Genomic DNA, 115,343 nt, shown 5'->3' on the forward strand with positions numbered 1-115,343 from the left:
CGCGCCTTTTTCCTTCCAGTCCGGGATCAGTTCGTTGATCGCGCGCGGATCCATCACCGCGCCCGACAGGATATGAGCCCCGATCTCCGAGCCTTTTTCCAGTACGCACACGCCAAGCTCGACGCCTTTCTCAGCCGCCAGCTGCTTCAGGCGGATCGCCGCGGACAGGCCAGCCGGGCCGCCGCCGACGATCACGACGTCGTATTCCATCGACTCGCGCGGGCCGTATTGTTCGATGAGGCGAGCTTCAGTCACGATGTCCCCTCGCATTAGAACTGGTCTTCCGTCAGCGCCAGCACGCCCACGTTCTCCTGCGCGCCGACAATGGCCGCTTCGAACGCGAGTGCCTGCGGCAGGATCTGCGTGGCGAAACAGTGGATGGTCGCGATCTTCGCGCCGTAGAACGTCGGATCGTCACTGCATTTCTCAGTGGCCACCAGTAGCGCCCGTGCGAACTGCCAGCCTGCGAGCACGATGCCGGCCAACTTCAGGTACGACACACTGCCGGCGAACACGGCATTCGGGTCGTGCTGGGCTCGGGCAAGCACGAAATCGATAACGTTCGCCAGCGCGGTGCGGCCCGCCGCGAGATGACGGTAAAGCACCTGAAACTCTGGACTCGACTCATACGACGCATGCTCCCACAACGCTGCGAGGGCTTCGTCAATCTGCTCAATCAGCACTCTGGCGACTGCACCAGCGTCGCGCAGCGTCTTGCGGCCGACAAGGTCGTTCGCCTGGATCGCGGTCGTGCCTTCGTAGATCGTCAGGATGCGCGCGTCGCGGTAATACTGCGCGGCGCCAGTCTCTTCAATGAAGCCCATCCCGCCATGCACCTGTACGCCGAGGCTCGCGACGTCGATCGCCAACTCCGTACTCCACCCCTTCACGACCGGCACCAGATATTCGTAGATCGCCCGATGGTCGGCTCGCACTGCCTCATCGGCGTGACGGTGTGCGATGTCGCTGTAGGCAGCCGCGACGTAGGCGAGCGCACGGGCTCCTTCGGTCAACGCGCGCATCGTGGCGAGCATGCGGCGCACGTCCGGATGCTGGATAATCGCCACCGACTGTTTAGCCGAGCCGTCGACGGGCCGGCTCTGCACGCGCTCCTTCGCATAGGCAACGGCTTTCTGGTAAGCGCGATCGGCAACAGCGATGCCCTGTACGCCGACGCCGAAGCGCGCTGCGTTCATCATGATGAACATATACTCGAGGCCGCGGTTGGCCTCGCCGATCAGATAACCGACTGCCCCTCCCTGATCGCCAAATTGCAGCACTGCGGTGGGACTCGCCTTGATGCCCAGCTTGTGTTCGATGGACACACAATGCACGTCGTTGCGCGCGCCAGGGGTGCCGTCGTCGTTGATCATGAACTTCGGCACGATGAAGAGCGAAATGCCTTTCACGCCCTCCGGCGCATCTGGCAGGCGTGCGAGCACAAGGTGCACGATGTTCGCGGCCATGTCATGCTCGCCCCAGGTGATGAATATCTTCGTGCCGAAGATGCGATATGTGCCGTCGCCTTGCGGTTCGGCACGCGAGCGCACAAGCGCGAGATCGGAGCCGGCCTGCGGTTCAGTGAGGTTCATCGTACCGGTCCACTCGCCAGAGATCAGCTTAGGCAAGTAGCGTTGCTTCTGTTCCTCGCTGCCCGCGATCAACAGCGCCTCGATCGCGCCGTCGGTCAACAAGGGGCAAAGTGCAAGCGACAGGTTCGCAGCATTCAGCATTTCCATACACGGCGTGGCAAGCAGTTTCGGCAAGCCCTGACCGCCATATTCGATGGGATGAACCACACCCTGCCAGCCGCCGTCCGCGAACTGCTGAAATGCCGCCTTGAAGCCGGGCGTCGTGGTGACCGCGCCATCCTTCCAGCTGCTCGGGTTCCTGTCGCCTTCGAAGTTCAGCGGCGCCAGCACGTCCGCGTTGAAACGGGCGGCTTCTTCGAGCACCGCCTGCGCAGTGTCGACTGTCGCGTCCTCGAAGCCGGGCAGCACGGTTATGTGATCGAGACCAGCGAGTTCATTGATAACGAACAGCATGTCCTTGATAGGCGCGGAATAGCTCATCCTGTGTCTTCCCAGTGGTGGAAATTGAAAGGGATGCCATGACACTGGAACGCCAGGTCCCGCACGGCAACGATTGACGGGAATCGTAGCTTCGAACATGGCGAATCCGGCTGACCAAACCGGACCATCTATTGACAAAGTCGGCCACGGGATACGAGCAAGCCGGTTGCGTCGCCTTGGCGCGGCGCGCTCATGACGGCCGGCGCGCGACAACACCGGCCCTATCGTGCAGCCTCGCTGGTATCCATGAAATCAGGCGCCGCGCCTATATGCGCCGGGTGTGCTGCCCGTCCAGTGCCGAAAGGCCCGATGGAAGGCGGTCGGATCATCGAAACCGATGTCGCCGGCGATCGCCGCGATCGCGTCCTCGGTTCCCGTGAGACGCTGAATCGCGATATCTCGTCGCAGCTCGTTCTTCAACGTCTGATACGCCGCGCCCTCTGCGGCGAGATGGCGGCACAACGTCCGCACCGAGCAATGCAGACCCCGCGCGGTTTCCTCGATCGACGGCAAGTCGGGCAGCCGGGAGGCCAGGTGTTCTCTGACACGGTGGCTCGTGAGCTGTTCGTCGAACGCCACGAAGATCCAGTCTTCGGGTGCTCGCGCGAGAAACTTGCGCAAATTCGCCTTGCGCTGGCGAATCGGCATGTCGAAGAAGGATGCGCTGAACCGCATCAGCGTCTGTTCGCAGTCGAACTGGACAGGTCCAGGAAACAGGTAGAGATATTCATCCGCATGCGGCGGACACGGAAACGCAAAGCGGACTTGCAACAACGGAATCTTCTGGCCAACGAGCCAGGACGCCACGCCATGCGCGAGTTTCAGCATCAATTCCTGACCAAGGACGCTGACCGCCGCTGCTGCCGGGCCGAGCGCGACATCGGCCGCCAGAGCGCTGCGGCGCGACTCGAATCTGAAGTCATCGACCACGATATGCATGAACTGGCCGAACCGATGCATCGCGGTTTCCAGGTTCGGCGCGTCCAGCAGGCTCAGGCACAGGAATTTCAGCGTGCCATTGCGCAACGGCCGGGCGAATATGCCTGGCATTTCATCGTCGAACTCGATCGCCAGTGCGCGGTATAGCGCCGCGAACTGCGCCTCCGTCACGCGCGCGCCAGGTTCGCTCAACAGCGCGCGTGAGATGCTCGCTCCTTCCAGATACCGATCGACGACGTCTGGTTGGGCACCCACGCCATCGAGAAAACCTCGGACGAGGGAAATCGGTACGGTAGCGCCAGGTTGATGCATGGCCATGGTCGGATAGGGGCACGCTGGAAAAAGCAGTGAAGGCAACACATCGCTGCCCACAGCCTGTCACTATATAAGCGAACCCGGATCGACGTCGAGAATCACAAGTACGAGACACCCGCCACGGTCAGTCCCGCGTCGGCGCCGTCAGATAGGCGCGCTGCAGAGCCTGCACGGACCCGTACACGCTCTTTTACTCTTCGCTGCCAGTTCGACCATTGAGTACGACCTGCATACCCGAATCACTCGCAATTTTTTCGATGTCCATCGCACCTTCTTCTCAATGCCGGCGAATGTGCCGCCCTTCCTCATTCGGCCTTCAGAAAAACTCGCATCGTGGGCCGCTTCGGCGCGAGGGAAACACGCACCACGGCATGTTGTCAGTGTTGGCTCATATAGAGATTTTCTCGCCAACAGGGACAATGCCAGACTGGATTCGAATCGCCAGCGAATCTCTGCAGAACTCCGCGGTGAAAGGCGCGGCATCTTACGCGCGCCCGAAGTCGCCCATCAGCACGCCCGAACCTTATCCGGAGACCTCTATATCCGCGATTGGACGCAGCAGAACAAAACATGGTTCGTGGCAGAGCGCCTTCAGAAGCGCATGCTGTTCCTGATCCTGAAGCTGATCGTTTCAGTCGCGGCCTTTAATCTCGTGTCGTCGCTCGTCACGACCGTCACAAAGAAACAGGCAGACACCGCGATCCCGCGCACGCTACACGCTCAACCGGGATCAATCATGAAAATATTTGTGGTCCAGGGCATGACGATCGGACTCGTCGGAACGATGAGCGGCATGCTGGTGAGCTGCGCAATTGCGTTGAGTATTCCATGGGCATTGCCGGCCGTCGAATACTTGCTCGGCATTCAGTTTTTGACTCCACCCGTCTATTTTCTCAGCGAACTCCCCTCGAAGCTGATCGCAACCGACGTGATCGACATCGGCGTAACGGCGTTTCCAATGTTCGTCACTCGCGACGCTCTAACCGAGCTGGCGCAGTTCAAGGGTTCGCCCGGCGGAAGCACTGCGCTATGAGTGATCGACGGGGATGCGCAGTGGATCAGCCTCTACACAACCGTTGCAAACCGGGAGAGGAAACTCTGCCCAATGCATGGTGCCACGCGTGCCGGCAGAAGCGTCGATCCCGGATACCGCTGTAACGGGGGCACTTGCCAGGCTATGGCGTTGCTTGGCGCCTCGTGGCTTATGCGCGTGAAGCTAAACAGCGGCCCACCCAGAGGCTAGCGACTTTTGTGTGAAAATTGCCACCGCGCCCGAACACCTGTCGGGTTAATGCACGTTACAACTTCAGGTTCATCTCGGGCGCTCGCCAGCGGTGACATAACGCGCGGTCTCCGCATCTGTTCGTCTGACCAAAGAATATTGCGTTTAATGGCGAGAACGCTGTATTTTCCCGTCATGTGGTTTTTATTTGACCGCCAAGGCACCCGGATTCAAATGAGGAAATATACATCCCTCTCGTCCGCGCGGGACCAAAGGCGATTTATCGTCAGATGAGAAATCGGCTCGAAGGAACTTCCTTCCGGAAAGGAAGGCTCATCTACGATTCCGCTAAACGGGAGTATCGGCCGGTTTTTAAACTATTCATCGTCGTTTTCGTCTGGAATGTTACCCAGACGATTAAACAGCCGGGGCGCGATCCGTTGCGGCATCGCGCCACCGGTAAAACACTCACATCACCCGATGCGCGCGTTGGTGACCGTCACCGTCGGGCCGCCCTTGTCCCAGTCTTCCAGGCTCATCGCGCGTTTCCAGACCGGATTGGCGCTGGTAATCGATCCATTCACGACGTAGCCATTCAAGTGAAGGCCCTGGACGTTGAATGAGCCGCCGGGACTTCCCGTATCCGTATGACCGGTAATGCTGATGCTGACCGTCTTGCTGACCGGACCCGGCAAGAATCCGAAATAAATGAGAATCCCGCCGCCGGCGCAGTTATTCGTCGTCGGGCTGACGATGCGGATGTTTTCAAACACGGCGGTATTATCATTCGGTTCGATATCGAGACCGCATCCGGGTTGCGTTCCGCCAATATTTTCCCAAAGCGGAGTATTGAACGTAATCCCGCTGCCACTGATAATCGATACGCCCTGACGACGACATCCGCTCGCGTGGTGAGAATTGACAGTAATGTTCTTGCTGTAGGTGCTACTCTGTCTATCGCTATTATTGATATAAATGCCGTCGCCCCAGCAATTGATCGTGGTCGGAGACGTAATGGTGCAATTCGTTGCGCCATTAATCGAAATCCCCATTCCCCATTCACCCGACTTCGCCGAATTCAATTCCTTGCTGCCGTCGAGATACGGGCTTTCGAGCGTGACGTTGTTCACATCCGCCAAACGCAGGATTTCATAAGTGTCGGTATTGTGCGGCAGCAGCTTGATCGAAGCGCCGCTCGCAAACCGCACGTGGCTATTGGTGCGCAGGTCGAGGCCGGCCGAATCGATCCGGCTCTTTCCGGTAATCAGCAAAATCTGCCCGATGGAGCCGTCGATCGCGCGCTGGAGCGCGACGCGGTCGTTGGTGGTTCCATCGCCCTTGACGCCGAACGACGTGTCGAGAAGAACGCCTTCGGTGCTTGCCGGCGTGCTCGCTGCGCCAGGCGCGCTCGCCGTAGCCGGTGCGCTTGCCGTGGCCGGTGCGCTCGCGCCGCTCGAGGAACTGGCGCCGCGCGGGTTCGAGGCGCCGCCGCCGCGTCGGCCTCTGTTCGCCACCTCATCGACATTGGCGGGATCGCTGCCGCCGCCGCATGCGGCAAGCACAAGCGCGCCGCTGCTGGCCAATAAAGCTGTCAGGAATTTACGACGGACCGCGAGTTGAGTGTCAGAAACTGAGGGTGTTGCAAGTGATGTATTCTTAATCATCCAAGTCTTTCCAACTATGCCGGCGCGATCGAAAAGCCAAACCCAAGCAGACGACCTCGACCGCACAGGCGTTTAAAGGGAAATTAAGCGAGATAACGGGCGCAAAAAGCCCGAACGCTTACATACGCATTGCCCCGCATATTCGGCGATTCGAATACGCGAAGGTGCGAGCGAATTCCCGAAAAGATCTCTGCTTAAAGCAAAGAGAGCTTCGGGATTGGTAAAGCAGGGTCTTCCGGAAGGTGTCGCCAGACTTGCATTTCGATGGCGCAGAAGCGCCGATGAGAGCAGAGCAATAGCTAGACGGTAAATTATTACCGTCTTTTAACAATCGTATCAGATTACCAATGTCAGTTCTACGTCACACTTGTTACAACATGTACGTCATATCATCATACTTTTTTACAAACACGGAACAAATTTCCTGAGCATCCCCACTTGCATGGATTTCAATACCGATGATTTTGTATGTGGATTTTAAACGTATGAAGAATAACAGCGCATGTTGATATCATCAGATTAAATCAGATTTTAACTGTATGAGTAATTTGTTTGAAAGAAATTGATTGGAGAGATTGCGGCTGGAACACTCCTGGGTTCCACCCGCATGGCGGGCGCGGCGCGTCGCACCAGGCTCGCGACGCTCGTCAGACGCCGGCACCGAGGTCGCTATGCAACTGATGCTCTTTCCGATGGTTTCGCGGCGGCCGTTGGCATAGCGAGCGTTCACCGCCGGCGACTCGTCGGGCGCGATCTTGCGACCGAGAAAGCCTTGCGCGCAATTCAGCTCGACGTTGGGAAGAAGCGCGCAGTCTCCAATTCGTCGGCGACGCAGGCTGGCTCCGCCCTGCCCGTCCACTCCATGCCTTCGGTCAATTATGTTTTGAACGAAGGTTCGCGCGCGTACATGGGCACGCTTCCCCCGAAGATGTTCTCGCGAGTCATCCGCGCACCCTGTTGGAACAACGTGTCATAGCGTATTTATCTGTCGTCCGGCAGGCACCGGCGAACAGTCGCGTTCCGACAATGCCTCGCACTTGGCCATGAGCACCGTTTCCTCGCAAACACATTACTGCGTCTGGCAACAATGCTATGTGCGAACTCCCACAGTCCACTTGGCCTCACGATAAAGTTCGCCGGTTACGGGTAAGACCTTATCGACTCTTTTAAAGGCGATATGCGCAGTCCTTTAGCGCGTCCCTCGAGCGCTCGTTAAAAAGGCAAACGTGTCCAACCACCGTAGGGCTTTAGCGCCGCTCGGTGGCAACTGTTTGCGGCGCGATCTCATCAAGCCTGGTGTCCAGGTCAACTTCGCTCTGTGCTTCGTACTGTGTTGTTTAGCGCACCGAACTCATTTCTAAAGAGCGATCCAATCGACCAGAACGCTCAAAACAAAAAGAGGCTTGACACTCATGCGCTACGAGACAAGACCATTGCGCGGTGCAGTTGCAAAGGAAGTTGCAACATCCGCTCTTTGCCACCCGGCCCTAGCAGGCGACGATAACCAAGCCGGTCGAGGTAACCCATGAGGCCGATCGCATTCGGTGGACGATTTGGATGGCTTCATCCTGGGCACGGCACACATGGCGTGGTGATCTGCAGTCCTTTCGGTCATGAAGAGCCGTGGTGCCACAAGGGCATCCGCTACCTGGCCGAAGAGCTGTCGGCGTACGGCATTCCCGCGCTGCGCTTCGACTATCTGGCAACGGGAGACTCCGCAGGCGTCGACGGCAATGCCCAATATGTCGATGCCTTCGTGTCCGATGTCGTCGCGGCCGTCAAGCGGCTCAAGGAACAAACCGGTGTGACGAGCGTGACGCTCTGCGGCTTGCGTCTCGGCGCGACTTTGGCAGCACTGGCATCGTGTCAATGCGCGGCCGACTCGCTCGTGCTGCTCGCGCCTGTCACGCGCGGGCGCGCCTACCTGCGCGAACTGGCAGCGCTGCGCAAGGTGTGGCTCGACAATCTCGTCCCGCCCTTGCGTGCCACGCAGCGCGACAAGCCGTTCAACGTGCTGGGACAGATTTACAGCGACAGGCTTTGCAGTGAGCTGCACGCGCTCGATCTCTCGAAGGCAATGGACGAATACCCTTCGATTCCCGCACGCGTCCTCGTGCTCGATGCACGTCCCCGTGCAAGCGCCGCGCTGTGTTCGACGTTGCGCGGACGCGGCGTCGAAGTCGAAACGGGTGCGCTGGAAGGCTATTTCGAGTATGTGGATGAGACGAAGTCGTCGGTTGTACCGGCTCGCGCATTTGAACGGGCCGCGCACTGGATCGCGGACGGCGCCCCGGGTACGCGCGTTCAAAGGTCGGTGAACAAAGGCGCACGGCCGAGCGTATCCCTCGACGACGAAGCGATCATCGAGACGCCCGAAGCCCGCGAGCACCCGGTCATCTTCGGCGCCAACGGCCTGTTCGGCATCCTGTGCGAACCGCGCGGCAGGCTGGCGTTCGGGCCCGTCATGCTGATCACCAATACCGCCGGCAGCGTGCATCACGGCGATAGCCGGTTGTCGGTCCGTATTGCGCGGGAAATGGCTCGGCGCGGCATCGCATCGATGCGGATCGACGCGCGCGGCATCGGCGACAGTCCGCCGCGCACCGCACAAGGGCCGCTCGATCTGGTCCCATCGATCCATGCATCCACAACCATCGAGGATGTCGCGACGGCAGCCGCCTGGCTCAAGCGCAAGGGCTATCACACGGTCATCTCGTTCGGGATCTGCTCGGGCGCGTACAGCGCCTTGCGCGCATCGCTCGTGGAACCGTCTCTCATGGCCGTCATCGCGGTCAATATCGCGCGCTTTCACATACCCGAAGGCATGTCGATGGCGGACCTCGAGGAACTGCAGCGCAACTCGATGAAGCGTGTCGGGCCTGCGATATTCAAGCCGTCCAAGTGGTGGCTCGTCCTGAGCGGAAAGCGCAGGTTCCGGCCGATCGCGCAGGCCGTCGCTTCGAACCTGATCGCACGCCTGCGTTCGCATCGGCTGGGCGTGACCGGCAACCGTGCCGGCGCGGCCGAAGCCCATACGGACCCGCATGGCGTCGTTCACGCGCTCGAACGCAAGGGCGTGCAGACTCTCTTGATCTACGGTTCAGGCGACGAAGGGATGGAACAGCTCAACGCGCATTTCGGCAAGCGCGGAAAGAAGCTGTCGCGCTTGTCGAACGTCAAGGCAGTCGTTTTCGATGAGATCGATCACGCGCTTTTCGATCCGCGAGCGTCGGCGAAAGTCATTGCGCTAAGCGAGGCGTTCATCAAGGATCTGCATGAGAAGGCGGTGGCGCCCAAGGTCGTTGATCCGGTGTTGGCCGTGTCGCAGCAGCGTGAGCAAGAAGCCGGGGCCAGGGCATCCGACGACCGGTCAAGACAGGCTCCGTCTGTCTTGACCCGCGCTCCACTGCGGAGAAGGTGGTGAAAACGATTTATCGGGGTGCTGCCGGAGACCTGCGATGCAGACGCAATCGCAGCGGACTGCCCGAAACGATCGGCGGCGGCACATACACAGGGCTCGACTAGCAGCGGTGCGTCTTCACGGCGTTCGCGCAAATTCGCCGGCGGCGCAGGCTTAAACTTCATCCACGAGAGAAAGCCAGCGGACATACATTGACTTCAGTTCGGCGCGCGGGGTGGAACATGGTGCGCATCCAGCAGAACACCGACATTTCGCGGCAGATTTCGCTGTGGAACCAGGCGGGCAGATACGGCGTTTTAATTCTATTCGTCGAAATTTTATAACGAATATATCTCGCCGGAAGTATCCTCTGCACTCCCACCGATCATGACAGATTCCGCTGTACATGTCGGGCGGAGCCTATTTTACGCGGCCGTTCAAGGCGGCGCTTCCCGACCATTGTTACTTCGCCCGGCATCCGTTTTGAAGACGTGATTTATCCCCGGACGCTCATACGGTAATCCGTCCGCCCGTGACCGCCTTCCGGAAAATGAAGAAGCTGATTGCCGGCGAGGCGCTGGATCCGCTCGACCCGCGCACACGCCAGGCCATTGCGATTACGCCGCTGTTCGCGCTGATCGGACTCGGCGCCGACGGATTGTCCTCAGCCTGCTATGGTCCCGAAGAGGCGTTTCTCGCACTCGGACAGCACATGCCGCTCGCTCTGTTTCTCGCATCGGCGACGGCGGCCACCGTCTTCATCGTTTCGTTCGGTTACAGCCAGATCATCGAATTGTTCCCTGCTGGTGGCGGTGGTTATCGCGTCGCGACCGAACTGCTCGGCCCGCGCTGCGGCGTCGTGTCGGGTGCGGCGCTGCTGGTCGACTATGTGCTGACCGTCGCGACGTCCATCGCGAGCGGTGTCGAAGCCTTGTTCAGTCTGTTGCCGGCGACCGCACAGGCGTTCAAGCTCGTCACGGAGCTAAGCCTGATCGTATTGATGAGCTGCCTTAACTTCCGCGGCATGAAGCAGTCGATCCTTGTGCTGCTGCCGGTTTTCCTCGGCTTCGTCGTGCTTCACGCGGCACTGATCGTATATGGCGTGGCAGTCCACAGCGCTCAACTGGCGGCGATTGTGCCCGCCGCCGTGGGCGAGGCGCGCGGCATGTCGCATGCATTCGGCCCGCTCGTGGTCGCGGCGTTGCTGATGCGAGCGTTCTCGCTCGGAGGCGGCACCTATACCGGCCTTGAAGCCGTGTCGAACAACGTCAACATGATCGTCGAGCCGCGCGTGCGCAATGGCAAGTGGACCATGTTCTGCATGGCGGCGTCGCTCGCGTTCACGGCGGGAGGCATCATCATGCTCTACATGCTTTGGCACGCAAAGCCGGTCGAGGGCAAAACGCTCAACGCTGTGGTATTTGGCGGCGTGATCGATCATCTCGGGATGGCGTCGTCGCTTGCACGCCACGCCCTGCTGGCTGCAGTGCTTGCGTTGGAGGCAGGGCTGCTGCTCGTCGGTGCGCAAGCGGGATTTCTCGACGGACCCACGGTCCTGTCCAACATGGCAGCGGACTCATGGATGCCGCGTTATTTCCGCCACCTGTCGACGCGGCTGGTACGACGGAACGGCGTTGTCGTGATCGGCGTTGCGAATCTCGCGATCCTGGTATGGACGCACGGCGATGTGACCACACTCGTGGTGCTGTACAGCATCAACGTATTCCTGACGTTCAGCCTGTCGTTCCTCGGCCTGTGCATCCACCGGTGGAGCCGCCGCGACCGCAGAGGCTGGTTGCGGCCCTTTGCGCTGGCGGTGCTCGGTTTATCGACGACGGTCACAGTGCTAGCCGTGACGCTTGTCGAAAAGTTCACGGCAGGCGGCTGGCTGACCGTGCTGGTGACAGGCGTAGTGATCGCGTTGTGTTTTCTCGTCAGGCGTCACTACAGGGAAATCTCCACACAGCTGACGAAGGAAGACGCACTGTTTGCCGGCGCGGCGCCCGAGGTCGATGGCGACACGGCGCTCAGGCCGGACCCGTCCCGGTCAACCGCGATCGTGCTTGTCGACCGGCATCGCGGTACAAGCATGCATGCGTTGCTTTGCGTTGCGCGCATGTTTCCGGGAAGGTTCGACAACATGATCGTTCTGACAGTCGGCGAAGTGGACGCGCAAAGCTGGGAAGACGCGAAGCATATCGAGCATTTGCGGCAAGAGATGTCGTCGTCGCTTGCGTACTATATGGCCCAGAGCCGCTATCAGGGGTTTGCAGCAGATTTCCGGATCGAGTTCGTCACGCGTCCGATGGACGGGCTGGTGCGACTTACCGAGGCCACCATGAAAGAGTTCCCGAACAGTGTGTGTTTCGCCAGCGAGTTCGCCTTCAGGCGGCTCAACCTGTTGTCGGCATGGCTGCACAATCGAACTCCGGCCGGGATCCAGAAGCGCCTACAGTCGCAAGGCAGGCGGATGGTGCTCCTGCCAATGAAGATCGGTTGACGGGGCCTTGACGTGACGACCTGTCGCGATCAGCCAGGCAAACGCATCCCTGCACAACCGTCGAGCCAGTCGAGCACGATACGAAACACGTCGTCGCTGTTGGTGTCCATCATCATCATGTGCGTGTTGCCGCGCATGCCGAGCGCCGGCAGATCAATGCGTTGGCCTCGTCCGCCCGCCGCATTCCACGCAGCCATCGAGGCGTTCGCGCGAGCAGAATGCGCACGCCACGCTTCGTCTTCTTCGACGAAGTCGCCGAACACGACGAGCGCCGGCGTGCCCTGCAAACCGGCATCGAACGAAGCGGGCACGCCGTGCGGCTCCAGCGCGATGCATGCGCGCACCAGGTCGCGCGCCGCGTCGGCCGCGTCGAATACGAGTCCGCCACCCTGGCTAAAACCGAGCAGCACGCACGGACCAATACGTGTCACCACATCGATCAGCGCCTGCCGTTGCAGCGCCATGGTGCCAGGCCAACGCGGCACCGTTTGCGCGGACAGACTGCGCAGCGCACCGAGCGGGAAACGGTGGCCAGCGTAGCCGAAGCGGTAGATCTTCGCGGACTCCTCATCGCTGCGCGACAATGGCTGGTCGGGCCAGATATCGTCGAGTGCGCAGAATCCCGCGCGTCCGCGTTCGACGTTATCCACCACGTACACCGACACGCCCTCTTCCAGCAGCCGCTGGAGCCAGCCAGGCCTGCCGTCGGGCGTGTCTTCCCACATCGCGCCCGTCAGACCGCCGCCATGCATCAGCACGAGCGGCACCGGATAGCGCGGCGTGGCCTGCAGGAAATACTGCACGTAGGCCGCCTCGATCCAGTAAGTGCCGTTCGGATCGTAGTCGCGCGTCGATGTCGAAGACAGCGTGACCCGATACGGCGTGCGCCCGCTCACGCTCACACGCCGTCCGCCGACGAAGAAGCTGCCCGTCTTGCGCAGCGTGATCATCGGCCGCACCGGTTCATGTCACGGCTCGCCTGCCTGCCGCGCCTTCTGTTCATACGCGCACCGCGCTGAGCGTTTCAGCGGGAAACAATTCTTCCGGCTTCAGCAGCCGATGGCACACGCCCTGCTCATAGCCGAACTTGAGGAATGCCTCCAGCGTCGTGCGGTTAGGCTCGAGTCCGTATGGCCAGATATCCGGGCCAAACAGCGCTTGCGCTTCGGCGACACGCGACGGCATCCACGGCAGCGGAAAATGCGAGCAGGTGATATCGCTCAGCCGGTACAGGCTGTTGCGTTTCGCTTCTTCAAAGGCCTTCAGCAGATTGCCGGCAATCCAGCGGTGCTTTTCGAAAGTCTCGCGGCGCAGCACGATCAGATGCATGATCGGAAAGATCCGGGTCGCCTCGTAGTACGCGCGCTCCGCATCGACGAATTCGGGGTAAAGCCGCACGATCTCGTCCGCGCGAGCGCTGTCCGGCTCGGGCGGACGCGCGCTCATGACCGCATCGATCTTGTCGTCGAGCAGCAGCGACGTCAACGAATGCCGGGGCTCCGATCGATACGACACGCCCTCCGGCACCCGCACGTCGACCTTTTCCTTACGCCCCGCCTGGTTCACGCCGCCCTGCACCCATTCGATCTCGGACAGCGGAATGCCCAGCGAATGCGCGATCCAGCCGCGCGAATAGATCGCTGCGGTTTGCGCCCATTCGGGAATGCCGATGCGTTTGCCGCGCAAATCCTCCGGACGTCGCACCGCGCCGCCGCGGCGCACGTAGAGCGACGACTGCCGGAACGAACGCGACGGAAACACCGGCAAGCCGACGAGGCGATCGTCGCCTTGCGAACGCAACGACGAGTATTTGCCGAACGACATCTCCGAGACGTCCCACTCCTGGAAATGCGTCGTGCGATAAAAAATTTCCTCGACGTTCAGGATCGAAGGCAGCAGCTCGATGCCTTCGGGCTGCACGCGCCCGGTGACCAGATCGCGCACGTGGTCGTAATCGCTGACGGCGAGGCTCAAGGACAGTTTTGACATAGGGATTCTCGTAGAAGCGGAAATTTCAATGGGCGTTGGTCACGACCGCATGCGGTTGCGACGGACCGACGGTCAGCACCAGGGTCGCCGTCATCAGCACGGCCGCGCCGATCGCGACGAACATGATGCCGGGACCGCCCGACCACTGCTGCAGGAGGCCGGCCACGGCCGGGCCGAACATCGCGCCGACGCGTGATAGTCCGAGGAATATGCCGACGCCCGTGCCGCGCATTTCGGTCGGATAAGCCGACGCGACGAGGTTGTTCAGCACCATCTGCGAGCCGACCACGAATGCGCCCGCCCCGGCCACGGCAAGCAGCGTGGTCGTGCGGTCGGTCGCCCAGGCCAGCAGCGCGACCATCGCCGCGCCGAGCAGATACGACAGCGCGAGAACCTTGCGGCGGTCGCCGACGCGGTCGGCGGCGAAACCGGCAATCAGTCCGCCCGCCACCGCCATGCCGGCGAACAGCGAGCCGTAGGCGAAGCTCGAAGACAGATTCTCGCCGCGCTTGAGCATGATGGTCGGCAGCCAGCCCGACAGACCGTAAGCGGCGAACAGGCTCAACGCGCCGGCGGCCCAGAAACTCAAGGTACGCAGCCTGTAATCGTGCGCCAGCAACTGACCGAGCGGACTCTTGTGCAAAAGCGTGCCGCCCGCGGCGAACTCACCCACGTCGTACGCAGCGGCGCGTTCCGGACGCAACTTGTAGAGCAGCGGCTTCAACTCCTCCCACCGGCCGCGATTGGCGAGAAAGCGCGGCGACTCCGGCAGCCATAGCTGGATCGCCATCGCGAACACCAACGCAATGCCGCCGACGTAGTAAAGGCTCTGCCATCCGTAATGCGGCGTGAGCCAGGCCGCGATCAGCCCCGCCGACGACGATCCGCTCACCCACCCGAGCGAGAAGAACACGATCGTGAAGACGTTGGACGAGCGCGTCGGCGCGATCTCGTTGATGTAGGTGACGGCGAGCGGCATCAGCAGGCCGAGTGCAAGCCCCATTGTCAAACGCAGTGCGATGTACGACGCGAGATCGTGCGCGAACAGCGCGATCGCGAGACTCATCACACCGGAGCCCCAGCAGCCGAGCAGCAGGATCTTGCGGCGTCCGAAGCGGTCGCCGAGCAGACCGCTGACGGCCGACCCGGCGGCGAACCCGGCAAGCCCGCTCGACAGCATCACGCCGATACGCACCGGCGACAGGCCCCACGGTCCCGCCACGTAGTGAACGATATACGCCGAGTTGTACAGATCGTAGCCGTCGAACAACAGAATCAGCGAGATCAGGACACCCAGACGAATGTGGAAGCCGCCGAGGCGCGCCTCCGCCAGTTCCTGCCGAACATCGATGCGGCCGGCCGGCATCGACACTTTAAGTTGAGCCATGATCTTCTCCACTCTCAGAAACTGTGTTTGATGCCGACCATTGCGCCGGTCTGGTTGCTGCCCGTCGTCACGTCGCCGAGCGCGCGCACGCCGACGTTCAGGCCGTTGGAATTGCTGACATACGAGACCTCCGCGTAGAGGTCGGTGCGCTTGGACAGAAAATAGTCGGCGAGCAGCACGCCGCTCGTGGCCTTCTGCCCGCTGCCGCGAATGCGCTCCTGATAGCCGCCGAGCGACAGCGTCAGCGGCGTGCTCGCTTGCCACGTGGCGCCCAGCCAGTACAGTAGCGAGCTTTGCAGCGTCGTGCTGTTGCGGATGTTGAGCCAGCGCGTGCCGACATAGGCCTTCACCGGCCCGAACGCGTACGATCCGCCACCCACCACACGCATCTGCGTGACGTCTTGCGTGGCGATCGAAGTGCCCTGCATCTGGTCGTACGCGACCCCGACATTGGCGGGGCCGCCCGCGTATTGCAGCGCGAAGCTATATTCGCGACCGACCTTCGAGTCGCCGGGCACCTGCGCGCCGTTCGCAATCGTCGAATCGAAGCCCGTGCTGTACAACGCGGCGAACGTCACACCCGAAAACCTCGCCAGATATCGCACCGAATTGTCCGCGCGGCCTACCAGCGTCGGATCGTAACCCTGCGCCGAATAGCTCGGATTGAAGTTGAGCGGGTCGTACACGTACATCAACTCGTAGAGAAGATTGTACTGACGGCCGAGCGTCACATCGCCGTACGGTGTGCTCAAGCCGACGTACGCCTTGCGTCCGAACATCCGGCCACCCTGTCCGAGCGCGCCGTTGTTGATCGAGAAACCGTTCTCCAGGTCGAACACGGCCTTCAGTCCGCCGCCCAGATCTTCCTGGCCGCGCAAGCCCCAACGCGAACCGGCTAGGCTGCCGGACTCCATGCGCACGGCGGTGCCGGAGGTGCCGTTGGGTCCGGGCACATGATTGACGACTTCGATACCGACGTCGGCGATGCCATAGAGCGTCACCGAACTTTGCGCATGCGCGGCCGGGACGGCGGCGCATGACACGGTGAACGCCGCGAGGGCGTGGCGCTTCTTCACGTTTGTGTCTCCAGGGTTATTGTATTGATGTTTGTTCGTTCGGATTCCGAATCTGATTACCGGGACGTAGCAAACCGACTGCCGGCAAGACCGCGCTACACGACACGCGCTATCCTGCCGGGATCAACGCGTCGTCAATCCAGCCGCGGCGGCTCGCGACGCGGCTGCGGCAGCGGCGCGCCGAGCCCCGCCTGACTTGCGAGCGCGTACAGACGCAGACCGAGCGCAAGGTCCGACACGCCCATGCCCATCGCCTTGAACACCGTGATATCGTCGGACGCCGCGCGCGCGAGACGTTGCGCGACTACGTCGCAAAGCGGGGTCACCGCGCTCCAGCCATCGCGCGCGCCGTATGCGCGCGCGAACTCCGTCGACAGCCGCTTTGCCGCGCCGAGGTCGTCGACCACGGCACGCGTGCAGCGGGCGAACACATCGTCGGCGAGTTCGATCCGCTCTTCCGTGATCGCCCCCACCGCATTCACGTGTGTGCCGTATGCCAGCGCCGTTGCCGGCAGAAACGCTTCGGTGGCGCGTGTCACGGTCGTCACGATCGGCGCATCGCGGACCGCGGCTTCCACTGACGCCGCTTCGACGATTTCGATGTCGAACCTGGCGCGCGCCTGCTCGACGAACGCGCGGCGTTTGGCGGGCGTCGGACTGTACACGCGCACCAGCTTCAGCGGTCGCACCGCGGCCACCGCCGCGAGTTGCGCGAGCGCCTGCTTGCCGGTCCCGATCAGCGCGAACACGTCCGCATCGGGCCGCGCGAGCCATTTCGTCGCGACGCCCGAAATGCCGCCGGTGCGCATCTGGCCTAGCGCGAACGCCTCCAGAATGGCCCTCAATCGGCCGTTCCCGCTATCGAACAGAATCAGCAGCGGACACGCGCCGCCCTCCGTATGCGCCCACGTCTTGGTACCGACGATCCCGGCCTGCTGGTACGCCGCGCCGATCGCGTGCAGATTGTTGTGCCCCCACGCGACGTGCGTCTTGCCCATGTTGCGCGCCGCCCCGCTCGCCTGCTGCGCGAGCCCGTCTTCGAGCGCTTCGATGGCGCCGGAGAGGTTCATCAGCGAAACGATCTGTTGCTCGGAAATCCACACCGGCGTGCTCGCAGCGTTCATTGCTCGCCCTCGAAGATGGAAGGCACCGGCGGCTTCAGCCCCAGCGTATTGACGGCAAGCGCATGCGTGACGTAGCGGCCGATCAGCATCACGAAGGCCATCGCTTCAGCGGGGCTCAGCAAACTCGCGAGCTTGTCGAACTCCGCTTGCGCTTCGAGCCCGCGCGTGCGCAGCGCCTTGAGCGCGTAGGTTTGCGCGGCCTTTTCGAGGTCGCTCAGCTCCGTTGCCACGGCGGGATCGAGCCGGTTGACCTGCGCGATCCACTCGCGCGAAAAACCGAGCTTCTCGCTCAGCCGTTCGTGCTGGTGGCGCTCATAGCGGTTCTCCATGTAGCTCGCCACGGTCAGCGCGCCGAGTTCGGTCAGACGGTCGGGCAATGCGTGTTTGAGCGCATCGGTGAAATGCATGAATTGCAGCGTCACCTCGGGCGCATGCCCCACGCACTTGAACAGCTCGCCGAGATAGCGCAACCGCTCGACGCGCGGCGTCAGATAGGCGGCCAGATCGGGCCGCATGCCGGCCATCTCCAACCGTGGGATCCTGTCGCTCATCTTTGTCTCCGGATCGTTGTGGTTCGGGTTATCGCGACACGCTCAGAGCAGCCCGGCGCGATCGAGCACGCCGTCGAGCCGCGCTTCGAGTTCGCGCGTGGCGGGCATCATCGGCAGGCGGTGCTCGTTGGCGGGAATCAGGCCCATCCGCTTCATCATGTACTTGATCGGGATCGGGTTCGTGTCGTAGAAGACCGACTGGTTCAGCTCGAACAGCGCGAAGTGCAGTTTGCGGGCAGCCGCGTAGTCGTCACGCTCGACGGCTTCGACCAGATCGGCGACCTTGCGCGGCGCGAGGTTGCCGACCGCGTTCATCAGACCGCACGCGCCGACCGCGAGCATCGGATAGCTCAACTCTTCGAGACCGACGAACACGCGCCAGTCGGGCCCAAACGCGGCGAGCATGTGCGTGACGAAACCCATGTCGTTGACCGCGTGCTTCATACCGGCCATGTTCGGCACGCGTTCCCGGATCGCCTTGACAGTCGCCAGATCCAGGCTGACCGCGGCGCGGCCCGGGATGTGATAGATCAGCAACGGCCGCTCCGTGCGCGCGCCGATGTCCGCGTAGTACTCAACGAGGCCGCGTTGCGGCGGACGGATGTAGTACGGCGTGACCACCAGCATCGCGTCGGCACCGGCCTTATCAGCGTGCTGCGTGAGCTCGACGGTTTCGGCATGCGACTGCGAACCGGTCGCGGCCAGCACCGGCACCCGGCCCGCGGCGGCCTCGACGGCCACGTCGACCAGACGGTTGCGCTCGGCGACCGTCAGCAGGCTCGGCTCGGCCGTCGTACCGTTGACGAGCACGCCGTGCCCGCCGTTGACGATCTGCCAGTCGACGAGCCGCGCATAGGTTTCGTAATCAACCGCCTGGTTGCGGAACGGCGTGACGATCGGCGTGATCGAGCCTTTCAGCCATGAGATATCGCGCATGATTCGGATTCCTTGTCGATGGCGCCGCTTACGCGGCCTTGGCGGAGTTCGCGCGATTGGTCGAAAAACCCGTCTGCGTACCGAGCAGCGCGGGCGGCTCCTTCAAGCTCTCCTGCCACAGCAGCGATTGCATGTAGATGTTCAGCGGCTGGTCCTGGATGGTCAGCTCGTACACGTAATCGTCGTACGACGCGTGGTTGTGCACGGCCCAGCCCGGTGCCGACAGCATCAGGTCGCCGGCTTTCCACTCGTAGCGGTTGCCCGCCACCATGCTGTAGCCGGAGCCGGAGAAGTAATAGTTGATCGCCGACGACACATGACGATGCGGACGGTCGACGATCTTCGGCGGGCGGATCGTCATCGTCGCGAAGAAGTTCGGCGTGATGCCGTTGGTGCGGCCCGTGACCGGGTTGTACATCATGTACAGCCGCCGGCCGACGTACTCGCTGCCGAGCGCCTCGAGCTTGTCGAGTTCGTTCTTCACCTGTTGCCACGGAAAGTGCAGCGGACGCGAGTCGACCACTTGCGGATTGATCAGCGTTTCGTACGGCATCAGCAGACCGCCGTCGTCGCCGATTGCAAACGTGCCGAACGGATTGCGGCGCTTCGGATCGTCGCTCGCATGCGCGGTGACCGTTTCAGTCGGCACTTCAAGTTCGACGCCGAACTCGGGCACGTACACCTCCATGTGCTGCAGCAACGGGATGTTCGAATAGACGAGCCGCACCTGGATGTCACTGGTGTCGTTCGTATGCGAGTACGCGACGAAGGCCGGATGATTCCAGACGTCGTATTGACGGAACGCGATGGTGCGGCCCGCGACGCGCGTCGAACCGCCGCCGCGTATGCAGAAATTCACCTCGGTTGCGTTGTGGCGCATCGACTCGGTGGTTTCGCCGGGCAGCAGCACCTGCAACGACACCTGAATGCCGGGCGCGAGTCCCGGCGAACCGTCGCGCGCGGATGGATGAACGATCAGGGAATGACGGCGGCCGTCGTGCGGCTTCGGCAATGCGGCCAGCCGCGCGACCTCCGCATCGATCTGCTCGCGGCTCACGATAACGGGTGCCCAGTAGTGATTGTCGCGGGGGCGCTGGCCCGTCTGGTCGACGAAGCTTACTTGCGCCGGCCCGAATTCGCGTTTCAGGTCATGCATCGGAAGGTCTCCTCAAGGCAACCGTCCGAAGCTCGGCCGGACAGTCGCGGGAATGGAATCGAGGCTTGAAAATTACTCGCCAGCGATTTATCAATCAAGATTGATATTTCAAATCAACATAAAATTGTTTCGGATCTCCATTGGCGTTGCGATGCGGCTGACTAGCCCGTTTATCCGCATTAATATGGACTTTCAATCAGACGTCGCGTACCCTTTGGCGATGAATTTATATTGATTGTATTGATTCCATGACAACCAAAGATCTGATGACACGCGAGGAAGTGCTAGCACGGCTCAACATCAAGCCAGCCACGCTTTACTCGTACGTAAGTCGTGGAATGATCGGCACCGCGCGGCACGACGACGGCCGCCGCAGCCTGTACGTGCGCGCCGACGTCGAACGCGTGGGCAGTCGCAAGCGCGGACGCATGCCGAAGGCCGCGTCCGCGGAATCGACGATGCGCTGGGGCGAACCGGTGCTCGCGTCGGCGATCACGCACATCACGCCGCAAGGCCCGCTGTATCGCAACCGCTCGGCCGTCGAGATGGCGAAGGCGGGCTCGTCGTTCGAATCCGTCTCGCAGTTGCTGATGACCGGCGTCTGGCAAGACGGCGTCACCGCATGGGGCACGCTCGACACGCCGCAAGCGGTGCTGCCGCTGTTCGGCGCCTATGCGGGCAAGCTGGAAGGCAGCGACATCGCCAATCTGCTCGGCATGGTGCCGCTCGCGCTCGGCATGCAAGGGCGCGGCGCGGCGGAAATCTCCGACGGCAGCGCTGTGCAGGCCGCGCGCCTCATCATGCAGACAATGGCGGGCTGCCTCGGCTTTCTGAGCAACCAGCGTGCATTCGTGATGCGCGAGCGCGGCGAGAGCCTCGCGGCCTATCTGCTGCGCGCGGCGGGCGGCGCCTGTACGCCCGATGCCGTCTTCGCGATCAATGGCGCGCTCACCGTACTCGCCGACAACGAGCTCGCCCCGGCAACCTTCGCCGCGCGCGTCGCGGCGTCGACCAATGCCGATCTCTACAACTGCATTGCGGCGGCGATCGGCTCGCACGTCGGCTTCTCGACCGGCACCGCAACCGAGAAAGTGGAAACGCTGTTGTTGCGCGACGTGTCCCACTCCGACCCAGTCGCCCGCCTGCAACTCGTGCGCGAAGTCGGCGCGAGCCTGTTCGGCTTCAACCATCCGCTGTATCCGGAGGGCGACGTGCGCGCCAATCTGGTTCTCGAACAGGTGCGCGCGCTGGCGAACTCGACGCCGGACACCGCCCCGACGCTCGAATTCCTCGCGCTCGCCGAGGAACGGCTGTCGATGCATCCGGGCGTGGCGATCGCGCTCGTCGTGCTGGCGCGTGCGCTCGGGCTACCGGACGGCACCGCTACCGCGCTCTGGATCATCAGCCGCACGGCCGGCTGGGTCGCGCATGTGCTGGAGCAGCGCGCGCAAGCCTTCCTGTTGCGGCCGCGCGCGAAGTACATCGCGGGATTGCGCATGTAGCCGCGCGATCGGCGGCGAAGTATTCAGCCGGACGAATCCGCGGCGTTGTCGCTCCTCGCGATTCGGGGCTTCAGCTGAGAGCCGGGACGGCAGCCGGGTGATTTCATCCCAGCTATATTCAAAGTGGCGCTGCGCCTCAGGACCGGCAATTGCGGGGGAATGTGAACCTCGCATCCAGCAGCGCCGCCCGCTTCGGCGACGCGTCTACTCGCGTGTCCATGGCGTGGGACCGTACACCCATATTCCAGTAAGAAGTGAGAAGGAGATTTCAATGAAAACCATAACGTGCAAAGAGCTCGGCGGCCAATGTGATCAGAAGTTATCGGCTGAATCATGGGACGAAATGGTACAAGTCATGACGAAACACGTCATGGACAAGCACCCGGATGTCGCCAGGGAAATGGAAACAATGCACAAACAAGATCCGCAGAAGTGGGGTAAAGAAATGAAACCGAAATGGGACGCAGCGCCTGAATGCTGAGCGTTCGCCCCGTCTTGCGCGCCGGATCGGCACGGAATGACGGTGCGACGCGCTGCAACAAGTTGCAATGCCGGTTTTGGGATTCCGTTGAGGAAGCGCAGACGCTCGTTGGCGCCGTCACCCACACCCTATTCGTTCGCAAGGTCGGGCATGACCCGTCCCATCTCCATCGCCTGACTGGCTGGCACTTCCTGAATGCCGATGACAATCTGGTCATCGGGCGCTCCCGTCGCGGTCTGAAACAGTTTCCAAAGACGCTGTATCAGTTCCCGCTTATATTCAGGTGCCCGCCCGGCGCGCATCAAAAGCGTCAGCGCGGCGGTTGCCGCTGGTTCTCCGGCGGTGAACCCGCTGCCCGGCGCATAGACCTGAAACACGACATGCACCCAATTTTTCGGTACACCCGCATACTCGGAATGCAGGGTCGTCAGTTCCATCGCCAGTTTGGCCCTGGCGTCACTACTGAGTGCGCCGTCCTGAGTAATCAAGGTGTAGAGCGGCATGGGAGCGATTCCTCTATCGATGTTTCGCGGACATTCTCATGGACGGTGGCCCACATAAGCGGCCCCTTGCCAACTCACGGGGTCGTCCAGAAGATCATCCAACGTAGTTCTTCAGAATGCGCAAGTCGGTCACGGAGTACGCCATACCAAGCCGATAACCCCGGCCGACGCGCAGCGGAGCAATCAGGTGCATGTCCTCGCCATCGACTTCGGGAAGCTTCAGTTCCGCCGATCCGGTCCAGACATCCACGATCGCGAGATTGTCCGTGAGCGACATGGTCAGTTCGTCGACGGGTGGCTTGTCCTGACGGCCGGCCGCGAGTTGGGGAAAGTAGCGGCGCATCGTCGTCGGCCGGTTAAACACGGTCGTCGGATCAGCAACGGCCTCCTCGAGTTGGATACGGGCGGTCGCCAGCCTCTCCCCGTGCGCGGAAACGCTGGCACCGAAGCGACTTCCTTTGGCAAGCGGCGCAGCCGCCGCGCTGGGAGCGGAGAAACTGCGAGTCTGATAGACACTGGCGAGTTTCTTCGGAAATCCCTGCGCCCATCCGCGGGCGATGGCGGCATCGTTGTCGACGAAGATGTACGGGCAGTAGTTGATCGGCAGACCCTCGAAGACTGCCTCGACCAGAACGAAGGCCTCGCGGTATTGATACCGGGCAGGGTCCGTCAATTCGTCATTGGAACCGGTGAACTGCCAGTCCAGAAACCAGAAGAAGGCGCGCCCTCCTGATGTCTCGTCCACCGTGACGCCTGGCGGCAGGAGCGCAGCGATCGCCTTCTGATCGGCCCAGTATTCGATGGCGAGACAGTCGCTGGAATAGTGCCACGGCGGCAGCGTCGCCAGTGCGGATTTTCCTTGCGCAGTGATGGGAACTGAAAAAGCTTTAGGCATCTCGTTTCGTCCTGAATTGGCGCGACCCTAAGTCGCTGTACGTGGAATCGTGGCGTTGCCTGGAAACGACGCGTATCACCTGACGCGCACGGTTCGAGGGCAAAACTCGTGGCACGATGCAATCCGCGGCAGCGCTCCAGCCAGCATGCCGCGAGTGAGGCAATAGTGCCGTGCCTCATCTGCCAACGCTGTCCAAATCGCACCACCGACTGGCGTATTAGCACGGTATGTACGCCTCAAACCGCAAGCCAGTAACACCAGCGCTTACCTGACCCGGGCGCCGCAAGGAACTTCGCCCCGACGAGCGAAGGTCGGGACCGTCACTCTATGTGACTGTCCGCTTTGCTCTACCCTGCCCTGAGCATAGTCAGCGTGCTGGAGAACGGCTATTACATAAACCTGTAGTCACCCACGCCCTGCCTCCCTCGCGAACCAGGCCGCGGGGTGTGCGCGAATGCCCGGCGCAAACTACTACGCCGACTCCGGTGCTTATCGCGTTTCTTCATTCGCAATTAGCAAGATTTTCTTTACAGCCTTTTTACTTGTCGCTGGGTTTGCAGCACGCCTAGAATCTCCAGAACATCAAATAAAGGAGTGGCGCCCTGCGTAATCGATGTCGTCGATTTTCTGGCAGTTTCGCTGTCTGACCTGCACGACGTCGCGCGCCTTTCTCTCAGCCGCCGTCTTGCCAGCCGGCAGACGGCGTGTGTCGCAGCTCATTTTTCCATGCCCATTTGAAAGCAACCATACGAATGCCGCTTGCGCGCGCGCTCTCGTGGCGCCACGTCGCAACCGTCAAGTTTCTCTGCGCTTTTTCCTCATGCATGAGAAGCCGCTATGTGAGCAGGAACAGTCGGGGACTGCTAGCCGCGGTAACCAGACCGTACGATAAACGGCCCAGTACGAATATGACCAACAGCAAAATCGTTCAACTACTTCGTGTACAGGACGACAACCGTGTTTTCGTGGATATGGCTGACGACGAAAGCAACCCGTGCCTGTCGTGTGGAGCGTGTTGCCAGCACTTCCGCGTGTCGATGTATATGGGTGAGATGGCGAGTTCGCCAGGTGGCACGGTACCGGATGAGCTCGTATCCGCCGTCAATCCAGTCATTGTTTGCATGAAGGGAACGGAGGCCGGCTATGGACGCTGCGTTGCTCTGCGCGGAGTAGTCGGCAAGCCTGGCATCCGGTGCGAAATATACCCTCTGCGGCCCTCGCCATGTCGCGAATATCGAGTATGGCTCGAGGATGGAACACCCAATTCCGATTGTCAGCGATTGCGAAAAAATATCGGACTACTGCCGCTGAAGCCCCGGCCTGCTGTGCCAGGCGTCGCGCAGTGGTAACTGGCGAACATGGCATGCTGTTTCTCTACGAGAGTCAACGGGCCATTTTTACCTGCCCGCGGCGAAGCACGACGTGTCGTGTTCACATTGCCGCGAGCGGTAGTACGATATTCAAGTCGTTTCTCCTCACGCCATGCGTGATGCGTCGTTCCGCGCTGGCGTGACCTTTGCAGAAATAGGAGAAGCTATGCGTGTATTGATAGTCGGCGCAACCGGACTGCTCGGCAAAGAGGTCGTTCGCCTGCTTTCGCCCGAACACCAGATCATTGGCGCGAGCCGTACAGGCTCAGACCTGTCCGTCGACCTCGCAGACAAAGCATCCATCGTGTCCATGTATCAACAACTCGGAACCGTGGATGCCGTGATCTGCACCGCAGGCGCGGCGAAATTCGCGCCACTTGAATCGCTGACGGATGAAGATTTTTCGCTCAGTCTGGCCAGCAAGCTGATGGGTCAGGTCAACCTCGTCCGATGCTCCGTCGGCCATATTACGCAAGGTGGGTCCGTGACACTGACCAGCGGCATCCTGGCCCAATATCCGATGAAAGGCAGCCCCGCGGTGAGTATCGTGAATGCAGGGGTCGAGGCGTTCGGCAGGTCGGCGGCACTCGAGTTGCAGGGCAAGACACGGGTCAATGTCGTCAGTCCGGGCTGGGTGTCCGAAACACTTGCCGCGATGGGCCAGGCCCGCTCCGCCGGCGTTCCCGCCGAGGCCGTGGCCCACGCGTATAAACGGAGTCTGGTGGAGGACATCACGGGCCGGGTCATTCAGGTCGTAAAGTGGTAAGCGAGGGCGGAGAATTCAACATTGCTCGCAGCAAACTGGCGATTAGCATGGGTGAATTTCATCCAATGTCTAAAATATTTCCTTCGCCATCCGAAGTAAGCGTCAGGACGCCTCACAACCTCTGCTTAACCGCTCACGTACCGCGAAGGAAGCACGGGCGCATCGGCAGGAATCCGCACGACCGCAGTGTTCAGCCACGGCTGCGAGGTGCCTTGCGAAAGCGCATAGGCCCCGACGTAAGGCATCATGCAGGTCGTCTGATAGAGCTGTGGCGTCCATCCTGAAGGCGCCAGAAAAATCGTCGTCGCACGCTTCTCGCTGTACGGACACGCGCCGAATGTCGAAATATTCCACAGGGTCTGCCTGTACGTGTCGTAGTCGATGTTATGGCGTTGCGAACCGGCTTGCCATCCTTCGAGTTGGATAAACGTGTTGTAGCTGCCTGCGCTGGCGTACGGATCGTTGACCGTGCGTCCCGCGAGAAACGCCAGGATCAATGCGCAGTTTTCCGGCGCGAAGTTGCCGCTGACATCCAGATAGTACGTGCCGGTGATATTGGTCACGCTCGCATAGTGCGAGTTGCCCATATCGTGCCGGGTCGGCAGGCCAGCCGAAGTGAAGAACTGATCGAAGGCGGTCATAGTCACGCCCGCCGGCAGATCGTCGTTCGCACTGACAGCGACGAAGTGCGCCCCCGCCGCCAGCAAATTGGTGAACGCGGTCACGCTCGCGCTATTCCAGTTCGTGCCATCGCTGAATGGAAACGCACGATAGCCGCTGATAGCGAACACGGACGGATTGGTGCCCGCCCGCCAGGTGATTTGCGGCACCCACATGGTCAGCGGTCCGTTGCTCGCCGCGCCGTTCATGTAGCGCGCGAGCAATCCGATCAGCGCCGCGTCCTGCGGCGGACAAGCCGGATTGCTGCCGCCCTCGAGCCACTGTCGCGCCCATTGCGCGGCGAAGCCCGTCATCTGGCCGCCGGTGAAATCCGCCGGCTCGATATAACCGTTCGGCGCACCGTTGCCGTATGCCGTAGTGACGACGGCCGCATCGCGTGTACCTTCGCCAAACATGCTGTTGACGAAGTCCTGGCTGTTATTGCGCGCAGGTGTATCGAGCAGACCCAGCGGCACGACCCACGCGCGATTGTTGGCGTTGACGGCCCGGTACAGATTCAGATAAGCCACCGAGTCGTGCCCCGGAAACGTCGTTGCATTGGCGCCCGAGATATAACCGGTCGACGCATCCACGCTCACCGTCGTCGAACCCGCTCCAGACGGATGGTTGTACGACACGCCGAAATTCACAGCGCTGGCAGTCAGGCTGAAGCGGCCGGTGCAGCCGCCCGAGCGGTTGAGCGCGCTGGCCACCATCTTTTGTCCATAGCCGATCGCGCCTGGCTGTGCTTGCGGCACAGGCCCGTCGCTGGCGGCCGGGCTGCCGAACTCGAGCGTCAGCCCGGCAGCCCAGTTCGTAAGATTGATCGTCATCGATCGTTCCGACATGGCATCTCCTTGAGGGACCGTGAGATTCATCACGCGGCGCAGTCACTGCGCCGCGTCCCACCACCGCATTCGATCATCGCGATCGACGTCACGCACTCTGGTTCTTCGACGACGCGCCGTAGACGCCCCACACCGTATAACCGGTGACGAGGAAATAGCCGCCCGCGATATACGCGGCGATCGCCGCCTGCGAGGTCGCCTGTTGCTTGAGCGTGTCGACCGCGCCGTTGATCACGCTCGAGACCCGTACGATCGCCTTGTCCGACGCGCTGACGGCGGTAGATGCCGGCCCGGCATTGGCGGCTTTCACGCCGCTGAACGCACCCGAGAGCGCTCCCGTGCCGAAGCCCTGCGCCGAGCTGAGCAGCAACTGTCCGACCGTCACCTTCTGGCCGGTGACGGCGTCGGTGAGCAGGGTCGAGACGTCCTTGCCAATCATGCCGGCCGTCGCCTTCGTCAATGCACGGAACGCGACGCTTGCCGTGGCGCTCATTCCCTGCGACAAACCCAGCGTGGCCGGCATCGTGGCAAGCCCGCCGATGCCGCCGCTCGCAAAGCCGGTCAGCGCGCCTGTGCCCATGGCCTCGAAAAAGCCCTTGGCCGTGAAGTCCCGGCCGTGCTGAACGTCGTACTGCAGGCCGCTCGTGCCGGCGCCGCTGATCGCGCTGGTGGTCGCACTCCACAACACCGATGTGGCGTTCTGCGCGACGACCTGCGCGGTCGTGAGCGGCGCGGCCGCCTCGACGCTGGCACTCGCGCCGGCCGCGACCTCGGTCGCTCCCGCCGCCGCCCCTTCGACCGCGACCTCGCCCGCTGCGGCGCCCGCGGCCGCACCGGCCGCTTCCCCGCCCACGGCCACCGCGCCGGCTGCGGCCTCACCGCCGAGTGCCGCCCCCGCCAGCGCGCCGTCGGCCGCCGCGGCCGCCGGCGCGGCGGCGCCGAACGTCACGAAGCTCAGTGCGATGCCGGCCGCGATCACCGCAACCATCGCCGCGCCGATGCCGATCTGCGCCCAAAGAGAAATGTTGCCGCTCGGGTCGACCATGTTCAGCGGGTTATTGCTCGCGAACACATAAGGGCTCGCAAATTGCAGCGCCGGATCGGGCGTGACGAAGCGCAGCAGCGCCGGGTCGTAGAGCCGCGCGCCGAAGTCGTACAGACCGAGCGCCGCGTCCCACGGTTTGCCCGCGTACTGGAACAGCCAGCTCGGCGCGCCGCTGCCCGCCTGGCTCAGCAACCCGCCGAACGGCAGATAGTCGAAACTCGCAACCAGTGCGCCGGCGGTGTCGGTCACGGCCCATACCGTGTTCTGATGATCCGTGACCGGATACTTCAGGGCGCCATCGTGCACGGCGACGAGCCCATTGGCCCCCCAGATGCAGACTTGCGGCGTGCCGTCGTTCCAGATCACGAGCGGCGTATTGCCTGCGCCCTGGAAACTGATCTGCAACGCACTGCCCTGCTGACGCAGCACACGCTGATTGTTCAGGCCGCGCGCGTAGCGGACCACGTTCGAGCCGTTCGTCACGGCGGCGACCGTGCCGAGCGCCGGGTCGTATTCCATGCTCAGGCCGCGCCACTGATCGGGTTTGCCGTCGTTGCGATAGTGGAACGTGACGCTGTCGCCGTTTGCGAGCGTGGCGGTGTCGAGCCGGTCGGTGCCCGCGCTAAAACTCGCCGACAAGGCCGCGCCGTCCTGCGTGGCCTGCCAGATGTTGCCGTTCGCGTCGTACTCGGTCACCGCCTGATTGCCGCGGCCGCCGTTGGCGACGACCGCAGTGTTGAAGCGTTGCTGGCCGTCGTACGTGTACGCGACCAAACGTGTGTCGCTCAGCGCGCCGAAATCGAAGGCGGTGTCACGGCTGGCGATCTGCGAGTCGGGCGTATACGTGTAGTTCTGGCTGAACACCGTCTTCGTGCCGACGCTCGCCTGGTGCGTAAGGATGCTGCCCGGCGAGTCGTAGCCCCACGCATCGGCGAGTGCGCCGCGTATTGCAGTTTGCAACTGGCCGTCGGCGGTCCATGTATAGCTTGCGATCGCGGCCGGCGTGCCGGGCACACCAATCGCGGTGATTTGCCCCTGATCGTCGTACGCGTAGACGATGCTCGGCAACGGACTGCCCGCCGGCAGATCGATCTGCGTGATCTCGTTCAGCGCGTTGTAGTGGTAAGTCGCGCTGGCCGACAGTTGCGCGGCGCCGGATACATCGAGACGCGTCGTTACGACACGGCCCAAGGCGTCATAGATCCATTGTTCGTCGACGGTGCAGTCGCCGAGACCGCGCGCGGATGCCGGCGCCGGGTTGTAGGTGACCGCGCGCGTGAGCTTGCCGAGCGCGTTCGGATCCGTGCCATCGCCGTCGTAGCTGTAGACACGCGCCGCGGTTGCGCCATCGCTCGCACTCGGCCATGCGAGGTTGTCCACTTCCGCGGTCAGTTTTGCGCTGTCCCATGCGCCGGCTACAACGCCCTCCTCGACGATGCGGCCGAGCGCGTCGTAGCGGGTATAGAGGAAGTACTGCTCATTGCCGTCGAGCGGCACCTGAACGAAGCGCGACTGGCCCTTGCCGTCGAACAGATACGACGTGTTGCCGGTATCCGGATCGCTATAGACGCTTGGCTGGCCTAACGGATTCTGCAACGTGGTCCGCACGAATGCGGCCGGATTGGACTGCGGCCCGTTCGTGAACGCATTCGGCAATTTCATCGTGCCGAGGATCCCGGCCGTGCCGGCCGCCGCGTCATAGCTCGGGCTCACCGTGGTTTGCCCGACGTTGCTGCCGTCGGTGGCGAGCTGCACGGTGGCCACCGCGCGCTTGGCCGTATCGACGAACTGCCGCCCCTGGTAACCGCCGGGCGTGGTGGTGAGCGTCGCGAAATACTGGCCGGCCTGCACCGGATCGTTCGCGGCACTTGCCGTATAGACGGTGCGCGTCGTTTCGCGCTCAGCGGGACTCGTGGTGTTGACGTCGTGAATCGACAGTTGCAGCCCGGGCTTGCCGCTTTCCACGATGCGGCCAAGCGCCGAGCCGCCGTAGCGCAGTCCGTTGTACGGATAGTTCTGGTCGTTCGAACGCTTGACCGGCCCGTCGGATTGGCCCGCGTAGTACGCCGCGACATCGCCTTCCATCTCGCAGGTGTTTTGCAGCGCGGCGAGAAAAGCCGGCACGTCGACGAAGCTCGATCGGTATTGCAGCGGCGCGAACGCCGCGCCGCTGCCGAATGTGCCGGGCGCAATGCGTGTGAGGGCGAGCTGCCGGTCGAGCGCGTCGTAGACGACTTCCATCACGCGGCTGTCCGCCCCGTGCAACTGATGCACCTGGCGTTGGCGCGCGGCGCCGTCGGTATAAGACTGGCCGATCCGCGGACTGGCGCCCGCCATCAGATTGACGATCTGCAACGAGTTCGGCCCGGTGGAGAACGTCAGGCCTTGCGACGGCGTCGCAGCGCTCGCATGACTGAACAACAACTGGCCGTTGCCGAAGAACAGCACGGCGCCCGGCACCATGGCGAGCAGCCATTGGGTCGCCAGATGCGGCGGGGTCGCCAGCGGAGCCTGCACGGGCGCGCCGCCCGCCCCGCTCCATTGCCAGCCGGATCCCGGGGTCCAGCCGATCTGCTCGCCGGCGCCGAACTGGAAAGCTATCGTGCCGTTGCCCAGCGTCGCCGGCGGCACCGTCTCGATGAAAAACGCAACGGCCGGTGTGGCGTTCGCGGCGCCTTGCCAGACCAGCGAGTCGGCGGCATTGCCGGTCTTGCTCAGCACTCCGTCCGCAGTACTCCACAGACCAGGATTGCCGGGCTGCCAGCGGGTGCGCCACTGCACGCCGTCGAGGAAGGTTTCCGCGTGGCCGCCGTCGCTCATGTGCAACGTCAGTTCGGCGTTCGGACTGGCGTTGTTGAACGCATCGTCCGACGCGCCCTGGCGCGACAGAAAGCGCGCGTCCAGTTCCTGCAACTGGCCGTCGCCGCCGACCGCCCCAAGCGGCCGGTTGTACGCGTCATAGAGCGTGAAGCTGACGTTGCCGCCGGCGTTCATCGTCGCGCGCAGCAGGCGCGTGTCCGCGTGCCAGCTTTGAACCGTGACATCGGTGCCGAACGGCGCGAACAGCACACTGTCCACCAGCACATTGCCGCTGCCGACATTGGCAAGGCGCAGCGCTGTGCTGCTGGTGCCCGCAGCCAGCGCGACCGGCGCGCTCAGATACTGCCATTGCCCTTGCGTGTCGACGAACGCGACGTGACTCTTCTGTGATCCACAGTCGATGTCGATGCCCGAGCCGTCGGCGTCGTAGCCTGCGGGCGTCTGATAACGCACGGCCAGCAGATAGGCCGTGCGCCCTGCCGCCGGCGCGACCGTCACGCTTGCGCTCGCGCCTTTGGGCACGCTCAGGCTGCGGGTGCCGAGCCACGCGTTCGCCGTGTCGAACGTCGTGCCCGTGAGTGTCCAGCCGCTGGCGTCTTCGTAGGACTGGAAACCGTTCCAGGCGCATTCGGCGAGCGCCGCGGCCTTGAGCGTCGCGACCGGCAAGCCGAGTGAGGTGCCGAACAGCGTTGCGCATAACGTCCCGGCGCCATCCGCCTGCTGCAACACCGCACCGTTGGCCGCACGCACCTGGTTGCGCGTCGTGCATTGCCAGCCGGCGGGCGTTTCGCCCGGCGCATAGGTCGAAAATGGGAACGCGGCGGGTCCGCCGGTCCAGCTGAAGTCGGCTTCTTCGGCGGGCGTCAGCACGTCGTCGCCCCATAGCGTCGGCCAGTTGCTCAGCGCAGTGACAGCCGACGACGTCGTTACGCCGCCGTTGCTCGACGTTTGCGCCACCAGGCTGCTGACATCGCTCAGCACGCGGCTGGCCGCGTTGACTTCGCACGCGTACACGTTGGTCTGCACGTCGGTTTCGAGTTCGCCGGCACCGTTCATCGTCGTGCGGGTGACGCTCGCCGGCTGGCCCGTGTAAGTGTACGGCAGCCCTTGCGGCGCGTACGCGGTCGTCTGCCCCGCGGCGACGCCGTCAGTCATCGAGTTCTGCGCGGTCTGCAGGACGTACGCGCCATACAGCTGAACCGGCGCGGCATGCGTATCGGTCGGGTCGCCCGCGCGCATCACATACGCATTCCATTCGTTCTCGACGCTGGTCAGGGTCGTGCCCGATGCATCGCAGGTCACGACGCTGTGCAGCAAGCCGTCGAGCATGTTGTAGTAATCGTCGGGTGCGGCCAGCTGGTTGCCGTTCAGGTAGCAACTCGTCACCGAACCATTCACCGGATTCGCGCTGCTGCCGCCCGGGTACACGATGCTCTCGAAATATTTGACGACCTCGCCGCTCGCATCGCACGCGGCGCTCGCGGTGTTCTGCGCATAGCAGGTGGTCGAGCTTTCCGACAGGCCGTCGTCGATCGTGATGCTGGCGACGGGCCAATCCTCGATCGGCCCCTGGATCGCGTCGCCCGCATAGCGGTACAGATTGACGCTAGTGGCGCTGTCGAGATCGCTCGCGGTGTCCGGGTACGTGAAGAACGCCGAGGCTCCGCCCGGATACATGCCCTGTCCCGGCAAATCGTGTTCCTGCGCCGTCCACATCTGCTGGCCGCCGAGCAGTTGGGCGGAACCGGCCACCCCGCCATTGCGCAGCACCAGCGCCGACGAAGCCGTTGCATGCCCGCTCGGATTCTGCGTGTCATACGCCGCACAGGCGATAAACGCGGGACCTTCGTTGATCACCGACGCCGCGTTCAACTGATAGCGGTTGCTCGTTCCCGCGGCCTGGTTGATCAGCGTCTGGATGTCGCCGATGCTCTGCGTCACCGCGTGCGACCAGTTGGTCGCCACGCCACGGAAAAATAGCTGCGTGCCGACGCTCAGATAGTCCGGGTTGCCGCCGCTCGCCCAGTTCGCCGTGCTCTGGTTGCTCGGCGGGACGCTCAAACCGGTAATCGCGGTCGCCGTGTCGGTCCAGTTCGCGCTGGTGCTGTTCGCGTCGTAGCCGACCAGTTGTGCTTTCGGCGAACCGTTGCCGACGAGAATCAACGTGCCGTAGTCCGGTCCATACGCGTAACGCTGCTCGCCGACGATCACGCCGCTTTGCGGCTTCAGGTTGCTGTTCGCGAGCCACGCGTCGCCGTCGAAGCGGATCAGGTTGCCGCCCACCACGACCATCGCATTGCCGATGCTCGCGGGCGCCCAACTGGTCGGATACGCGTTGTCGAATTTGTCGATGAAGGAGAACTTCGCCGGCGCGGCAAAGCGGTAGGCGCTGTTCCATTGCAGCACGAACACGTCGTAGCCCTGCTGACCGCTCGACGCACCGCCCGAGGTCAGATGCGAGACCGCCAGCAGCGACACGTCCGAGCTCAGCGCAACCGTCGTCGTGTTGCTCAGCGAAAAGCCGAGCGTCGCGCTGCCGCCCTGCTGCCACGTGCCCGTCGGACTCAGATACGACAGCGTGACCTGTGACTTCATATCCAGCGCGGTGAAGTACTCGCGGCCGGCTGTGAACCACGTATAGGAGGCCGTCTGCCGGGTCGTATGCGACCAGCTTTGGGTCGGCCAGTTCCACGTGAACAGGTCATAGGCGCCCTGATTGGCCGACGTGCTCATCTGCGGCACGAGCACGAAGTTCTGTCCGGCCAGTGTCGAGACGTGTCCGTTGACAATCGGCCAGTGCCAGGTCGGGCTGTTGCAACCGCCGCTGCCGCCGCCGGCAATCACTGCTGCGTCCCACTGGGCCCGGCGCGCCGGATCCTTGCGGAACAGGTGCAGATTGGTGTTGCTACTCGTGTTGTACGTAATCGCGACGAAGTCTTCGGCGGCCAGCACGGCCACCGTCGACAGATCCGTGCCGCCGTTGCCGTCCACCAGCAGCGGGTTGGATGGGTCCGCTTGCCAACTGTCCCACTGCCCGTTCCAGGTGAGGATCTGCAACGACAACTGCTGCGTCGCGCTGTTGTTCCACACCGCGACCGCGTAGCCGGGACCGAACCACACGCGCGGCATCGACTGCTGCGGCATGGGCGCCGGCGCGGACAGCGTCAGCGCGCGCTCGCAGATCGGCAGTTCGACCTGGTCATACGCATAGCTGGCGCTGCCGCCGGTCGGATAGACGACGCGGCGCAACGCGCCGAGATTGGTGGGCTCGCTGATGTCGAGGTTGTAGTCATAGCGATAGCCCGGCAGATTTTCTTCGGCTGGATTGAACAGCGCGAAGCCGGTGAGCAACCGCTTGCAGGTGTCGCCCGATGTGCCGGCCACGTTGGCTACCGCCTGCGCGCCCGGGTTCGACGGGCTCGGATCGTAGATGAACGCTAGCGAAAACAACGTCGAACCGTCGGTATGCGTGACCGCGATCCCGCTCAGGAACTGCGTCTCGTAACGGTCCTGGAAGCCATTGGAGGTGATGTCCGGCACCGTCTTGTGCGGATCCGCATATTCGCGCGGACTCTCCGGTGTTGCATTGCTCCACAGTTTCGGCTGATAGGTGAAGCTCGCAGTACGGCCGAACACGTCGGTGATACTCGTCAGATAGCAGGCCTTGGTGTACGGCTTGCCGCCCACGCCGACCTGCTGTTCCGCACCATGCGTGAGCAGTCCGCTGCCGTCGCGATCGAAGCCGTTGTAGCCGTACGAGACGAATTCGCCGAAGCGGCTATAGGCGCGCTGCAAATGCCACGCGCTCGCATATTGCTGCTGCTTGCCGGTCACGGCGCTGTTGCCCTGCCACAGCGCGAGACCGTTGTCGTCGGTCCATTGCACGGCCCATTCGATGCTGTTGCCGGCGCTGACGTTGTAGCCCTGCGCGGTTTGCGCGACGCTGCCGCCGAACGACATCGCCTGCCCCGTTTCGTTGGTCACGGCCCAACGCTCGTAACGCGAGTAGTACAGCACCTTCCAGAACTTGTAATTGACCAGTTGGTACGACTCGCCGCCGTCGCCGGCATCGAGCGTTTGCTGATTCAGTTGCAGAACGAATTGCTGCTGGAGTGCGTCGTCGTCGATCCGCCACGGGCTTGCGCTGCCCGCGACCTTCGCGCTCGCCGAGAGCGGCAAGCCGCGCTGCACGAACTCGCTGCGTACGGCGGCCGGCACCGCCTGACCGTCGAGCAGCGATCCCGCCAGCGCGCCGTCCATTCCAAACAGCGACGGATTGGCGGGCTCGCGGATCAGTTGGCTCGACACGCCCGCCATGTTGATCGAATAGGTCGCAGCGCCTGGTGTCGGCGCGCCGCCGGTGTCGAGCGTGATCGCCGACACCGGCAACTGCCAGCCCATGCCCAGCACGCCCGTCGGACGGTCGCGGTTCCACGTCATCGCCTGCTGGTGGATGTTGCTCTCGTACTGGATCGACAGATCGATCTGCAGGCCGTCGTTGCCGGTACGCCCGGGCATCGAAAACAGTGCCTGCGTGAGGTTCACGTCGCCGCGAAACAGGTTGACGCTGCTCTTGAGCACGCCCACCGTGCTGGCATCCATCTGGAAAGTACGAATGCTGGGAATCGAGGAATCAGACATGATGGCCGGCTCCGGAAAGAACGGGCGCACGCGACCGCCCGCGGCCAATGCGGGCGGCGTGAACGCGCAGGTGTAAGGAGGCGCACGTGCGTGCGCCGTTGCATGTGGCGGCGGGGTGCTTGGTGGCCGGCTCAGGTGCCGACGATGAAACCGCTGACGTTACTCACGCCGTCGTCCTGCACATGGCCGGAGTTGTCGACCAGTTTCGCCGCGCCGGTCACCGTGACGTCACTGCCGCTTACGCTCTGCACCGACAGACTCACTGAAAACGTTTTCACGTGATGATCCGAGTTGTCGCGGTACTGCACCTTGTAGCTGCTGAGGAACGGCGTGTAGTGGGCAAACGGCTTGCCGAACGTGATTTTCTGCGTGTTGTTCTGCAACGTGTTGGTGCCGCGCACGAAGTTGCCGAGCGACGGGTCGCAGTTCGCCACGAGTCCCGAATCCACGGTGCCCGATACGTTCCCATGGCCCGTGTCGTCGTACATATAGACCGTGCCGTTGATCGACGCGGTGTTCCCGCTCAAGGTCGTGCCGACAGCCGCGCAAGCCGTCTCCATATGATGATCGGTGCCGCCATACGACAGGTAGTAACCGGCGAGCGCGGCCTGCAGCACGTTCGGATCGGTGCCGGGAATCGTGATCGGCGAACTCGTCCCGCCGTTGGCGATGCCGGCGACATTGCCGAGCTTCAGATTGGAATCGTCGACGCCGACCCACGCGAGCGCGACCACATTGACGTAGGATGCGTTGGGATCGAGGTTGTTGCCACTGGCGTCGACCATCGTCGCGTGCGCCGTAATGGAAAGCGACGACCCCGACTGGTTGACGCTCAGCGAGACCGATATCGTCTGTACGTGATGGTCCGTATTGCCATAGCTCAACGAAAAAGCCGAGATGCCGACCATGCGTTGCGTAATCTGGTCGGTGAAATTGAAGGTGCTGGTGGCACCGGGTTTGATCTGGGCACTCTGAATCTGCAGCGGCATGATATTGCTCCCGAGTTTGAATACGCGCGGACAAAGCCAGTCCCTGCCATGGCGATTTATGCGCCTTGGCTCAACCAGCCATTTTTAATAAAAAAAGAAACCCCTTTCAGTAAAATACTGAAATAAAACTCTGCGCACTTTTATTTAAAAATTTAACATTTCCGTTAAATCAGAATCCAAAATGCAGCACGTCTCCCAGACTCCGGAGAAGGGAATCGGATTACCTGATTTTGAAGAGCGAAGGCGCAGACCGCACCCTCGCGCACGAACGGAAATGCCAGTCCCGCGGGCCTGATGACCCCCGTATTTCGATGGCCTCCTACAGAACCTCGGCACTATGAGCGGCCGATAGCCAGGTTGTGTCTAAATTGCTGTTATGCGACTCAGTATGGTTGATGGCAACAGGAAATTCAATGTTCAGACCAATTCCGCAAGGCATTGCCATCAAAAAAAAGCGTTTTACTCAGGCGCTGGTTCGGCGGGTAAAGAAAATCACATTCCCAATTGAAAAGAGAGATAATTTCAGTCGATTCGGACAGGTTCGACGTTTGGCTATCGGGCTTCAATGCAAAGCGGATGAACCGGCGCGTCGTGCCCGGATTGTGCTCGGGTTGTGACGAGTGCGAGCCCGCAGTGAGTAAGCTGAAAGCCTTTCACCGGGGCGGATATGTAGGACAATATGTTCCGGTCAGCGGCGCACTCCGCACTCTGTCTTCCAACACGGCATACAGATTGGGCGGTGAGCGACGCCGATACACCCAGAAGACAGAACACCAACCAGACGGGTCAGAATGGACAGCTTGCTTATCGGGCCGGCGACACGCAAACAGGTCGTTTTTGCAGGTACATTTGCGTCGCTTGTTCTGCTCACGTTCGTGATCGCGGGTCCGCGCGCGCACCAGACGTTGCCGGCAATCGCTTCCTTCATGCCGATGTGCGCACTCACGGTGTTCACCATGTCGGGGATTGCCGCGTTCCTTCTCGGCGCCCGCTTTGCCGTGACGCAACAACCCATGATCGGCGCGCTCGGCGGCGCATACGCATTCACGGCGATCACCGTCGCTTTGCAACTGCTGATGTTCCCTGGCATTTTCACGCGCACTGGCCTGTTCGGTGCCGGCCCTCACAGTTCGGCGTGGATGTGGGTTTTCTGGCATGCAGGATTTCCGCTGCTCGTCATTGTGGCGGCGCTCATTCGTGACCGCTTCCTGGGTAAGTCGATCGATCTGCCTCGTATCGATTTCTGGACCTGGGCGTTGATCGGTGTTCCAACCGCGCTTGCCGCCGCGCTAGGCGTCTTCGCCATTTACGCGAATCTGTCGGCGCCTTTTCATATGCAGCCCGGAACGGGCGCGTTTTCAGGCGGCCGAACCGCAGTCGTCATCTGCTCGCTTGACGTTCTGGCGATCGTCGTCGTTCTGTTAAAAGGGCGACTGCGGACGGTGCTCGATCTGTGGATCACCGTCGCCCTGCTAGCGTCGTTCGTGGACGCCACCCTGAATTTATTGAGCATCGTTCAGTTCACGCTTGGCTGGTACGTCGCGCGGGTCTTCAGCATGCTTGCTCCCGGCGTCCTGGTATGCGTCCTGGTCTGGGAAGTCACCGTGCTCTATCGCAAACTGTCCGAGGCGCACACGTCTCTGTTGCATACATCCATACGCGACAGCCTGACCCGCGTTTATAACCGTAGCTATTTTGACGACCAGTTTCGCAGGGAATTCGAGCGTGCGACGCGCAACCGTCAGCCACTCTCGCTTGTCATGGTCGATGTCGACAATTTCAAAGACTACAACGACGCCTTTGGCCATCTTCGGGGTGATGCCTGCCTTAGCGCGATTGCGAGCGCGCTGGCAGGAACAGCGCGCCGACCAGGCGATTTCGTCGCCCGTTACGGCGGTGAAGAGTTCGCGCTCGTGTTACCCGACACCGGATTGAACGAGGCATCGACGATTGCCGAGCAGGCCAGGCTCGCAGTCACGGATCTTGGATTGACAGCGCCGATACCTGCCGGCCAGGTCACCATCAGCGCCGGGTGCGCGACGATCGACCCAAACACGCCGAGCACTCCCAACGCACTCGTTCACGCAGCGGACGACGCGCTCTACGATGCAAAACGTGCAGGACGTAATCGGGTCCAGTCCGTCACGGCGCTGCCGTGACGCGCGATTGATTCTGTATCTGCGCAGGGGCAGATAGACACGGCGCTTGACCACTCGTTAAACACCAACCGCTCAAGCGATACTATCCAGCAGGTCCAGCAACGCGTCGCCGTCGACAGGCTTTCTGAAGAAACCTAATGCGCCTCTTCTCAGATAGTAGTCTTCTGTATGCCCGCTCGGGTTCCCGGTGATAATGATGACGGGTGTAAGTGCGTTCGAGTGAACCGTTCTTTCGAGTACTTGAATGCCGTCAATGGGCCGCATGCCGAGGTCGGTGATAACGCATAGCAAACCCGAGTAGCCATCGGAAAAGAAATCCAGTGGAGATTCGTAGACCCGTGTTCCATACCCGGCAGAGGCAAGCAGGTTCGCAAGAGACCCCAAAACGCGCCGATCGTCATCAATGATGGCAACGGTCCGAACCGCAAGCGTGGGCATTTTTTTCTCCGCTCATCGCTTCTCACGAAGAATTAATTGACCTCAAACATCGGAGGTGGCCGTCGGCGATGCTTCGAGTTGCAGTTTGCTGGCCTGCCTGACGAGCGTAGCAAATGAATCCGCCTGCATTTTTCTCATGATGTGGCCGCGATGTACCTGCACGGTGTATTCGGTAATGCCAAGGATTGCTGCCGCCTGCTTGTTGAGCAGACCGCTTGCGAGCAACGGCAAAATCTCCTGCTCACGAGGCGTCAGCGATTGATAGAGAGCCCGGAGCGACGTCGCGTCTTCCGCCTCCTTGCGAAGAACGTATGCTCTCGCGAGAGCCGCATCGACCGCGCGCATCAACGCGTCTTCATTGACGGGCTTGGTGAGGAAATCAACTGCTCCGCCCTTCATGGCAAGGACCGCGGACGGCACATCTCCTCGGCCGGTAATGAAAATGACGGGAATTCGAGAGTCCGTGCGTACCAGCTTCTGGACTTCCAGGCCATTCATGTCTGGCATGCGCATATCCAGGATCAGACATGCAACGACATTTTTTTGACGCGGTGTGTCCAGAAACTCTTCACCGGAGCTGAATGCCTGGACGTTTCTTCCGTTCGCGCGCAGCAGTGCGGAGAGTGCTTCTCGCACCCGTTTTTCGTCGTCGACCACGTAGACCAATTCGCTTGCGGATTCCATGGAACCCCTCGGTTGTCAGGTGAAAGTCCCTCCTAACTTCGGCACAGCCGGGCCACGATAGTCCCGCTGAATGTCCCTCTCACGCGGTCGTGCCGACAAAAAACGATTGCCATCGGAAACGTCATATGAAACCACGGACCGCTGTGTTGCGCATCACATGAATATGTAATGGCAGCACCCAATATGAAGTTGTAGGCTTGGAACCCGTCGCGAAATGACCCATAAGGTCTGTCAATAGCGGCCTGCAAAAGTCCTTGCGTTGACGTGCGTCTGAACGAGCCCGCTGGCGATATCGTCAGTCCTCGTCAACGTGCCGCTGCGTTCGACCGCTCTATCGGAAGACTGAAGCTGAAGGTTACGCCGCGGGACACATTGCGCACGGCCCAGATCCGGCCGGCGTGTGCTTCGATGATGGACCGGCAGATTGCCAATCCCATGCCCATCCCTGTTTCCTTCGTGGTGAAGAACGGCTCGAAGATCTTCTTGAAGTCCACCTGTCCCGTACCATGATCCTCCACGTCGACCACCACATTGTCCGCGTCACGACGCGAGCGGATCACTAGCAGCCTCGGCCGTTCCTCCGTTGCCGCTAACGCTTCGATGGCGTTGCGCACGAGGTTCACGATCACCTGCTGAATCTGAACCGCGTCCGCGCTGATCTTCGACACGTCTTCGCCCAATATTGTCTCAAGCGAAACCGCGCTGCGCTGGATGTCGTCGGCCATCAGCGTGCATACCTGAAGAATCAGCTTGTTGATGTCGAGTTCGACCTTCTGGGGAGCCGTGTGCCTGAAGAGCGCCCGAATGCGGCTTACCACGTCCGCCGCGGAATTCGCATCGCGGAGCAGCTGCTCGGCCGAGTATTTGGCTTCGTCGATCCTGGGCGGCGTTGCGGCGAGCCATCGCACGCATGCACGTCCATGCGCCACGATGGCCTGGAGCGGCTGATTGAGTTCGTGAGCGATGGAGGCGGACAGTTCGGCAACGGCCGCGAGCCTCGACGCCTGCGCGAGTTGCTCCTGCGCATCGTGCAAGGCCTTCGACAGTTCCGCGCCGTCATCGATGTCGACATCGAGGCCGAAGAACTTCATCACTTGCGCGCCGGCCGCTTCAGTACCGCGTTGCTCTCGAGCGTGGCCGACTTCGAGCCTTGATAGCAGGTCCGGCTCATCCGATAACTGCTCGAGGAGCGCGACGAGATGGTGCCGTACGCTTTCGGATCGGCGCGCACCTTCCTCGATCGCGATGGCCAGTTCCGCCCACCGCGGCTGCCGATAATGTTCAGCCAGGTAGGCCCGGACAATGATCTGCGCAATGAAATCGAAATGATCGAGGAGATACAGCGAGACGTCGGCCAGAAGTTCTTTGGCAATACGCTCGTCCAACTCGCCCAGCGCGATGTAGGTGCTCCAGGTTTCTCGCAATCCCAGACGCAGCGCCTGAAGAAGGCTCTGCAACGGCACGCGCTGGTGCTCACGTCTTTGGCTAATTTCCCGGAAAGCGTCCATGTCCTGTGCCGATGGAGGTTCGCCCGACAACAGCGTCTCGAACCATACTTTGGCCGACAGCGCGACGGATTCGTGAACGTCCCGTTTCGCTGCCGGCGCGAGCAATTTGTATCCATCGAACTGGGTCAGTATCGCAAGCGTGCGTTCGACGACAAGCGTCAGATCGGCTGCGATGGACACGGTTTTTTCCCGCAATTGATTGCTGATCTTTGGAACGTTGGCTAACACGGCTATATATCTATCAGTAACAGGCGCGCGATTTCGACTGACAGGGAGCGCCGGCGCAGCGACGTCGACGGCTGCGCACCGACCGGTTCCCGCCTGGTACTCTGCAATGCGATTCGATGCGGCGTATCATGGAGCAAAAAACGAGTCGTTCCCGGCGAAGCGCTAGTGAGCCGCCCGAACGTGACCGACAAGCGCGCTGCCCTTCTCCAAGGGCGCGCTTCGATCCGAACCCGGTGCATGCATGATCTCCTGGCGTCGCGTGGCCCACCATCCCCCATACAGGGGAGATGCCCGCCATCCCCCGACACGGGGGATACGCTTCAATAGATGGGGGATGCCGGCAAGCAGCACGGCCACCTCAATAACAAAGTGACTGAAAAATGCGTGTGGTTGGAGAAACGTCCACGGTTGGGCCGCATCTTTTCCTTGCAACGAAGGTCGTTCCGCCGCGTCTGCCGGTGGGTTTGATCGTTCGTCCGCAGCTCGTCGGTCTGTCCGAGCGCGCCGCGAGCAAACGTCTCACCGTAATCAGGGCGCCCGCCGGATTCGGCAAGACTTCGCTGGCGCTCATCTGGCTCGACCGGCTGCGCGCGAACGGTGCACGGGTGGCGTGGCTGTCGCTCGACACAGAAGACGACGAACCCGCACGCTTCCTTAATTATCTGGCGCATGCGTTGTGGCACGCCTGCGGCAATGTCGGCGCGGCGGCGATCAGCCTGACTGCCGACGCCGCGTTCGTCCCTCTGCACGCCATCGTTTCCACACTGATCAACGAGCTTGTCGAAGTCGACGACGAGGTCGTCCTGTTTCTCGATGACTATCACCTGATTAGCCTTCCGGCAATACACGACGCGATGTCGTTCTTTGTTGAAAAGGCGCCGCAAAATGTGCATGTGGTTCTCTGCAGTCGCACCGATCCATCGTTGCCGCTTGCGAGGATGAGAGCAGGAGACGATCTGCTGGAAATCGATGCGTCGGCGTTACGTTTCGACTTCGACGAAACGAGGCGCTTCATCGAACACGCATTGCCCGGCGTGCTGAACGCTTCACGCATCGAGACGCTTTTTGCGAACACAGAGGGTTGGGCTGCGGCGTTGCGCATCTCGATGTCGCTGCTGTCGCGCAAGGAATGCCAGGGGGCTCAGGAGCGGACTGCACCGTCTGGCACGTCGCGGCCATTCGCCGCCTATATCGAACACATGTTCGAGCGGTTGCCAGCCGAAATAGTCGGGTTCATGCTGCGCACGTCGATACTCGATCGATTGAGCGCGCCGCTCTGCGAGGCGGTAACGGGCCTGCGCACGAGCCAGCGCATGCTGGACGACATCGCCGAGGGCCAGATGCTGTTGCAAGCGCTCGACTGCGACGGGCAATGGTTCCGCTATCACCATCTGATGGGCGAGTATCTACGGGCGAAGCTCGACGCACAGCATGCCGACGAGGTGGCGGAACTGCATTGCCGCGCGTCCGGGTGGTATGGCGCTCAGGAGCTGTGGACGGAGGCTGTCAAACATGCAATCGCCGCGGGCACCACGGATAACGCCATTCGTCTCATGGAACAGTGCGCGATGGCGCTGGTCAAAAAAGGCGATCTGCTCACGCTGCTCGGTTTGCAGCGCCGCTTTCCCGTGGGTCTGACCGGTGCACAGGTGAGGGTTACGCTGGCGATCGCCTGGGGAATGGCGCTCGCATTGCATTTCGACGAGGCGCTCGCGATGCTGGATGCGGTCGAACGTGATATCCCGTCCCACACTGGTGCTGAACCCGAAGACATCCGTTGGGAATGCCAGGCGATCCGCTCAGTCGTCGCGGCGCTGAAGGACGATCCTGAGGCGGCGCTCGCTATCGCTGAGCCATGCCTCGAGCGGCCGTCCGCCAATATCTGGACCACCAATGTGGCATCCAACGTCGTGCGCTTCGCGCACTGGAAGGCCGGCAACCTCGAAGCGCTTTACGCAACGCCGTGGATGTCCTATTCGCTCGAAGAAAATCAACGCAACCTCTATTCTTCCGTCTACCGGCTATGTCTGCTGGGACATGCGGAGATGCAACAGTTGCACTTCGAGCTTGCCGAACGGTATTTCACGGAATCGATGCGGCTGGCCGAACGCGATGCCGGTCCCGATTCGATCTCGGTGGCGCTGTGCGCACCGATGATCGGGCAAATCTGGTACGAACACGGCCGGCTGGACGAGGCTGAGACGCTGGTTGCCGGATTGATGCCTGTTATCGACGTTGCGGTCTTGCTCGATAGCGTGTTGATTGCCTATCGCGTCCTCATCCGAATCGCAGTCGCGCGTTCGGACATGAGGCAGGCGCATGCGTTGCTCGATCGCGCGCAGGCGTTGGCTCGTGCACGTGGATGGGAACGCATGACCGCCGCCGCCCTGGTCGAACGCATACGCCTCTATCTTGTGGAAGGCAGGACGGTCGAGGCGGCTGCGTGCGTTGCGCAACTCGATCAGGTGGCGCGCTCCCACGCCCATCCTTCGCGCTCCATCTCGCTCGAGATCGAGGACTATCGCGCGCTGGGGGCGGCCTCTGTCGCCGCGGCCCAGCACCGGACCGAAGAGGCCACTACGGCGCTGAGCACCGCGCTGCAGAGCGCCGAACGACGACATGGGGCTTTCCTCGCGATACGTTTGCGAACCATGCTCGCGCTCGTCTGGCTGGCAGCGAACGAACGCAGCCGCGCGATCGAGGCCTTCCGCGAAGTCCTGAAAGCCGCCGAGCCCGCAGGTGTGTATCAATCCATTCTCGACGTGGGTCCGGACATCGGAGACCTGCTGCACGCCGTGTGCGAAGACGCGCGGCACACGGCGCAAACGGACGAGCTGATCGCCTACGCCAATCATCTGCTTCATGGCTGGCAGATACTCTATCAGCCCGGCGGCAACCGTCAGCGCGACACGGAGCGCGGGTCGCTGAGCTCAAGGGAGCGCGAAATCGTCGACCTGATTGCCCGAGGACAGTCGAACAAGGAAATCGCGAATACGCTTGGAATTGGCGCTGAAACCGTCAAATCCCATATGAAGAGCATCTTCATGAAACTCGGCGTCGATAAGCGAGCTCAAGCCGTTGCACGCGCGCGGGACCTCGGTCTCGTGGGTCCTTACTAGACCGTATGCCGAGGGGCCGATCAGCCGACTCGTACCCGTCGACCTGTTTCATCGGATTGCTCGATTGCGTCAAGCACCTTGTGGAGTGCGAGCGCGTCGTCGAAGTTGGGCGCAGTGTGGGTTCCGAAACGCAGATCGTTTGCCATCAACCTGTAAATTCCTGCGACATTCCGGCCAGTAACTTCGTCGTCAAGACCGAAGTAATACGATTGCGGAACCTCGAGTTCGTGGTAACCGTCCTGTCCTTTGCGGCCGGCTTCCACGCGCAAGGGAGAAATGTTCACCACGGGCGCCTGTTCAACAATGGCGGTGATGCGCAGATCCCCTTCGGTTCCGTTGATTTCCCACAACAAGCGGGTTCCGCGCGGCAATCCACCACGAAGCTGCAACGACAGAGGTACGCCTGACGCAAGCACCGAGTTGATCATCACATGATCAGGCGTATTCATCGGGACGCTTTCACCTGTTTCGGCGATGCTCACGGTTTGCCGCCGCCGCGACAGTACGGCATCAACCTCCTGGAGCGGGCCGAGTACGCGTTGCACGGCCGCAATGGCATGTCCACCGATCACCGAAAGCAGAGTCGCGCCGTTCTTCGAGTCCATGGCATAAGCGTCGCCACGCGGAATCGCCTCGCCCCAGCTAAACCCGGCGCCGATGTAGGTCGAAGACAGGACGTCTCCGACGTACCCGTCGGTGACAAGCTTGCGCACGAACTCCACCTCAGGTGACGCAATCGCTTGCGTTCCAGCAACGGCCAGCACTCCCTTCTTTTTCGCGAGCTCGGCAAGCTCGGTAGCTTCGTCAATTCCGTTACCAAGCGGCCATTCACAGTAAACACTTTTTCCGGCCTCGAGCGCTGCGGCAACCACTTCCCTATGGTATGGAACCTTTACCGTTACAACGACGACATCGATGTCTGGAGACGCGACGAGCTCCGCCACGTTCTCGAAGGCACGCGGAATGCCAAAAGCAGCGCCGGCGGCCTGCGCACTCGCCAGGCTGGTGTTTGCCACTCCGGCTAATTCAAACACGTCAGACAGCGCGCGCAAGGCCGGAATATGGGCCGTGGTAGCCCAGCCGCGCTCGGCGCTCAATCCGACAATGCCCACACGAAAACGTTTTTCCATTGCTTCCTCGAAACCAAAAAGTGACTGCCGTACCGAGCGCCCGGAACCGTCAGAGATAACCCGGACTCACGACCCCATGAAAGCCAGACCCTCGCATCGTCCGGACATCGACGTTCCATTTGCATCACAGGCAAGGCCGCTCACGCTCAAGAAAAGATATCGGTCAAGCGGCTTTGCCGGACCGCACCGCCGAAACAGGGCTTTCAATTCATACGAGCCCATACCTGTAGGACGGATCATCCTTATCGCGCCGCCCAACGTTGGAATTCTCCAGTGGCGCCAGGCCGCCGGGGACCGGATCCGAACGCTGGGAGTCAAGCACAACAACCCGATCCGCAATACGCCATTCCCCATTTCGCCGTTCCATCCGGTCGACGTAGCGGACATTCACGACCCAGTCCATTGATGGTTTGTCGCTGTCAGGCTTCGTCCGGTGGAATGCCTGCGCATAGTGCTCCGCGTACGCCACGTCGCCATCGACCTGGACGTACTGATTGCCGGTGAAATGTTGCGTGCATTCAAAGGCCGGGAGTAACTCCGCAGCCCATTCGATGAATCCTTCAACGTCACCGTTGTAGGCCCCATGGCGATCGATCGCGTCCGGGTGATAGCACGACCGAACGAGATCCCAATCCATCCGGTCAATGCCCCGGCAGTACCGGATATGGACGCGCTTGATTTCCGCCTCGTCCAGAAACTGTTGAAGCCGCATATCCAATTTATGTCTCCTGTTTTGACTTACCTATGGCAATGCGAGTCCGCGCAACCAACCGACTCATTGGCCAGCACTGGGATGAGGTCCATATTCGCCCGTCTCCATCAACTGTGACGCAGCGATCGCTTCAGGCGTCCACCGAAGCGTTGCGCGCGTTTCCAGCAACCATGCCTGATAGGTCTCTGGAACGTCCTCGGAGGGTCCGTGGTGAATGACGCCCTTTGGCACCCACGTCAATGTTCCTGGCTCCGAGCACCCTCCCCAGGCACCGGGGCCTCGCACATAACAGATCACTTCATCAAAGTCCGCATTGATGTGAATCGGCGGCCGGCTCGAGGTGCGCGAACTGAGGTTGAACATCAGAACATCACCGGTACTGGACGACAGGAACTGACTCGGAGGGCCGCCATCCGGCAAATAGGTGAGAACCTGAATCGCGGTCAGGTTTAACTTCCATACCGGAACGGACTCCGACAACTGCAAGCCGAGAGAGAGCGGGTCGTGCGGCATGGTGAATACCGTGTTCTCTCCATCGGAACTCTTCAACACCAGTTTCGTCGGACCGCCCGCGGGAATGTCGGGACCAACCTTGGCGTAGGTCACATCCCGCGCTACGTTGATCATTCCTGTCGGCGCTGGAGGCGAGAGCTTAAGTGCCGATGGACTCTCGACAATGACGCTGCGCATGGCTTCTCCGGTCGGTCCATACCGGTACGCTATTGCTTTCGGAATGCAAACGAAGTCGCCCTCCCCGGCCGTGAGAGATCCAACATCGGTTTCGAATTTGACGTTACCCGATTGAATGAAATGGATCTCGTCCGCTTCGACATTTCGAACCACGTACGGCATTGGCTTGCGCCGACCGGACACAAGCAGCTTGACGCCGAGTCTGGATGTGGCCACGGTCGTCGGGAGAGCTTGCGCGTCGTCCTGGTCGTCGGGCGTCAGTCGATCAAGGACTGCTCGTCGCGGAGCGTGCGGACCTTCCACGGAAACATAGTCTGGCGCGTATGTCGACCGGGTCACGACCGACAGTGCACCCATGAACCCGTCCCGGGTCCACAGTTGTACAGGAGGCGCACCACCATTCGTCTTATCAGTCATTTGTCACTCTCCTTGGTTATCGAACGCTCACGACTGGCGCGGCCCATCGGGCGTCCAGGCGCGCGTCGTCTCCGTCCTGGAAGTGCTGTTCAACTGCCTGCAAACAACTCGTGTCTTTCTGCAATCTATCCGATGCGGGATCGGCTTCGCTATCGACAACTTGCCAAACTCAGCGCGTGCGCAACTGCGACTGCACAGCTCGTCACCGACGCACGCCTCCCGACTCTTCGCGAAAGGCATATGTCGTAAAACACTTTAGGCGAACCCGGATGCGGACGCCATCGTACTGAGAATGCGCAGCACCCCTATTCCCCTCGATCCGTTCGCGTCCTACGTTCCAGTTGCCGGAAGTTCAGCACCGCGTCATCTGGTTCGGTGAAGCAATATCGCGAGTGGCGCCGCAAGGACGGCGCCACTCGCCTACGCCTTAGCGCGCCGGCTTGCCGACCAGCGCCCGGTATTCGTTCGCAGTTGCCGGAGTGCGCCCGAGCAGGCCCGCGATGTCACGTGCCATGTTGAACATCTCGAGGTTGTCCTTGAGACGCACGTCGCTGTTCGGGTACTTCCAGGGCGTGTCTTCCGTACCGATCCGGATGTGCAACCCCATCATCGTGGCGAGCGTCGTCATGTACAGACTTGCGCGACCGGCTGCGCAGACGCTGATCACCGAAGTCGGATCGATCTGACGAATCTGGTCGACCATCAGGAACATGTGACGTGTCATGTCCTGGGCGTTGCTGACCCACGTACCCGAAACCAAGGTGCGGCCAACGTTGAACGGCAGCCCATACAGAAGCAGCCAGTTGTACGGCTTCTTGAGAATGCCCGTGTCAATGAGCTTTCGTTTCGCGAGTTCAATCTCTCCGGAGCTATGGATTGCAAGTTCCGGTTTGACACCAGCAGCCTCGAGCGCCTCGATTGCCGGCACCATGAAGGCTTCCGGATGGCCGGGAGCGCACGGTGCAACCTCGGTCAGCCCCTCGCGCGCCGGACTCATACACATATCGAATGTCGTTCCGTGGAGCACGTTCAGGTTCGGGACGAAGTCGTTACCAAAACGGGCACGCAGCGGCTCCAGAACTGCCGAATAGGCTTCGACTGGCGGAATGTCCCGGTCCATGCGTCGGCCTTGCGCATCCGTCATCCACGAAAAGTCGATGTGAACGCCGCATGCACCGGCCTCGATGACGGCGGACGCTGCGTCCACGTATTCCTCGAACGACGTGCTCGATTCAAAGCGCCCGGATACCGCCGCGTTGATCGCGATCTTTTCGGGAACGTCCCATTTGGGCTGCAGTTCAGGGCCAGCGAGAAACTGGTACTCCTCCATTTCACGCTTGGCAGCTTCCCAAAGTGGCAGTTTTTCGATCATGGTGATCCTCGACTCAGGTAGTGAAGTAACGGCTCGGGCGGTTCCGAACCAACGGCAATCAGACTGGCAACAAGCGTCCCGACGGGGCTGGCGCCTCATGGAACATTTGCGCCTCACTGACAATTCGAGTTGGCTTTCGAAGCAGGACCAGGTGCAAAACCTGCTCCTCGACCGTCGCGCTCGAAACGTGCGAGAGACACCGAAAGCAAGTACCTGTCTCGCCCGTTGCGCAGCTTTGTCAGCGGAGTGCTATCTCCAGCGGGATCCATTTGTTAGCAGTCCTCTTTCCTGCGCGGAGGCCGGTTTCCTGTTCGAAACACAGTGCCATAACACGCAGAACATCTACCGACCTTGCAACCGGATCATCTGTGCTAAGATAATTCCAAGCAAAATCGATTTATATCGAATGATGCGTTTCGGAATAAATAAAGTCAAGGGCACCAGGGAATCCCCTGGAAGTCGGCTGGCGCTGACGCCGTTGTTTGGGTGACCCGGCTCACCAGGTAACGTCTAGATGTCGAGGAACGAGCGAATGGTTACGTCGCACACCACCGCAATCGATATGTCCCTGGATACCATCGAGTCGCGTTGCGGCTCAACGGAACAGGTACCGCCCGAGATCTTCGACGATCGGGGCAGAACCGTTCCGTGGATGACACGGACGCTGCATCGTCTATACGACGTCGAGGCGCAGAAGATCCTGGACCGGGAGAAAGTGTCCATCGCGCATTGGTACTACTTGCGCGTGCTCGCCGAAGGCGGTGAACTGAATCAGCTGGAACTGAGCAAACGCGTGGGAATCGCTTCGACGACTGCGGTGCCTGCGTTGGACAGCATGGAAAGGCGGGGCTTTTTGAAAAGAACGCGCGATCCAAAGGATCGGCGCAAGTACTCCGTCAGTCTCACCGACGACGGCAGGCGTCTGGTGGACGAATTGATGCCGGAAATCGTCGGGATGATTTCCGGCTCGTTTGACGGGGTGGACCCTGAAGAGATGCTCACGTTCTGGAAGGTGTTGCACAAGATCGCGCAAAACCTCTCCGAAAAGTCCAATGAGGACACGGTGGTGGACTGACGCGCTCCTGCCTGGCAAGCGGCGCAGCCAGCGACCAAACGGCCACGAAACGTGGAATCCCGGAACTGAGGCTTCGCCGCCTCAGTTCCGACACTGCCTCCTGTTAGAGGCCGTCTGCTCGCCCCGAACGAGACGTTCCGTCCACATCGCCACCATAGGCGGATACCGCACCTTGCGCTGCGGCGTTCTGTGCCGCGACTTTCGCTTCGGCAGCCTGGATATTTTCCGGGTAATGAACCCAATCGCGCGGGTTGTAACCCGCTTTCTCGAGCTGTTCCAACTCGGCACGCACTTGCGCACGGCTCGGCGACGGACTTGACTGTGCGAACGACGCAACGGGAGCAACGGCAAGCGCCGCAACGAGAACAACCTGGGTGAACGACTTCATGGCTTCGTACCTCTCGGATTAGTTAGTGGCATGACAAGACCGGTTTTCTGCCACGGCTGAAAAGAGTCTAAGAGGGAGAGGCACTTAGGGTAAGTACCACTTTCGCCAATTCACCGTTGCATCGGCGTCCACAATCAAAAGCGAGTCCACCACTTTTGATATTTGTATACAGAAACGATCGTGTCCTTTCGTGAGACTTCGATCTTGCAGCACGCCCCTTCCAGGCACATCGCTGCATCCACATCGCTGTTTTCAAAGCATGCGCAAACCCTTGGCTAGGGAGATTCCCCAGGATTCTTGACTTTGTTCGTGCCGAAACACATTATTCGATATCAATCGATTTTGTGTTGCATGATTTCACACAAAATCATGTCGCACAGCGGTCGAGACCTGGACGACACAAACACGCCCTCTTCTCTGTGCCCGATAGAGGCTAAATGCAGTACCTCCATCATACAAATAACAAAGGAGTACGTAGTTCATGACATAAGGAGGATGACGTGCGCAGCACACAGACTCACCACAACAGTGAAAGCGGCACGATCCGCCACGTTGATGTCTCTCAACTCATTCGGAACCCGGCTTCATCACCTACATCGAGGATCGTCATGTTCGACAAGTTTCAAGTCCGGCAAGCTGCTGCGCCAAAAATACAGAACCAGTTTCTTGTGAACGACAGGTCGCCTACTAATCAGGACGGCGTCGCAGACCTCATTGCCGTGTCGGCCGGGGAAGCCCACTCGCGTAAGAAAGTAATCCAACATTTTCTTCGCAAGATCGGACTGTTCGTTTCAGCAGGTCTGATCTGCACAGCAGCGCATGCGGCGGACGACTCCCTCACGAACCGCCAAGGCGACATCACCCCGCTCTGCGGTACAAAACCGATGATTGTTGGCGTGTCTGATGGATACGGCGGCAATACCTGGCGCAAAACCGGCCTTGCCGAGGTCAAGGACGAGCTAAGCCGTTGCAAGAACGTCAAGCGGATCATCTACAGCAATGCCAACGGTGACCCACAGAAGGCGAACTCGGACATCAACAGCATGGTCGCACAGGGGGTCAACGTCCTCATCATGCTGCCGGATTTTGGTGCCGTGCAACTCCCGGCCATGCGAGCGGCCATGAAAGCCGGCGTAGCGGTCGTACCGTATTCGGCACAGATCTCCGGTGTGACTGGACGCGACTATGTCATCAACGTAGTTGGCGATACAAAGCAGGTTGGCGTTCTTTGGGCCGATTGGCTCGGAACGACCCTCAAGAAAGGAAACGTGGTGTTCCTGGGGGGCTCGCCCGGCGCTGCGGGGTCCCAGAATTTCATGGACGGCCTGAAGGGCGGTCTCAAGAAATACCCGAACCTGAAACTGTTAAACGAACAGTTCGTCGTTACGAACTGGAACCCGGTCGATGCGCAAAAAGCCACGGCGGGCCTCATTGCTCAGTACCCGCAGATTAACGCCATCGTCACGGACTATGGAGTGACCGCCCTCGCAGCAGCGAAAGCATTCGAACAGGCACATCTTCCGGTGCCTGCCATCGTAACGATCGCAAGCAATAACGAGCTGAACTGCCATTACCTGTCGGCGAGAAAGTCTGGCACCGCCTTCCCCTACTACACGCTCGACGGCACGACGACATACGTGCGCTTTGCAGTGCGACATGGGGTAGCGGCCTATCAGGGCACGACCGACAACGAGTCGCCCGCAGTCCTTCCTTCCGCATACGCCGACAGCGGCAAAGGCCTCGACCCCAAGTGCGACCCAGGCGCGCCGCCTGACGCCGACCTGTCCTCCGCTCTCTCCCCTGAAAAGCTCAAGGCAGTGTTTGAGCAGTAATAGCCCGAGATCCAATCATGAACGACCAGAACACATTGCTTCAGATTGACGGCGTCACGAAAGTCTTCCCCGGCGTGCGGGCGCTCGACAACGTCACGTTCTCCGTGCTTGCGGGCGAAGTCCACGGTCTCGTCGGCGAGAATGGCGCGGGCAAGTCCACCCTCATGGCGGTTGCGTCCGGCGCGCTCGTTCCCGAACAGGGGCGCGTCGTTATCGACGGCGTGGAAACCAGGGGCGACACGGACGAGGCGCGGCGGCTCGGATTGGCGATCGTGCGACAGGAACCAGCTCTCATGCCCGATCTGACCGTCGCAGAGAATCTTTATCTCGGCGTACCTGCGGAGCAACGTCCGTCGCTCATGCAAACAAGCGAATGGGCCCATCAACTCCTTCGGCAGTGGAGTGACGACGTCGCGATTGATGCGAACGAGCGCGTGCTGAGTTTGAATCCTGAACAACGCTTCATTGTCGAGATCGTAAAAGCACTTGCCGCCAAGCCCAAGGTTCTGGTCCTGGATGAACCAACCGAACATCTGTTGGCAGAGGATGTCGACCGTCTCTTTGAACGCATTCGTAAAGTCACTGCGTCAGGCTGCTCGGTCGTCTATATCTCGCACCGCATTCGCGAAGTACAGAAAATCGCTAATCGCCTTACCGTGCTTCGCGACGGACAAGGGCAAGGGACCTACGACGCGTCTGGCCTCAGCGAGCAGCAGATTGTCGAACTCATCGTTGGGGGTGTGCTCGATCGGGATTTCCCGGCCAAAGCGGGCAATGGGCGTGTCGGTACGGTTCTCGAGGTCGTGTCGCTACGCGGTGCGGGGTTCGCCGATATATCGCTTCAGGTCCGGAAGGGAGAAATCGTGGGCCTGGCCGGCATAGACGGCAATGGACAGCGCGAGTTCATGCGCGCCCTTGCTGGCCTGGCCCGAAGCCGTGGAAGCGTGAATGTGAACGGAAAGCCGGCGAAACTTCAGAATTCCCAGGCTGCCGCTGCTTCCGGCATTCGCTGCCTCCCTGGCGACCGGCACAGGGAAGGCATCTTCGGTGAACTCTCTGTGCGCGAGAACTTCTCGATCCGCAGTCTTCCATTCGATTCCATCAAAGGCTGGATCAGCCAGAGAAGCGAAGCAAAGCGCACCAAACTGGCCGTCGCAGGTTTCGCAGTCAAGACGCCGTCAGTTGAGACGCCAATCCGCTCACTGTCGGGGGGCAATCAGCAGAAGCTCGTTCTGGCGAGCGTCCTCGCAAGCAAACCCGAAGTCCTCCTGGTCGACGAACCGACCCAAGGCGTCGATATCGGCGCCCGGATGGAGATTTACAAAGTGCTCCGCCAGGCCGCTGCAACCGGGACCGCTGTCATCGTCGTCTCCTCGGACGCAATGGAAGTGGCGGGATTGTGCGACCGTGTGTTGATTTTCTCTCGCGGGCACATCGTCAAAGAACTGCGCGATGCGGACGTCGGCGAGAACAACATCACGTCCGCAGTGCTTACCGCGACCACCGAGCGCGAGAGAGGTTCGGCAAGCATTCCGGGATTCTGGAAGTGGGCTTCCGGAGACTGGGCCCCTCTTGTCATGCTTGCATTGGCCGTCTGCGCTCTGGGTATCTATGCAGCGCATGTCAACGAAACCTACCTGTCCGCACGAAACTTGAGCGGGATGTTGGCACTGGTAGCGACGCTAGCCATCGTCGCATACGGACAGCAGGCGCTTATGTTAGTTGGAGGTATCGACCTGTCTGTCGGTCCTCTCATGGGCTTGATGGTCGTCATTCAGTCTTTTTTCCTGAACGACGGATCCACTTTGGGGCATCAGTTGTCAGGATGGGTCATTGTGTTTCTGGTCGCTATAGCTGTCGGGCTAGTGAACTGGGTACTGGTCGGTCCCTTCCGACTGCACCCAATGGTTGCGACGCTGGCGACTTACATGGCCTTGCAGGCGGTCTCCCTTCTTTTACGCCCCGTTCCGGGCGGCATTATCGCTGATTCGGTGATCGAGACGATTGGTCTGCAGGCCGGATTTATACCGATCATCGCGATCGTCGCTGTCGTACTCGCGGTCGCGCTCGAGTTCGCTCTATTCAAAACAAGGCTTGGTCTTACGTTTCGTGGCGTGGGCTCACGGATCGAAGCGGCTCGTATGGCGGGCGTACGTCCGCATCTAACGCTGCTTGCGGCGTATGTGGGTTGCTCGCTCCTCGCAGGCATCGCCGCCGTGCCGATGATGGCACAGGTCGGTTCAGGCGACCCGAGCGCGGGCATCAACTACACACTTGCGAGCATCGCCGCCGTCGTCATCGGTGGGGCAAGTCTGTTCGGCGGACGCGGGTCCTTTGTTGGGTCCCTGCTTGGGGCCCTCCTCATCATCCAGGTCAATGTGGTCACCTCGTTTCTGGACATTGGAGATTCGTGGCAGTCGTATCTGTTGGGCGGGATGATCCTGGCATCTGTCGCCCTCTATTCCAAGAGCAGAGAAATGGCGGTGGCAAAATGAGAAAGGTCATGAGCAATCAGGCAGACGTGGTATCGAATCGTCTGCGGTCATCCTCCTCGAAATCGAGGTCAGTCCGAATTCCAGCATTCAGCGAGTTCTGGTGGATCTGGGTCGGATTGATACTTCTCTTCTCCGTCAGTTCAGTGGTCGCTCCAGGCACCATGACCCGTGGTTCGATTCTGGCCATGCTTCCGTTCGCAGGTATCCTGGCAATTGTTGCAACGGGCCAGACCCTGGTCATCCAGCAGCGCGGGCTCGACATGTCGGCAATCGGGATGGTCTCGCTCGCCGGCGTGGTGATGGCCCGAACCGGATTCGGCCTCGATTCCATTGTCCTTGCAGTGATTCTCACGGTGTGCGTGGGGTCGATTGTCGGAATCGTCAATGGAATACTGGTTTCGAAGTTCGCAATTACACCATTGGTTGCGACTCTGGCAGTCAACGCGCTTCTCATCGGGGGTGTCCGTTCGTTGACCGGCAATGTTCCGGTCAACGTCCCGGTCGTCATGCAAACCATCTCACACGCGCAGCTCGTTGGCTTGCCGGCCAATGTCCTGTTTGCGTTCGTTTTCGTGGTAACGGCCTGGGTCATCACCCGGAAGACTGCCATAGGCCGGCGATTTGTCGCTGTGGGCGTGAATCCACGAGCGGCCGAGGCCGCAGGGGTAAGGGTTCTGCAATACAGGATCGGTGCTTATGTCGCGTCCGCGGTGTGTTTCTCGGCCGCCGGAATGCTTCTGGCGGGATTCATTGGTAGCGCGTCGCAGACGTCAGGTAACGACTATCTGCTTCCCGCGATCGCGGCTGTAGTTGTCGGCGGCACGCCATTCACTGGCGGGAAAGGCAGCGTTATCGCTAGCGCCGTCGCGGCGCTGTTCATGGCGCAGCTCGGCCAACTTGTACTCGCACTTGGCGCGGGGCCCGCGGTTCAGCTGCTGGTGCAGGCGTGCGCGATTCTGCTCGCAACCACCGTGCGCCATCTGCCAACCGCGATAAGAACTTTTCGCAAAACTGGCAGTGGAAAGTAATAGCTGGTGCCTGCGCCACTCTCTTCCGGGCACACGTTGCATTGGCTCGGAAGGCGGGTGTTCGGGCTGGGGACCTGGGAGCGCGGAGCCGGTTGGTTGCATCGTTTAACCGCATCCCGCGCATTCGGATGACGGTACCCGTTTCGGATTGGCAGTAGATGAGCGGAAGCTGATCCCCAGAACCACTCGTCCGACCGGTTCAACGTTGCGCCAGAACGTCTGGACCTGATTTGGCAAGCCGATTGCAGCGCCCCCGCAGAGGTCGCCAGGCAATCTTTGGAGACTCTTTTCTATAGTGAGGATACCGAAATGAAAAAGATAATTTCTTGCGCGACTCTGATGGCATGCGGTGTCTGCAATGCGTATGCGCAGAGTACCGTAACCCTGTATGGGCGAGTCGCTTCCGGCCTTGATTTTGTCACGAACGTCGCGACACCGGACGGCAAGTCGAAGAACAACTACCGGTTTGGCAGCAATCAGTACGGATACAGCTGGTTTGGCCTGAAAGGCGACGAAGACCTCGGAGGCGGCGTGCATGCTGTCTTTAAACTCGAAAGCCTCTTCACCTCCGGTACCGGCCAGACGCCGCCCGACACGATCTTTACCCGCGATGCGTATGTAGGTTTGTCCCACGATAAATTCGGAAGCATCTGGTTCGGACGGGCCATGAGCCTCACCGACGAGACAGGCTGGTACATCGATCCCCTAGGTGAGCAAGTGGGAACAGGTGTCGGTAACTTCGCATTCGGGCGGGCTTGGGGTCCGCGATCAAACGTCGTCACTTACAACTCACCTACCTGGGCCGGTTTCTCCTTCCGTGTTCAGGACGGATTCGGTAATGAGGCTGGCAACTTCCGTGGCGGACGCCAGTTCAGTGTGAGCGCGCAGTACACGCTCGTGAATTTTGCCGCCTACGGTGTGTACGAAGAACTTCGCGACGCCAACGGTAAATTCTCCAACCTGTATGCAGCGTCGCGCGAATACATGGCAGGGGCCACCTACCAATTGGGTGGGCTGAAGTTCTACGCCGGCTATCAACAACTTGTTTCATCAGGGCAAGACACGGTCGCCGATTCTTTTAACCCTTCCGCGGCGACACGGAGCCAGCAAGAGTGGATTGGCGCCTCCTATCAGGCAACCCCTGCCCTCGCCTTGCAGGCCGGCTGGTATCACGGTAACGTGAATCATGGCGGCGGTACGGGAAATCTCGGTGCCATCGGCACCACCTACAACCTGTCAAAACGGACGTTCCTCTATCTGACCGTTGGAGCGATGTTCAACGGCAAGTCTTCCGCGTTCCCGGTTGAGACGGCCGATTCCCAACCGCTGCCTGGCCACAACCAGCAAGGTGGCTACTTCGGCATCATGCACTTCTTCTGATCGATGTCTGGCTGACGTACGGATACCTGTACGTCAGCGCTTTTTGTCGCGCGCAAGCGCGCTTCCAGCGTTGGAGTACCACCCTCCCCGCAGTCCGGGCGAGGTTCGCGTCCGGGGATTGCTATTCACTCCGGGATGCGGGTACGCAAACGGAGATATTTCCCCGCCCGTCCTACATGATCTTGCACCACATCAGGTAAGACGGGCAAAGCCGTATCAACGCGACCGCTCGTGGCTATACCAGCGGCGCGACCGTATTCTCCAGACCCAGCAAAGCTTTCCCGTAAAGCTCGGCTCCAATAGCAGGGAGGACAATCGCATGACGGGCCGCAGTATTCGAATCGCGCCACCAGCGTTGCATCGGACTCGTTTCGGCAAAGCTTCCCGCGCCATGAGCAAATATCAGCGTGTTCAGCGCGTCGGTGATGTCAGACGCGATAACGCCGGTATCAGCGCGGACCCGAGTCCGGGTGATGTAGTCTGGAGACTCATTGCGGCGAGCCGAGTCGTCGATCTCATCGGCAGCACGGAATGCGCGCAAATGTGCGCTATCGATCTTCAACGCTGCCTCCGCTACTTGCACCTGAAATACGGTCGAATCGGTTTGCCTGGTGAACGAGGTGTAAGCGATTGCTCGTTGAGGTGCCTTCTCGATCACGTACTTCAACGCCGCGCGGCCGATGCCCAACTGAGGACCGATAAGGACGATGGACGATACCGGTCCGAATGCGGCGCGATACGCGACCTCTTCCTTGAACGGAGTCGAATACTCGCCGCGGACCGCCGCCATAATGTCCAACAGCCGGTGGTCCGGGACGAATACGTCCTTTCCGACGATGCAGTTGCTGCCGGATCCACGCATACCAGTCGTGAACCAGGTGTCCTCGATTGTAAGTTCGCTCATTGGGACGAGCGCAAGATATTGAGCCTTGACCGCCCCGTTCTCGTCATGCTCCACGCAACCGAGCATCGCCCATTGAGCGTGCAGTGAACCCGATGAAAAGTACCACTTGCCCGACATGACCAACCCACCCTCGACACGACGTACCTGGGTTGTAGGCGTGAACACGCCCGACACCCGCGCATCAGGATTGGTTCCAAACACATCGTCTGCGCCTGCTTCGGGAAGAGCCCGGTAAACCACGCGCAACCGTTGATGAGCGACACGACCCACGCAGTTCCACCACATGCGTCCGCTAGCGCAGCAGAGACTTCCAGATGCGACCGGATAGTGCCTTCGTAACCGCCGTAACCGGTCTTCCATCCGCGAGGTAAGTGACGACTGTTACGCCCGTTGCGAACAGGCCCATACAGACACGAAGCAGTTTTTTATCGAGTATTTTTTCTCTTCGGAAAAGACAATATCTTCCATGATAAAAGTCCGTCAAATTGATCTTTCCAACAGGATAAGCAACCGCATCAATCGGCTGCACGCTCTCTTCGCGACGACCACGTATATTTCCTGATGCACCCTGGAATCCTATGTGCGATCTTTATCACTCGTATTACAGGGAATATCTGGAATCAAGTGAACAACCCAACTATCATCTGCTAAACGCGGCAAACCTGGTTAGACTGAGTTTTCAAGGAAAATATATGTGGACTGCGTTCTCGCGGCAAGCTGAAGTGAACGATGTACGGGTTTTCTATACTCGCTTTTGTCAAAATGACGAAATGTCAAAAAGATCAAGGCGCTCTCTTTAGGGACACGAAAATTGATCGACCACCTCACGAGAACATCCGGCCGTAAGCGTGTTCTGATGCGAACGAAGCTGCTGGACGCTGCGATGAGCCTTTTAGTGAAGCGTGGAGGACCAAGGCCGGTGATTGATGACGTCATTCGTGAGGCGAAGGTATCGCGGGGAACGTTCTACAACCACTTCAATTCACTTGATGAGGTGATGGCGGCGATCGGCGAAGAGATCAGTAACCAGATGACCGCGGAAATTCTCCCGCTCTACAGTGCGCTAGTTGAGCCGTGGCAGCGTGTCTCAGTAGGATTTCGGCTCTTCTTGCTACGAGCGCTTCTGGACCAAACCTGGGCCGCATACGTCACGCGAGTTGACGCCTGGCCGCACAATGCGTTAGTCGCGAGGTACAGGGCACTCGATCTTCAGAATGGCAAAGCCTCCGGTCAATTTCACTACGGGCGAATCGACGCGGTAAGCGATTTTCTGAGGGGGGCATCAGCACACTGCATTCAGACAATCATGGAAGGCGTGGACCACCCCAATTCATACATGGACGCCAGCGTGCGGATGACTCTCATCGGGCTTGGATGCACGGCTGAGCTTTGCGAGAAAGGAGTCACGTTCTCGCTCGATTGCCTTCAGGCATGGGCGTCCGGCACTGGTGGCATCAGCAAGCCAAAGTGGATCGACAAGATCGATACCGAAGATGGGCGAGTTTTCATGTCATATCAACCAACACGTAAGCCCAATGCAGTCTGAAATGGTCAACCGGTCCAGTCGCCGTCAGGCGCGACAGATCCGCAGGCGCACGCAAATCCCGGATTGAATCCATTAGTTATTCCAAACGACTCGTACACGCATGTCCGACAAAGAGTCGCCGGCGATCTTGCCGTTCCCGTTTGCGGACAGTGCCAAGGGTCTCGACCCCAAGTGCGATCCCACCGCACCACCCGATGCCGACATGTCATCCTCACTTTCTCCCGAAAAGCTGAAGGCCGTATTCCAGCAATAGTGATTCGAAGCGAATCGTGAGATCGTGGAGTCCTCGGCACAGCCTCGTCCTCAAACGACGCCCTTCAGGCAATCTTCCGCGCGCCAGCCATGCAACCACGCCAACGCGTCGTAGAACTGCTCCTGCGTGCGGCCGACCCAAAGCGAGTTACGCACCAGACGCTCGACACCCTTCGCGTGATAGATGCGGCCCATTTCCCGCGCCGAGTACAGCACGCGTGCCGTGCGCGGAATACGTGCGGTCTCGTACAGTTTGAACGCGGCTTCGAAATCGCCGTCGGTCGCGGCAACGGCCGCGCCGAGCGTGACCGCGTCTTCAAGCGCCTGACAGGCGCCTTGGGCGAGGTACTGGGTCATCGGGTGCGCGGCGTCGCCGAGCACGGTGGCGCGCCCGTCGCTCCAGCGCTCCACGGGATCGCGGTCCGCCGTGGCCCAGCGCTTCCAGGAAGTCGGCCGGTCGAGCATCTGGTACGGCAGCGGATGGATGCCCTCGAAGTACGACAGCACTTCCTGCTTGCTGCCTTCGCGCACGCCCCATTCCTCCTTGTCGCGGCTATGGAACGTGACGACGAGGTTGTACTGCCGGCCGCCGCGCAGCGGATAGTGCACAAGGTGACAATGCGGACCCGCCCACACGACAGGCGCATTGATTTGCAGATCCTTGGGCATGTTCTCGGCATCGACGACTGCGCGATACACGACATGTCCCGTCACGCGATGCTCGTCGCCGATCAGCGCCTTGCGTATCGCTGACTTCACGCCGTCACAACCAATCACCGCGTCCGCGCTGTAGCGCTCGCCATGCTGATCGGTGACGGTGACACCGTCGGCATCCTGATCGAGCGTGCAGACCTGCGTGTTCGTGCGGAACTGGATCAGCGGATGATCCTTGACGGCTTCGAGAATCGACAGATGGATGTCCGCGCGATGAATCACCGCATACGGATTGCCGAAGCGCTCGCGATACGGCGCGCCGACGTCGACGCGGACGATTTCCTTCGCGTCGAGCGCGTCCATCAGGCTCAGGTAGTCGGTGAACACGGCCCGACCGCGCGCCGCCTCGCCGACACCCAGTGCATCGAGCGCGTTGAAGGCGTTCGCGGCCAGCTGGATGCCCGCGCCTATCTCCTGGATTTCCGGAGCCTGCTCGAGCAGCTGCACACGAATGCCCTGACGCGCCAGCACCAGCGCGGCGGCCAGGCCGCCAATCCCGCCGCCGATCACGAGCACGCGGCGCCCTTTGTCTGTCTCACTCATGACTGTCTCCCCATGCAAAGCTATCGATCGTAGTTGGCGCTTTAGCGCTTACTACGGTCTCATCCAAAATGATTGCCCCGCAATCAAGCAATGTAATCCGGCTGCCGCTGCGGCTGCGCAGCAGCGAACGCCGGGTGTTTCAACGCGTGTTCATACACAGCGAGGTTGCGCGGATAGGCGCTCAAATCGCAGTCCATGCGCAGCGCGTTGGCGATCTGCGGGACGAGGGACACGTCAGCAAGCGTCGGCTGCGCGCCGAAGCACCAAGGCCCTTCGTTGCTGCGTTCAAGCATGCGCTCGGCAGCGGCCATCCCTTCAGCAATCCAGTGTCGGTACCACGCGGTCTTCTGCTGCGGCGTCACCTTGAGTTCGGCCTCCAGATAGCGCAGCACACGCAGGTTGTTGACCGGATGAATGTCGCACGAAATCAGTGACGCGAATTCGAGCACGCGCGCACGCGACGCCGGTTCGAGCGGAATCAGGCGCGGCTCGGGATGCGTCTGGTCCAGGTAGTCGATGATCGCGAGTGACTGGCTGAGTTTGAAATCGCCGTCGATCAGCGCCGGCACCGACGCTGACGGATTCACGTTCGCCACGTAGTCCGCCGCGCGATGTTCGCCGATGCGGATATTGACGGGCAGCGTGTCGTACGCGAGACCTTTGAGCGCGAGTGCAATGCGCACACGGTACGACGTCGAGCTGTTGAAGAAACTATGGAGTTGCACGAGTAGACCTCCGTCCAATGCAGATTACGTGTATCAGGCCACGCGTACCGTCACTTCCCCCAGACGCTCGACGCCTACCTTCATCGTGTCGCCCCTCTTCACCGAACCAACGCCTTCGGGCGTGCCCGTGAAGATCACATCGCCCGGTTCGAGGCGAAAGAACTTCGACAGGTCCGCAACGGTTTCGGCCACCGACCAGATCAGATGCGACACATCGCTCTTCTGCTTCGTCTCGCCGTTGACCGTCAGCCACAGGCCGCCACTTTCAAAATGGCCGACCGCACTGGCGGGATGAATCGGGCCGATCGGCGCCGAACGGTCAAAGGCCTTGCCGATTTCCCACGGACGGCCCATTTCGCGCATTTTCATCTGCAAGTCGCGGCGCGTCATGTCGAGGCCGACCGCGTAACCCCATACGTGATCGAGTGCCTGTTCGACGGCGATATCCGAGCCGCCCTTGCCGATCACCGCGACGAGTTCGGCCTCGTAGTGGTAGTTCTGCGTCTGTGACGGATATCCAAGTTCGAGCGTCTCGCCATCAGCAACGGGCACGACGGCATCGGCGGGTTTGCAGAAGAAAAACGGCGGCTCACGATCGGGATCGAAGCCCATTTCACGTGCGTGCGCCGCGTAATTGCGGCCCACGCAATAGACGCGACGTACCGCGAATTGAGCATCGCTGCCAGCGACGGGAACGGCAATCGGAGCTTCGGGCGGAAATACAAAAGCCATGATGAATTCGACTCAGCAAAGAAGAGGATTAAGCACGCGCCGCGTCGGCGGTGCGCGTAAGAAAATGCCGATGATTAGCTGCGTTCTTCGCGTAGCAGATTCAGCGCGGCGAGCACGGGACGATCCGAATAGCTGAACAGCACGCTTTCCGCGGCCGCCGATAATTGCACGGGTGCCCATGAAGGCGCGACGAACACGTCGTGAGGGTCGAAGGTGAATTCGTCATTGCCGATCTTCACGGTGCCGTTGCCTTCGACGACGCAGTACACGGTTGCATCGGTGCTGCGATAGGTGCGGCCCTTGAAGCCCGCAGGCAGGTATTGCATGAAGGTCGCAATGGTCGGCATCGGCCAGCCGCCCGTCGCCGGATTCACATAGCGCAGCTTCACGCCATCCCATTCGTCGAGTTCGCCGTTGCGGTACAGCGTGTCGAGCGCTTCGCGGCTGCGCTCATACGGGTAGCTGAAAATCGGCGAAGTGGGATCGGTCACGCGATGCCGCACGGGCACCATGTTGTGGCCAAAGCGCGCCAGGCTGTCGCCTTCCGGGCGCGACACGGGCTGCGTCGCCTCGGGATAGTTCTCGGCGAAACCGGCGTCCATCTGCGCGACAAGCGGAATGTCCAGGCCATCGAGCCACACGACGGGCTCGCCTCCGTCTTCCACGGACGGATTTCCGTGGTCGTGCCATGTCCACGACGGCGTGATGATGAAGTCGCCCGGATGCATGGTCGTGCGCTCGCCGTTGACGGCCGTCCACGCGCCCTTGCCTTCGACGATAAAGCGCAGCGCCGATTGCGTATGCCGATGGCTCGGCGCGATTTCGCCGGGCAGGATCAACTGCAGTCCGGCGTACAGGTTTGGCGTCATGCTCGACTTGCCGGGCAGTCCGGGGTTTTCGAGCACCAGCACGCGACGCACGGCCTCTTCGGCGCTGATGACTGAACCGGCCTGCATCACGAGGTCGCGCACCTGCGCGTATTTCCAGATCGCGGGCTGGGCTTTGGGTTGCGGCGTCTTCGGCACGAGGTTGTGCAGCGATTCCCACAGTGGCGCCATGCGCTGCCGCGCGATTTGCTCGTAGTAGGCCGCGCGCGATGCGCCCGGAGCGTGGTTGGTCATGCGCGTCTCCTTTCGGTGTCTCGTGGGTCAGGCGCGTCGCGGGTCACGCGCCGGTCTTGTAGACCCTCCGCATTATTTATATGCGACAAAGCTATACTCAGTAAAATGGCAAATACATCTAGCCCATATGGTTTCGGGTATATCTCCGCAAACATAGCGGGAATCTGACGAGAGGATTAGGCGATGGACTGGACTTACCGTCTTCGTCTGAGGCATCTGCAGGTGCTGCTGAGCCTCGCGAGCACAGGCAATCTGAGCCAGTCGGCGGCGGCGCTCAACACGACGCAGCCGGCGTTGTCGAAATGGCTCAAGGAACTGGAGGAGGATGTCGGCCTGCCGCTATTCGAGCGGCACGCGCGCGGCTTGCGGCCCACGTCGTATGGCGAGGCGTTGATTGAACACGCGCGTCGCATCGAAGCACACCTCGATGTTGCGCGCGACGACATGCAGGCAATGCGTGAAGGCGGCAGCGGACTCGTGAGCATTGGAACGTCGGGCGTATCGGCGGCCGATACAGTGCCCCTCGCCGTCTCCCGGCTCCTGGAGCGCATGCCTCGCGCACAGGTGCGACTCGTCGAGAGCACGATGAACCAGTTGATGCCGCAGTTAGCGCGCGGCGAGCTGGATATCGTCGTCGGCCGGTCTGGCCAGCAGTACGACGATCCGCAGTTGCAAGCGCAGACGCTTTACACGGAGCCGATCAACTTCGTCGCGGGACCGCAGCACCCACTCGCCCGCAAGTCGACGCTCACCTGGGAAGACGTGCTTGGATTTTCATGGATCGTCTGGCCACAAGGCACGCCGGTGCGAACGGCACTGGAGGCAGCGCTGACGGCCGAGGGACGCACGCTGCCGGATCATTGCGTGGAATCGAATTCCTCGATTCTCAACCTGACATTGCTGAACAACACGGAACTGGTGGGTGTCGCATCGCATCGGGCCGCGCTGCGCTTCGAGCAGTTGAACGCCCTTCGTATTTTGCCTATCCAACTCGAAGGCTTTGGGTCGGTCTCGGTCTACTGGCACGCCGAGAACATCAATCGCGCGGCGGTGGCCATGACACTGGAAAGCCTGCGTGCTTTCGCTGACCCGCACATGAAAGAATGGCACACCGCCTAAGGCCTCAGACGCCGGCCCGCGTTCAATCCACGACCGTATCGCCTTGAGACTTCTGGGTGAGGTTCGTCTCGATCTGACGCATGACCTTCCAGAAAACGCGCATATCTTTTTGACTGATCCCGTCGAGCGATGCCGAAATCATCTCGGTGAGCTCGGGCAGCATTTCATCGACCAGCCGCTTGCCCTCGTCCTGCAGATTGACGAAGTACTTTCGTCTGTCGTTTGGGTCACGGGTTCGTTGCACGAGGCCGCGTTTTTCAAGGTTATCGAGGGCCGGTACCGCGGTGGTGGAGGCGATGCCCACGCGCTTGCTGAGTTCCAGCTGGTTCAGTTCACCGCGTTCGGCCAGTACTCGAAGGTAGTACCAGTACGCGATCGCGAGATTCTCCCTGTCGAGAATCTTCTGTGCTTGCGCGTCGTAAAGCCTGTGTATCGTTCGCGCCATCCACGGCACAGTTCGGCCCCGATCATCGAATACGTCAGAGGGTTCTTTTGCTGCCGGTCGTACGGCAACGTCCATCGTTGCTTTGGCCGCAGCGGAATTTGACTTGGGCATTCGCTCATTCCTTCACATAAGGGCCAGTCCGGCGGCAAGCCGATTGGCGAAAAATACGACGATCCGAAGCATCTCTCCAGGGGGATTCCCTGGAGTCCTTGACTTTGTTCATCCCGAAACACATCATTCGATATAAATCGATCTTAGGCGGAATCATCTTTTTGCAGATGATCCGTCGCAAGGGAGATCATACAACAGATGCCGGTTTGTTCATCTGTATCCGCGAATCCACTGATGGTGCGGGACCGCATTGCTGGCGCATAACGGGCAAGAGCGAGGAACTCTCAGCGCTTCGCGCCTTGTCACGGTCACGCCCTCTTTACTCACAAGAGCCATGAGGCGGGATCGTTACCCACGCGGACTGGCAGTTCCGTCAACAACCCGGTCAGTTATCGCGCTCGCACCGGCGCATTTCAGCTCAGGAAAAGACTCGTATGCAAAGACACATCCTTGTACTGATACTCTGGCTGATGCCAAGTGCTCTACGCATGGCGGCGCGTATGTTTCCTTCCGTGCGTGAACATCTCGGGTCAGGACACTGGGTAATCCAGCTCCGTCTGCGGGACAACAGCCTGGCGAGACAACTCCATTTCAGAAACGGCACTGTGTCCGCGCGCTGGGGAGTGAACACTCAGCCCGACGCCGAGCTTGTCTTCATGGATGCGGCCACGGCACGCCAGATGCTCGCGCCGACGACCGATCACGCGTTCCTGATCGATGCGCTCAAGAACTTCAAGATCACGCAGGGTGGCAGCGATCAGGCTCTCGTCTGGTTCGGCCAACTGGTGAACACGATGAAGACGGCGTCCTGGCGCAAGGGTATGCGGATGAAGGACGGCACCACCCGTTACGTCACCCTGACAAATGGTGGGCCTGTCTTCGTGTTCGTCAAGGACGGCAAGATCATCCGGACCACGCCCATCGATCTTACGGAGGAAGACGGCTCGAGCTGGACCATCACGGCACGGGGTCGCCGCTTTACGCCTGCACGGCGCGCAACCGTCAGCCCGCACGCGCTCACGCTCAAGTCCCTCGTGTACTCCGACAAGCGCATCCTTTATCCGATGAAGCGAGTCGACTACGACCCGAAGGGAGAACGCAATCCCCAAAGCCGCGGAATCTCGGGCTACGAGCGTATCAGTTGGGACGAGGCGCTCGATATTGTTACCGGTGAAATCACGCGCATGAAACAGCAGCATGGCCCCGGGGCTATTGCCATGGCTACGGGCGCTCACCATCAGTGGGGAAACATCAACTACTACCTGAGCGCCATGCAGCGCTTCGGCAATCTGATTGGCTACACGCGTGTCGAAATGAGCCCGATTAGCTGGGAAGGCTGGTACTGGGGTGCCATGCATCACTACGGCAACAGTCTGCGTCTGGGCACGCCGAGCTTTTACGGCACGACCGAGGATTGTCTCGAACACGCAGAGGTGATTGTGTTCTGGTCGAGCGATCCCGAGTCGACTAGTGGCGTGTATGCCGGATTCGAGGGCACAGAACGTCGGCTGTGGGCAAAACAGCTCGGAATGAAGTTCGTTCACATCGACCCGTACCTGACGCAGTCCGCCCAGTTTCTCGGCGGGAAGTGGTTGCAGATTAAACCGGGCACGGACTCGGCGCTCGCGATCGCCATCATGCATGAATGGATGATCAATGGCACCTATGACAAGGAATACGTGGCATCGAGAACGACGGGCTTCGACGAATGGCGCGCTTACGTTCTCGGCGACGAGGATGGCACGCCCAAAACTCCGGAGTGGCAGGAGGTTGAAACCGGCATTCCCGCGAAAGATGTCCGCAGTCTTGCGCAATTGTGGGCTTCAAGGAAGACCTACCTTGCGGCTGGCGGCCTGGGTGCCGGATTTGGTGGCGCATGCCGCACGGAGACCGGCGCTCAGTGGGCGCGCAGTATGGTGATGATGATGGCGATGCAGGGTTGGGGAAAACCTGGCATCAACTTTGGGAATCTGCAAATCGGCGCACCACAAGACCTGAACTTCTACTTCCCCGGTTACGCCGAGGGTGGAATCTCGGGCGACCTGAACTACACCGCGAGCGCGGCCAATAACTATTGCCGCATGCCTCACATCATCACGATCAATCCGGTGAAGCAGTCCGTCCCTCGACAACGGCTGGCTGAGGCCATCATGCAGGGAAGTGCTGAAGGCCATATGTGGGACGGTTTCTCGATTGAAGGGCAATTCGGTCAATATTCGTATCCCAAGCCGGGCCATTCGCGGATTCACATGCTGTATCGCTACGGCTCCTCTTCATTCGGCACGGTCCCCGGATCGAACCGGCTGATGGATGCGTATCGCGATCCATCCCTCGAGTTTGTCGTGAACCAATCGATATGGATGGAGAACGAGGCGCAGTTTGCGGACATCATCCTGCCAGCGTGCACCGCGCTCGAACGTGACGACATCTCCGAATGGGCGAACTGTGGCGGCTACATTCAGCATGCACAGAGCCAGCTCAATCACCGCATGATGATCATGCAGCACAAGTGCATCGAACCTCTCGGCGAATCCAAATCCGACTATCAGATATTCCTGGAGATCCTGACAAGGCTCGGGTACGGCGGCATGTACTCGGAAGGCGGCGGATCGGAACTGACCTGGTGCGAGCGGATGTTCAACTCCACGGATTTGCCCAAGCAGACGACCTGGAAGAAATTCCTGCAAAAGGGATACCACGTCGTGCCGCCGCCCAAGGACGATGACAAGCAGCCGGTGGATATGCGCTGGTTCGCGGAAGACCGCACCAAAGACCTACCTGAAGCGAATCCCCTTCCTGGCGTCTATTCGGCTGGATTCAGCCAGGGACTCTCAACGCAATCGGGCAAGTTCGAGTTTGTGCCGTCCAGCCTGCGCCGTATTGAGCAGATCGATCCGGCCCGGCCGGCAGTCAATCGATACATCAACAGCGGGAGCACTGCGAAGCAGAGCTTCCCGCTCCAACTGGTGACCAACCATCCGGTCTACAGTTTCCACACTCAGGCTGATGGGAAGAACAGCCATATCAGCACGATCAACGAGCACCGGATGAACGTTGGAGGCTATCGATACTGGGTTCTGCGAATGAGCCCTCAAGATGCATCGGCGCGCGGAATCCAGTTCGGCGATCTGGTCCGCGTCTATAACGCACAGGCGTCTGTCATTTGCGCGGTGGACGTATCGAAGCTCGTCACGGACGGCGTCGCGCGCGGCAACGAATCATGCGCTGAACTCGACCTGATCCAGACGTCGGTGGGTCTGGTCGATCGCGGGGGTTGTCTCAACCTCCTGACGCCTGGGCGAAAGATGAGCCCGACCGCAGATGGGATTGTCCCCAACAGTTGCTGGGTGGAGGTAGAGAAATGGGACGTAACAATGGAGAAGGCAGCATGACCGGCTGGGCATTGGTAATCGACGTTTCGCTCTGCATCAATTGCAGAAACTGTGTGATTTCGACGAAAGACGAGTACACCGGCAACGAGTTCCCCGGTTATTCGGCACCTCATCCTCCGGAGGGCCTGGACACGATTCGGGTCGAACGTCATGTGCGAGGAGAGGGAGCGCTCGTGGACGTCACCTACGTTCCCCAGATGTGCAATCACTGTGACAATGCGCCGTGCGTCAAGGCGGCAGCAGATGGATCCATCTACAAGCGCCCGGATGGCGTCGTAGTCATTGATCCGGTGAAGTCACGCGGCCGACGTGAGCTGGTGACGACCTGTCCGTACGGGATGATCGAATGGAACGAACAGGAACAGGTGCCACAGAACTGGAACTTTGACGCACATCTGCTCGACACCGGCTGGAAAGAACCGCGCTGTGCGCAAGCCTGCCCGACCAAGGCAATTCGCGCGCTGAACGTGCCGGACAGACAACTGGAAGAGATGGTGAAGAACGAACACTTATCGGTCATCCATCCGGAGTTCGGCACGAAGCCGCGCGTCTTCTACCGGCACCTCGATGATGCCCTGAGCCATCTCGTGGCGGGCAACGTCTGCGAAGCGACTGACGACGGCCGTCTGCGAAACCTGGAAGGCGTTGAAGTTGTATTGCACGATTCCGCCGGCGGCGAAGAACGTACAACAACAACCGATATTTTTGGAGATTTCCGGTTCTCTGGTCTGACGGAGCAGACCTCGACAATCGAATTGCGCATCAGAAAGGACGGCAGCGAAAAGGTCATCGCAACCAGGGAGCGCTCAGGAAGCGTCAACCTCGGCACGCTGCTCTGTTGACGCTCACCGTCTGGTGGGGCCGCTGCTGTCGGCGGCCCCGCGTCGGCGGCCCCGCGCACAGGGTAACGGCATCAGGCTGTCAGGACAGCAGCATGCCAATTCCACGCCGGAGTTGGCAACTGCTGCTCTCTGCAACGACTATCCTTGCGCCGATCAGATCGCGAAGCTCTCGAGACTTGCCGGATGGAATAGCTCTCGAGCTTCCAGCCGGCGGCTCGACAGTCCCTCTGCATAATGACGGGCGAGGAAGCGGTCCACGACACGTTCATTGTCAGCAAAACCGTATGACCAGAAGTCGGTACCCATCAGCTTGCGAGCGGCACGCAACTGATCCTCAACGAACGGCAACGTAATCTTCGTGGCCGACGTATCGCTCAATCGTGTCAAGGCAAGGGCCTTGGACTTCTCAAACGCCTTCATCACTGCGCCGGGCAGCCACGGATGACGCTCCGCGAGCGTCTTCCTGATTCCGAGCGTGTGCATGATAGGGAAAAGCTTCGTGCGTGAATACCAGTCGGCGGCGGCTTTGTGCGGGTCATCGAAAAGATACTTGACCTGAGGATGCCCACGGTCGAAGCAGGAAGGAGCGCGCGGCCCAATGACCGCGTCGATCTTCCCTTCTGCCAGCAGGTTCGAGATTGTCTGCCCTTCCGGAGCGTTCTCCAGTTTCACATCGTCAGGCAGATTCAGCGTGATTTTCTCGACGCGTGCCGCATCTTCGTAGCCGCCACGCACCCACGTCACGTCGGAAGCCTTCACGCCGTATTCTTCTTCGAGAAAGAGACGGACCCAGACATTAGCCGTGAGTTGATACTCGGGCACGCCGATGCGCTTACCCTTCAGGTCCTCAGGGCTGTTGATGCCGCGGTCCGCACGCACATAAATTGAGGTGTGCCGAAACGCTCTCGACGGAAACACCGGAACCGCGATGTAGGGTGAGGTCCCCGCAGCGGTCTTCACCGAGTAACTGCTAAGCGAGAGTTCGCAGATATCGTAGTCGGCATGTCGGAAAGCGCGGAAGAATATCTCCTCCGGGTCCTGCAACATGAAAACCGGATCGACACCCTCGATCTGCACCTCGCCATCGACCAGTGGCCGAACCCGATCGTAGTTGCCTACGGCGACGGAAAGCTGAAGCTTGCTCATTGCTTCTCCTGAACGTTACTGAAAATGCAACCTTTGCAGGTTGATGCATCGTCTGGTGGCTCGCGACTTGTGTCTCGCTCTCTCCGGTTATGAGGGTGCCAACGCGGCCCAACCTTCATCGCGATCGACAATCGAATCAATTAGATTTATATCGAATGATCTTATACGGAATCATGCGTGTCAAGGAGTTCCGAGGGCGAGTCGACACGCGCAGGACATGAGAGAGATATGACTTGCCAGGGGATTCCCTGGAGTTTCTTGACATCATTCGTTCCGAGACGCATCATTCGATATAAATCTATTTCCAGACAGATCCGACAGAAACCCTTAAAGCAGGAAAACCGCCATGGACACCGCTACGACGGAGAACTGGGACCGCGAGGTCGACGTCATCATCATGGGAGCCGGCGCGGCTGGCATGACGGCGGCAATCGTGTCAAAGAACGAAGGGCTCGTGCCGCTCGTTCTCGAGAAGACGGACCAGGTCGGTGGGACCTCCGCATGGTCGGTGGGCATGATGTGGTTCGTCGACAGCGCGCCCATGCAGGCTGCCGGCTTCAAGGACTCGTTCGACAAGGCGCGAAAATACTTTGCCGCCACGGTCGGGACCCGTGTCGACCGCTCATTGCAGGAAGCCTACATCTCGCAGGGCCGTGTCGCGCTCGATTACCTGTTGCGTCACTCCGAACTGGAAGTCATGGCGCTCGAGTATCCGGACTACAGCCCCGAACTCGAGGGCGGGATGTTCGGTCGCGCTCACGCCCCGCTCGAATTCGATGGGCGCAAGCTTGGCGCGCACTTCAAGGATCTACGTGCTCCGCTTCCGGCCTTCGCGCCATTCGGCGGGATGATGCTCGACCTCGTCGACCTGCTCCACTTCCTTTCCTTCACGCGCTCGGCGCGATCGTTCTTCCATGTACTGAAGCGCTTTTTTCGCTATGGCGTGGACCGGCTGAACTATCATCGCGGCACCCGGCTCGTTGGTGGGAATGCACTGACAGGTCGCCTGTACAAAACCATGCTGGATCAGAAAATCGACGTCTGGCTGCGCGCATCCGCGACGAGGCTGATCATGGATGGCGGCAAAGTCACGGGCGCGGAAGTGGTTCGTGACGGCCGGACAATCCGCGTACGCGCTCGCCGGGGCGTCGTCATTGCGACGGGGGGCTATCCCGGCAACCAGGTCATGCGACGGGAGCATTCCCGCCAACCAACCGTTGAACTTGGACTGGGGCTGCCCAGCAACGTCGGCGAAGGCATTCACCTTGGCGAATCGGCCGGCGGTCGACTCGACCACAACAATCAGGACACCGGCTTCTACGTCCCCATGTCTGTCTATTCGAACGACGCGGGTGGCAAGGAACTCTGGGGGCACTTCATGCTCGACCGTCCCAAGCCCGGCTTCATTGCTGTCGGCAAGGACGGACACCGCTTCACGAATGAGGCGGCGTCGTACCATGCCTTCACGCTTGGCATGTTCAACGCAGGCGCAATCCCAGCCCACCTCATCGCGGATGCCACGGCGATAAAGAAGTACGGGATTGGAGTCATCCTGCCTGGCAGCTTGTCGTTGCGACGCTATGAGAGAGCGGGCTACCTGTTCAGCGGTCGCACATTGCGTGAACTTGCCGGCAAGATCGGCGTGGACCCGAGCGGACTGGAACGCAGTGTCGAGCGCAACAATCGCTTTGCGAAAACCGGTATCGACGAGGACTTCGGGAAGGGATCATCTGCGTACAACATTTATAAGGGTGACCCGACGCACTCGCCAAGTCCCTGTCTCGGCCCCATTGAGAAGGGGCCCTTCTACGCCGTCAAGCTGATGCCGGGCGACTTTGGAACGAGCCGTGGGCTCGTCACCGGATCTCACGGAGAAGTTCTCGACGACGATAGTCGCCCGATTCCCGGACTGTATGCCTGCGGCAACGACATGAACTCGCCGGTAGGCGGCCATTACATCGGTGCCGGCATTACGCTCGGGCCCGCATTGACGTTTGGGTATCTCGCCGCCATGGCGCTTGCCGCGAATGATCCGGCCGAGGCTGTCGGCAAGTCAGAGCCCGCTTCATCGCGTACGCAAGACGTCGGCCTTTCCTGATCAAAAAACGCCCTCTGTGAAATCGGACCGTGCGCCAGTCACGGCCGATTTCCACATCACGACCCGCCGCGGGTCGCTGTTCTCATATCCCACGCCTCCTTTCGACGTCCCAACCATCACTGTCTTTCAATTCGCTTGCGCGCTCGTCGTCCTTTGATTGGCGGTTTGCCTATATCGCCTGTCGTCGCCCCGTATGTATGCGCACAAGGAGCTCATCATGAAAGACAGTTTGCCCATTTACCGGCTCGAACCCCAAGACACCAGCGTCAAGCGACTGGCGATGCTGGGGCGGCAAATCTTCGGCTTGCGCGATGAGTTCCGGCTCAGCGAAACGCGCGACGGCAAAGTGCTGCGCAACGCCCATCATGTCGTGGAAATCGCCAATGCCAGCGGTGCTGTGTGGGCCGCTGACGAGTCGCAGATGTGGCGACCATCGGTCGACGCGGAACTGCCGGCCGATGCCGACGCGCTGTCGATAGCCAGCGACTTTCTGCATCGTGAAGGTTTGCTGCCTGCTTTGGAGGCGCCGTTTTCCTATGGCAAGCCGGTGCTCGGCGGCACTCATTTCGCGCTACGCAAGGATGGCAAGCGGCAAAACCGGCGTCTCGACGTGCAGGTGGTGTACCCGGTTATGGTGGACAAGATTCCTGTAGTCGGCGGCGGTAGCGATCTGACCGTGACGCTGGGGCACAAAGGCAGCGTGATCGGCTTTAACGGCGGCTGGCGCGCCGTGGTGGCTGGGTTCGACGCAAAAATGATCGCGCCGGACAAAGTGAAGGAACAGTTTCATGGCCTCATGAGCCAGATGAAAATCGAATCGTTCGACATGTCGCTCGCCTATTACGCAGCGCCGTCATTTACCGCGCAGGAATTCCTCTATCCGGTGTATGTGTGCCGCGCCACGGCCGTGTTCGGCAAACAACGCGTGCCGCTTCGGCAGGTCATGCTCGCCGCCACCGACTTCGGGCCACCGCTCACCTTCGGCGAACCGCAAGCGAAACGGCAGAAATCGGCCAAACCCGCCTCGGTGTCGAAAGAAAAAGCCAAGACCGAAGCTGCCGGCAAACCGCGCCGGTCGTTTGCCGCCGCAACCGTGACGCGGCCGTGGGAAGCTGGGACATCGTGGATCGGACAGAGCGGAGGTCTGGCGGGAAGCGAGGCCAACGCGCAGGGATTCGTCGACGAGTGGGCGTCAGCAGGTTGGCACATCGATTTCAACTGGGGCGATGCCAACGCATGGGAATCGGACTGGCGTCGCAACGACGACACCTGGGTGGACAACGCCGACTTCGTGTTCTACACCGGGCACGCCAACATGAACGGCTGGGTGCTGTCCAACCCCGACGACGGATTCCTCGACTTCACCGAAGTCGGCGCCGGACCGCAAACACCGGGCGACCTGTGGGGCCAAAGCGATCTCGAATGGGCGACGATTGCCGCCTGCGGCCCATTGCAGGACGATCTGCTCGCAAGCGGTGGTGGCGATGTGCTGGCCCGCTGGGATGGCGCATTCGATGGCATGCACATCCTGATGGGCTACGGCGCGATCACCTTCGACAACACCGACGAAGGACGCAAACTCGCCCAGTACGCGAAGGGCGGCAGCACCATCATCGATTCGTGGTTCCGCGCGGCCCGCGAAATTCAGCCGGCAACGAACGGCGCCGCCGCGCCCGATGGTCCGAATGTCTGGGTCGGCGCGATGTGGGTGGGCAAGGACGGAGTCGATCCCGTCAACGACCACGCATGGGACTATGGCTCGGTCTCCAATGATCCGACCTCGCCGACGTGGCTCGCCGCGATGTGGACGACCTGCTGAGCATAGCAATCACCCTCGTACTCCAACTGCTGTCGATGTGCGTCAAGCGGCACACGTCTGTGGCGGTTGGAGGCGTCGTCGATGAACCGCTGTCCAACTGCGAACCTGCGCCGTTGAAATGAAAGCGGATCCACCGTGTGCGCCGACACGGTTCCTCTTTGTATCGCAACGTATCTGCCCATCGCGTCGATACCCGCGCATACAAAAACCGCCCTGCCCGACACATGCGGGATACCTCCGCGCGCTCCAATACGTCCACCCTACATCGAATACCGCCCGCCAATGGCTCGTGAAATCATGTTGCCATCGATGGGTAAGCCTGGCTTCATCGCCGATCGGAGACTTTATGTCAGACAACCTTTCTCCCCAATCGCCCTCTCGCCGCCGTTTTGTCAGCGTAGCCGCAGCGGCCGTCGCGGCCGGCTCATTGAGCCAGCTCGCTTTCGCGGAAACGAATCAAGCGATGACTGAAGTTGCCCCGGCGACGAGTGGCAACAAAACCGCTATTCGACGACTCCGCGTGCATGTGCCGGAATCGCAACTCATCGACTTGCGCCGCCGCATCAAGGCGACGAGATGGCCTGATCGGGAGACCGTTACCGATAACTCGCAAGGCGTGCCGCTCGCGATGATTCAGGAACTCGCGCGCCATTGGGCGACCGACTACGATTGGCGCAAGTGCGAAGCGAAGCTCAACTCGTTGCCGAATTTCGTGACCGAGATCGACGGACTGGGCATTCATTTCATTCACGTCCGTTCGAAACATGAAAATGCGATGCCGCTCATCGTCACGCATGGGTGGCCGGGCTCGGTGATCGAGCAGTTCAAGATCATCGATCCGCTGACCAATCCGACCGCGTATGGCGCGAGTGCGTCTGACGCGTTTCATCTGGTCATTCCGTCTTTGCCGGGCTACGGATTTTCAGGCAAGCCGACCACGACCGGCTGGGGCCCGGAGCGCACCGCGCGCGCGTGGGTCGTCCTCATGAAGCGCCTTGGATACGAGAAATTTGCCGCGCAAGGCGGCGATCTGGGCGGCGTTGTCTGCAACGTAATGGGCAAGCAGGCGCCGCCGGAATTGTTAGGCATCCAACTTCCCCGCGACGGTTCCGCCCGAAATCGCCAAGGCGCTCCAAGCCGGCGATCCACCGCCAGCCAGCCTCTCTGCCGACGAAAAGCACGCTTACGAGCAACTGGGTTCCGCGGCCATGAAGCGACGCGCCTACGCATTGGAGATGGGCACACGCCCGCAAACGCTCTCAGGATTGTCGGACTCTCCTGTTGGTCTGGCGAGCTGGCTTCTCGACCACGGTGACGGGTATGAGCAGCCGGCGGCGGCACTGACCTCGGCCGTGTTCGGGCATCCCGTCAACGGGGAATCGGCCGGCGACTTGACGCGCAACGATGTACTCGACGACATCACACTGTACTGGTTGACGAACACGGGAATTTCCGCGGCGCGTTTCTATTGGGAGTCGCACTTCAACTTCCTGGCCGCCGCCGATGTATCCGTCCCCGCTGCGGTAAGCGTCTTTCCGCGCGAGAACTATCAGGCTCCGCGCAGTTGGACAGAGCGGGCGTATCACAACCTGATCTATTACAACAGGCTGGACAAAGGCGGACATTTCGCGGCATGGGAACAGCCGCAACTATTTGCCGAAGAGGTCCGCGCAGGGTTGAGGCCGCTGCGCGCGTAGATGACAAGTTGAAGGACTCGGACGACTAACCGCAACGAGCGACAAAGGTCCGAGTTCGGCGTATGAAGCGGCCGCATCGTGCTACGGCAGTTCACGCAGCAGTCACACGTCGCCTCGCCTGTTCCTCCAGATAAAGCGCGATCTCTTCGCCCAACGCCTTCGCGACCTGTGGACGATGCGCCGTTCGCTTGTAATACGCGTCAACGGAAGGCCACTCGGCGAGATCGACACCACTATGCTGTGCCCAGTTCAGGACGGTGACGAGATAAGCGTCCCCAACCGTGAAATGCTCCATGAGAAACTCGCGCCCGCGCAGATGCGCTTCCAGCACAGCGAGTCGCAGGTTGACTTTCCTACGTGTGTAGGTCTGAACGTCGGCCGGCGCATGCGGATCGAGCAGCGGCACGAATACCGCTTTATGAAGCTCCGTGCTGATAAAACCCAGCCATTCCTGCAATTTCGCGCGTTCCGCCGTTCCCACCGCCGGCGCGAGCCGGGCTGCCGGAAATGCATCGGCGACATACGGCAGGATCGCGCTGTTTTCTCTGAGCAGCCAACCCTCGTCGGTACGCAAGACAGGCACCTGCCCTAACGGGTTGATCGGATAGAAATCGGAGCCGTCACGCAATTGCTTCGACTTCGTATCGACTTCGATGAACTGCGCGTCGGCATTGGCTTCGTAGAGCGCAATACGTGTCGCAAGCGAACAGGCGAGCGGCGAGAAGTAAAGCTCCATGCTGATGTCTCCGGTCGTTGGGATGATTTTTGTACTATAGTGTATAAAAATCAACGCAGCCAGACAATTTTATGCACAACGGTACAAAAAGTGACAAACGTTCGCGCGGACGGCCTCGTGGCTACGATTCCGAGCAGGCGCTGCGCGACGCGCGGGACGCGTTCTGGCATGGCGGCTATTGCGGCACGTCGCTCGACGCGCTGAGCGACGCGACCGGCATGAACCGGCCGAGTTTATACGGCGCATTCGGTGATAAACATGCGCTCTATCTGAACACGCTGGATCAATACATCGAACTCGGGCATCAGGGGATGGAAGCCGCGCTCGCCGGCGATCGCCCATTGGCGGAGGCCTTGCAGGCGGTGTACGACGCCGCGTTCGCCATGTACCTTCCGCCCGGCGAGGCGCCTCGCGGATGTTTCCTGATCGGTACGGCACTCGTGGAATCAAGAAGCGATGCCGAGGTTCGCGACAAGCTGCTCGGCGGCCTGACTATCTACGATCGCGCATTCGAGCGACGGCTCGAACGCGCCAAAGCGGAGGGCGAACTCAGTGCGGCTTCGGATCCGGCCATGCTGGCGAAAATCGCCTCGGCGATCCTTCACAGCATCGCGCTGCGCTCGCGTGCGGGCGACTCGAGCGATTCGTTGCGAGCGACCGCCGAGGCCGGCATCGCGTTGATCTGCGGCACGCGCGACGAGCCGCCAGCCGATCCGCAACCACGCGCGCGACGCAAATCGAAGCCTTAGACTTTTACCGAAAGCCAGAGGCCGTCGATCAAAGATCCAACGTCACACCCGTATCGCCGGCAACCGGATGCGCCATGCAAACCAGCGCCGCGCCGGGTTCGATTTGCGCCTCGACTTCGCCGTCGTACTTGACCTTGCCCGACAACAGACGCGTCGAACACGTCCCGCACATACCCGACCTGCAACTCGACGGCGCGTCGATGCCATGCGCTTCGGCAAGCTCGAGCAAGCTGCCGTCGCGCGGCAGCCATTGGATCGTGCGCTCCGAGCGCGCGAAGGTCACTGGCACAGCGCCGGTGTCTTGCGCCGAAGTCTCAACCGGCTTCGTCCCGGCGTTTGCGACAACCGCCCGCTTGATGCTCGCCGGACCAAAAGCCTCGAAACGAATCCGCTCATCCGCGACATTCAATCCGCGCAAGCCTTCATACAGATCACGCATGAACTGCTCGGGGCCGCACAGATAGAAGTCATAGTCATCGAACGGAAGCACGCGCTTTAACGCGTCGATACTCACGCGCCCGGCCGACACGCCTTCGGCCAACCGATTGGCGGCGCTATCGAAAAGATGCAGGGAAAGCGCCGAATTGCGCGCGGCAAGCTCTTTCAATTGCGCACTGAACGGACGTTCGCGATCGCTACGCGCGCCGTGAAAGAAGAACAGCCGCTTCGCTTGCGTACCCTCACTGCGCGATGCTGCCAGCGCATGCCGAAGCATCGCCATCATCGGCGTGATGCCGATGCCCGCCGAGATAAAGACGGCGGTCCGCGGGCTGTCTTCATCGAAGATGAACGCACCGCGCGGCTTCATCGCTTCGATCTGCGCTCCCGCAACGAGGTGCTCATGCAGCCATTTCGAAGCCACGCCTTCGCGCTTCACACTGATTCGATAGCGCCGCGGATCGTGCGCATCGGAAAGCGTGTAGGTACGTGATAAAGGCGTGACGGAGCCCGACACCGGCACGCGAATCGGCAGAAACTGCCCCGGCCTGTACGGTGGCAACGGCGCACCGTCGACCGATTCGAAGTAAAAGGAGCGAACCGACGCTGTCTCATCGACCACGGCCGCAACCTTCAGCTTGTGCCAGGGCGACGCAGCCACCGGCTCACGCACCGCCGCCGCAAACTGCGGCGCATACTCGACGTCGGACCAACGAAACGGCAACGCGCTCCGGCTGCGCCGCACTTCCTGCACATGAAACCGCACGAGCCGTTGCGCCCCTTCGAACGCAGCCAGTTCCGCGCCGTCCCATACGATCTCCGCGCGCGCCGCGATATGGAGCAGATCGCCGCTCGCAAAGTCGATGAACAGCAGTCCGGCGCGCGGATCGTGGATCAGGTTGCCGATCGTGTTGAAGAAGTTGTTGCCGACAAAGTCGGGCGTCGTCAGCGTGTGCTCATCGTCGACACGCACGAAGCCGGGCGCACCGCCGCGATGCGAAACGTCAGCGCCGCGGGCAAGATCCGCATCTTCAGCAAGATTCGCGCTCGCGATGAAAAACGTATCCGCCCTGGCCAACAACGCGCGGTCGTCATCGCTGAGTTGCGTCGATATTTTCGGCGGCATGGAAGGTTCAGACGGACTCTGCTCCACCCAGGTGGGCGTACGGCTCTGGATGTACTTGTTGCAGTTGCCGAAGCTCTGGCGAACCTCGAGCGTCAACGCCGCCCCGTCCACCGACCTCACGACGCCGTTGATCCGGTTGCGCCTGCGGGTCTGCGGCTGCAGCCCAAGGCCGCCGATCATCGCGCCCTCCTGCCAGCTATCCGCGAGCGGGTCGCCGGCCAACGCACCGCCCTCGATGCGCAGCGTTTTCGCATCCGGCGACGACACGAAGCCCGGCATGCCGGCGCGCACCGTCGCCCACGGCTGCCCGTGCCCATCGACGCCGCCGAACACCATGAACGGCTGCTCGCTGAAAAACTTGCGATGCTGATCCGGCATGTAGCGGCGAATCCCCCTGCGTCCCGACGCTTCCGCCACGGTTCTCACCCCCGCGCGCTGCTGGGCGGCGAGTTCGGCCGCATGAAACGGCGAGGCATCGACGCCCCAGCCATTCAGTGGGATAGAGGTGGACATGACCGGACTCCGGTGTCGTGAAGGATCAACCGCTCATTCGGCGAGCAGCCCCGCTTTTGTCGACGGCATCGCGGCGAATCGCGGCAATGCCTCGACGCGGCGCAGCCACGCACGAATGTTCGGATACGGGTCGAGCGACACGCCGCCTTCCGGCGCGTGCGCAATGTAGGTGTGGGCGGCGATGTCGGCAATCGTCACCTGATTGCCCGCCGCGAACGGCTTGCCCGCCAGTTCGCGGTCGAGCACGTCGAACAGCTTCACGGCCAGCTTCTTCGCGGTCTCGTGATCGTGCGGCGCACCAAACACGGTGACGAGCCGCGCCGTGCACGGCCCATAGGCGATCTGGCCGGCCGCGAGCGACAGCCAGCGCTGCACCGCGGCCGCGCCGAGCGGGTCTTCCGGCAGCCACGAGGCGTCGCCGTAACGCTTCGCCAGATACACGAGAATGGCGTTCGAATCGAACAGCGTGGTGTCGCCGTCCTGAATCGTCGGCACCTGGCCGAACGGATTGAGCGCCAGATATTCCGGCTTGCGGTTGTCGCCGGCCTTCATGTCCAGTTCGACCACTTCGAACGGCAGATCGAGCAGGGTCAGAAAGAGCTTCACCCGATGGCCGTGGCCGGAAAGCAGGGTCGTATAGAGGCGGATCGGCTGGGCAGGTCGGGCAACGGGCATGACAGTTTCCGGAAAGCGTGAGGGAATGGATCGAGCATAATGCGCACGAGCCACCTTGCAGAAGCCTGATAATCCGGAAAACACAATCAATCGAAGATGGACAATCCACCATGGCCGACGTACGCGACGTAAACCTGAACCGGCTGGCGATCTTCGTCGCGGTCGTCGAGGCGGGCTCGCTGACCGCCGCGGCAGCGCGTCTGGGCCTCGCCAAGACGATGGTCAGCACGCATATGCAGCGGCTCGAGGCCGAGGTGGGCGCGAGCCTGCTGGTGCGCACGACGCGGCGGCTCGGTTTGACCGAAGCGGGCCGCGCATTCTACGACGCCAGCGTGAAGATCCTGCGCGCCACGGAAGACGCGCTGTCGGCGATCGGCGGCGAAACGGCGTCCGTGCGCGGCATGTTGCGCGTGAGTTCGCCAATCGATTACGGTTCGCTTGCCGTCGCGCCGGTGCTCGTCGAACTGCGCCGCACGCATCCGCAACTCAATGTCGAGTTGCTGTGCACCGATCGATATGTGGATCTCATCGCGGACGGTATCGACGTCGCGATTCGCCTCGGCCGGCTTGCCGATTCCAATTACCGCGCGGTGAAACTCGGCAGCTTCGTCAAGTGGGTCGTGGCGAGTCCGGATTTCGTCGAGATCTGGGGGCAACCGCAGACGCCCGCCGAATTGTCGGCGATGCCCTTCTGCGCGTTGACGGTCTTGCCGCGTCCGCTGACGCTCGACCTGCAGCGCAACGGTGGCAAAGGCGATGGCGACGCCGAGACCGTGCGCTGTGAAAACGCGTTGCTGGTAAACACCGCCGACGCTTGCCGTGCGGCGACGCTCGCCGGCGGCGGCTTCGGTCTGTTGACGGACTTCTCGATCGGCGGCGACATCGCAGCCGGGCGGTTGATTCGCCTGCTGCCGGAATGGGCGACCGAGCCCGCGAGTATTCAGGCTATCTTTCCGCCCACCAGCCATCCTCCGCCCAAAGTGCGGGCGTTGATCGACACGTTCAAGAAGCAGTTGGAGCGCGCATCGTGATGGCGCGACGATGTTCCGTGACCCGGGACACCGTCCACGCCCGCAAACCGTCGCCGCGCGTCAGAACGAATGCCGCATGCCGATCCGCACGTCGGTCTGGGTGTTCGATGTGGACGGCGTAAAGCTGTAGCCGATCACCGCGTTCACGCCATCCGATGCGCGCAGATAGTCGCCGGAGATATAGACGTCCGTGCGCTTGGACAACAGGTAATGCAGCCCGAGCGAGCCCTGGTTCCAGTGATTGCCTTCGAAACGCGTGTGCTGATAGCCGCCGTACAGCATCAACGCGGGCGTGAAGGTGTACGAGGCGCCCGCCTCATAGACCTGCATATGCGAGGTTTCGCCGAGCCCCTTGATGGTCGTGTAGGTGAAGTCGCCGCTCAGCATGACGCTGCCGATTGTGTAGGCCGCGCCGACTGCAAACGCCCCCTGCTTGTCGACCGGAAACGACGACGAGCTATACAGATCCGTCACCGCGCCGGTCGCCGGATCGACGGACACGGTCGGCTTGCCGAGGAACGTGCGCGTGCCGATCATCGCGTACGGGTCGAATGCATAGATGCCGTTCGGATTGTTCAACTGCGTATAAGCCGCGCCCATGTTGAACGCACTGTGCTCGTAACGCGCGCCCACGCTCCATGCGCTCTTGTTGTGGAAGTCGCCGGCGGTGTTGCCGAACGAATACATGCCGCCGAACGAGAAGCCCGCATAGTCGTTGGAGAGAAACTTGACCGAATTCGGCAGCCGGTCGCCGTTCATCCGGTCGAAGTCGCCCTGATGGATTGCGTAGCCGCTCGCCCAGGCCGAGATGTTATAGAGGTAGACAAACTCCTCGGTCATGTCGAGCTGGTTGCCCAGCGAGAGCGTTCCCCAATTGTTCTTCAAGCCGACATAAGCCTGGCGTCCGAACTCGGCGCCGCCGAATGCATACTGCCCGTTGCCCAAGTGAAAACCCGATTCGAGTACGAACACGGCCTGCAAGCCACCGCCGAGATCCTCGACGCCCTTGAAGCCGATCCGGTTGCCGTACGAAATACCGTCATCGAATTTGAACTGGTGAGCGCCGCCGGCATTGTTCACGTAGGTAATGCCGGCATCCAGAATGCCGTACAGGGTGACGCTGCTTTGCGCATGCGCAGCCGTCGGCGCGCATACAGCGCTTGCCGCGATAGCGAGTCCCGAAAGGCTGACGGCATTTCTCTTCTTCATCTAATTCTCCCCTGCTCTTTGCCTGCGTATTTCGTTGGATAAAGCGATCCCTGCTGCGCGCTGTTGACCAGCGCGCGGCACTTCTCGCATGACGGGCAGTTCGAAACCGGCTGAGACCGAGTGAAACGGATTGAAGCTATCTACGATGCATGCAATGACCAATCATGTCCGCATCGCCGGATCAAGAATACGGGTCCAGATTGACGAGGATTCGACCGGATGCGACATAAATCTGTCGCCCTGCGACCTTATCGTTAGGAATGCGGCTGTTATTTCACGCCGAGTGCAGTTTGCACGGCTTGCAGGCCATTGGCGCCGCTGGTTGTGTTCACGCCGTCGAGCCACGACTTCAACAATTCGGGGTGACGCTTGAGCGCTTCTGTCGCCGCTGCGTCCACGCCTGTTTTCTTTTCCAGTACTTCGGTGATCACGCCGTTTTCCAGATCGACGTTGAAGGTGAGTTGCTTGAACAGACGGCCGATATTCGGACACTGCGCGGCATAGCCGCTGCGCGCAACCGTATTGACCGTGGCGCCGCCGTAGTTGGGCCCGAAATACTTGTCACCGTCGTCGAGGTACGCGAGCTTGAACTTCGTGTTCATCAAATGCGGCTCCCATGCAAGAAAGACGATCCACTTCTTCTCGCGCACCGCGCGCTCCACTTGCGTGAGCATGCCGGTTTCACTCGATTCGACGAGCTTCCAGTTGCCGAGCCCGAACGCCTTGTCGTCGACCATCTTCTTGATGTTCTGATTGGCCGGCGCGCCAGGTTCGATGCCATAAATCTTGCTGTCGAACTTGTCGGCATTCTTCGCCAGATCCGCGAAAGAATGGATGCCGGCGGCGGCCACATAGTCCGGCACGGCCAGCGTGAACTTGGCGTTGCTCAGATTCGGATGCACGACTTCGATCGACTTCTCTTCCTCGAACGGTTTGACGACCGGCGCCTGCGCCGGCATCCAGTTGCCGAGAAACACGTCGATCTGCCCTTTCTTCAAGCCTTGATACGTGATCGGCACCGACAGGTTCGCCACATTCTGCTTGTAGCCGAGCGCCTTCAACAGCACGCCGGTCATTGCATTGGTGGCGTCGATGTCGGTCCATCCCGGCCCCGCCATGTTGACCTGCGTGCACGATTGCGGCTCGGCGGCCGACGCGAAGGTGGCTGCCGCGCACAGCAGCGCAACGCCGGTTACCGCCTGTTTGAAGAGTTTTTTCATTATGTCGGCTTCCTGTCGTGGGGTGGATGGGGACGTTAGCAGCGTAAGGATCAGCGGGCGACGGCGGGAAAACGCGCCATCGCTTCGAGCGTATCGAGATCGATGTGATTGCGCATAAAGCGCTGGCTCGCATCGACGAGCGGCTGCCAGTCCCATGACGCAACCGTGCCTTGCGTCGTGGAAGCGAAATGAAAATGGCGGCGCCGCTGGCTTTGCAGCACTTCGTTGTGCAGCGCCGCGAGGTCCCAGCGGTGCGCGATTTCATCACGAAATGCCGCGACCTGTGATGCACATTCGCTGCGCGCGGCAAGATTCTCGCGCTCGAGCGGATCGGCTGTGACGTCGTAGAGTTGATCGGGATCGGCCGGCGTATGAATGAACTTGAAGCGCCCGCGCCGCAACATCACAATCGGCGCAATCGCGCCCTCGGCCAGATACTCGCCGATGGCTTCGTCATGGCCACCTTGGGTCCCCAGCAAATGCGGCACGAGACTTTGTCCATCGAGCGAATCGGGCCACGCCGCCGGTTGTTCGCCGCGCGCCAGTTCGACCAGTGTCGGCACCAGATCGAGATGCGAGACGGATGCCCGCACGCGATGCGCGTCGAATTGCTGCGGCGCGTGCACGATCAGCGGAACGCGGCAACCGCCTTCGAAGAAGGTCATCTTGTACCAGAGGCCGCGCTCGCCGAGCATCTCGCCATGATCGGATGTCACGACGATCACGGTGTCTTTTGCGAGCCCCGCTTGTTCGAGCGCTTCGAGGATCGCGCCAAACTGGTCGTCGACGTAAGAGATCGCGCCGTAGTAGGCGCGGCGCGCATTGCGGATCTGCTGGTCGGTGGGCGGCGTGCGGTCGGTTTCGCAGACATGGCGCAAGCGCTTCGAGTGCGGGTCGGCGTCTTCGAACGAATCGCGAAACGCGGGCATGTCGATGTCTTCGTCGCGATAGATGTCCCAGTACTTTTGCGGAATCGCGTACGGGTCGTGCGGATGGGTCAGCGAGGCGACAATGCAGAACGGCCGGGCATCTTTGCCCGCATGACGTTCGCGCGCGATGTCGAAGAGCTTCTGACGGGTGGTGAACGTGACTTCGTCGTCGAAGTCGAGTTGATTGGTACGCACGCACGGGCCCGCGTCGATCACGGAACTCATGTTGTGATACCAAGTGGGACGCGCTTCGAAGTTGTCCCAGTCGGGGGTCCAGCCGAAGTCGGCGGGATAGATGTCGGTGGTGAGCCGTTCCTCGAACCCGTGCAACTGATCAGCGCCGCAGAAATGCATCTTGCCGGACAGAATGGTGCGATACCCTTCGGCGCGAAGATAATGCGCGAACGTGAGTGTTTGCGATGGAAATTCGGCTGCATTGTCATAGGCGCCGATTGCGGAAGGCAGCTTGCCCGACAAAAAGGAAAACCGCGAAGGCGCGCACAGTGGACTCGCGCAATAAGCCGATTCGAACACCACGCCCTGTTTGGCCAGGCGATCGAGATTGGGTGTTTTCGTCAGACGGTGTCCGTACGCGGCCAGCGCGAACGGCGTCATTTGGTCGGCCATCAGAATGAGAATATTCTTTTTGGTGTCAAGCATTGGTGCGTGCCTCGAATAGAATCACAAGTGTCGGTGCAAATGCCGTGATGGATGCAACTGCGACCGGGCCGCCAGCGTGCCGGCCCCGCCATGTGCACCACTATTGCCGTTCAATTCGCCGCTGTGAAGACGGCAAATCGTTATGTGCCTATAAGAGGGTGTTATGTCGATACAGGATCGCTTGCCGCCGATGCAGGCGTTGACGGTGTTCGAATCCGCCGCGCGGCTGGCCAGCTTCACGGCGGCCGCGCGCGAGCTCGGTTCGACGCAGCCCGCGGTGAGTCAACGCGTCGTGCAACTCGAGGAAGCGCTGGGCGCGCCGCTGTTCGAGCGTGGCCATCGCGGCGTCACGCTCACGGCAGACGGCGAGCGGCTCTTCGAAGCGGTGCGCCACGCGTTGGACACGATTCGCCTCGCCACCGCCGAAATCCGCGCGCGGCACACGCGGCAAACACTCACGCTCTCCACCGACTTCGGCTTTGCCACCTATTGGCTGATGCCGCGTCTATCGCAGTTCAAGGCGCTGATGCCGGACGTCGACGTGAAGATCATCACGTCGCAGAACGTGTTCGATCCTTTGCACGATAAGGCGGATATCGCCATTGCGTTCGGCGATGAACACGCGGACTGGACCTCGCGCGGCGTGGTCAAGCTGTTTCCCGAGCGCGTCACGCCGGTGTGCAGCCCGGCCTTTCTCGCGGCGCACCCTTTATTGCGCACGCCGTCCGAACTGCTGAACCTGCCGCTGCTGCATCTCGAGCCGATCCAGCCGGCGCGCTGGCTGTCGTGGGCCGACTGGTTCGCCGCCCACGAACTGGATGCGCCCGCCGCGCATCGCGGCATCACGTTCAACAGTTTTACGCTCGTGGCCCATGCGGCGATCATGGGTCAGGGTGTCGCGCTGGGCTGGGCGCCGCTGGTCGGCGAACTGCTTGCCACCGGACAACTGGTCGAACTGTTCGACCCGCCGGTCATCACCGAGCGTGGCTATCTGCTCGTCACGCAGCGCGCGGCGACACCCGTGGTCGGCGCCTTTCGCCATTGGCTGCTCGGCGAATGCGGGCTCGACGGCGAATGAGCGCCTGCACGCCAGCCTGACGCTCCCGTTCCAGCGCGACGGCGGTTAGCTTCTATCCGCGCGCCCGCCTGATTTGCTCTACTGCGAAGATGCATGCCGCGCCCCGCGGCATCGTCCTATCGTCCAAGTGGAGTGCGCATGTCCGCCGATTCCCGTCCCGATCAGCTGGTTCTCACCGTCGCCTGTCCGAGCGCGGCGGGCCAGGTTGCCGCCGTCGTCGGCTTTCTCGACCGGCATCATTGCTATATCGATGAACTGACCGTTTTCGACGACGACCTCAGCGAGCGCTTCTTCGTGCGCTGCGTGTTTCATGGCGTCGACAGTAACGAAACGCTGCACGCCGCGGCGCTCAGGCGCGAATTCGAGCCGATCGCCAAGCGTTTCCGCATGACGTGGGCGATGCACGACGTCGGCACTCGGCCGAAGGTTCTGATCATGGTGTCGAAACTCGAACACTGTCTCGCCGACCTGCTGTTCCGCTGGCGCATGGGCGAGCTGAAAATGGACATTGTCGGCATCGGCTCGAATCATCGCGATCTCGAACCGCTGGCGCAGCAGCACGGACTACCCTTCCACCATCTGCCGATCACCGCGGACACGAAGCCGCAACAGGAAGCACGCCTGCTCGATCTGTTCGAGACGTCAGGTGCCGAGTTGATGATTCTCGCGCGCTATATGCAGATTCTGTCCGGCGAAACGAGCCGTGCGCTCGCGGCGCGCGCGATCAATATCCACCATTCGTTTCTGCCTGGATTCAAGGGCGCCAGGCCGTATCACCAGGCGCATACACGCGGCGTCAAACTGATCGGCGCGACCGCGCACTTCGTCACCGACGATCTCGACGAAGGTCCGATCATCGAACAAGTGGTGGAGCGCGTCGATCATTCGTATAGCCCGGAGCGCTTGCTTGCTACGGGGCGCGACGTCGAATGCATTACGCTCGCGCGGGCGGTCAAGGCGTTTATCGAGCGAAGGGTGTTTATCAACGGGGATCGGACCGTTGTGCTGCAATAAACGAGAACGCCGCTGAAAAGCGGCGCCCATTCCTCTCAAGAATAATCCGAATTTATCGCACAAAACAATTCCGCATTTAAATCTATGCAGCGATAAATGTGCGGTAAAAATACTAACTACTTCGCACAGGTTCGGTCGTGCGATATAGTTTGCATTCCGTATTTGATAAGAGGATCGAACCGCCCCGCCGACCTGCTTCAACGGGCACTGCTCTGGCCCAACCCACCACCCGGCAAGTATCTTCCATGTTGATCACCACCCCGCCTTTCTCCAATTGGCGTTAGTCAACTGACCGCCTTGCAATCGCAAATCGACGTGCGACTTGGCGTTTCACACGCACGGCCAGCAAGCGTCACTCAATAACTTGTTAGCGACTATCTTAAGAAATAGAACTATGAACAAGAGTAATTTCAGAAACACGTACCCAATTGTTCTGGTCCATGGCTTCTGCGGCTGGGATCGTGATGAGGTCTTCGGCTTCAAGTATTGGGGTGGGCCGTTCGACATCGAAGCCCGCCTCAACGAACTCCACGTTCATACTTACTCGGCAGCCGTAGGACCGGTCTCGAGTAGTTGGGAGCGCGCCGTCGAACTGTATTATTACCTGGTCGGCGGCACAGTCGACTATGGGGCCGCGCACGCCAAAAAGTATGGGATTCAGCGCTTTGGCCGCACCCTAAAGGGCATTTACCCTCAGATCAGCGATACGAACCGTATCCATCTGGTTGGCCACAGCATGGGCGCGCAAACCAGCGCTGACTTCGAATCGTTCCTGCGCAACGGTTCGAAGCAGGAGCGCGATCACTTCGAAAAGCATCCCGAAGAAGGCATCTCCGACCTGTTTCTCGGCGGAAAGAACTGGGTGCACAGCATCACTGGCGTGGCGCCCGCCTTTAACGGATCAACGCTTGGCGACTCGCAGAACAAGATTTTTCAGGTGGTCGAAAATGTGCTGCTTAAGCTCGCGGCTGCTGCCGGATCGAATTTCACCGACTTCGTCTACGATTTCAAGCTCGATCAATGGGGACTTCAGCGGCGCGAAGGTGAATACTTCATCGAGTATTTCAACCGCGTACGCGAGAGTGAAATCTGGACGTCAGGGGATACGGCATTCACGGACCTCTCCACAACAGGGGCAGCGAAAATTGCCAAGGAGCGACTCCGGATATTTCCGGAAACTTACTACTTCAGCTTTCACGGCAACACCACATTCGAGAATCCGAAAACCGGCTATTGGTTGCCCATGGCGCAGACCAATCCAATTCTTTATTTAGACGCCGCAAGAACCGGTCGGCTGTCGAATGATCCGGTGATTCCCGAAGATCAGCAAGCCAGCTGGCGTCCCAGCGATGGCCTCGTCAACTGCATTGCTGGGAAGAATGTGCTTGGTCAACCGGTGCGTGACGTAACGACCGCCGACACACGGTTCGAACCCGGCATATGGAATGCGTTCCCAGTCATGAATGGATGGGATCACATCGACTTCATGGGTTTGAACAAGGAGTTCCTGTCACGCAAACAGGACATCTTGCCTCTGTACACCGAAATTGCCCGTATCGTCACGTCCACCGAGAGGCGCGACACATAACGCTGCGGCTACTGTCAAGCGGTCAACCAGGCGGCCGCGCCGGAGGTCCTCACGTAGCCGCCTGTTAGCTGCTCTTTGCCGCAAGCTTTGGCGAGGCGTGAATATCCCTCTCAGATGTCGATCGCGGCATCGCCGAAAATGTCCGACGATGCCGCGCGAGCTCACTTCACCCAGCTATCCACACGATCGCCATGCGCGCTGATCCACGCATCGGCGGCGGCGGTCGGCTTCTCGCCGTTTTGCGTCGCCAGCATCACACTGTCGATTTCGCCCGGTTTCCATTGAAACTTCTTGAGGAACGCGACGACCGGCGGCGCCTTCTTCTCCAGTTCAGGATTCACGACGCTATCCACGTGCTCCGCTTCGCCGAACACCTTCTTCGGATCGTCGAGGAATTTGAGCTTGTACTTCGCGAACATCCAGTGCGGCTTCCAGCCCGTCACGATAATCGGCTTGCTCGCCGCTTCCGAACGCGCCAGTTCAGCGGTCATCGCACTGCCCGAGCTCGGCATCAGCGTGTAGTCGAGACCGTAGGCCTTGATCGCCTCGCTGGTCTTCTGCATCACGCCCGCGCCTGCGTCGATCCCGACGATGCGTGAACCGAACTCGGACTTCTTCGCCTCCAGATCGCCCACGCTTTTCACGTCGACGTTATCCGGCACGATCAGGCCGATCTTCGCGTCGTTGAAGTTCGGACCGAGATCGACCACCTTGTCCTTGAAGTTATTCCAGTACGCGCCGTGCGTGACCGGCAGCCACGCCGACAGCGTTGCGTCGAGGTCGCCGCGCGCCACGCCCTGCCACATCACACCGGCCGCGACCGGCACGAGCGTGACCTGATAGCCGAGGCGCTTTTCGATCACGCGGGCGGCCACGTTCGAGGTCGCGACGCTATCGTCCCAGCCTTCCACGTAACCGATCTTGATGGTCGGCTTGCTATCGGCCGACACGCTCACGCTGCTTGCCGCCAGCGCCGCGCTCAAGGCGCTCAATACGAATATCTTTTTGATCAGTCTCATCGCCGTTCTCCCGTTTGCCGTCAAAACAACCCAATGAGCATTTAGAATCGCCAGCCAGAATTGCCGGGTAGCGTTGTTTTCCGACATCCAGTTGTCCGCACGCGACTTCGCGCCACTGGACACACCATCCTTCTCGTCTTACTTATCCACGACGAGATCGCTCAACGGCTTGCTGCAACACAGCAGCACCATGCCCTGGTCGATCTCGCGCTGACGAATGCCGCCGGCGTGTTTCATCGCGACTTCGCCCGACACCAGCTTCACCTTGCAGGTGCCGCACATCCCCTGTGTACACGACGCGGGCAGCCGTACGCCCGCTTTCCTGGCCGCGTCGAGTACGTGCTGGCCGCTGCCGCATTCGATCTCGCGGTTGCTCTTTGCGAAACTCACCTTGAACCGGGTTTCCATTTCGATGGAAACGGGCGTCGGTGCGGACGCGGGCGTGAACCCCGGCGCCTCTTCGCGCGCCTCGATAAAGCTGTCGGCGTTCACCGGCGCGAGCGCGCCTTGCAATGCGTCCGCGACATGCGCGGTGGTCAATTGCGCGGCCACTTCGCTGACCGTCTCGAAGGAAAAGCTTTCCTCGTGATAGTGGCTGCGATCGAAGCCGCCCTCGTCGAGCAGATTGCGCACGGCTTGCATGTACGGCGCGGGTCCGCAGGTGAAAATCTCCCGCTCGAGATAGTCTGGCGCGATGAGCTTGAGCAGCGGCAACGTCAGAAAACCGGTGACGCCCGGCCAGTTCGTGCGCGCGCCGAGCCGTTCGCAAACAAACGCGGTGCGGAAATGGGCCTGATTCGACGCGATCAGATCGAGCTCACGCGCGAAGATGATGTCGTCGGGCGTGCGAGCGCTGTGCATGAACACGATGTCGCTGTCTTCACCGAGTTCATGATGCGCGCGGCTCATCGACATGAGCGGCGTGATACCCGAGCCCGCCGATAGAAAAAGGAACTTGCGCGCCGGATGCCGCGCGCAGGTGAATTCACCCGACGGCCCGAGCACGCGAACCTCGGCGCCAGCATGCAGATTGTCGTGCAGCCAGTTGGAGACCTTGCCGCCCGGCACACGCTTCACCGTGATCGAAATCGTATGCGGACGCGTGGGCGGCGAGGAAATCGTATAGCAACGATTGATCGATTCACCGTCGATCTCCAGCTCCAGCGTAATGAACTGCCCCGGTTCGAACACGAACGCCCGCGCGGACGGCGCACGGAAGAAAAAGCTCTTCACGTCGTGCGTTTCCTGGCGAACCTGGCAGCACACCAGCGTGTCATCGGTATCGCTATTCCAGCGTGGCGGCAACGTCTCCCAGAACCGCGGCTGCGTGACGCGGCTGGCAGCGTGGTCCGGAGCCGGCTCGGGGCTGAGCTGAAACGTCGCCTGATCGCGCATCATTGTTTTCTCCGACTCCTGGTTGCGATGTCGCGCTCAGCGCATGAAGGACACGACTTTTTCGCCGTGCGAAGCCGGCGCGGTATCGCCAGCCTCATGGGTTTGGGGCGCATTGCCATAATCCGCCATGCGCGCGATGTACCACTCGCAGAACTTCTCGACGAGTCCTTCCGTGAATGGCGAATACGGACCCGGCTCGTACGCGCTGCTCGTCGCGCCGCGTTGCGAGTATTCGACGAGGGCGCGGTCCTGGTCGTTGGTCGCGCGCCATACCGCCGTGAGGTTGTTCACGTCGTAATCGATACCCTCGCGCGCGTCCTTGTGGACGAGCCACTTGGTGCGCACCAGCGTCTTGCCGGCCGAGAGCGGAATCACCGAGAAGCTGACGATGTGATCGCTCATGAAGTGATGCCATGAATTCGGCTGCGTCCAGAACGACAGACCACCGAGATCAGCCTGCTCGAAACCGCCGAGCAGTTTCTTCGACGCCACCTTCGCGTCGAGCGTCTGTGATTCGCCGTCGCGATCGAGCGGCAGGCGCTGCGTGCGGAAACCCGTGACCAGATCGGCCAGCCGTTCGATTTCCGCCGAGGGCAGCTTCATCGCTTCCCATTGCGCGGTACGGCGAGCCACCGTCTCTTCGAAGGCGGCCATGCCTTCTTCGTTGGCCGGTGTGCGTTGATAGCCGAAACCGTATTCGTAGAGCGAAATGGTCAGTTCGGGATGGTTCGCGACGCAGTGATAGCACTCGCGATTGTTCTCCATCGTGAGCTTCCAGTTGCCGTCTTCGATAATGTCGATCGAGGCCGCGATCTTGCAGCCGGCCAGATCGTGCGGCAGCAGATACGGTTCCATCGCCGCGCGCATCACGGCGAAGTCGGCCGGCGGATTATCGGCGAGACAAATGAAAATGAGGCCCGCCAGATTCTCGACATGCACGGCCTTCAGGCTATGTTTGCAGCGGTCGAACTGATCGCCCATGTGTTCGGCGAACATCAGATCGCCGTTCAGGTTGTACGTCCAGCTGTGATACGGGCAGACGATATTGCCGAGCGAGCCTTTGTCGGTATTGCACAGGCGCGCGCCGCGATGGCGGCAGACGTTGTGAAACGCCCTCACCTGCATGTCGTCGTCGCGCACGATCAGGATCGAGTCGTTGCCGATTTCCACCGTGATGTAATCGCCCGGCTCAGGCACATCCGGTTCCACCGCGACCTGAATCCAGTGCTGCCGGAAGATCGCATCCATGTCGAGCGCGAAAATATCCTCGCTCGTGTAGAACGGCGCTTCCAGCGTGTAATTCTTTTTGCGGCGTTCGATCATTGCGCGAACGTCTGCCGAAACTTTCATTGTGTGCTCCGTTGCATGTCACGTCTGGCGCCGCGCCAGGCCCTCCTGGTCGCATGCTGGCCCGAACCGGGAATCAGTAATCCACGAGTTGATGCTCGCGCAAATACGCCAGAATCACTTGTGCTTTTTCGACAGAACTTCCTTCAATTACGACGCTGCCGCCACGGCTTTCGGTCGTCGTCGCCGAGAGCATGCGGGCGTGGCCGGAGCGCTTTTCGGCGGCGGCGAGGCGCACCGGTTTGGCGCCCGCCGGGCGCACGGTCCAGGCGAGATCGTCGGGGTTGGCAGCGGCCTGCGTGGCGACCGGGCGGATTGTGCCTTCGCGCAAGCGCGCATACGCGTAGGTCGGTGCGGCGTTGGCCAGCGGATGCACGGCGATCAGCGCGGGTAGCCGCACTTCCACGCGACGGCGCAAACCCTTCGGCATGAATTGACGGACTTCCGCGCAGCCGTCGCGCAGCGTGATGTCGACGGCGGCGCCGACCAGTGGCATCTCCAGCGCATTGGCGACGCGATACGGCAGCATGCCGCTGTCGAATGCGCCTTCAGCACGCGTGCCGGCCAGAACGAGGTCGTAGCCACGCAGACGGGCCGCCAGCGGCGCGGTTGCGTCGGCTTGCAATTCCGGCGTTGTGGCGATTTCAAGCACTTCGACGGAACGTGCGCCGAGCGCAAGATATTCCTTCAACGCGGGATTGGAAGGATCGCCAGCATGCAGCACGTCGAGCGTCGCGTTGTGCGCTCTGGCGAGCGAGAGCGCCAGGGTCAGCGCGGCGGCATCGTTGCGGCTGTAGCGCGCGGTGCCGCTTACCGGATGACGGCCGACGGAAACGAGGACGGCGATCTTCATGCGAGCGCTCCTTCGGCAACAGCCGTTGAATTGAGCAGCGCAGCACCGGTTCCGCGTGCCGTGCGCGCCGCGGCCGCCGCTTCGTTGAGCGCCGCGATGGTTTCCTGCGCGTCCGCGATCACCGTGAGATTCGCGCGTTTGGCGATCGGCGCGCTGGCGTCGAGGTTCACCGCGATCACATGCCGGCAATCCTTGATGCCCTGCAGATGCTGCACCGCGCCGGAAATGCCGAAGGCGATATAGACGCTCGCTTCGACGGTCTTGCCGGTCGCGCCGATCTGCTTGTCGCGGGTGAACTTGCCGTCGTCGACGGCAACGCGGCTTGCGCCGATCGCCGCACCCAGCGTGGCCGCGAGACGCTCGAACGCCGGCACGTCGCTCACGCCGTTACCGGCCGAGACGATGAAATCCGCTTCGTCGAGCGCCAGTTGCGCGGCGTCGATTTCCTCGATGCCGAGATCGCGCACCGCGCCTTGCTGCGAAGCGGGTTCTCCGTCGAAGCGCCACATAACCCGTTCGCCCACACCGACGAACGGCAACTTCGGCTCGACCGCGTTGGGCGCGAGCAGGACCACCTCGGGCAGCGCGCGCGCGGCGAACGCTGTATTCGCCTGAACATAGGCCGCCACATGGGCGGCGTCGATCTCGACGACATGCGTCGCGACGCTGGCATTCGCGGCGGCAGCATAACGGCGGCCGAGATCGCCGTCGCCGGTGGCGTTGTCGGGGAGGAAAATATGCACCGGCGCGTACGCCGCCACGCACGCAGCCAGCGCGTTCAATTCGTCCTGCGGCGCAAAGCTGCGGCGGTCGAACATCGGCAGTTCGATCAGCTTGTCGGCGCCGAGCGCGGCGGCGTCGCCGCTGAACTCGCCGAACACCAGCAGCACGACTTCCGTCGTCGCGTCCGCAATCAGTGCGGCGCCGGCTACGGTTTGACGTGCGTGATCGTCCAACGCGCCACGGTCAGCATGCGCGGCCACGAGAATCACGCGCTGCGGCGCCGCCATGGTGCGGCGAGGTTTGTCCCGTTCACGATGCGCGGCCCCGCCGTGCGCGGCAAATTCCAGCGAACCCGCCACGCCCGTCACGCCGAGCGTAATGCGTTTGAGTCCGTCTGCCGTGATCGTGAACGGACGGCGCGGATCGATTCGTTTGAGAGTGTTCATCGCGTTACTCCAGCGCCGCTGCAACCAGTTCGGCGACGTCCAGCACTTCCGGACGCGGTCCGACCACGCCTTCGAGCATCGCCGTGCAATTCGGACAGCCCACCGCGACGATCTCCGCGCCGACGGTTTTCGCGTCGTCAATGCGGATGTCCGGAATACGCCGCTTGCCCGGAATGTCGGTCAAGGGCGCGCCACCGCCGCCGCCGCAGCAGCGTCCGCGCATACCGTTGCGCTCCATCTCCACGACCTTGATGCCAATGGTCTTCAGCAGGCGGCGCGGTGCTTCCGTCTCACCGTTATAGCGGCCCAGATAGCACGGGTCGTGATACGTGATCTTGCGATCCGCGAAGGCGGCCACCGCGCGCGGCGTCAGCTTGCCGCTCGCGACCAGTTGCTCGATCAGCGCCGTGTGATGCAGCACTTCGTAGAACCCGCCTAGCGCGCGATACTCGTTGCGCAGGCTATGCAGCACGTGCGGATCGGCGGTGACGATCTTGTGGAACGAGTACTGCGAGAGCGTGTTGATCAGCTTCTGCGCGAGTTGCTGGAAGGTCGCTTCGTCGCCGAGACGCCGGGCCGTGTCGCCGGTATCGGTCTCCACGCCGCCTAACACTGCATAGTCGATGCCCGCGCGATTCAGCACCTTGACCAAAGCGCGCAGCGTGCGCTGATAGCGCATGTCGAACGCTCCTTCGCCCGCGATCAGCAGCACGTCCACCGGACGACCTGGCTGCGCGACCTGCACCTGCAGATCGACGGCCCAGTCGTAACGCGCGCCGATGTCGTAGCCGTTCGAGCTGCACGTCTCGCGCAGATTCGCGAGCGTGATCGGGCCTTTGCCCGGCACGTTGCCTTCCACGAGTGTCTGATTGCGGCGCATGTCCACGATCGCGTCCACGTGCTCGATCAGCATCGGGCACTCCTGCACACAGGCGCGGCAGGTCGTGCAGGACCACAGCGTGTCCGCTTCGATCAGACTGGAAATCAGCGGCTTGCCCGGCGCGCCGGCATGCTTGCCGAGCGGAATGCCCGGCGTGGGACTGCCCGCGTATTCCGCATCCGTGCCGCCCACCATGCCTGTAACCAGATCCTGAATGAGCTTCTTCGGATTGAGCGGCTGACCGGCGGCGAACGCGGGACAAGCCGCTTCGCACTTGCCGCATTGCACGCACGCATCGAAACTGAGCAACTGGTTCCAGCGGAACTCGACCGGCTTGCCGACTCCGTATTCTTTTGCGTCGAGCAGCGGCGCTTTCAATGCGGTAGGCGGCACTTCATCGTTGTCATTGCGCTCGGCAAAACGCTCCTGGCGCGGATGAAACGCGAGGTGCAGCAGACCGGCGAGCGCATGCTTCATCGGACCACCGCGCGCCGCGCCGAACGTCATCGCGAACGCGCCGGCCGCGATCAGCAGAGCGACGATGATCGCCAGCGCGCCGGACATCGCACCAGCAGGCAGCGCGACGAAGAGCACGAGACCGAGTGCGAACGAGCCGAGCAACAACGGCAAATGATCCCAAGGTCCGCGCGAGAGCCTGGCCGGCACCGCTTTCGCGCCATGACGCCGACGCCAGACGAACACTGCACCAACCAGCATCACGAGCGCGGCAAGAAAGATCAGCTTGTCGAGCCACGGCGAGTAGATCGCCAGCCCATAGTTGACGAACACTAGCGCCATCGCGAGAATCGCGCCGCCCGCGGTCGCCACGTGCGTTTTGGCGATGTACGGATCGCGCGCCACCACATGATGCAGATCGACGAAGTAGCGCTTGGGAATCGTCAGCAGATTGGCCCAGCCGTAGGCGCCCGCCGCCGTGGCGCGGCCTTCGCGCCAATACGCCGCGCGTTTGACGAGCGCGAACGCCAGACCCGCTACCGACAACCACAGCAGGACGGTGATGACAAACACGGGGCTCATCGTCAGAAATCCTTGCAAAGGCGCAGCGCGTCGTAGATCGCGCCGTGAATGTTGTGCATGGAAATGCAATCGCCGACACGGAACAGCAGGAAGCGGCCATTGCCGAGTTCCTCGGCGAGCGACGGCTGCGGCTCGGAGGCAAACAGCTTATGCACGTCCACCTGACCGCGATTCAGCGACTCCGGCTTGAGCTTCCAGTACAACTCGTCGTTCGGCGTGCTGCCGTTTTCGATCACCACCTGATCGACCGCGCGCTCTTCCTGCTCTTCGGTGTACTCGTTACGGATCACGGCGATCTTCTTGCCGTCTTCCTCGTAGACCTTGTCGAGCCAGTAGTTCGGCGTGTGGATCACACCTTGCGCGTAAAGCCGCCGGTAGAAAATCGGGAACGTGGTGCCGCCTACATCGTCGGCGACCTTCACGTCCGGCGTCACGATCTCGACGTTCGAGCCGCGGCTCGACATGAAATCGGCCACGCCCGCGCCGGCATGCGTGCTGACGCCGTCGTACACCAACACGTTCTTGCCCGGTTCGACCTTGCCTGACAACACATCCCACGAACTCACGGCGAGGCCTTCGTCGACGCCCCACGCCGCGACTTGCGACGTGAACGACGAGCCGCCCGTGGCGAGCACGACGATGTCCGGCTTCTCGGCCATGATGGTTTTCTCGTCGGCGGCAACACCGAGACGCCGGTCCACGCCGAGGCGCTTCGTCTCCATGTCGAACCAGCGCACGATGCCCGCCATCTGTTCGCGTTGCGGCGCTTTCGCGGCCAGCATGATCTGGCCGCCAACGTAGTCGTTCTTCTCGAAGAGCACCACGTCGTGACCGCGCGACTTCGCTACGCGTGCCGCTTCGAGTCCCGCTGGACCCGCGCCGACCACCACGACCTTGCGCTTGGGCCCGCGCGTTCTGGCGATCACGTGCGGCATCGTTTCTTCACGCGAGGTCGCGGCGTTCTGCACGCACAGCACGTCGAGCCCGTTGTACTGGCGGTCGATGCAATAATTCGCGCCGACGCATTGCTTGATTTCGTCTTCGCGACCATCGCGGATCTTGATGACCATATGCGGATCGGCGATCTGCGCGCGCGTCATGCCGACCAGATCGACCATGCCGCTGGCGAGCAGTCGCTCGGCCTGGCCCGCATCGCGAATGCTTTGCGCGTGCATCACAGGCAGCTTCACCACCGACTTGATGCCGGCCGCGAGATGCACGAAGGGCTCGGGTGGCAGCGCCATCGGCGGCATGCAGTTGGCCAGCGTGTTATGCGTGTCCGCACCGGAGCCGATCACGCCGAGGTAATCGATCAGGCCGGTTTCGCTCATCGCCTGGGCAATTTCCTTCAGTTGTTCGTGATCGAGCCCGTCTTCGTGGAACTCGTCGCCGCACATGCGCAAGCCGACGCAGAAGTCCGCGCCCACCGCTTCACGCACGGCCTTCAACACTTCCGTGCCGAAACGCAGACGGTTTTCGAGCGATCCGCCCCATTCGTCGGTGCGAAAGTTGGTGCGTGGGCTCCAGAACTGGTCGATCAGATGTTGATGCGCCGCCGAGATTTCCACGCCGTCCATGCCCGCATCTTTCACGCGCTTCGCAGCCGCCGCGAAATCGCTGATGATGCGGCGGATTTCCTCGACCTCGATGATCTTCGCATTGCCGCGATGCACCGGCTCACGCACCCCGGACGGCGACATCAGATGCGGCCAATGCTCGCCATGAAACGCCGAACGGCGTCCCATGTGCGTGGCCTGAATCATGATCTTCGCGCCATGCGTGTGCATCGCTTCGGCGAGCCGCGCGAGCGGATCGATGATCCTGTCGGTCGACAGGTTCACCGATTTCCACCAGCCTTGCGGGCTGTCGATCGACACCGGACTCGAGCCACCGCACACCGCGAGGCCGACGCCGCCCTTGGCCTTCTCCTCGTAGTAACGGATATAGCGGTCGCCGGGCAACCCGCCCGGTTCCGCATAGACCTCCGCGTGCGCGGTGCTGACGATGCGGTTGCGCAAGGTCAGCTTGTTCAGCGTGAGAGGCTTGAAAAGGTTCGGGTAACGCATCGCGATCGACCTCGGAATGGATGACTGGCTATGCCGTGCGCTTGTGGGCGTCGTGATGTGCGCAATTACGAAGCGCGCGGCGACACTTCGAACACGCAGTGGTCGTGGTGCTCAGCCGCGCACTGCGCTTCTCTCGAATGGGACGGCGGCCCCTTGCGCGAAGCGTCCGGCGCGGTGTCGTTGACCCAATCCATCGCGCCCGCGAACCAGCCGGCGAACATGTAGCAGAGCTTGCCGACCTTGCCCGGCTGCGCCAGCACGAACGACGAGTGATGCAGCTCGATGCGCGCGTGCGAGCTCGACGGATCGGCTTCGGTGATCGTGAAGATGCCCCAGCCGCGTTGCGACAGACGCTTCAGGTAGTGCTCGAATACGGCCATGCCGGCAATGCCGTGCTGCTTCGCTTCCTTGTCGCACCAGAAATACGCGGACTTGTAGCCGGCCTTGTAGAGAATCTCGGCATATGTATCGAGGCCGAGTGCTTCTTCCACGGCGGTGTGGTTGTTCGTGAAGAAATGGCGCGGCACGTACAGCATCGGCAGTGCATCGGTGGTCCAGACGCCGGTGTTCGCATCGACGTCGATAGGCAGTTGGGGTTGCATGTGGAGGCTCCGTTTTTATGTGTGGGATGGGTTTCGTTTCAGCAGGAAATCAAACCTTCCAGACTTCGCCGAACACCCGTACCCAGTTTTCACCCATGATCTTCCTGATGCGCGTCTCGCTCCAGCCGGCGCGTTCCATCGCGGCCGTCAGGTTCGGAAACTCGCCGATCGTGCGGATGCCTTCCGGATTCACGACCTTGCCGAAGTTCGTCAACTGGCGATAACGGCCCTTGTCGTGGGTGATCCAGTCGAAGAACTCCGTGCTGTAGCCTTGCGTGAAATCGGTACCGATGCCGACCTGATCTTCGCCGATCAGATTCACCACGTACTCGATCGCTTCGATATAGTCTTCGACGGTCGCATCCGGGCCGCGCCTGAGGAACGGCGCGAACATCGTCACGCCGACGAAACCGCCTGCGTCCGCAATCTCTTTCAGTTGCTCGTCGCTCTTGTTGCGCGGATGCTCTTTCAGACCCGACGGGCAGCAATGCGAGTAGCACACCGGCTTGTTCGACGCCGCGATCGCTTCAGAGGAAGTCTTGCCGCCCACATGCGAGAGATCGACCATGATGCCGACGCGGTTCATCTCCTGGATCACTTCGCGGCCATAGCCCGACAGACCGCCGTCGCGTTCATAGCAACCCGTGCCCACCAGATTCTGCGTGTTGTAGCAAAGCTGCACCACGTTCACGCCGAGGTCCTTGAAAGCCTCGATATAGCCGAGGTTGTCCTCGAAAGCATGCGCGTTCTGGAAGCCGAAAATGATGCCCGTCTTGTTCTCTTTCTTCGCGCGGAAGATGTCGTCCGTGGTGCGCACGAGCGTGAGGATCTCGCCGTACTCGCGGATCTGCTGCTTCATCTCGGCGATGTTGTCGACGGTCTTCTGGAAGCTCTCCCAGACCGACACCGTGCAGTTCACCGCGGTCACGCCGCCCTTGCGCATGTCCTCGAACACCGAGCGCTCGAATTTCGAAATGTTCAGACCGTCGATGATGATGCTGTTGTCGTGCAAAGTGCTCATCGTTTGCTCCAGGCGTGCTTAGTAGATGGGAAAGCGTTCGCACAGCGCGAAAATCTCGCGACGCACGCGTTGTTCGGTGGCGGCATGGCCTTCCGGGTGGTCGCGCAGCGCATCGAGCACCTCGACGATCAACCGGCCTACATCGCGGAATTCGTTCACGCCGAAGCCGCGCGTAGTGCCCGCGGGCGTGCCGAGCCGGATGCCGGAGGTGATCGTCGGCTTCTCCGTGTCGAAAGGAATGCCGTTCTTGTTGCAGGTGATGCCCGCACGCTCCAGCGCCTGCTCGACCTGGTTGCCCTTGAGGCCCTTGGGCCGCAGATCGACCAGCAGCAGATGGTTGTCCGTGCCGCCCGTGACCAGATCGACGCCGCCTGCCTTGAGCACCTCGCCGAGCGCCTGTGCGTTGGCGAGCACGCTGTCGATGTAGGTCTTGAAGCCCGGTTCCAGCGCCTCGCCGAACGCGACCGCCTTGCCCGCGATCACATGCATCAGCGGGCCGCCCTGCAAACCGGGGAACACGGCCGAGTTGATCTTCTTCGCGATGTCTTCGTCATTCGTCAGCACGAAGCCGCCGCGCGGGCCGCGCAGTGTCTTGTGCGTGGTCGACGTGACCACATGCGCATGCTCGACCGGATTCTGATGACGTCCCGCAGCGATCACCCCGGCGATGTGCGCCATATCCACCATCAGTTTGGCGCCGACGCCGTCGGCAATCGCGCGCAGCCGTGCGAAGTCCAGCGCGCGCGGATAAGCCGAGAAGCCGGCGATCAGCAGCGCGGGTTTGTGCTGCCGCGCGAGTTCCTCGATCTGCTCGTAATCGATCAGCATCGTGTCGCGATTCACGCCGTACTGCACCGCGTTGAACCACTTGCCGGACATGGCCGGCTTCGCGCCGTGCGTCAGGTGGCCGCCGGCGTCGAGCGACATGCCGAGCACCGTGTCGCCCGGCTTCACCAGCGCGAGCATCACCGCGCCGTTCGCCTGCGCGCCGGAATGCGGCTGCACGTTGGCGAACTTCGCGTTGAAGAGTTGCTTGATGCGATCGAGCGCGAGCGTTTCGATCACGTCGGCGTATTCGCAACCGCCGTAGTAACGCTTGCCCGGATAGCCTTCCGCATACTTGTTGGTCAGCACCGAGCCCTGCGCTTCGAGCACCGCGCGCGACACGATGTTTTCCGACGCGATCAGTTCGACTTGCGACTGCTGGCGCTCGAGCTCTTTCAGAATAGCGCCGCGCACCGCCGTATCGCGCGTGGCCAGCGATGCTTCGAAGAAAGGATTCGGGTTCGACATGGAAGGTCCGTAGAGTCGTTGACGGAAGGCCGGAAGCCGCGCCTGGGCCTTGCTTCGCCCCTGCTACTACCGGTGTGCATTGCGTCTATTCTTGACGCTCGACCCGCACGTCAATTTATGAATTCAGACGCGTTCTTTGCCTTTTCCGCCATACGCGTCCTTTTTTCACAAGTCGGCGCTCCCGCGCTTTCGCCAACGATCGAACGAACGTGCTGAACGCGCAATCATGTTGCACTGCACGCGAACGCCGTGCGCGCTTCAGGTGCGCAAGCGGGCCTCTACGGCTCCGTTCTGGTGCCACTTGTTTAGCTATCCGAGTCGAATACGGGCCAACCGAGGGTTTAGCCTGATGGCACGGTAGTTGCCCTAGTCCTCAAAATTGAAGAAGTCGCTACTCCCCACGGCGACGTGACATTACAGATTCGAAGGAATCATTCCCCCCATGTCCACCGATCGCACGGCGTCGTTGTCGCATTTCGCATTCATGCCGGTTCCCAACTTCACCATGATTGCATTCACCAATGCGATCGAAGTCCTGCGCATGGCGAATTACCTGACGGGCCAAACGCTTTACCGCTGGTCGATCGTGAGTCCCGACGGCGGCCCGGTCACGGCCAGCAATGGCTTGTCGGTCGATACGGGACCGGTTGAATGCGTCGGCCAGCCGGACATCGTGTTCGTGGTCGGCGGCATCGACGTGCAGCGCGCCACCACGCCCGCCCACCTCTCCGCATTGCGCCGCTTCGCCCGCATGGGCAGCGTGCTTGGCAGCCTGTGCACCGGCACCTATGCGCTGGCGCGCGCCGGTTTGCTAGCCGGGTATGCCTGCGCGATTCACTGGGAGAACATGTCGGCGCTCAAGGAAGAGTTTCCCGACACGCGCTTTCTGAAAGAACTGTTCGTGATCGATCGCGATCGCGTCACCTGTACGGGCGGCGTCGCGCCGCTCGACATGATGCTGAATCTGATCGCGCCGCGCGTGGGCACGGCACGCGTCACGCAGATCGCCGAGCAGTTCATCGTCGAACATGTGCGCGATACCAGCGCACAACAGAAAATGCCGCTGGTGGCGCGGCTAGGCTCGGCCAACAAATCGCTCTTCGAAGTGATCTCGCTGATGGAGAACAACATCGAAGAGCCGCTCTCGCGTGAAGAACTCGCGCGGTTGGCCGGTATGTCGCAACGGCAATTGCAGCGACTGTTCCGCGAACATCTGGGCATGACGCCGACGCATTACTATCTGACGCTGCGTTTGCGGCGCGCGCGTGAGTTGCTGCTGCAAACCGATATGTCGATCATGCACATCACGATGGCGTGCGGCTTCCAGTCGGCTTGCCACTTTTCGAAGAGCTATCGCGATGCGTTCGGCACGGCGCCGACGCGCGAACGACGCAAGCAGGCGCCGTCGCTGGCGGCGGTGCCGGTGCTGGCGGCTTGATTGCTGCCTGACGGGCAGGCTGGACTTACTGTCTGGCCACAAAAAAACGCGTTGAACGGAAACCCGCTCAACGCGTTTGTTTTTGTGGTTCGGCTTCTTCGGTTCCGGGTTGTACAACTCCCAGCACTACGACGCGAAGCGAGACCGCGCAAGCGACCTCACTTCGCTTCAGACCGCCCTCAAGCCGCCTTCAACAACCCATGCGGGTCGATCACAAACTTCTTCGGCGCACCACCATCGAACTGGCGATAACCATCAGGCGCCTGATCGAGCGACACCACTGTCACGTTGACGATATCCGCAATCGGCAAACGGTCCCACAAGATCGCCTGCATGAGATTGTGGTTGTACTTCATGACCGGCGTCTGTCCGGTATGGAACGAGTGCGACTTGGCCCAGCCCAGACCGAAACGGATGCTCAGGCTGCCTTTGCGCGCGGCGGCATCGGCGGCGCCCGGATCGTCCGTGACGTAAAGGCCCGGAATGCCGATCGCGCCCGCGGCCCGCGTGATTTCCATCAATGAGTTGAGCACGGTGGCCGGCGCTTCCTCGTGCGAACCGCTACTGCCGTGGCCATGCGCTTCGAAGCCGACGCAGTCCACCGCGCAATCCACTTCGGGCTTGCCGAGAATCTGCTCGATCTGCTCGCCGAGCGTGGCGTCCTTCGAGAGGTCGATGGTCTGGAAGCCCATCTTGCGCGCGTGCGCGAGACGCTCCTCGTTCATATCCCCGACAATCGTGCAAGCCGCGCCTAGCAGGCGCGCCGACGCTGCTGCCGCCATGCCCACCGGCCCCGCGCCCGCGATATAGACGGTGGCGCCAGGCTTGACGCCCGCCATTACCGCGCCGTGATAACCGGTCGGCAAAATGTCGGAAAGACACGTGAGGTCGCGGATCTTCGACATCGCCTGGGCACGGTCGGGGAATTTCAGCAGATTGAAGTCGGCGTACGGCACCAACACGTATTCGGCCTGGCCTCCGATCCAGCCGCCCATGTCCACGTAACCGTACGCGCCACCCGCGCGCGACGGGTTCACGTTCAGACACACGCCGGTGTGCTGCGCCTTGCAGGTCGGGCAGCGTCCGCAGGCCACGTTGAACGGCACCGAAACGAGATCGCCTATCTTGAGCGTTTCCACGTCGCGGCCGATCTCGATCACCTCGCCGGTAATCTCGTGACCGAGCACGAGGCCGACTTCGGCGGTCGTGCGGCCGCGCACCATGTGCTGATCGGAGCCGCAAATATTCGTGCTCACCACCTTCAGGATCACGCCGTGACCGATCGACCGGCCACGCGGATCGACCATCTTCGGATAGTCGATCGACTGCACTTCCACTTTGCCCTGCCCTAGATACACGACGCCGCGATTGCTGCTCATTGTCTGTCTCCATGTCTTGTGAGCGGCGCGCCCAGTTCGCTGAGTTTCCTACAGCACGCCGTTCAACGAGCGTAGCGCCCGCTGAACAAAGCGCATGGTCCGAACGCGACATGGGTTTGGCCGGAACCGACATGCGAGGCGCAACCCCCGTCCATGTCGATGCAACCTGGTTTTTATTGATTGACCGTTCAATATAAAAAAACTACCATGGCCGCTCGAATCCACCTGGACGGACCGTTTTCGTCATACGCGGTCGGCCCGAAGCTCATATCCGCAACAGCGCCCGCACCATGCCCAAACTCGGAATGCGCGAAATCCGCCGCGCACAACTGATCGACGCCACGCTCCTCACGATCGACCAGACCGGTCTCGCCGGGGCCACGCTGGCTTCGGTCGCGCAGCGCGCGAGCATTTCCACCGGCATCGTCAGCCACTATTTCGGCGACAAGGACGGTTTGCTCGAAGCCACCATGCGTCACGTGCTGCGCGATCTGTGGCAGGCCACATCGCGCCGGCGCCGCGCGGCGAAAGCGGACCCGCGTTCGAAATTACGCGCGGTGGTCGCCGCGAATTTCGATGCCGAGCAGACCAGCGGCCCGGTCATGAAGACCTGGCTCGCGTTCTGGTCCGAGAGCATGCACAAGCCGCCATTGCGGCGGCTGCAATACGTGAACACGCGGCGTCTGAACTCGAACCTGTGCGCGGATTTTTCCAAAGCCATGCCGCGTGCGGCGGCGCGCCGTGCGGCGAGCGGTCTCGCGGCGCTGATCGACGGACTGTGGCTGCGCGGCGCGCTGGCGGGTGAACCGTTCGACACCAAAGCCGCGCTGCGCGTGGCCAACGACTATATCGATCTGGTGCTCGCTTCGCGCGAGTAGGCACATAAGCAGACAGGCGACATTTTCAGAAAGGAGCAAGTCATGGCGGTATCCGCAACGCAACGTCTCTATATCGGCGGCGGCTATGTCGACGCCACCAGCGGCGAAACCTTCGACACGCTCGACCCCGCCACCGGCGAGACGCTCGCGAGCGTGCAGCACGCCTCGGCGGCCGATGTCGATCGTGCAGTGCGTTCCGCGCAGGAAGGTCAACGCGAATGGGCTGCGCTCACAGCCATGCAGCGCTCACGCATTCTGCGCCGCGCCGTCGCGCTTCTGCGCGAGCGTAACGACGAACTCGCCGCGCTCGAAACACGCGACACGGGCAAACCGATTGCGGAAACCCTCGCGGTGGATATCGTCACCGGCGCGGACGTGATCGAGTACTACGCGGGGCTCGCCACTGCGATTGAAGGCCAGCAGATTCCGCTGCGACCCACGTCGTTCGTCTATACGCGGCGCGAGCCGCTCGGCGTTTGCGCGGGCATCGGCGCCTGGAACTACCCGATTCAGATCGCCTGCTGGAAGTCGGCGCCCGCGCTCGCGGCCGGCAACGCGATGATCTTCAAGCCGAGCGAAATCACGCCGTTGTCGGCGCTGAAACTCGCCGAGATCTACGCCGAAGCCGGCGTGCCCGCAGGCGTATTCAACGTCGTGCAAGGCGACGGACGCGTCGGCGCGATGCTCGCCGCGCATCCGGACATCGAGAAAATCTCGTTCACCGGCGGCGTGGAAACGGGCAAAAAGGTGATGTCGATGGCGGGCGCGTCGTCGCTGAAAGAAGTGACGATGGAACTCGGCGGCAAGTCTCCCCTGCTCGTATTCGACGACGCCAACCTGGAACGCGCCGCCGACATCGCGATGAGCGCCAACTTCTTCAGCTCTGGGCAGGTCTGCACGAACGGCACGCGCGTGTTCGTGCAACGCGGCGTGCTGGAACGCTTCGAAGCGCTGGTGCTGGAACGCGTCAAACGCATTCGCGTGGGCGCGCCCACCGACGCCGCCACCAACTTCGGCCCGCTGGTCAGCGCCGCGCAATTGCATAAGGTGCTGGGCTACATCGAAAGCGGCAAGCAGGAAGGCGCGCGGCTCGTGGCGGGCGGCAAGCGCCTCACCGAAGGCCACTTCGGCAACGGCCAGTATGTCGAGCCGACCGTGTTCGCCGACTGCCATGACGACATGCGTATCGTGCGCGAGGAAATCTTCGGCCCGGTGATGAGCATCCTCGCTTTCGACGACGAAGACGAAGCCATCGCGCGCGCCAATCACACCGCTTATGGCCTCGCTGCGGGCGTCGTGACTGAGAGCCTGGCGCGCGCGCATCGCGTGATTCATCGTCTGGAAGCGGGCATCTGCTGGATCAATACGTGGGGCGAGTCGCCCGCGGAAATGCCGGTGGGCGGCTACAAGCAGTCGGGCGTGGGTCGCGAAAACGGCCTCACCACACTCGAACACTACACGCGCATCAAGTCCGTGCAGGTCGAACTCGGCCCGTATCAACCGGTGTTCTAAGGAGAGGTCGCGATGGCTGCGAACGAATACGACTACATCATCGTGGGCGCGGGTTCGGCGGGCAACGTGCTCGCTTCGCGTCTGACCGAAGACGCGGATGTGACCGTGCTGCTGCTCGAAGCAGGCGGCCCCGACTACCGCTTCGATTTCCGTACGCAGATGCCGGCCGCGCTCGCCTATCCACTGCAAGGACGCCGCTACAACTGGGCATACGAAACAGACCCCGAGCCGCACATGAACAACCGGCGCATGGAATGTGGACGCGGCAAGGGGCTCGGCGGATCGTCGCTGATCAACGGCATGTGCTATATCCGCGGCAATGCGCTCGATTACGACGGCTGGGCCGCGCACGCCGGTTTGGAAAACTGGACCTATCTGGATTGTCTGCCGTATTTCCGCAAGGCCGAGACGCGCGATGTCGGCGCGAACGCATACCACGGCGGCGACGGTCCGGTGCACGTGACCACCAGCAAGCCCGGCAACAATCCGCTCTTTGCCGCGATGGTCGAAGCCGGCGTGCAGGCCGGCTTTCCCCGCACCGACGATCTGAACGGCTATCAGCAGGAAGGCTTCGGCCCGATGGATCGCACGGTCACGGCGAATGGCCGGCGCGCGAGCACGGCGCGCGGCTATCTGGATCGTGCGAAGGCGCGGCCGAATCTGACCATCGTCACGCATGCCGTGACGGATCACGTGCTGTTCTCCGGCAAGCGCGCGGTCGGCGTCGCATATCTGCGTCATGGCAATGCGGTGAAGGCGCAGGCGCGCCGCGAGGTGCTGGTGTGCAGCGGCGCGATTGCCTCGCCGCAATTACTGCAACGCTCGGGCGTGGGCCGCTCGACATGGCTGCGCGAACTCGACGTGCCGCTCGTTCACGATCTGCCCGGTGTCGGCGAGAACTTGCAGGACCATCTGGAGATGTATATCCAGTACGAGTGCAAGGAGCCGGTTTCGCTTTACCCGGCGTTGCAGTGGTGGAATCAGCCGGCTATCGGACTCGAATGGATGCTCAAGGGCACGGGCATCGGCGCAAGCAACCAGTTTGAAGCAGGCGGTTTCATCCGCACGCGCGACGACGATTTGTGGCCGAACATCCAGTATCACTTTCTGCCGGTCGCGATCAATTACAACGGTTCGAATGCGATCAAAATGCATGGCTTCCAGGCGCACGTCGGTTCGATGCGCTCGCCGAGCCGCGGCCGCGTGAAACTCACGTCGCGCGATCCAAATGCGCATCCGAGCATCCTGTTCAACTACATGGCTGATCCGCTCGACTGGCGCGAGTTCCGCGACGGCATCCGAATCACGCGCGAGATCATGCGGCAACCGGCGCTCGACCGCTATCGCGGCCGCGAACTGAATCCCGGCGCCGAGCTGACTACCGACGAACAGCTCGACACCTTCGTTCGCATGCGGGCGGAGACGGCGTTTCATCCCTCGTGTTCGTGCAAGATGGGCTATGACGACATGGCCGTGGTGGACAGCGAGGGCCGTGTGCACGGCATGCAAGGGCTGCGCGTAGTGGACGCGTCGATCATGCCGCGTATCACGACCGGCAATCTGAATGCGCCGACTATCATGCTGGCGGAGAAGATCGCCGACCGGATTCGCGGACGCGAAGCGCTCCCGCGCGTGGACACGCCCTACTTCGTGGCGAATGGCGTGGCGTCGAGGAAGCGGGAGACGGCGACGATTTGACGTGACGCCGTTGTCTGCGCATAAGATTTTCTTTACCCTCGCGCAACTTATCCTCGATTGTCAGTGTCTGGCAAAAGCCGGATAGTGCGGCCTCAAGGCGTTTCAAAGAATCTTTTGGAGCGCATCTGCCGATAGACATTCAAGGAAACGCGATAGATGAAGTTCAAAGCCCTCAGCCTCACGGCCGCCGTCGTCTTTGCGTTGGCCGCGCCCATTAGCCACGCAGCGGATACCACGCAAGACAGCATCAAACGGACGGTCGACGCGGCGATCCAGCCGCTCATGGCCAAAGACGGTATTCATGGCATGGCGGTCGGCATCATCGTCGCGGGCAAGCCTTATGTGTACGACTACGGCGTGGCGTCGACGGAAAGCGGTAGGCCCGTGACACATGACACGCTGTTCGAACTCGGCTCGATCAGCAAGACCTTCACGGCGACGCTGGCATCGTATGCGCAGGTCAACGGCGATCTTTCCCTGTCGGATACGACGAGCAAATACTTGTCTGTGCTTCAGGGCAGTCAGTTCGGCAACGTGAGGCTCGTCAATCTGGCCACGCACACGCCCGGCGGGCTGCCGTTGCAAGTGCCCGATGAGATTCATAACGACGCCGAGCTCATGCAGTATTTCAAGGCATGGCAGCCCACTTGCGCGCCGGGCACGTGCCGGACTTACGCGAATCCCGGCATCGGCACACTTGGTCTGATCACAGCGAAGAGCATGGGGCAGGATTTCACGGCGCTGATGGAACGGCGCATGTTTCCCGCGCTGGGATTGAAAAACAGCTTCATCGACGTTCCGCAATCGCGGATGCCGGATTACGCGCAAGGCTACAAAAAAGACGGCGCGCCGATCCGCATGGCGCCCGGCGTATTGTCCGCCGAAGCGTACGGCGTCAAGTCCACCGCCGCCGACATGACGCGCTTCTTGCAGGCCAACATGAATCAGCTCTCACTCGATGCAAAGTTGCAGCGCGCAATTACGGAGACGCACACCGGCTACTTCAAGGCAGGCGTGCTGACTCAGGATCTGATCTGGGAGCAATACGCCTACCCGGTCGCGTTGAATACATTGCGGGCCGGCAATTCGCCAACGATGATTCTGAAGGCGACGCCCGCCGTCGAAATCAAGCCGCCGCTCGCGCCTCGTCGGGACGTCTGGATCAACAAGACCGGTTCGACCAATGGCTTCGGCTCGTACGTGGCGTTCATTCCGGAGAAGCAATTGGGCATTGTGATCCTCGCCAACAGGAACTTCCCGAACGACGACCGGGTGGCCGCCGCCTATAAGATCCTGACGGCGCTTGCCAACGCGTCGCATTGAACAGGGGTTGTCCGACCATGAACAGCGTACGTTGCCTGCCGTTTGCCATTGCGGCCTTGATGACGAGCATGCAGGCCGCCAATGCCGGCGACAAGGCACCGCCGGCCAAAGACACCGTCGTACTGCAACGGGTGCCTGTTGCGGGAACCGATCGTGAAATGGGCATGGGCATTGCCGAATTCCCGCCCAATGCCGCCAAGTCGAAGCATAAGGCAACCGGGCCGGAAGTTGCCTACTTGCTCGAAGGTGAAGTGACGGTGCAGGTCGAGGGGAGACCGGCGCAGGTCGTTCATGCCGGCGAGAGTTACCGGATGCCGGCGAACGTCGTCCACGTGACGACTGCCGGACCGGCGGGTGCGAAAGTGCTCGCGACCTGGGCGTGGGTGCCCGGCAAGCCGTTCAATATCCGCGTGCAAAACTGAACGATGAAGGATGCAGTCCGACGGCACTGCGTCCTTCATCATGCGCTCACTGGAATTTCAATCGCGCACCGGACTCAATACGCCGTGCGCTTCCGCTTCCACCGCTTCGGACACGAGCGTTTCGAGCGCCAATCCGCGCGTCTCGATACCCAGAATCCACACCGCGGCCGCGGCGATCACAAAACACATCGCGCCGAGCGAGAACACGCCGCCCTGGCCGAACATCGGCAACACCACGCCCACCACGTAGGGTCCGATCAACGAACCTACACGGCCAATCGCGGACGCGAACCCCGAACCCGTCGCGCGCGCACCGGTTCCGTACAGTTCCGGCGTGTACGTGTACAACACCGCCCACATCGCAAACAGGAAGAACTGCATCGCCAATCCCGCGCAGATCAGCAAGGTCGGCGTCTGCGCGTGCAGCGCGGTTTGTCCGTAGACGTAAGCCATCACCGCGCTGCCCGCGAGCGACGCGATACAAGTCGGCTTGCGTCCCCAACGTTCGACCAGCCACGCTGCGCACAGAAACCCCGGAATGCCGCCGAGCGAAATCAGCACCGTGTACAACACCGACTTCGTCACCGCAAAGCCAGCCTGCTGCATCAGCGCGCCGAGCCACGACGTCAGCCCGTAAAAACCGAGCAACGCGAAAAACCACAGCGTCCACACCATGATCGTGCGACGCCGGTAAGCCATGCTCCAGATCTCGCGGAACGCGCCCGTGCCTTTCGCGGCCGGCGGCTCAGCGAGCATCGCCGGCGCGCGTAATTGGCTCAGCCCCGCCGCTTTCATCACCTTCACTTCGACCTCGGCGAGAATCTTGTCCGCTTCACCGAGACGTCCGCGATGTTCGAGCCAACGCGGCGATTCCGGCACGACGCGGCGCACGATCAACACGAACACCGCGGGAATCGCAAGCAGCGCGAATTCCGTGCGCCAGCCGAAGGTCGGCAGCACAAAATACGACACCACACCCGAGGCGATGAAGCCAAGCGGCCAGAAACCATCCATCAGCGCAATCAGACGGCCGCGCGAGGCAGCCGGAACGAACTCCGACAGCAACGTCTGCGCGATCGGAAACTCCATCCCCATGCCGAAGCCGAGCAGCACGCGATAAAAAATCAACGCTTCGACGCTCTGCGCGGTTGAACACAGATACGACGCGAGCCCCCACAACACCATGCTCCACTGAAATACGGGCCGGCGGCCGAAGCGATCCGCCAGCAATCCCGCGATCGCCGCACCGATCACCATGCCGAAGAAGCTCGCGCTGGCCACCAGCCCCGCCGTTGCGGTCGATAAGCCGAATTCCGTCTTGATCGAACCGAGCACGAAGGTCATCGTGCCGAGGTCGACGGAATCGAAAAAGAACGCAATGGCGATGATGATGAAAATGGTCCGGTGATAACCGGAGAACGGCAGTCGTTCGAGTCGGGCGGCTGCGCTTGCGCGAGGCGGATAGGCGGTGGACATGTCATCCCCTGGTTGAAGCGGCGCGTGCCGCGTGGGTGCTCCGAAGAGTTTTCAGTAGACGCCGACATAAATCGGCCACATAGAAGAAATACGTCATCGGGATGGAACGGGTGCGTCGTTCCACACACGCGGATCGCGAGGCTCAGAACCGCAAACGCGCCCGCGCGGCGCCGGCAATGCGCGCGAGCGCATCCGCGCTCAACCGTGCGGCGATTTTTTCGACGTATTCGTGGTGACGCGCCTGCAGCGGCGCGCCGAGTTGCTGCGCAAGCAGATACCGGATCAGCGCGATGCGCCGATGCCGCAGCACGATGCTCTGGTCGAGCAGCGCGAGCGCGGCATGGGCATCGCCTTCGTGGCACACGCGCTCGGTGAGGCGCGCGGTGGCTAGACGTGTCGACGTCATGGCGAGTATCGAGGATGAAGCGCGCGAACGGTTTGAACGAGGCCGCTCGCCGCGCCTTACGACATCAGCGGCTCGGCCGCGTCGAGCATGATCTTGACGAAGTAGTCCGCGAAGCTGCGGCGCACCACGACGTCGAAACTGTTAGCACCGGTGGGCAGCAAGGTCATCGATGCCTTGAAATAGTGGCTCTGCGCGCATTGCCCTTCGCCAAATAGTTTGGGATGCAGATCGAGCGGACACCCGCGCGACAGCACTTCACGCGTGCGCGTGCCGCTGATTTCGAGCACCGTATAGCCGCTGCCGATGTCCACCGCCGACGCGAACAGGCCCGCGAACGCGGCGCCGAGTTTCGCCTGCAGCGGCGCGGTACGCGTCGCGTCGTGCGCGGCAGCCGAGCGCACCAGCCACTCGTCCGGGCCGAGCCACATCACGTCGTAGCCGTTGCCGCGCGCCACCGTGTTCGCCTTTTCAGGCGGACGGCAGCCGAGCACGTTTTCAAAGGCGCGCACGAACGCCGCGTCACGCGTATCGCCACGCACGTTCACGAGTTCCAGAAACGGCCGCTCGTTCAACCTGAAGGCCGCGGATGCCGTCGCCTGATGTTTCTTCAGCAGCGCGTCCGCGCCCACCAGCGGCGACTCCTGCCACACGCCGGTCTGCTTGCCGACAGCACGATCCACGACCGACGCCGTCCCTCTCGTTTCATTCCACATGTTGACGTGCTCCTTCGCTGTCGTAGAACACCGAACTGGTGACCTTCGCTGCAATTTGTTTGCCGCTCGAAAGCGGAATCGTGACCGTTTCGCCGATCTTGTCGAGGCCGCCCTTGACGACCGCCATCGCGATCGAGCGCTTCAGGATCGGGCTGTAGTAGCTCGACGTGACGTGGCCGAGCATCGCCGCCGTCTCGCCCTGGAATGGACCCGCGACGATCTGCGAGCCTTCCGGTATCACGAACGACGGATCGTCCGAGAGCAAGCCGACCAGTTGCTTGCGCCCGGCCTTCGCCGTGTCCGAGCGGGTCAGCGAACGCTTGCCGAGGAAGTCCTTCGACTTGGCGACGAGCCCGCCCATGCCAAGGTCGTACGGCGTCATCGAACCGTCCGTATCCTGGCCGACGATGATGTAGCCCTTCTCCGCGCGCAGCACGTGCATCGTTTCGGTGCCGTACGGCGTGATGTCGAACTCCGCGCCCGCGGCCATCAGCGCTTCCCACACCGCGCGTCCGACGTTGGCCGGCACGTTCACTTCATAAGCGAGTTCGCCCGAGAAGCTGATGCGCATCACGCGCGAAGCCGCGCCGGCCACCGTGCCTTCGCGATAGCTCATGAACGGGAACGCCGCGTTCGCGAAGTCGATGTCCTGGCAGATCTTCTGCAGTACCTTGCGGCTATTCGGACCGACCACGGCGAAGGTCGCCCAATGATCCGTCACCGACGCGAGCCGCACGCGCATGTCCGGCCATTCGGTTTGCAGCCAGCGTTCGAGCCACGTCAGCACGCGCGCCGCGCCTCCCGTGGTGGTCGTCATCATGTAGTGCTGGTCGGCGAGGCGCACCGTGACGCCGTCGTCGAAGATCATGCCGTTTTCGTCGAGCATCAGGCCGTAGCGGCACTTGCCGACTTCCAGCTTGCTCCACGGATTCGTGTAGACCCAGTTCAGGAGCTTCGCCGAATCGGGGCCCTGAATGTCGATCTTGCCGAGCGTCGAGGCGTCAAGAATGCCGACGCTCGTGCGCACCGCGAGCGATTCACGCGCCACTGCCGCGTGCATGTCTTCGCCCGCTTTCGGGTAGTACCACGGACGCTTCCAGTTGCCCACGTCCTCGAAGGCCGCGCCGTTTTCCACATGCCATTCGTGCACCGCCGTCTTGCGCACCGGATCGAGAAATTCGCCCAGTTCGCGGCCGGCAAACGTGCCGAAGGTAACCGGCGTGTAGTTCGGCCGGAAGGTCGTCGTGCCGGTTTCGGGAATCGTCTTGCCGAGCGCCTGCGCGAGAATCGCCATGCCGTTGATGTTGCCGAGCTTGCCCTGGTCGGTGCCGAAACCCATCGCCGTATAGCGCTTCACGTGTTCGACCGATTCGAAGCCTTCACGCGCCGCAAGGAAAATATCCGCAGCGGACACGTCGTTCTGGAAATCGATGAACTGCTTCGGCCCGCGCGTAGCCAGCTCGCGGCCACCGACCAGCCACAGCGGCTGCATCTTCGCTTCCATGATCTCGGCCACCTGCACAGGATTCGGCCGCGCGACGATGAAGCCCGCCGCACGCGCCGCCTCGATGCCGGCATCGACCGCAAAACGGATGCCCTGGCCCAGCGTGAAATCGCCGGCACAGGCGCCGACGCTGGTCTCCGGCTGCATCGCCTTGCCCGGCACGAAGCAGGCCTTTTCGTCATGCCAGTGCGCCTTGCCGCCCGATTGCGCGAACAGATGCAGCACCGGGCTCC

General features: G+C 61.3%; 86 protein-coding genes and 3 pseudogenes (1 of these 89 running past the window's edge). 34 read left to right on the top strand and 55 right to left on the bottom strand.

From position 1 onward, the window contains the following. The 3 genes from PQR32_RS07830 to PQR32_RS07840 all read right to left on the bottom strand — a co-directional run. On the bottom strand, nucleotides 1-255 hold a 255-nt coding region (locus PQR32_RS07830; RefSeq protein WP_408224047.1), incomplete at its 3' end, for an NAD(P)/FAD-dependent oxidoreductase. Nucleotides 256-269: 14 nt separating this feature from the next. Then, nucleotides 270-2,072, bottom strand: coding sequence for an acyl-CoA dehydrogenase (locus PQR32_RS07835; protein ID WP_408224050.1), 1,803 nt, complete (start codon nucleotides 2,070-2,072; stop codon nucleotides 270-272). Nucleotides 2,073-2,324: 252 nt separating this feature from the next. Continuing rightward, nucleotides 2,325-3,323, bottom strand: coding sequence for an AraC family transcriptional regulator (locus tag PQR32_RS07840; RefSeq protein WP_408224053.1), 999 nt, complete (start codon nucleotides 3,321-3,323; stop codon nucleotides 2,325-2,327). Nucleotides 3,324-3,813: 490 nt separating this feature from the next. Between PQR32_RS07840 and PQR32_RS07845 the strand changes: the two are divergent. After that, nucleotides 3,814-4,309, top strand: a pseudogene (locus PQR32_RS07845) (FtsX-like permease family protein); the annotation flags it as partial. Nucleotides 4,310-5,021: 712 nt separating this feature from the next. Here PQR32_RS07845 and PQR32_RS07850 read toward each other — a convergent pair. Continuing rightward, nucleotides 5,022-6,212 carry a hypothetical protein gene (locus PQR32_RS07850; protein WP_408224056.1) on the bottom strand — a complete coding sequence of 397 codons (1,191 nt, stop codon included), beginning with the start codon at nucleotides 6,210-6,212 and terminating at the stop codon, nucleotides 5,022-5,024. 514 nt (nucleotides 6,213-6,726) lie between these two features. Next, nucleotides 6,727-7,071 carry a hypothetical protein gene (locus PQR32_RS07855; protein WP_408224059.1) on the bottom strand — a complete coding sequence of 115 codons (345 nt, stop codon included), beginning with the start codon at nucleotides 7,069-7,071 and terminating at the stop codon, nucleotides 6,727-6,729. 666 nt (nucleotides 7,072-7,737) lie between these two features. On the opposite strand from PQR32_RS07855, the gene PQR32_RS07860 reads away from it, so the two are divergent. Beyond that, the gene (locus PQR32_RS07860) at nucleotides 7,738-9,636 is read left to right on the top strand and encodes a serine aminopeptidase domain-containing protein (protein WP_408224062.1); all 1,899 of its coding nucleotides are present in this window, start codon (nucleotides 7,738-7,740) and stop codon (nucleotides 9,634-9,636) included. Nucleotides 9,637-10,162: 526 nt separating this feature from the next. Beyond that, nucleotides 10,163-12,112 carry an APC family permease gene (locus tag PQR32_RS07865; RefSeq protein WP_408224065.1) on the top strand — a complete coding sequence of 650 codons (1,950 nt, stop codon included), beginning with the start codon at nucleotides 10,163-10,165 and terminating at the stop codon, nucleotides 12,110-12,112. Between the two features lie 29 nt (nucleotides 12,113-12,141). Here the strand turns inward: PQR32_RS07865 and PQR32_RS07870 are convergent, their stop codons facing one another. From PQR32_RS07870 to PQR32_RS07905, 8 genes are all read right to left on the bottom strand, one after another. After that, entirely contained in the window at nucleotides 12,142-13,062 is a 921-nt protein-coding gene (locus PQR32_RS07870) for an alpha/beta hydrolase (RefSeq protein WP_408224068.1), read from the bottom strand. A gap of 49 nt (nucleotides 13,063-13,111) precedes the next feature. Continuing rightward, nucleotides 13,112-14,101, bottom strand: coding sequence for a substrate-binding domain-containing protein (locus PQR32_RS07875; RefSeq protein WP_408224071.1), 990 nt, complete (start codon nucleotides 14,099-14,101; stop codon nucleotides 13,112-13,114). 25 nt (nucleotides 14,102-14,126) lie between these two features. Then, the gene (locus PQR32_RS07880; protein WP_408224074.1) at nucleotides 14,127-15,488 is read right to left on the bottom strand and encodes an MFS transporter; all 1,362 of its coding nucleotides are present in this window, start codon (nucleotides 15,486-15,488) and stop codon (nucleotides 14,127-14,129) included. Between the two features lie 14 nt (nucleotides 15,489-15,502). Then, nucleotides 15,503-16,564: a porin gene (locus tag PQR32_RS07885; RefSeq protein WP_408224077.1), complete on the bottom strand. Its 1,062-nt coding sequence runs from the start codon at nucleotides 16,562-16,564 to the stop codon at nucleotides 15,503-15,505. Nucleotides 16,565-16,698: 134 nt separating this feature from the next. Further along, nucleotides 16,699-17,688 (bottom strand): ornithine cyclodeaminase family protein, encoded by a 990-nt coding sequence (locus tag PQR32_RS07890; RefSeq protein WP_408224080.1) that lies wholly within the window; start codon nucleotides 17,686-17,688, stop codon nucleotides 16,699-16,701. Then, nucleotides 17,685-18,239, bottom strand: coding sequence for a hypothetical protein (locus PQR32_RS07895; RefSeq protein WP_408224083.1), 555 nt, complete (start codon nucleotides 18,237-18,239; stop codon nucleotides 17,685-17,687). The genes PQR32_RS07890 and PQR32_RS07895 overlap by 4 nt, the downstream gene beginning before the upstream one ends. A 42-nt stretch (nucleotides 18,240-18,281) precedes the next feature. Beyond that, complete coding sequence (gene dapA / locus PQR32_RS07900) at nucleotides 18,282-19,175, bottom strand: 4-hydroxy-tetrahydrodipicolinate synthase (RefSeq protein ID WP_408224086.1); 894 nt, start codon at nucleotides 19,173-19,175, stop codon at nucleotides 18,282-18,284. A 28-nt stretch (nucleotides 19,176-19,203) separates the two neighbouring features. After that, nucleotides 19,204-20,331: a cupin domain-containing protein gene (locus tag PQR32_RS07905; RefSeq protein ID WP_408224089.1), complete on the bottom strand. Its 1,128-nt coding sequence runs from the start codon at nucleotides 20,329-20,331 to the stop codon at nucleotides 19,204-19,206. A 266-nt stretch (nucleotides 20,332-20,597) separates the two neighbouring features. On the opposite strand from PQR32_RS07905, the gene PQR32_RS07910 reads away from it, so the two are divergent. Then, nucleotides 20,598-21,833: a citrate/2-methylcitrate synthase gene (locus PQR32_RS07910; protein ID WP_408224630.1), complete on the top strand. Its 1,236-nt coding sequence runs from the start codon at nucleotides 20,598-20,600 to the stop codon at nucleotides 21,831-21,833. 42 nt (nucleotides 21,834-21,875) lie between these two features. Here the strand turns inward: PQR32_RS07910 and PQR32_RS07915 are convergent. After that, nucleotides 21,876-21,968 (bottom strand): annotated as a pseudogene (locus PQR32_RS07915) (MEKHLA domain-containing protein); the annotation flags it as partial. Nucleotides 21,969-22,104: 136 nt separating this feature from the next. Here PQR32_RS07915 and PQR32_RS07920 point away from each other — a divergent pair. Further along, on the top strand, nucleotides 22,105-22,314 hold the full coding sequence (locus PQR32_RS07920; RefSeq protein WP_408224092.1) for a DUF1059 domain-containing protein: 210 nt from the start codon (nucleotides 22,105-22,107) through the stop codon (nucleotides 22,312-22,314). Between the two features lie 128 nt (nucleotides 22,315-22,442). Here the strand turns inward: PQR32_RS07920 and PQR32_RS07925 are convergent, their stop codons facing one another. Both PQR32_RS07925 and PQR32_RS07930 read right to left on the bottom strand, forming a co-directional pair. Further along, nucleotides 22,443-22,817 (bottom strand): tautomerase family protein, encoded by a 375-nt coding sequence (locus PQR32_RS07925; RefSeq protein ID WP_408224095.1) that lies wholly within the window; start codon nucleotides 22,815-22,817, stop codon nucleotides 22,443-22,445. Between the two features lie 94 nt (nucleotides 22,818-22,911). After that, nucleotides 22,912-23,712, bottom strand: coding sequence for an acetoacetate decarboxylase family protein (locus PQR32_RS07930; protein ID WP_408224098.1), 801 nt, complete (start codon nucleotides 23,710-23,712; stop codon nucleotides 22,912-22,914). 908 nt (nucleotides 23,713-24,620) lie between these two features. Between PQR32_RS07930 and PQR32_RS07935 the strand changes: the two genes are divergently transcribed. Continuing rightward, nucleotides 24,621-25,061, top strand: a complete 441-nt coding sequence (locus tag PQR32_RS07935; RefSeq protein ID WP_408224101.1) for a YkgJ family cysteine cluster protein — start codon at nucleotides 24,621-24,623, stop codon at nucleotides 25,059-25,061. Between the two features lie 187 nt (nucleotides 25,062-25,248). Further along, on the top strand, nucleotides 25,249-25,848 hold the full coding sequence (locus tag PQR32_RS07940) for a short chain dehydrogenase (protein WP_408224104.1): 600 nt from the start codon (nucleotides 25,249-25,251) through the stop codon (nucleotides 25,846-25,848). A gap of 125 nt (nucleotides 25,849-25,973) precedes the next feature. Here the strand turns inward: PQR32_RS07940 and PQR32_RS07945 are convergent, their stop codons facing one another. The 3 genes from PQR32_RS07945 to PQR32_RS07955 form a co-directional block, all read right to left on the bottom strand. After that, the gene (locus tag PQR32_RS07945) at nucleotides 25,974-27,356 is read right to left on the bottom strand and encodes a hypothetical protein (protein WP_408224107.1); all 1,383 of its coding nucleotides are present in this window, start codon (nucleotides 27,354-27,356) and stop codon (nucleotides 25,974-25,976) included. Between the two features lie 88 nt (nucleotides 27,357-27,444). Then, on the bottom strand, nucleotides 27,445-35,862 hold the full coding sequence (locus tag PQR32_RS07950; protein WP_408224110.1) for an RHS repeat domain-containing protein: 8,418 nt from the start codon (nucleotides 35,860-35,862) through the stop codon (nucleotides 27,445-27,447). Nucleotides 35,863-35,993: 131 nt separating this feature from the next. Next, nucleotides 35,994-36,851 carry a hypothetical protein gene (locus PQR32_RS07955; protein WP_408224113.1) on the bottom strand — a complete coding sequence of 286 codons (858 nt, stop codon included), beginning with the start codon at nucleotides 36,849-36,851 and terminating at the stop codon, nucleotides 35,994-35,996. Between the two features lie 413 nt (nucleotides 36,852-37,264). Here PQR32_RS07955 and PQR32_RS07960 point away from each other — a divergent pair, with 413 nt between their 5' ends. Next, nucleotides 37,265-37,468 (top strand): hypothetical protein, encoded by a 204-nt coding sequence (locus PQR32_RS07960; RefSeq protein ID WP_408224116.1) that lies wholly within the window; start codon nucleotides 37,265-37,267, stop codon nucleotides 37,466-37,468. Between the two features lie 174 nt (nucleotides 37,469-37,642). Then, nucleotides 37,643-39,010, top strand: a complete 1,368-nt coding sequence (locus tag PQR32_RS07965; protein ID WP_408224119.1) for a sensor domain-containing diguanylate cyclase — start codon at nucleotides 37,643-37,645, stop codon at nucleotides 39,008-39,010. Nucleotides 39,011-39,082: 72 nt separating this feature from the next. Here the strand turns inward: PQR32_RS07965 and PQR32_RS07970 are convergent, their stop codons facing one another. From PQR32_RS07970 to PQR32_RS07980, 3 genes are all read right to left on the bottom strand, one after another. Next, nucleotides 39,083-39,448 carry a response regulator gene (locus PQR32_RS07970; protein WP_408224122.1) on the bottom strand — a complete coding sequence of 122 codons (366 nt, stop codon included), beginning with the start codon at nucleotides 39,446-39,448 and terminating at the stop codon, nucleotides 39,083-39,085. 42 nt (nucleotides 39,449-39,490) lie between these two features. Further along, on the bottom strand, nucleotides 39,491-40,132 hold the full coding sequence (locus PQR32_RS07975; protein ID WP_408224125.1) for a response regulator transcription factor: 642 nt from the start codon (nucleotides 40,130-40,132) through the stop codon (nucleotides 39,491-39,493). A 305-nt stretch (nucleotides 40,133-40,437) separates the two neighbouring features. Continuing rightward, nucleotides 40,438-41,820 (bottom strand): sensor histidine kinase, encoded by a 1,383-nt coding sequence (locus PQR32_RS07980; protein WP_408224128.1) that lies wholly within the window; start codon nucleotides 41,818-41,820, stop codon nucleotides 40,438-40,440. A 428-nt stretch (nucleotides 41,821-42,248) separates the two neighbouring features. On the opposite strand from PQR32_RS07980, the gene PQR32_RS07985 reads away from it, so the two are divergent. Beyond that, nucleotides 42,249-44,987, top strand: coding sequence for a winged helix-turn-helix domain-containing protein (locus tag PQR32_RS07985; RefSeq protein WP_408224131.1), 2,739 nt, complete (start codon nucleotides 42,249-42,251; stop codon nucleotides 44,985-44,987). A gap of 20 nt (nucleotides 44,988-45,007) precedes the next feature. Here the strand turns inward: PQR32_RS07985 and PQR32_RS07990 are convergent, their stop codons facing one another. From PQR32_RS07990 to PQR32_RS08005, 4 genes are all read right to left on the bottom strand, one after another. Continuing rightward, complete coding sequence (locus PQR32_RS07990) at nucleotides 45,008-46,117, bottom strand: Gfo/Idh/MocA family protein (protein WP_408224134.1); 1,110 nt, start codon at nucleotides 46,115-46,117, stop codon at nucleotides 45,008-45,010. A 208-nt stretch (nucleotides 46,118-46,325) separates the two neighbouring features. Further along, nucleotides 46,326-46,829, bottom strand: coding sequence for a nuclear transport factor 2 family protein (locus tag PQR32_RS07995; RefSeq protein ID WP_408224633.1), 504 nt, complete (start codon nucleotides 46,827-46,829; stop codon nucleotides 46,326-46,328). Between the two features lie 63 nt (nucleotides 46,830-46,892). Next, nucleotides 46,893-47,936 carry a homogentisate 1,2-dioxygenase gene (locus PQR32_RS08000; protein WP_408224137.1) on the bottom strand — a complete coding sequence of 348 codons (1,044 nt, stop codon included), beginning with the start codon at nucleotides 47,934-47,936 and terminating at the stop codon, nucleotides 46,893-46,895. Between the two features lie 427 nt (nucleotides 47,937-48,363). Continuing rightward, on the bottom strand, nucleotides 48,364-49,407 hold the full coding sequence (locus tag PQR32_RS08005; protein WP_459252003.1) for a 3-keto-5-aminohexanoate cleavage protein: 1,044 nt from the start codon (nucleotides 49,405-49,407) through the stop codon (nucleotides 48,364-48,366). 433 nt (nucleotides 49,408-49,840) lie between these two features. Between PQR32_RS08005 and PQR32_RS08010 the strand changes: the two genes are divergently transcribed. Next, nucleotides 49,841-50,383, top strand: coding sequence for a MarR family winged helix-turn-helix transcriptional regulator (locus tag PQR32_RS08010; protein WP_408224140.1), 543 nt, complete (start codon nucleotides 49,841-49,843; stop codon nucleotides 50,381-50,383). Nucleotides 50,384-50,486: 103 nt separating this feature from the next. On the opposite strand, the gene PQR32_RS08015 is transcribed toward PQR32_RS08010, so the two are convergent. Further along, nucleotides 50,487-50,771, bottom strand: coding sequence for a DUF4148 domain-containing protein (locus tag PQR32_RS08015; protein ID WP_408224143.1), 285 nt, complete (start codon nucleotides 50,769-50,771; stop codon nucleotides 50,487-50,489). Between the two features lie 608 nt (nucleotides 50,772-51,379). Here PQR32_RS08015 and PQR32_RS08020 point away from each other — a divergent pair. The 4 genes from PQR32_RS08020 (at nucleotide 51,380) to PQR32_RS08035 (ending at nucleotide 57,506) form a co-directional block, all read left to right on the top strand. Continuing rightward, nucleotides 51,380-52,603 carry a substrate-binding domain-containing protein gene (locus PQR32_RS08020; RefSeq protein WP_408224146.1) on the top strand — a complete coding sequence of 408 codons (1,224 nt, stop codon included), beginning with the start codon at nucleotides 51,380-51,382 and terminating at the stop codon, nucleotides 52,601-52,603. A 17-nt stretch (nucleotides 52,604-52,620) separates the two neighbouring features. Next, nucleotides 52,621-55,098 (top strand): ATP-binding cassette domain-containing protein, encoded by a 2,478-nt coding sequence (locus PQR32_RS08025; RefSeq protein WP_408224149.1) that lies wholly within the window; start codon nucleotides 52,621-52,623, stop codon nucleotides 55,096-55,098. An 8-nt stretch (nucleotides 55,099-55,106) separates the two neighbouring features. After that, nucleotides 55,107-56,126, top strand: a complete 1,020-nt coding sequence (locus PQR32_RS08030) for an ABC transporter permease (protein ID WP_408224152.1) — start codon at nucleotides 55,107-55,109, stop codon at nucleotides 56,124-56,126. Nucleotides 56,127-56,435: 309 nt separating this feature from the next. Next, nucleotides 56,436-57,506, top strand: coding sequence for a porin (locus PQR32_RS08035; protein WP_408224155.1), 1,071 nt, complete (start codon nucleotides 56,436-56,438; stop codon nucleotides 57,504-57,506). A 235-nt stretch (nucleotides 57,507-57,741) separates the two neighbouring features. On the opposite strand, the gene PQR32_RS08040 is transcribed toward PQR32_RS08035, so the two are convergent. Further along, on the bottom strand, nucleotides 57,742-58,611 hold the full coding sequence (locus PQR32_RS08040; protein WP_408224158.1) for an acyl-CoA dehydrogenase family protein: 870 nt from the start codon (nucleotides 58,609-58,611) through the stop codon (nucleotides 57,742-57,744). Between the two features lie 610 nt (nucleotides 58,612-59,221). On the opposite strand from PQR32_RS08040, the gene PQR32_RS08045 reads away from it, so the two are divergent. Both PQR32_RS08045 and PQR32_RS08050 read left to right on the top strand, forming a co-directional pair. Continuing rightward, nucleotides 59,222-59,956, top strand: a complete 735-nt coding sequence (locus PQR32_RS08045; RefSeq protein ID WP_408224161.1) for a TetR/AcrR family transcriptional regulator — start codon at nucleotides 59,222-59,224, stop codon at nucleotides 59,954-59,956. Between the two features lie 100 nt (nucleotides 59,957-60,056). Further along, complete coding sequence (locus PQR32_RS08050; protein ID WP_408224164.1) at nucleotides 60,057-60,209, top strand: hypothetical protein; 153 nt, start codon at nucleotides 60,057-60,059, stop codon at nucleotides 60,207-60,209. 50 nt (nucleotides 60,210-60,259) lie between these two features. Here PQR32_RS08050 and PQR32_RS08055 read toward each other — a convergent pair whose 3' ends face one another. The 4 genes from PQR32_RS08055 to gtdA all read right to left on the bottom strand — a co-directional run bounded on the left by PQR32_RS08055 (nucleotide 60,260) and on the right by gtdA (nucleotide 64,043). Further along, the gene (locus PQR32_RS08055) at nucleotides 60,260-61,465 is read right to left on the bottom strand and encodes a 3-hydroxybenzoate 6-monooxygenase (RefSeq protein ID WP_408224167.1); all 1,206 of its coding nucleotides are present in this window, start codon (nucleotides 61,463-61,465) and stop codon (nucleotides 60,260-60,262) included. Between the two features lie 83 nt (nucleotides 61,466-61,548). Continuing rightward, entirely contained in the window at nucleotides 61,549-62,190 is a 642-nt protein-coding gene (gene maiA, locus PQR32_RS08060; protein WP_408224170.1) for a maleylacetoacetate isomerase, read from the bottom strand. A 33-nt stretch (nucleotides 62,191-62,223) separates the two neighbouring features. Further along, complete coding sequence (locus PQR32_RS08065; RefSeq protein WP_408224173.1) at nucleotides 62,224-62,922, bottom strand: fumarylacetoacetate hydrolase family protein; 699 nt, start codon at nucleotides 62,920-62,922, stop codon at nucleotides 62,224-62,226. Between the two features lie 74 nt (nucleotides 62,923-62,996). Next, a complete protein-coding gene (gene gtdA / locus PQR32_RS08070) occupies nucleotides 62,997-64,043 on the bottom strand; it encodes a gentisate 1,2-dioxygenase (protein ID WP_408224176.1) in 1,047 nt (348 codons plus the stop codon). Between the two features lie 183 nt (nucleotides 64,044-64,226). On the opposite strand from gtdA, the gene PQR32_RS08075 reads away from it, so the two are divergent. Then, nucleotides 64,227-65,162 (top strand): LysR family transcriptional regulator, encoded by a 936-nt coding sequence (locus PQR32_RS08075; RefSeq protein WP_408224179.1) that lies wholly within the window; start codon nucleotides 64,227-64,229, stop codon nucleotides 65,160-65,162. A gap of 22 nt (nucleotides 65,163-65,184) precedes the next feature. Here PQR32_RS08075 and PQR32_RS08080 read toward each other — a convergent pair whose 3' ends face one another. Beyond that, nucleotides 65,185-65,718, bottom strand: a complete 534-nt coding sequence (locus PQR32_RS08080; protein ID WP_408224182.1) for a MarR family winged helix-turn-helix transcriptional regulator — start codon at nucleotides 65,716-65,718, stop codon at nucleotides 65,185-65,187. A gap of 434 nt (nucleotides 65,719-66,152) precedes the next feature. Here PQR32_RS08080 and PQR32_RS08085 point away from each other — a divergent pair, with 434 nt between their 5' ends. Further along, the gene (locus PQR32_RS08085; protein ID WP_408224185.1) at nucleotides 66,153-69,110 is read left to right on the top strand and encodes a molybdopterin-dependent oxidoreductase; all 2,958 of its coding nucleotides are present in this window, start codon (nucleotides 66,153-66,155) and stop codon (nucleotides 69,108-69,110) included. Beyond that, nucleotides 69,107-69,952 carry a 4Fe-4S dicluster domain-containing protein gene (locus PQR32_RS08090; protein ID WP_408224188.1) on the top strand — a complete coding sequence of 282 codons (846 nt, stop codon included), beginning with the start codon at nucleotides 69,107-69,109 and terminating at the stop codon, nucleotides 69,950-69,952. The genes PQR32_RS08085 and PQR32_RS08090 overlap by 4 nt, the downstream gene beginning before the upstream one ends. A gap of 153 nt (nucleotides 69,953-70,105) precedes the next feature. On the opposite strand, the gene PQR32_RS08095 is transcribed toward PQR32_RS08090, so the two are convergent. Then, nucleotides 70,106-71,098 (bottom strand): ABC transporter substrate-binding protein, encoded by a 993-nt coding sequence (locus PQR32_RS08095; protein WP_408224191.1) that lies wholly within the window; start codon nucleotides 71,096-71,098, stop codon nucleotides 70,106-70,108. Nucleotides 71,099-71,444: 346 nt separating this feature from the next. Between PQR32_RS08095 and PQR32_RS08100 the strand changes: the two genes are divergently transcribed. The 3 genes and pseudogenes from PQR32_RS08100 (at nucleotide 71,445) to PQR32_RS08110 (ending at nucleotide 76,712) form a co-directional block, all read left to right on the top strand. After that, nucleotides 71,445-73,196, top strand: coding sequence for an FAD-binding protein (locus tag PQR32_RS08100; RefSeq protein ID WP_408224194.1), 1,752 nt, complete (start codon nucleotides 71,445-71,447; stop codon nucleotides 73,194-73,196). Between the two features lie 217 nt (nucleotides 73,197-73,413). Next, nucleotides 73,414-75,015, top strand: coding sequence for a DUF6345 domain-containing protein (locus PQR32_RS08105; RefSeq protein WP_408224197.1), 1,602 nt, complete (start codon nucleotides 73,414-73,416; stop codon nucleotides 75,013-75,015). Nucleotides 75,016-75,361: 346 nt separating this feature from the next. Further along, nucleotides 75,362-76,712: pseudogene (locus PQR32_RS08110) on the top strand (epoxide hydrolase family protein). A 91-nt stretch (nucleotides 76,713-76,803) separates the two neighbouring features. Here the strand turns inward: PQR32_RS08110 and PQR32_RS08115 are convergent. Then, nucleotides 76,804-77,448, bottom strand: coding sequence for a glutathione binding-like protein (locus tag PQR32_RS08115; RefSeq protein WP_408224200.1), 645 nt, complete (start codon nucleotides 77,446-77,448; stop codon nucleotides 76,804-76,806). Nucleotides 77,449-77,519: 71 nt separating this feature from the next. Between PQR32_RS08115 and PQR32_RS08120 the strand changes: the two genes are divergently transcribed. Continuing rightward, complete coding sequence (locus tag PQR32_RS08120; protein ID WP_408224203.1) at nucleotides 77,520-78,197, top strand: TetR/AcrR family transcriptional regulator; 678 nt, start codon at nucleotides 77,520-77,522, stop codon at nucleotides 78,195-78,197. Between the two features lie 28 nt (nucleotides 78,198-78,225). On the opposite strand, the gene PQR32_RS08125 is transcribed toward PQR32_RS08120, so the two are convergent. After that, nucleotides 78,226-80,274, bottom strand: coding sequence for a pyridoxamine 5'-phosphate oxidase family protein (locus PQR32_RS08125; protein ID WP_408224206.1), 2,049 nt, complete (start codon nucleotides 80,272-80,274; stop codon nucleotides 78,226-78,228). A 33-nt stretch (nucleotides 80,275-80,307) separates the two neighbouring features. Continuing rightward, on the bottom strand, nucleotides 80,308-80,949 hold the full coding sequence (locus PQR32_RS08130) for a glutathione S-transferase family protein (RefSeq protein ID WP_408224209.1): 642 nt from the start codon (nucleotides 80,947-80,949) through the stop codon (nucleotides 80,308-80,310). Nucleotides 80,950-81,059: 110 nt separating this feature from the next. Here PQR32_RS08130 and PQR32_RS08135 point away from each other — a divergent pair, with 110 nt between their 5' ends. Beyond that, the gene (locus PQR32_RS08135; protein WP_408224212.1) at nucleotides 81,060-81,980 is read left to right on the top strand and encodes a LysR family transcriptional regulator; all 921 of its coding nucleotides are present in this window, start codon (nucleotides 81,060-81,062) and stop codon (nucleotides 81,978-81,980) included. Between the two features lie 60 nt (nucleotides 81,981-82,040). On the opposite strand, the gene PQR32_RS08140 is transcribed toward PQR32_RS08135, so the two are convergent. From PQR32_RS08140 to betC, 3 genes are all read right to left on the bottom strand, one after another. After that, nucleotides 82,041-83,189, bottom strand: coding sequence for a porin (locus PQR32_RS08140; protein ID WP_408224215.1), 1,149 nt, complete (start codon nucleotides 83,187-83,189; stop codon nucleotides 82,041-82,043). A 269-nt stretch (nucleotides 83,190-83,458) separates the two neighbouring features. After that, nucleotides 83,459-84,409 carry a choline ABC transporter substrate-binding protein gene (locus PQR32_RS08145; RefSeq protein WP_408224218.1) on the bottom strand — a complete coding sequence of 317 codons (951 nt, stop codon included), beginning with the start codon at nucleotides 84,407-84,409 and terminating at the stop codon, nucleotides 83,459-83,461. Between the two features lie 50 nt (nucleotides 84,410-84,459). After that, nucleotides 84,460-85,998, bottom strand: coding sequence for a choline-sulfatase (betC, locus tag PQR32_RS08150; RefSeq protein WP_408224221.1), 1,539 nt, complete (start codon nucleotides 85,996-85,998; stop codon nucleotides 84,460-84,462). A gap of 163 nt (nucleotides 85,999-86,161) precedes the next feature. Here betC and PQR32_RS08155 point away from each other — a divergent pair, with 163 nt between their 5' ends. From PQR32_RS08155 to PQR32_RS08165, 3 genes are all read left to right on the top strand, one after another. After that, the gene (locus PQR32_RS08155; RefSeq protein ID WP_408224224.1) at nucleotides 86,162-87,076 is read left to right on the top strand and encodes a choline sulfate utilization transcriptional regulator; all 915 of its coding nucleotides are present in this window, start codon (nucleotides 86,162-86,164) and stop codon (nucleotides 87,074-87,076) included. A gap of 138 nt (nucleotides 87,077-87,214) precedes the next feature. Further along, on the top strand, nucleotides 87,215-88,090 hold the full coding sequence (gene purU / locus PQR32_RS08160) for a formyltetrahydrofolate deformylase (RefSeq protein ID WP_408224227.1): 876 nt from the start codon (nucleotides 87,215-87,217) through the stop codon (nucleotides 88,088-88,090). A 394-nt stretch (nucleotides 88,091-88,484) separates the two neighbouring features. Then, a complete protein-coding gene (locus tag PQR32_RS08165) occupies nucleotides 88,485-89,678 on the top strand; it encodes an esterase/lipase family protein (RefSeq protein WP_408224230.1) in 1,194 nt (397 codons plus the stop codon). A 161-nt stretch (nucleotides 89,679-89,839) separates the two neighbouring features. Here the strand turns inward: PQR32_RS08165 and PQR32_RS08170 are convergent, their stop codons facing one another. The 10 genes from PQR32_RS08170 to PQR32_RS08215 all read right to left on the bottom strand — a co-directional run bounded on the left by PQR32_RS08170 (nucleotide 89,840) and on the right by PQR32_RS08215 (nucleotide 102,361). Further along, nucleotides 89,840-90,697, bottom strand: coding sequence for a glycine betaine ABC transporter substrate-binding protein (locus PQR32_RS08170; RefSeq protein ID WP_408224233.1), 858 nt, complete (start codon nucleotides 90,695-90,697; stop codon nucleotides 89,840-89,842). Between the two features lie 138 nt (nucleotides 90,698-90,835). Continuing rightward, a complete protein-coding gene (locus PQR32_RS08175) occupies nucleotides 90,836-92,095 on the bottom strand; it encodes an FAD-binding oxidoreductase (protein ID WP_408224236.1) in 1,260 nt (419 codons plus the stop codon). A 33-nt stretch (nucleotides 92,096-92,128) separates the two neighbouring features. Continuing rightward, nucleotides 92,129-93,442 carry an aromatic ring-hydroxylating oxygenase subunit alpha gene (locus tag PQR32_RS08180; protein ID WP_408224239.1) on the bottom strand — a complete coding sequence of 438 codons (1,314 nt, stop codon included), beginning with the start codon at nucleotides 93,440-93,442 and terminating at the stop codon, nucleotides 92,129-92,131. 73 nt (nucleotides 93,443-93,515) lie between these two features. Beyond that, nucleotides 93,516-94,292, bottom strand: coding sequence for an electron transfer flavoprotein subunit beta/FixA family protein (locus PQR32_RS08185; RefSeq protein ID WP_408224242.1), 777 nt, complete (start codon nucleotides 94,290-94,292; stop codon nucleotides 93,516-93,518). Further along, nucleotides 94,289-95,461 (bottom strand): electron transfer flavoprotein subunit alpha/FixB family protein, encoded by a 1,173-nt coding sequence (locus PQR32_RS08190; protein ID WP_408224245.1) that lies wholly within the window; start codon nucleotides 95,459-95,461, stop codon nucleotides 94,289-94,291. The genes PQR32_RS08185 and PQR32_RS08190 overlap by 4 nt, the downstream gene beginning before the upstream one ends. Before the next feature lie 4 nt (nucleotides 95,462-95,465). Further along, entirely contained in the window at nucleotides 95,466-97,379 is a 1,914-nt protein-coding gene (locus PQR32_RS08195) for a (Fe-S)-binding protein (RefSeq protein WP_408224248.1), read from the bottom strand. A 2-nt stretch (nucleotides 97,380-97,381) separates the two neighbouring features. Beyond that, entirely contained in the window at nucleotides 97,382-99,445 is a 2,064-nt protein-coding gene (locus PQR32_RS08200) for an oxidoreductase (protein WP_408224251.1), read from the bottom strand. 65 nt (nucleotides 99,446-99,510) lie between these two features. Beyond that, on the bottom strand, nucleotides 99,511-100,047 hold the full coding sequence (locus PQR32_RS08205) for a DUF5943 domain-containing protein (RefSeq protein WP_408224254.1): 537 nt from the start codon (nucleotides 100,045-100,047) through the stop codon (nucleotides 99,511-99,513). Between the two features lie 49 nt (nucleotides 100,048-100,096). Then, nucleotides 100,097-101,068: a dipeptidase gene (locus tag PQR32_RS08210; RefSeq protein ID WP_408224257.1), complete on the bottom strand. Its 972-nt coding sequence runs from the start codon at nucleotides 101,066-101,068 to the stop codon at nucleotides 100,097-100,099. An 18-nt stretch (nucleotides 101,069-101,086) separates the two neighbouring features. Further along, the gene (locus PQR32_RS08215; protein ID WP_408224260.1) at nucleotides 101,087-102,361 is read right to left on the bottom strand and encodes a serine hydroxymethyltransferase; all 1,275 of its coding nucleotides are present in this window, start codon (nucleotides 102,359-102,361) and stop codon (nucleotides 101,087-101,089) included. A gap of 442 nt (nucleotides 102,362-102,803) precedes the next feature. Between PQR32_RS08215 and PQR32_RS08220 the strand changes: the two genes are divergently transcribed. Continuing rightward, nucleotides 102,804-103,799 carry a GlxA family transcriptional regulator gene (locus PQR32_RS08220; protein WP_408224263.1) on the top strand — a complete coding sequence of 332 codons (996 nt, stop codon included), beginning with the start codon at nucleotides 102,804-102,806 and terminating at the stop codon, nucleotides 103,797-103,799. A 179-nt stretch (nucleotides 103,800-103,978) separates the two neighbouring features. On the opposite strand, the gene fdhA is transcribed toward PQR32_RS08220, so the two are convergent. Then, entirely contained in the window at nucleotides 103,979-105,178 is a 1,200-nt protein-coding gene (fdhA, locus tag PQR32_RS08225; protein ID WP_408224266.1) for a formaldehyde dehydrogenase, glutathione-independent, read from the bottom strand. A gap of 290 nt (nucleotides 105,179-105,468) precedes the next feature. Here fdhA and betI point away from each other — a divergent pair, with 290 nt between their 5' ends. From betI to PQR32_RS08250, 5 genes are all read left to right on the top strand, one after another. Further along, nucleotides 105,469-106,056 (top strand): transcriptional regulator BetI, encoded by a 588-nt coding sequence (betI, locus tag PQR32_RS08230; RefSeq protein WP_408224269.1) that lies wholly within the window; start codon nucleotides 105,469-105,471, stop codon nucleotides 106,054-106,056. A 42-nt stretch (nucleotides 106,057-106,098) separates the two neighbouring features. Then, the gene (gene betB / locus PQR32_RS08235; RefSeq protein ID WP_408224272.1) at nucleotides 106,099-107,568 is read left to right on the top strand and encodes a betaine-aldehyde dehydrogenase; all 1,470 of its coding nucleotides are present in this window, start codon (nucleotides 106,099-106,101) and stop codon (nucleotides 107,566-107,568) included. 12 nt (nucleotides 107,569-107,580) lie between these two features. After that, a complete protein-coding gene (betA, locus tag PQR32_RS08240) occupies nucleotides 107,581-109,266 on the top strand; it encodes a choline dehydrogenase (RefSeq protein ID WP_408224275.1) in 1,686 nt (561 codons plus the stop codon). Between the two features lie 156 nt (nucleotides 109,267-109,422). Beyond that, on the top strand, nucleotides 109,423-110,589 hold the full coding sequence (ampC, locus tag PQR32_RS08245; RefSeq protein WP_408224278.1) for a class C beta-lactamase: 1,167 nt from the start codon (nucleotides 109,423-109,425) through the stop codon (nucleotides 110,587-110,589). 17 nt (nucleotides 110,590-110,606) lie between these two features. Further along, the gene (locus tag PQR32_RS08250; protein WP_408224281.1) at nucleotides 110,607-111,011 is read left to right on the top strand and encodes a cupin domain-containing protein; all 405 of its coding nucleotides are present in this window, start codon (nucleotides 110,607-110,609) and stop codon (nucleotides 111,009-111,011) included. Between the two features lie 57 nt (nucleotides 111,012-111,068). Here the strand turns inward: PQR32_RS08250 and PQR32_RS08255 are convergent, their stop codons facing one another. The 4 genes from PQR32_RS08255 to PQR32_RS08270 all read right to left on the bottom strand — a co-directional run. Then, nucleotides 111,069-112,487: an MFS transporter gene (locus PQR32_RS08255; protein WP_408224284.1), complete on the bottom strand. Its 1,419-nt coding sequence runs from the start codon at nucleotides 112,485-112,487 to the stop codon at nucleotides 111,069-111,071. Between the two features lie 142 nt (nucleotides 112,488-112,629). Then, a complete protein-coding gene (locus PQR32_RS08260; RefSeq protein ID WP_408224286.1) occupies nucleotides 112,630-112,893 on the bottom strand; it encodes a hypothetical protein in 264 nt (87 codons plus the stop codon). A 56-nt stretch (nucleotides 112,894-112,949) separates the two neighbouring features. Further along, the gene (locus PQR32_RS08265; protein ID WP_408224289.1) at nucleotides 112,950-113,606 is read right to left on the bottom strand and encodes a sarcosine oxidase subunit gamma; all 657 of its coding nucleotides are present in this window, start codon (nucleotides 113,604-113,606) and stop codon (nucleotides 112,950-112,952) included. Continuing rightward, a protein-coding gene (locus PQR32_RS08270) for a sarcosine oxidase subunit alpha family protein (protein ID WP_408224292.1) crosses the window boundary here: on the bottom strand, nucleotides 113,596-115,343 show its 3' portion. 1,255 nt of this gene lie beyond the right edge of the window; 1,748 of the gene's 3,003 nt are visible here — the last part of the coding sequence; its start codon lies beyond the right edge, outside the window — the gene reads right to left on this strand; its stop codon occupies nucleotides 113,596-113,598. Before PQR32_RS08270 ends, PQR32_RS08265 begins: the two co-directional genes overlap by 11 nt.

The organism is Paraburkholderia dipogonis (assembly GCF_046027395.1).
Classification (GTDB): domain Bacteria; phylum Pseudomonadota; class Gammaproteobacteria; order Burkholderiales; family Burkholderiaceae; genus Paraburkholderia; species Paraburkholderia dipogonis_A.

Excerpts from the sequence above, each read along its gene's own strand:
- PQR32_RS07835 (WP_408224050.1), bottom strand. The coding sequence starts at position 2,072 with ATGAGCTATTCCGCGCCTATCAAGGACATGCTGTTCGTTATCAATGAA.
- PQR32_RS07840 (WP_408224053.1), bottom strand. The coding sequence starts at position 3,323 with ATGCATCAACCTGGCGCTACCGTACCGATTTCCCTCGTCCGAGGTTTT.
- PQR32_RS07850 (WP_408224056.1), bottom strand. The coding sequence starts at position 6,212 with ATGATTAAGAATACATCACTTGCAACACCCTCAGTTTCTGACACTCAA.
- PQR32_RS07860 (WP_408224062.1), top strand. The coding sequence starts at position 7,738 with ATGAGGCCGATCGCATTCGGTGGACGATTTGGATGGCTTCATCCTGGG.
- PQR32_RS07865 (WP_408224065.1), top strand. The coding sequence starts at position 10,163 with ATGAAGAAGCTGATTGCCGGCGAGGCGCTGGATCCGCTCGACCCGCGC.
- PQR32_RS07870 (WP_408224068.1), bottom strand. The coding sequence starts at position 13,062 with ATGATCACGCTGCGCAAGACGGGCAGCTTCTTCGTCGGCGGACGGCGT.
- PQR32_RS07875 (WP_408224071.1), bottom strand. The coding sequence starts at position 14,101 with ATGTCAAAACTGTCCTTGAGCCTCGCCGTCAGCGATTACGACCACGTG.
- PQR32_RS07880 (WP_408224074.1), bottom strand. The coding sequence starts at position 15,488 with ATGGCTCAACTTAAAGTGTCGATGCCGGCCGGCCGCATCGATGTTCGG.
- PQR32_RS07890 (WP_408224080.1), bottom strand. The coding sequence starts at position 17,688 with ATGAACGCTGCGAGCACGCCGGTGTGGATTTCCGAGCAACAGATCGTT.
- PQR32_RS07895 (WP_408224083.1), bottom strand. The coding sequence starts at position 18,239 with ATGAGCGACAGGATCCCACGGTTGGAGATGGCCGGCATGCGGCCCGAT.
- dapA (WP_408224086.1), bottom strand. The coding sequence starts at position 19,175 with ATGCGCGATATCTCATGGCTGAAAGGCTCGATCACGCCGATCGTCACG.
- PQR32_RS07905 (WP_408224089.1), bottom strand. The coding sequence starts at position 20,331 with ATGCATGACCTGAAACGCGAATTCGGGCCGGCGCAAGTAAGCTTCGTC.
- PQR32_RS07910 (WP_408224630.1), top strand. The coding sequence starts at position 20,598 with ATGACACGCGAGGAAGTGCTAGCACGGCTCAACATCAAGCCAGCCACG.
- PQR32_RS07920 (WP_408224092.1), top strand. The coding sequence starts at position 22,105 with ATGAAAACCATAACGTGCAAAGAGCTCGGCGGCCAATGTGATCAGAAG.
- PQR32_RS07925 (WP_408224095.1), bottom strand. The coding sequence starts at position 22,817 with ATGCCGCTCTACACCTTGATTACTCAGGACGGCGCACTCAGTAGTGAC.
- PQR32_RS07930 (WP_408224098.1), bottom strand. The coding sequence starts at position 23,712 with ATGCCTAAAGCTTTTTCAGTTCCCATCACTGCGCAAGGAAAATCCGCA.
- PQR32_RS07935 (WP_408224101.1), top strand. The coding sequence starts at position 24,621 with ATGACCAACAGCAAAATCGTTCAACTACTTCGTGTACAGGACGACAAC.
- PQR32_RS07940 (WP_408224104.1), top strand. The coding sequence starts at position 25,249 with ATGCGTGTATTGATAGTCGGCGCAACCGGACTGCTCGGCAAAGAGGTC.
- PQR32_RS07945 (WP_408224107.1), bottom strand. The coding sequence starts at position 27,356 with ATGTCGGAACGATCGATGACGATCAATCTTACGAACTGGGCTGCCGGG.
- PQR32_RS07950 (WP_408224110.1), bottom strand. The coding sequence starts at position 35,862 with ATGTCTGATTCCTCGATTCCCAGCATTCGTACTTTCCAGATGGATGCC.
- PQR32_RS07955 (WP_408224113.1), bottom strand. The coding sequence starts at position 36,851 with ATGCCGCTGCAGATTCAGAGTGCCCAGATCAAACCCGGTGCCACCAGC.
- PQR32_RS07960 (WP_408224116.1), top strand. The coding sequence starts at position 37,265 with ATGTTCAGACCAATTCCGCAAGGCATTGCCATCAAAAAAAAGCGTTTT.
- PQR32_RS07965 (WP_408224119.1), top strand. The coding sequence starts at position 37,643 with ATGGACAGCTTGCTTATCGGGCCGGCGACACGCAAACAGGTCGTTTTT.
- PQR32_RS07970 (WP_408224122.1), bottom strand. The coding sequence starts at position 39,448 with ATGCCCACGCTTGCGGTTCGGACCGTTGCCATCATTGATGACGATCGG.
- PQR32_RS07975 (WP_408224125.1), bottom strand. The coding sequence starts at position 40,132 with ATGGAATCCGCAAGCGAATTGGTCTACGTGGTCGACGACGAAAAACGG.
- PQR32_RS07985 (WP_408224131.1), top strand. The coding sequence starts at position 42,249 with ATGCGTGTGGTTGGAGAAACGTCCACGGTTGGGCCGCATCTTTTCCTT.
- PQR32_RS07990 (WP_408224134.1), bottom strand. The coding sequence starts at position 46,117 with ATGGAAAAACGTTTTCGTGTGGGCATTGTCGGATTGAGCGCCGAGCGC.
- PQR32_RS07995 (WP_408224633.1), bottom strand. The coding sequence starts at position 46,829 with ATGCGGCTTCAACAGTTTCTGGACGAGGCGGAAATCAAGCGCGTCCAT.
- PQR32_RS08000 (WP_408224137.1), bottom strand. The coding sequence starts at position 47,936 with ATGACTGATAAGACGAATGGTGGTGCGCCTCCTGTACAACTGTGGACC.
- PQR32_RS08005 (WP_459252003.1), bottom strand. The coding sequence starts at position 49,407 with ATGAGGCGCCAGCCCCGTCGGGACGCTTGTTGCCAGTCTGATTGCCGT.
- PQR32_RS08010 (WP_408224140.1), top strand. The coding sequence starts at position 49,841 with ATGGTTACGTCGCACACCACCGCAATCGATATGTCCCTGGATACCATC.
- PQR32_RS08015 (WP_408224143.1), bottom strand. The coding sequence starts at position 50,771 with ATGAAGTCGTTCACCCAGGTTGTTCTCGTTGCGGCGCTTGCCGTTGCT.
- PQR32_RS08020 (WP_408224146.1), top strand. The coding sequence starts at position 51,380 with ATGTTCGACAAGTTTCAAGTCCGGCAAGCTGCTGCGCCAAAAATACAG.
- PQR32_RS08025 (WP_408224149.1), top strand. The coding sequence starts at position 52,621 with ATGAACGACCAGAACACATTGCTTCAGATTGACGGCGTCACGAAAGTC.
- PQR32_RS08030 (WP_408224152.1), top strand. The coding sequence starts at position 55,107 with ATGAGCAATCAGGCAGACGTGGTATCGAATCGTCTGCGGTCATCCTCC.
- PQR32_RS08035 (WP_408224155.1), top strand. The coding sequence starts at position 56,436 with ATGAAAAAGATAATTTCTTGCGCGACTCTGATGGCATGCGGTGTCTGC.
- PQR32_RS08050 (WP_408224164.1), top strand. The coding sequence starts at position 60,057 with ATGTCCGACAAAGAGTCGCCGGCGATCTTGCCGTTCCCGTTTGCGGAC.
- PQR32_RS08055 (WP_408224167.1), bottom strand. The coding sequence starts at position 61,465 with ATGAGTGAGACAGACAAAGGGCGCCGCGTGCTCGTGATCGGCGGCGGG.
- PQR32_RS08065 (WP_408224173.1), bottom strand. The coding sequence starts at position 62,922 with ATGGCTTTTGTATTTCCGCCCGAAGCTCCGATTGCCGTTCCCGTCGCT.
- gtdA (WP_408224176.1), bottom strand. The coding sequence starts at position 64,043 with ATGACCAACCACGCTCCGGGCGCATCGCGCGCGGCCTACTACGAGCAA.
- PQR32_RS08075 (WP_408224179.1), top strand. The coding sequence starts at position 64,227 with ATGGACTGGACTTACCGTCTTCGTCTGAGGCATCTGCAGGTGCTGCTG.
- PQR32_RS08080 (WP_408224182.1), bottom strand. The coding sequence starts at position 65,718 with ATGCCCAAGTCAAATTCCGCTGCGGCCAAAGCAACGATGGACGTTGCC.
- PQR32_RS08085 (WP_408224185.1), top strand. The coding sequence starts at position 66,153 with ATGCAAAGACACATCCTTGTACTGATACTCTGGCTGATGCCAAGTGCT.
- PQR32_RS08090 (WP_408224188.1), top strand. The coding sequence starts at position 69,107 with ATGACCGGCTGGGCATTGGTAATCGACGTTTCGCTCTGCATCAATTGC.
- PQR32_RS08095 (WP_408224191.1), bottom strand. The coding sequence starts at position 71,098 with ATGAGCAAGCTTCAGCTTTCCGTCGCCGTAGGCAACTACGATCGGGTT.
- PQR32_RS08100 (WP_408224194.1), top strand. The coding sequence starts at position 71,445 with ATGGACACCGCTACGACGGAGAACTGGGACCGCGAGGTCGACGTCATC.
- PQR32_RS08105 (WP_408224197.1), top strand. The coding sequence starts at position 73,414 with ATGAAAGACAGTTTGCCCATTTACCGGCTCGAACCCCAAGACACCAGC.
- PQR32_RS08115 (WP_408224200.1), bottom strand. The coding sequence starts at position 77,448 with ATGGAGCTTTACTTCTCGCCGCTCGCCTGTTCGCTTGCGACACGTATT.
- PQR32_RS08120 (WP_408224203.1), top strand. The coding sequence starts at position 77,520 with ATGCACAACGGTACAAAAAGTGACAAACGTTCGCGCGGACGGCCTCGT.
- PQR32_RS08125 (WP_408224206.1), bottom strand. The coding sequence starts at position 80,274 with ATGTCCACCTCTATCCCACTGAATGGCTGGGGCGTCGATGCCTCGCCG.
- PQR32_RS08130 (WP_408224209.1), bottom strand. The coding sequence starts at position 80,949 with ATGCCCGTTGCCCGACCTGCCCAGCCGATCCGCCTCTATACGACCCTG.
- PQR32_RS08135 (WP_408224212.1), top strand. The coding sequence starts at position 81,060 with ATGGCCGACGTACGCGACGTAAACCTGAACCGGCTGGCGATCTTCGTC.
- PQR32_RS08140 (WP_408224215.1), bottom strand. The coding sequence starts at position 83,189 with ATGAAGAAGAGAAATGCCGTCAGCCTTTCGGGACTCGCTATCGCGGCA.
- PQR32_RS08145 (WP_408224218.1), bottom strand. The coding sequence starts at position 84,409 with ATGAAAAAACTCTTCAAACAGGCGGTAACCGGCGTTGCGCTGCTGTGC.
- betC (WP_408224221.1), bottom strand. The coding sequence starts at position 85,998 with ATGCTTGACACCAAAAAGAATATTCTCATTCTGATGGCCGACCAAATG.
- PQR32_RS08155 (WP_408224224.1), top strand. The coding sequence starts at position 86,162 with ATGTCGATACAGGATCGCTTGCCGCCGATGCAGGCGTTGACGGTGTTC.
- purU (WP_408224227.1), top strand. The coding sequence starts at position 87,215 with ATGTCCGCCGATTCCCGTCCCGATCAGCTGGTTCTCACCGTCGCCTGT.
- PQR32_RS08165 (WP_408224230.1), top strand. The coding sequence starts at position 88,485 with ATGAACAAGAGTAATTTCAGAAACACGTACCCAATTGTTCTGGTCCAT.
- PQR32_RS08170 (WP_408224233.1), bottom strand. The coding sequence starts at position 90,697 with ATGAGACTGATCAAAAAGATATTCGTATTGAGCGCCTTGAGCGCGGCG.
- PQR32_RS08175 (WP_408224236.1), bottom strand. The coding sequence starts at position 92,095 with ATGATGCGCGATCAGGCGACGTTTCAGCTCAGCCCCGAGCCGGCTCCG.
- PQR32_RS08180 (WP_408224239.1), bottom strand. The coding sequence starts at position 93,442 with ATGAAAGTTTCGGCAGACGTTCGCGCAATGATCGAACGCCGCAAAAAG.
- PQR32_RS08185 (WP_408224242.1), bottom strand. The coding sequence starts at position 94,292 with ATGAAGATCGCCGTCCTCGTTTCCGTCGGCCGTCATCCGGTAAGCGGC.
- PQR32_RS08190 (WP_408224245.1), bottom strand. The coding sequence starts at position 95,461 with ATGAACACTCTCAAACGAATCGATCCGCGCCGTCCGTTCACGATCACG.
- PQR32_RS08195 (WP_408224248.1), bottom strand. The coding sequence starts at position 97,379 with ATGAGCCCCGTGTTTGTCATCACCGTCCTGCTGTGGTTGTCGGTAGCG.
- PQR32_RS08200 (WP_408224251.1), bottom strand. The coding sequence starts at position 99,445 with ATGCGTTACCCGAACCTTTTCAAGCCTCTCACGCTGAACAAGCTGACC.
- PQR32_RS08205 (WP_408224254.1), bottom strand. The coding sequence starts at position 100,047 with ATGCAACCCCAACTGCCTATCGACGTCGATGCGAACACCGGCGTCTGG.
- PQR32_RS08210 (WP_408224257.1), bottom strand. The coding sequence starts at position 101,068 with ATGAGCACTTTGCACGACAACAGCATCATCATCGACGGTCTGAACATT.
- PQR32_RS08215 (WP_408224260.1), bottom strand. The coding sequence starts at position 102,361 with ATGTCGAACCCGAATCCTTTCTTCGAAGCATCGCTGGCCACGCGCGAT.
- PQR32_RS08220 (WP_408224263.1), top strand. The coding sequence starts at position 102,804 with ATGTCCACCGATCGCACGGCGTCGTTGTCGCATTTCGCATTCATGCCG.
- fdhA (WP_408224266.1), bottom strand. The coding sequence starts at position 105,178 with ATGAGCAGCAATCGCGGCGTCGTGTATCTAGGGCAGGGCAAAGTGGAA.
- betI (WP_408224269.1), top strand. The coding sequence starts at position 105,469 with ATGCCCAAACTCGGAATGCGCGAAATCCGCCGCGCACAACTGATCGAC.
- betB (WP_408224272.1), top strand. The coding sequence starts at position 106,099 with ATGGCGGTATCCGCAACGCAACGTCTCTATATCGGCGGCGGCTATGTC.
- betA (WP_408224275.1), top strand. The coding sequence starts at position 107,581 with ATGGCTGCGAACGAATACGACTACATCATCGTGGGCGCGGGTTCGGCG.
- ampC (WP_408224278.1), top strand. The coding sequence starts at position 109,423 with ATGAAGTTCAAAGCCCTCAGCCTCACGGCCGCCGTCGTCTTTGCGTTG.
- PQR32_RS08250 (WP_408224281.1), top strand. The coding sequence starts at position 110,607 with ATGAACAGCGTACGTTGCCTGCCGTTTGCCATTGCGGCCTTGATGACG.
- PQR32_RS08255 (WP_408224284.1), bottom strand. The coding sequence starts at position 112,487 with ATGTCCACCGCCTATCCGCCTCGCGCAAGCGCAGCCGCCCGACTCGAA.
- PQR32_RS08260 (WP_408224286.1), bottom strand. The coding sequence starts at position 112,893 with ATGACGTCGACACGTCTAGCCACCGCGCGCCTCACCGAGCGCGTGTGC.
- PQR32_RS08265 (WP_408224289.1), bottom strand. The coding sequence starts at position 113,606 with ATGTGGAATGAAACGAGAGGGACGGCGTCGGTCGTGGATCGTGCTGTC.